This is a genomic window from Candidatus Binataceae bacterium (assembly GCA_035650475.1).
Classification (GTDB): Bacteria; Desulfobacterota; Binatia; order Binatales; family Binataceae; genus JAKAVN01.
This window is the reverse complement of record DASRHP010000013.1, coordinates 1-113,383: the sequence shown is the minus strand read 5'-3', so window position 1 is coordinate 113,383 and position 113,383 is coordinate 1. Positions and strand designations below refer to the sequence as shown.

Genomic DNA, 113,383 nt, shown 5'->3' with positions numbered 1-113,383 from the left:
GCCGGCGCAGCGCCGGACGCGCACCGCCGGCGTAGGTGAAACTCACGTCGTCAAGCGCCGCGGCCGGCGCCGCGCTCGATGCAGGCTCGCTCTTCCCGCACGGCGCGGCGGCTTCCAGAGCCGGATTGCCGGACTTCACATCAGCCCCACGCCGAGCACGGCCAGCGCGATGAACGGGCTCACCACGATCGCGATCGCCTTGTCGTACGGCGCCTGCATCGCCGCCGCCGACAGGAAGCGCGGCGCCCAGTAGCCGGTCGAGACCAGGTTGCCCATGAGCCACGCGCCGCCCTCGCCCAGGACCAGGATCGCAAGCCCGAGCGCGCGCACGCTCCATCGGCGCTCTCGGAACTCGGGCATCATGTCGGTATAGAGCATGCGGCCGCGCCGCACACGCGGATAGACCGCGACCAGGATAAGCGGCGAGAGGATCAGCGCCGAGAGCATGTTGTTGAACACGATCACATTGCCGAGAATGCTGAACGGTCGCAGCGCGAGCAGGTTGTCGCCCCAGCCGACGATGTCCGCGCAGAGCACGCTGGCGATGAGACACGCCGCAACGTACTTGGCGATAGCAACCGGCGAGCGCGCGACCGGGCTCTGGCCGCGCGCGATCACGTTCCACACCTTGTACGGCACATAGCCGTAAAACAGGTTGGCGAAAAAGCCGAAGACGTCGCCGGGGCCGACGCCGCCGAAGAAATCGCCGATCATGTTGCCGATCGCCGAGCCCCATCCGGCAGCAGGGCCGAAGAGGAACGAGCACACGATCGGAATCGCGTTGGCCGGACGCAGCTCGGTCACCCCCGGGATGAGCGGCACGACCTTGAACGGCACCAGCACCGCGGCGTAGAGCGCGGCCGAAATCGCGCACAGCACGACCATCCGCGTATTGCGCCACATCAGCCCCAGCTCTCTCATCGTGCGCTCCGCGGCGCCCCGTACACGCCCAGCAGGCACCGCAGCAGAGGACTAGCCCGAGCCCGATCCGCGGATCAAGCGGGGGCGCCGGCGCTCTTGCCGCATGGCAGCGGTGCACGGAAAATCGGGGAAGAAAGGACCTGCGGGGGTCGCCGACGATGCCGATCTACGAATACGAGTGCGAAAAGTGCCGCAAACGCACCAGCGTGCTGACGATGCGCGTGAGTGAGCGCGCCGACGCCGTATGCAAGCACTGCGGCAGCACGCGGATGCGCCGGCTGATGTCGCGCTTCGCCACTTTGCGCAGCGAAGAGGCGCGGATGGACGCGCTCGCCGACCCCGCGGCCTTCTCCGACGTTGACGAGAACGACCCCAAAAGCGTGGCGCGCGCGCTGCGTCGGATGGGCAAGGAGATGGGCGACGAGATCGGCGGCCCCGAGTTCGAGCAGGCGGTGGACGAACTCGAGCGCGGCGGCGACTTGGGCGACGACGAAAGCGGCGGCTCGGGCAGCGACGGCGGCGAGGATTTGTAGGGAAGGAGCGGGAGAGGTCGCATGCTGGTCAACGTCTCGCGCAGAGAATCGGCTCAGGGAGGGCAACATCATGGCCAGGTTCTTCCAGGCCACGGACGCTGATCCCGCCGTCCTTCACGGCAAGACCATCGCCGTCATCGGCTATGGCAACCAGGGCCGCGCGCAGGCGATCAACCTGCGCCGCGCCGGTCATCGGGTGCTCGTCGGCAACCAGGAGGACGAAAGCTTCGCCCAGGCGCGCGCCGACGGCTTCGAGACGCTTGCGATGGATGCGGCAGCGGCGCGGGCGGAGGTCGTCATGCTACTCCTGCCGGATGAGATCGCGCCGAAGATCTACGAGCCGATGATCCGTCCGCATCTGACGGCCGCCAAGACGCTGGTCTTCGCCAGCGGTTACAATATCACCTACAACTTCATTGCCGCGCCGCCTGACGTTGACGTGGTGCTGGTCGCGCCGCGGATGATAGGCCAGGGCGTGCTCGAGCTGCCGCAGCGCGGCGAAGGCTTTCCGGCGCTGGTCGGCGTCGGGCAGGACGCAAGCGGCCGCGCATGGGCGACGACGCTCGCGCTGGCCCACGGGATCGGCGCCTTCCTGGCGCACGGCGCGGTGGTCGAGTCGAGTTTCCAGGAGGAGACGCTGGTCGACCTGTTCTCGGAGCATACGTGGGCAGGCGCGATGCTCTTCCTGCTCGAGCGCGGATTCGAGCTGCTGGTCGAAGCGGGCGTCGCCCCGGAGGTCGCGATGCTCGAGCTGTACGCCTCGGGCGAGCTGGGCGAGATTGGGCGCGCGATGGCCACGATGGGCTTCTGGAGCCAGCTCAGGCTGCACTCGCATACCAGCCAGTTCGGCCAGCTTACCCATGGGCCGCAATTCATCGGAGCCGAGACGGAGACGCTGATGCGCAAGGCCATCGCCGAAATCCGCGACGGGACGTTTGCCCGGCGATGGGGGGCCGAGCAGGCAGCAGGGCTGCCGGAGTTCAACCGCCTGCTCGGCGAAGTCCTTGGCTCGCCGCTGGCCCGGGCCGAGCAGGAACTTTACACTCGCATGGGCCGCCGGTGAACCGGCCCAGTGCGCCCCTCCAAACTCAAGCCGACCTGCACCGCAACGTTTTCTGAACCCTCGCCGACGTCATACGGCGGAGAGGGCGTGGATGAAATGTCCCTTCGCCAGGAGAAGCGAACCTTCGCAGCGGCCTCGATCGGTTGCTCCGATTTTTTTTGTTCCGTATCCCTTTTCCCCTAAGCGGACGCTTCGTTTCCAATTGGCGGTCAGTTTCCTTCCAACAACACCACTGCGGAGGCCGCCATCCCCTCGGCGCGGCCGAGCGCGCCGAGCCCCTCGGGGCTTGCGGCCTTGACATTGAGCGCCGCAGGTTCGGCCTCGAGCGCAGCGGACAGGCGCGCGCGCATCTCGTCGAGGTACGGCGCAAGCCGCGGGCGCTGCGCGAAGATGGTGAGGTCGGCGTTCACCAGGCGCCATCCGTCCGCCCGCGCGAGCCTCCATACCTCGGCCAGCAGCGCGAGGCTGTCGGCGTCCTTGTAGCGCTGATCGCTGTCAGGGAAATGGCGACCGAGATCGCCCGCGCCCAGCGCGCCGAGGATCGCGTTGGCGAGCGCGTGGGCGGCGGCGTCGGCGTCGGAGTGGCCGGCGAGGCCCGCCTCATGCGGAATCCTGACGCCCCCCAGGACCAGCGCGCGCCCTGGACGCATCGGATGAAAGTCAAATCCCTGCCCTATCTTGAGCCGCATCGTATTGCGCGTTGACAACGCTATGGGCGCCGTCCAAGCTTTTCCTCAAGGCAAATCGCCGAGCCGCAAGGAGGAAACGTGAGCGCACCGGCCTTCGCCAAAAATCCCAGGTTCATCATCGGCGCGATCGTCGTCCTGTGGCTCGCCTACATCATCCACTCGGCCATTCACGTCAGCCCGGTACAGATAAAGTTGATCCCTTTTCTGGTCGCGTTCCAGATAAACGTCTCGGCGCTTATCGTGGCCTCGGCCATCTTCGGATGCGTCGCCACGCTGGTGATTCAATGGCTTTGGCGCAGGCGTCGTTCGAAAAACGGCTCGTTCTCGGCCGTCACGCCCGCCGCCAGCAGCAACACTGTCGCCTGACTTCCCGCCCTGAGCGTCGTCTCGCTCGCAGGACCGATCAGCAGCCCGTCGGCGCGCGCGAGCGAGCTTAAAATCCCCGAGCCCTGATTGCCGGTGGGCGTCGCGCTGAACTCGCCGCCTTCGCGGCGCAGGCGCACGCGCACGAACTCGGTGAGGTTGGCCGCCGTGCGGATATCGGCGGCGCATCGCACGGCAACACGGGGCAATCCCAAATCGTGCCGCCCGCCCATCCTGAGCAGCGCCGGCCGCGCGTAGAGATAGAAACACACCAACGTCGAGACCGGATTTCCGGGCAGGCCGAAGATCGGCCGGCCATTCACGGTCCCGAATTTCAGCGGCCGTCCCGGTCGCTGCGCGACGCCGTGGAACAACTGGCGCATCCCGAGTTCGTCGAGCGCCCCCTTGACGTGATCGAACTGTCCCACCGAAACGCCGCCGGTCGAGAGCACGGCGTCGAAGGCGAAGGCCTCCGCGAGCCGGCTGCGGATTTCCTCGGGGCGGTCGCGGGCGACCTTGAGCACCGCCGGCTCGCCCCCCGCCTCGCGCACCGCGCCGGCCAGCGCGTAGGCGCTGGAGTTGACGACCTGCGCGCCGGTGGGGGTTTGGTCAATGTCGACGAGCTCGTCGCCGGTGGTGACGATAGCGACGCGCGGCCGACGCCAAACCTCGATCATCGCCCGGTTGAGCGAGGCTAACATCCCGAGGTCGGCTGCGCCGAGCATCTTGCCCGGCTCCATCACGAGCTCGCCCGCACGGAGGTCTTCACCACGGGGGCGAACGAACGCACGCGGCTCGGCGGCGCTCAGAATCTCGATCCATTCGCCGTCGGCGCGGGTCTGCTCGACCGGCACGATCGCGTCGGCACCTGCGGCTATCGGCGCGCCGGTCATCGTGCGCATCGCGGTTCCGCTCGCAACCGGCGTCGGCGGCATGGCGCCGGCGGCAACCGTGCCGAGCACGCGCAGACGTGCGGGGCTCGCAGCGCTCGCGCGGGCGATATCGACGGCGCGCACCGCGTAACCATCCATCGCGGAGTTATCGAATCCCGGGATATCGCGCGGCGAACGGATCTCCTCGGCCAGCACACGGCCGAGGGCGTCCAGGATGGGAACGCGCTCGATACCGAGCGGCGCGATGTTGTCGAGCACGATTTGCAGGGCTTCGTCGGCGCTGATCATTGACGCAACTCGTTCAGGTTCGCGGCCGCGCGGGGATGTTTGGGCCGCGCACCTCAGAACTCCGAGAATACGCGGGTCGGCGGTCGATTAGAACCGTCGCGTGCGGTCGGCCAGTTGAGGCGAATGAAGCGCGCCGGCCGCTGACGGCGGCTCAGAAGCGCAGCATCGAGCCCGCATCCGCGCTCTCGGCAAGCGGCAGCCGCAGCTCATAGCTGCGGATGCTCGCCGGCACGCGGTCATGCAGTAACGCCGGGTTGAGCTGGCGCAGCTCACTGACCGGCACGCCAGTACGCCGCGCCACATGCGCGAGCGTCGTCCCGCCTTTGATGCGCAGGGTGCGGAAGTGCACGGGCTCGGAATAATCGACCGGCTGGATGCCGTAGCGCTCGGGCTGATGGGCGATGATCGCGACCGCCATGAAGCGGTTGAGCAGCGAGCGGGTGTTGTAGGGCAGATGGGCCGTCAGTTGGCCGTACTTGACGCCGCGCAGCGACCAATAGCGGTCGAGCGCCTTCTCGCCGCGGTTCCATCCGACCAGCGCCATGTTCCAGTCGCCCGCCTCGTCATGCAACGCAGCGAGGTATTCAGCGGCAGCGCGGGTTGATTTAATCGGATCACGACGCTCATCGATGTAGCGGTTGACGATCAGATGGTAGCGACGCGCAGTCGCACGGCTGAGCTGCCATGGCCCCGCGCCTTTGCTTTTGAACCTACTCTCCGCAAACGACAGATAAACCAGTTCGGGCGGCAGCCCGCGTTCCTCGAAGACCTTGACCATCGCCGGCAGGTAGGGCCGGCTGCGGCGGAAGGAACCCTCGATGCCCTCGGAGTGGTTGGCGTAAGCCTCGACGTAGCGCTTAACCACGTCATTGAGAACGAGCGGGAACGGGGCCACGCGATGGGGCTGGTTGCGGATGAAGGGCAGCCCGCTCGCCGCCAGGTCGGTAGCTGCGTCGAGGGTCGCCTGCCCGGCGGTAGCCGAAGGCTCAGCGAATGCCGTAGGATTGGCGGCGGGATGGGCGGACGAAAGCGCGACTACGGATACCCGGTCGGTGGAATTGGTCGCCCAATCGTCAGCGGGCCCTGTGGCGCACCCGACCAAGGCGACGCTCAAAACACCCACCAACGCCAGCGATGTAAGTCTGGCTCCCGTCATCAGCTCTCGCTTGCGCCGGGGGGGAAGTTACTGGGCCGGCGGGCGACGATCAACCCCTGCGGCAGGCTTTTGGCGCAAAAAAAACTAATATTGCGCAACAGTCGCATTAGGGTACTTCGCGCTTTTCCGGCTCAGGAGCGCCGTACTTAGGCCGCCTTGCGCTTTATGCTAGCTTCCACCCAGATCATTCCGTGATGCGTCCGCTCGGTCCATCGCCAACTCCCGACCTCTGGCAGGAAATCTTCGACAGTCTGAGCGACGCCGTGGTCGTATTGGGTTCCGACCTCAGGCCGCTGACGATGAACGCTTCGGCTGAGACGCTGTTTGATTTGTCCCGGCGAAACATCGCCTCGCTTGAAGACCTCATCAGACGCAACCCTTGGCTGGGCGCGATGGCCCGCACCTGCCTCGACAACGCTCAGGAGATGGCAGACGCCAACGCCCGTCTCGAGCTGGGCCGGCGCAGTGTCGCGGTCAGCGCCGAGGTCTCGCCCCTTCTTAGCCCCTCCGGCGCTTCGCGCGGCGCGGTAGTGCTCCTGCACGACCTGTCACTCCATCGCGGCGCCGAACATGCGCTGGGCGCCGGCGAGCCGGACCTCCGGCTGTCGCCAGCCGGGCTCGCCCACGAGGTAAAGAACCCGCTGACCGGTATCAAGGGCGCAGCGGAGCTGCTTTCTGCCCGTCTGCGCGCGGATCCGCGAGGGCAGCAGTACTGTGGCGTAATTCTCGAGGGCGTAAACCGTATCGCTTCGCTGGTCGAGCAAGTGCTCGCCGTGAGCGCGCCCCAGCGGTTGAGTTTCGCCCCGGTCAATATCCATCGTGTGCTCCATGGCGCGCTGCGGATGGCCGGCCTCCATCCGCAACCGCCCGCAGGAATCACCATCGAGCAGGTCTTCGACCCGAGCCTGCCCGAAATCAGCGCCGACGCCGCCGCGCTCGAGCGCGCGCTGCTCAACCTCGTGTGCAACGCCGCCGAGGCGATCGGCGCGCACGGCACGATTCGCCTGAGCACGCGGATGGAAACCGAGTTCCGCCTGAGCGCCGAGGGCCGCCGACGCCAGTTTCTGCGCGTCGAGGTAAGCGACAGCGGCCCCGGGATGGCGCCCGAGGAGATGGCCCAGCTCTTCACGCCGTTCTTCACCACCAAACCTGCCGGGACAGGCCTGGGCCTAGTGCTGAGCCAACGCATCATCGCCGCTCATGGCGGCAAGCTATGGGCCGAGGCCGGCGGGGTCATCGCAGGCCGCGGCGCGGCCGTGCACGGCAGGGCCACGCGGCCGGCGCGCGGGATGACCTTCAAGCTGACGCTGCCGGTGGGAGCGCGCGAACCCGAGCCCTCCGAAGCGGCCTAGCTTGCGCCGCGATCAGGCGCCGCTTGACCCCGCTCTCGCTCGCCCGCCCGCGATCTTGTTACGATAAGCCAGCGATGAGTGAAACCGAAAACGACCTCGCCGGCGCGAGCAACGGACGTCCCACCTCCGACGCAGTGCGCGCACTCGTCGCCGATGACGACCCGGCGATCCGCCTGGTCCTGCGCCATCGCCTCGAGGCCGAAGGATGGCAGGTCGAGGAGGCCGCCGACAGCTCCGCCGCGCTCGACGCGCTGCGCAGCGGACGCTTTAAGGTCGCTCTGCTCGACATCATCATGCCCGGCGCCGGCGGGCTCGAAGTGCTTTCGGCCGCGCGCGCCGAAGGCTGCCCGACGCCGATCGTGGTAATCACCGCGCAGACCACGATGAACAACGCGGTCGAGGCGCTCAAGCGCGGCGCGCACGACTACCTGACCAAGCCGTTCGACAACCTCGACCTCGTCGCCGCGACCGCGGCGCGCGCGGTCGAAACCGCGGCCCAGGCCGGCAACCTGGAGCGCCTGCGCGGCGCGGGCGTGCGCAAGCAGGCGCCGGGCGAGATCATCGGCCACAGCCCGGCGATGCAGGAGGTTTACAAGCTCATCGGGCGGATGGTGAACAACGACGCCACCGTGCTCCTGATTGGCGAGAGCGGGACCGGCAAGGAGCTGGTCGCGCGCGCGATCCATTTCAAGTCGGCGCGCGGACGCGCGCCGTTCGTCGCCGTCAACTGCTCGGCGATCCCGCACGGGCTTATCGAGAGCGAGCTCTTCGGCCACGAGCGCGGCGCTTTTACCGGCGCCGCCGAGCGGCGCGCGGGCAAGTTCGAGCTCGCCGGTGCAGGGACGCTCTTCCTCGATGAGATCGGCGACCTTCCGCTCGAGCTCCAGCCCAAGCTGCTGCGCGTGCTCCAGGAGCGCGAGTTCGCCCGCGTCGGCGGCTTCGAAACCCAGCGCCTGCAGGCGCGGATCATCGCGGCGACCAACCAGGACCTCGAAGCCGCCGTCGCCGCGCGCCGCTTCCGCGAAGACCTCTACTTCCGCCTGCGCGTGATTCCGATCCACCTGCCGCCGCTGCGCGAGCGGCGCGAGGACATTCCGGAACTGACGAACTACTTCGTCGACAAGGCGGCGCGCGAGATGGGTGCGCGCGCAACCGCGGTCAGTTCCGCCGCGCGCGCCCGGCTTAGCGCTTACGAATGGCCGGGCAATGTGCGCGAGCTGGAGAACACGGTGCTGCGCGCGGCGCTGCTCGCCCCGGGCAATACGATCCGCGCCGAAGATATCGTCTTCGCCCGCGCCGGCGCGGCGGGTGCCGCCATCGCGCCCGGCGCCGCCGCGGATGACGGCTCGTTTGCCGAGCTTATCGCGCGCCGCGTTGCCCATTACCTCGACCGTGGCGGTGGCCCAAGCGACCCGCGCGGGCTTTACCAGAAGCTGGTCGGCGAGATCGAACGCCCACTGATCGAGCAGGCGATGCGCCGCGCGCAGGGCAACCAGGTGCGCGCGGCGCGCATCCTGGGGCTCAACCGCAATACGCTGCGCAAGAAGCTGGTCGACCTCGGGATCGCCCCGCGCAAGACGTTCGAGTGATGCGCCCGCGCCGAGCGGCGGGCAGGAACGCCCGTCCCAGCGCAAATGAGTCGGCTTGCCGATGAAATTTCAGTCCCGCCTCTATGCGATGATCGATCCGGCTGGCGGCCATGAGCCCGTCGCCCTCGCGCGCATCCTGCTCGCCGCCGGGGCGCGCGTGATGCAACTGCGGCTGAAAGACGCGTCGAGCCGCGAGATGCTCGCGGCGGCGCGTGCGATCGTCCCCATGTGCCGTGAGCGCGGCGCGCAGCTGATTATCGACGATCGCGCCGACGTCGCGCTCCTCGCCGGAGCCGACGGCGTTCACCTGGGGCAGGAGGATCTTCCGCTGGCGGCTGCACGCCGGCTGGTCGGCCCGTCGATGTTTGTTGGCATCTCGACCCACAGCGTCGAGCAGGCGCTGGCGGCCGAGCGCGGCGGCGCCGACTATCTCGGGTTCGGCCCGATGTATCCCGGCGGGCTCAGAAACAACGTTGCGGGCAAGGGGCTCGCGATGCTGCGCGAGGTCCGGGCGGCGGTTCGTATTCCGATCGTAGCGATCGGTGGCATCACCGAGGCCACGATGCCACAGGTGCTCGCGGCCGGCGCCGACGCCTGCGCGATCATCACCGACGTCGTGCACGCGCCCGACGTCCCGGCCAAGGTCCGCGCCCTGCTCGCACTCTGACCCTGAATAGCGGCGCGCGAGCCTCGCTTGAATGTTTACCCCAGCGGCGCGAGGCGTTTGGCGATGACCTCGCGCGCCTCGGCCGCGATGCGCCGCACGATGTCGCCAGCGGGCAAAATCTCGTTGGTCAGCGCGCACGACATCCCGGCGTAGAACGCGAACTGTTCGAGGTCGCCCTCGACGTATTCGGTCGGCGGCATCACCGTGTACTTCACCGGCGGCGGCAGCTCCATTCCCGCATGTTTGACCTCGCCGATCGGCGTGCCCTCGCCCGGGCGCTGGCCGCTGGGCGGCCGCCCTGCCCGTTCCCATTCTTCATAGGCCGCAGTGCGCAGGACGCGGTGGGGCGCGTCGGGCCACCCGATGTCGAATAGCGTGGTATGCACGGTGTCCTCGGCGCGCGCGGTCAGGATACGCTGCTTGTAGGCAGGATGCGCTGCGGCCTCGACCGACGCCAGAAAGCGTGTGCCGAACACCGCGCCGTCGGCGCCCAACGCAAGCGCCGCGGCAAGCCCGCGCCCGTCGGCGAAGCCGCCGGCCGCGACCAGAGGAACGTCGGGGCCGATTGCGTCTCGCACCTGCGGGATCAGCGCGAGCGAAGTGACCACACCGCGCACGTGGCCGCCCGCCTCGACTCCCTGGGCGATAATTGCGTCGGCGCCAGCGCGGCGCGCGGCGAGCGCCTCTTCGGCTGAGCCGCACTGCCAGATGACCTTCTTGCCGGTGCTCTTGAAAAGCGGGATGTGCTCCGAGGGCTTGCCCCAGAACAGCGTCACTGCCTCAACCGGCGCGGCTGCGACCGCCTCGATCACCTCGGAGCGGAGAAACGGGAGCAACACGTTGCAGGCGAGCGGGCGGCGAGTGAGCTTGCGTGCGGCGGCGAGTTCGTTGTGCATCGCTTCCGGCGTCAAGACGGCAAGGGCAACCGTGCCCATCCCGCCGGCCTCCGATACCGCCGCCGCCAGATCGGCGAGCGCGATCGTGCCCATCCCGGCCGCCATGATCGGCAACTCGATGCCGAACAGGTCACAGAATTTAGTCCTCAGCATCTCTGGCGCTCCCCTCTCCGGCGGCGTTTGCCGCCTCAGCGCAGCGCCGGCGGCGGCACACCCTCGGGCCGCGGCGGCACGCCTTCCTGCGGCACGCCCAGCGGATTGAGCGCGGTCGGCGCCGTCGGCATCCGCGGCCCGGTCGAGGCGCCGGGCGCCGCCGGCGCGACCGAAGCCGCGCGATCGGTCTGGTTGACCGCAGGATCGTTCACATTGACCGCTTGATGCTGTGTGGCGGACGCCGCCGGGTTCTGTTCCTGGTCGTCGAAGTCCATAGCGGGCGAAGCGTCGCCGGGATTGCGCGGCTCGCGGATCACGACCACCGGAAACCCGTTGAGCGTGGACGGCAGCCGCTTGATCTGGCTGGTGACGTCGCGCGCGTGAATTTCGATCTCGGGCCGGCCCTGCGGATTGTTGCCGACGTCCACCTCGGTGACGCCCGGGATCGACGACAACCACTCGTTGTAATAGTCCTTGACGCGGCTGACCGCGTCGAGGTCGCTCTGCGCCATCGCGGCCGAGCATAAGCCGAGCCCTAGCAGGAGCGCGACGGCCAAAGTTGCGATTTGCATGGTTCGGCACCTCGCTTCCGATGCTTCCCCCGAGCGTCTCGCCGGCCGGCCCTCCGGCTTCGCAATCATTGTTACACGCGCCGGCAATTGGCGCGAATGACCCGCGCCGACGGCCGTGCCCCCCTAGCGCCCCTGGAAGTTGGGCTGGCGCTTTTCCAGAAAGGCGCGCACACCCTCGCGCGCGTCCTCCGATGGATTGGTGATCATCACCGAAAGCGCGGCGTCCTCGAGCGCATTGTCGAGCGTCATCTGCAACTGTTTATACATCATCCGCTTGGCCAGCCGCACCGCCAGCGGCGCGCCCGCGGCCAGGCGCATCGCGAGCTCCTCGACGCGCGCGCCAAGCTGCTCGTGCGGCACGACCTCGGTCACCAAGCCCAACTCGTGTGCGGTTTTCGCGTCGTAAACCTCGGAGAGCAGGGTCATCCTGAGCGCGCGGTCGAGCCCCATGAAGCGCGGGAACAGATACGCTCCGCCCTCGTCGCACAGCAGCCCGAACTTCAGGGCCGTGTCGCCCAGGCGCGCCTTGTCGGAGGCGATGCGGAAGTCGCAGCTCAGTGCGAGCGTCAACCCGCCGGCTACTGCCGCGCCGCCGATGGCCGCAATTGTCGGCTTGTCAAAGCGATGGAGCGAGAGCACGAGTTGATGCATGTTCTCCCGCATCTCGAGCAGATGGCTCATCGGGCTGCCGTGGTAGCGCGAGCGGCTCTCGGGGCTGCCGCTCACGTCGCCGCCCGAGCAGAAGCCGCGCCCCGCACCACTTAGCACCAGCACACGCACACCGTCGTCGTTGCGCGCCAGGTCGACGGCGGCGATGAGCTCCTGCACCATCCGCTCGGTGTAGGCGTTGAGCGTCTCGGGACGGTTGAGGGTGACCCGCGCGATGCGATTGTCGGCCTGATAAATGATGTCCTTGAAATCCATCGTGGATACCTCCGCCGGTGAACTCAGACCGCCGGCACAGCGCTCTCGAATGCCGCGCGGCGGCGCGTCCGCGCGCTAGCGGCCGCGAAATGTCGGCTCGCGCTTGTCGAGAAACGCCTTGACCGCTTCCTTGTGATCCTCGGTACGTCCGGTGAGCGTCTGGCCGACCGCCTCGCGGTCGAGCAGGGTGCGCAAGTCGGCGGTCAGCGCAGTGTTGATATTGGCCTTCATGTAGCCGTAAGCGATCGAGGGGCCGGAGGCGAGCCGCTTCGCGAGCGCTTCGGTCTCGGCGCTCAGCGCCGCCGCCGCCACCACGCGATTTACCAGGCCCAGCGCGAGCGCCTGCTCGGCGCTTATCGGATCGGCGAGGAAGTAGAACTCCTTGGCGCGCGCCGGGCCGACCAGCCGGGTCATCAGCCAGGTCCCGCCGAAGTCGCCCGAAAACCCGACGCGCGCGAAAGCGGTAATCAGGCGCGCCGTGTCGGCGGCAATGCGGATGTCGCAGGCGAGAGCGATGCTGAGCCCGGCGCCCGCAGCCGCGCCGTTGATCGCCGCGATCGTCGGCTTGGGTATCTCGTGCAGGAGCAGACTCACCTCCTCGGAGCGGCGCAGTTGAGCCATGCGCTGCTCGACGGTCGGCTCCGCGCCGCCGCCCGCCGCCTCGTTGCGCGCGCGCATCCGGCTCACGTCGCCGCCGGAGCAGAAGCCGCGCCCGGCGCCGGTAACGACGACGCACCGGACCTCGGTGTCGTGCGCCGCGCGCCCCAGCTCTTCAAGCAGCCCGGCGATCATCTGGTCGCTCAGCGCGTTGAGCTTGTCGGGTTGGTTGAGGGTCAGATAAAGGACGCCCGCCCGGCGCTCGGCCAGCAGATGTTCGGTAGCCATCGAGCCCTCCCGGTCGTGATTCAGCTCCCCTACTACTTCAGGCGTGCCAATCTGTCGAGCGCGGCGGCGATCGCCTGGGTGCCGTCGAGGTCGTGGCCGAAGGCCGCCGCCGCATTGAACATCGATTGCATTAGCGCAAGCCCCGGTAATGCGAGCCCGCTCTCGTGCGCGGCTTCGGCGACCAGGCGGAGGTCCTTGCGGATGAGCTTGATAAGAAAGCCGGGCCGCCAGTCGCCTGCGATCATTTTGGGGCCGAGATTGCTCAGCTGCCACGACGCCGCTGCACCCGCGCCGATCGCTTCGAGCACCCGCGCGCGGTCGAGTCCCCCGCTGTGCGCAAACGCGAGCGCCTCGGCCGCCGCCTCGAGTGTCAGCGCGACCGCTACCTGGTTGGCGAGCTTGGTCATCTGGCCGGCGCCCGACGGTCCCATGTGGGTCACGCGCCGGCCGAGCGCCTCAAACAGCGGCAGCGCGCGTTGATAGGCCGCCTCCGCGCCGCCGACCATGATCGTCAGCGTGGCCTCGATCGCGCCGGTCTCGCCGCCCGAGACCGGCGCGTCGAGATAGTCGACGCCCGCCGCGCCGAGGCGCGCCGCGATCGCGCGCTCGGCGGCGGGCGCGATCGTGCTCATGTCGGCGACGAGCTGACCCTTGCGCAGGTCGGGTTCTATCCGCGCCACCACGCGTTCGACGTCGGGCGTGTCGGGCACCATGATGAAGACGGCGGCGGCGCCACGCACCGCCTCCAGCGGGTCGGCGACAACCGTCGCCCCATCGGCCGCGAGTGCCTGCGCCTTTTTGGCGCTACGGTTGTAGACACGCAGGCGATGGCCGGCGCGGATGAGATTGCGCGCCATCGGCGCGCCCATGATTCCGGTTCCGATCCAGGCGATTTCCACGGCGATGCGATCCTCTGTGAGCCGGGCGGCGGCGTACGCCGCCCCCGCCACTTCCGCGCTACGCAGCCTTGGAGATTGGCGCGCGCTGGCGCCAGGAAAAGCCGCCCGGCGCAATCGCGCTCAGTGCGCCCAGCGGCAGCCAGAGCGTGAAGATTATCCCCAGCGCCAGCGAGTGCCACAGCCAGAACAGCCCATATACAAGCACGACGCCGAGGAGCGCAAAATGCAGCGCGACGCGCCCGTCGCTCACACCCGGCACACGGCGCGCGAACAACCTCGAGACCAGCATCCCTTGCCCCAGGCAGTGCCAGCTTCCGTAGTGCCGGCATCGCCGGCACGCGACCATCGCGCTGTCGAGCCACATCGCGGCGAACAGCACGAGCCCGACGAGCAACGCGAGCGCGCTATGCGCGGCCGCCTCGCGCAGCGCGAGCGCCCCGAACAGCGCAAACCCGCCGATGCCGACGAGGCGGAAGGCGCCTCGCGTCTGGATCAGGTAGACGAACGGCTCGAATGGGCCAGGATTGAGCCTGGGCATGGCAGTTCTTGCTACGGTGCCTAATGTACCCGGCGGCGCAGCGCGCGCAAAATGCGCGCGGCTGGTATGCGAAGGGCCGGACACCTGTCGGCGTCCGGCCCCTCGTGCTTCGCTTATCGACCGAACCCGGCTATGCGGCCGCCTTCGCCTGCCCCGCCTGGCTCTGCTCCTCGGCGATCGAGCCGCGCTTGGAGAGCGCCACCGCGATCGCCAGCAGGATAATCGAGAGCACCGTCGCTCCCACCCGGCCCCAGCTGAACTCGACGCCGACCGTGGTAAACGGGGCCGCGAGGATGCCGACCAGGTTCATCACCTTGATCATCGGGTTGAGCGCCGGGCCTGCGGTGTCCTTGAACGGATCGCCGACGGTGTCGCCGACGACGGTCGCCTTGTGCACGTCGGTGTTCTTGCCGCCCAGGAAGCCGTCTTCGACCTTCTTCTTGGCGTTGTCCCAGTTGGCGCCCGCATTCGCCATCAGCACCGCCATTAGCTGGCCGGTGAGGATCGTGCCGGCGAGGAAGCCGCCAAGGGCGCCCGCGTCAAGCCCGAAGCCGACCAGCAGCGGGGCGAAGACGGCCAAGATGCCGGGGCTGAGCAGCTCCTTCTGCGCGGTCGCGGTGACGATATCGACGCAGCGCGCATAGTCGGGCTTCTCCTTGTATTCCATGATCCCCGGATGCTCGCGGAACTGGCGGCGCACCTCGAAGACGACCTGGTAGGCCGCACGGCTGACCGCCTTGATCGCGAACGAGCTGAACAGGAAGGGCACCGCGCCGCCGATCAGCAGGCCGATGAACACGGTCGGCATGTTGACCTGCACGCCGAGCGCGCCGAGATGCGCCTCGTCGATGAACGAGCGGAAGAGCGAGACCGCCGCGATAACCGCGGTTGCGATCGCAAGGCCCTTGGTCAGCGCCTTGGTCGTGTTGCCGATCGCGTCCATCCACGACAGCGTGCGCGAGGCTTCTTCCTGATGGATTCCCCCCATCTCGAAGATGCCGTGGGCGTTGTCGGTGATCGGCCCGTAGGTGTCCATCGCGAGGATGAAGCCGGTGGTGGTCAGCAGGCCCAGGCCCGTGAGCGCGATCCCGTAGAACTGGAGCGCGAGCGACTCGCGGAAGATCACCATCGCGCCGGCGATACACGCCGCGATCACGACCAGCGCCCACACCGACGATTCCAGCCCTTCGCCGAAGCCCGACAGGATGAGCGTGGCCGGGCCGGTGCGCGCCGCGTAGGCGGTTTCGGTCACCGGGCCGCGCTCGGGATGGGTAAAGTAGTTGGTCAGCCACAGGGTGACGACCGCGAGCACGATCCCCAGCGTGGTCGCCCACGCGAAACGCCAATCGGGCTGGCCGGTGCGTGGATCGTCGAGGTAGAGCCAGTTGACGATGAAGAACCCGATGACCGAGGCGATTGCCGAGGTCATGTAGCCGATGTTGATCGGGCGCATCGGGTCGCGCATCGCAGTGCCCGCAGGCACCCGTACCGCGAGGATGCCGAGGATCGAGGAGAAGACGCCGACCGCGCGCAGGATGAGCGCAAAGATGATCAGCTTCATCGCGAACGTTCCGGCGGCGGCGCCGTAGAGGTTGGCGAAGTTCTTGTCGCTCAACGCGTAGGCGGCCAGGATGATCGCCGCCACCAGCGTGACCTCGTAGGACTCGAAGACGTCGGCGGCCATCCCGGCGCAGTCGCCGACGTTGTCGCCGACGTTATCGGCGATGGTCGCCGCGTTGCGCGGGTCGTCCTCGGGAATTCCCGCCTCGACCTTGCCCACCAGGTCGCCGCCGACATCGGCCGCCTTGGTGTAGATACCGCCGCCGACACGCATGAACAGCGCGGCGAGCGAGCCGCCGAAGCCAAAGCCGACCAGCACCTTCATCGCGTTCTCCTGGAAGTAGAGGAAGATGATGGTGGCGCCGAGCAGGCCGAGGCCGACCGTGAACATTCCCGAGACGCCGCCCGCCTTGAACGCGATCTCCATCGCGTCCTTGAAGCTGGTCAGCGCCGCGTTGGCGCTGCGCACGTTGCCCTTGACCGCCAGCTTCATGCCGACGAAGCCCGCGCCGTAGGAGGCGCTGACCCCCATCAGGAAGGCGATCGCGATCCCGACGGCCAGCGGCAGGTTGTCGGGATAAACCCGGCGGTACATGAAGAACAGCGCGATTCCGATCGCGATGACGAACCAGACCATGGTCTTGACCTGGCGTCGCAAGTAGGCCATCGCGCCTTCTTCGACCGCGTCGGCCACGTCGGTCATCGACTTGGCGCCTGGGCTGGCCGCCATCACCACTCTGACCAGGTACCAGCCGTATCCGAGCGCGACCAGCGCCGAGAGCAGGACCAGCCACAGGATCAGCAGCTGATTGCTGGTCAGGTGGGGCAGAACAATATTGGCTTCGCTCATCGAACCCGAGGTCTCCTGAAGTTTCGCGCTCGCAACCGTCGGCGCCCGCGGCGGGCCGCATTGCGCGGCCCGATTTCGCCGGCGGCGTGGCCACGGCGCTTAGATACTTTGATTAACCGGTGAAGTCTAGGGATTCGTCACCGCTAAGTCCAGTCGTCCGACCGGCGCCCCGGTTGCCTCCTCGCGCGCCGCAACGCACACCAATCTGGCGTCCGGATTTGTGTCGGAAGCGATTGATCGCGCAGTGCGCGGTATGTTTAGCTGAAGTTTCCGACATCAGCCATGAACGTCAACGTAGAAAGTCCTTCGGCGCTGCGGCGCAAACTAACCATCGAACTCGAACCGGTCGAGATCAAGCAGGAGCTCGACCGCGCCTACAATGAACTGCGCCGCGGTGTGGTGCTCAAGGGCTTCCGCCCCGGGCACGCGCCGCGCAACCTGCTCGAGCGCTTCTTCGGCGATCGCGTGCGCGGCGAGGTCATCCAGAAGCTCATCAAGGAGTACACCGACAAGGCGCTCGACGAACAGCATCTGCGGCCCCTGCTCGCGCCCGAGATCGTGACCGAGGAGACCGACCTCGCCAAGAGCCTGCGCTTCAGCGCGACCTTCGATCTGCGGCCCGAGCTGGTGGTGCGCGACTACGCTGGGCTCAAGGTGCCGCGACCCGAGGTTCAGGTCACGGACGAGCAGGTGCAGAAGGCGCTTGAGGAACTGCGCGAGCGCCACGCCACGCTCAAGAAGATCGACGACCGCACGCGCGCCCAGCGCGGCGACTTCGCGCTGGTCGAGATCGAGGGCTTCGTCGAGGGCAAGCCACTGGAGGGCGCGCGCACCGGCCAGCGCCTGGTCGAGCTTTCCCCTGAGCGTCTGGCCCACGGGCTGGACGAGGTGCTCATCGGGGCCGAAGTCGGCCGTCCGGCGCAGGCCACGCGCAGCTACCCCGCCGACTATGCCGAGAAGGAACTGGCGGGCAAGACGGTGGAATGGCGCGTTTCGATTAGAGAGCTCTACCGCAAGGAGCTGCCCGCGCTCGACGATGAGTTCGCCAAGGACCTTGGCGAGGTCGGCTCGCTCGAGGAGCTGCGCGAGCGGGTGCGCGCGCAACTCAGCGAGCGGGCGCGCGAGGAGGCCGACGCGCGCGCGCGCCAGGGGCTGCTCGACCTCATCATCGAGCACAACCCGGTCGAGGTTCCGCAATCGCTCGCCGAGCGCGAGCGCGAGCTGATGGAGTCCGAGATGGCGGCGGCGCTGATGGCGGCGGGGATGTCGCGCGAGGCGGCGGTCGAGCGCGTGCGCGAGAGCGCCGAGGAGCTGCGCGCGCGCGCACACAAGCGCGCGCTCAGCACGCTCATCGTGGACGCGATCGCCGACCAGGAGAAGGTCGAAGTCAGCGACGACGAGCTCGCGGCGCGGATCGCCGAGCTCGTCACGCGTGCGCCCGGGCGCGAACGCGAGCGGCTGGCGCAACACTACCGCGAGGAGGAGCATCGCGAGGCGCTGCGCGCGGCGATGCGCCGCGAACGGACGCTCGACATGCTGCTTGCGCGCGCGCAATCCGAGCCGCAGGCCGAGGCGGGACAGTCGCCCTCGGATGCCGGCGCCTAGCGCGCACGCTCGCCAGCGAACTCCCGTTGCCGCCGGATCCCAAACTGGGTAAAATTCTGTTTGGGTGCGTAGCTTCGGGGATCGCCAAGGCCGGCCGCTTCCGGCCGGAATTCTATGAGCAGCCTGGTCCCGATCGTCGTTGAGCAGACCGGCCGCGGCGAGCGGGCCTATGATATCTACTCGCGCCTGCTCAAGGATCGCATCGTCTTTCTCGGCACCGAGATCAACGACGACGTCGCCAACCTGATAACCGCACAGTTCCTGTTCCTGGAATCCGAGGACCCCGAGAAGGAGATCAGCTTCTACATCAATTCACCGGGCGGCTCGATCACCGCCGGGCTGGCGATCTACGACACGATGCAGTTCATCAAGCCGCCGGTGTCCACGCTGTGCCTGGGCCAGGCGGCGAGCATGGGCGCGGTGCTGCTGGCGGCGGGGCACAAGGGGCGGCGCTACGCGCTGCCGCACTCGCGCATCATGATCCATCAGCCGCTGGGCGGCGCGCAGGGCCCCGCGGCCGACATCGAGATCCAGGCGCGCGAGATCCTGCGCATGCGCGAGGAGATCAACAACCTCTTCGCGCGCCATACCGGACAGAATCTGCGGCGGATCGAGAAGGACACCGACCGCGACATGTTCATGTCTCCCGAGCAAGCGGTTGAATACGGACTGATTGATGAGGTAATCGTTAGCCGGGGGGCCGCGAAGTGAGTCGGGAGGGCAGTAATGGCCAAGCACGATGACCGCTCGGGCAACCTGGTCTGCTCGTTCTGCGGCAAGAGCCAGGACGAAGTCCGCAAGCTCATCGCGGGCCCGACCGTTTACATCTGCGACGAGTGCATCGACCTCTGCAACGACATCATTGCGGAGGAAACCGACAGCGAAGAGGCCTTCAGCCAGACCTCGGCGGTGCCCAAGCCGGCCGAGATCAAGCGCGTGCTCGACCAGTACGTGATCGGGCAGGAGCGGGCGAAGAAGATCCTTTCGGTCGCGGTCCACAACCACTACAAGCGCATCGACTCGCAGATGGTGACCGGCGAGGTCGAGCTGCAGAAGTCCAACATCCTGCTCATCGGGCCCACCGGCGTCGGCAAGACCCTGCTCGCGCAGACGCTCGCGCGCTTTTTGCAGGTGCCCTTCACCATCGCCGACGCGACCTCGCTGACCGAGGCCGGCTACGTCGGCGAGGACGTCGAGAACATCATCCTCTCACTGCTCCAGAACGCCGACTACGACATCGAGCGCTGCCAGCGTGGCATCGTGTACATCGACGAGATCGACAAGATCGCGCGCAAGGGCGATAACCCCTCGATCACGCGCGACGTCTCGGGCGAAGGCGTGCAGCAGGCGCTGCTCAAGATCATCGAGGGCACGATGGCGAGCGTGCCGCCCAAGGGTGGCCGCAAGCATCCGCAGCAGGAATTCCTCCAGGTCGACACCACCAATATCCTGTTCATCTGCGGCGGCGCCTTCGTCGGCCTCGACGACATTATCCGCCGCCGGATCGCGGGCAAGACCATGGGCTTCCGGGCCGACCTCTCGCATCGCGATCCCAAGACGGTCTCCGAGCTGCTCAACGAGGTGCAGCCCGAAGATCTGCTCAAGTTTGGGCTCATCCCCGAGTTCGTCGGCCGCTTGCCGGTGCTTGCCACGCTGGGCGAGCTCGACGAGGAGGCGCTGGTGCGGATCCTGACCGAGCCCAAGAACGCGCTGGTGCGCCAGTACCAGAAGCTGTTCGACATGGAGAACGTCCACCTCAAGTTCACCCAGGGGGCGCTGCGCGCGATCGCGCGCGAGGCGCTCAAGCGCAAGTCGGGCGCCCGCGGCCTGCGCGCGATCATGGAGAGCATCATGGTGGACCTGATGTACGAAATACCCTCGCAGCCCAATATCAAGGAGGTGCTGATTTCCGAGGAGGTGGTGACGCAGAAGGAGCAGCCGCTGCTGGTCTATCAGAAGACCGCCGAAACCGCCTGACATCCTGGGGATCGATAACCGATGCTTTTTCGCAACGACAAGAAAGACAGCCGCGACCCGTCGCAGGGCGAGATCGTTCCGCTCCTGCCGCTGCGCGAACTGATCGTCTTCCCGCACCAGGTCTACCCGATCTTCGTCGGGCGCCAGAAGTCGATAAAGGCGCTCGAAGCGGCTGAGGCGCGCAAGCAACCGATTCTGCTGGTGGCCCAGAAGGACGCCAAGGTCTCCGATCCGGGCCCGCAGGACATCTACGCAATGGGCACGCTGGGCGTAGTGGTCCAGCTCCTGCGCCTGCCCGACGGCACGGTCAAGGCACTGCTCGAGGGCAAGCGCCGCGCGCGCATCGTGCGCTACCTCAGCGAGGACGACTTCTTTCAGGTCGAGGTCGAGGGCATCGAGGAAACCTGCGAGCGCACGGCGGAGGTCGAGGCGCTGATCCGCTCGGTCAACGCCACTTTTGACAACTACGTGCGGCTGAACAAGAAGATTCCGCCCGAGATGGTGACGTCGATCGCGTCGGTTGACGATCCCGCCTATCTCGCCGACAAGCTGGTCGAGCATCTCGGGATAAAGCTCGAGGACAAGCAGGCGCTGCTCGAGTGCGCGAATCCGGCCGAGCGGCTGGAGAAGATCCTCGGCTACATGCGCTCCGAGCTGGAAATCCTCGAGGTCGAAAAACGCATCCGCTCCCGGGTCAAGAAGCAGATGGAGAAGACCCAGAAGGAGTACTACCTCAACGAGCAGATGCGGGCGATCCAGAAGGAGCTCGGCGAAAAGGACGAATTCAAGAACGAGATCCAGGAGCTCGAGGAGAAGCTGCGGCAGAAGAAGATGCCGGCCGAGGCGCGCGAGAAGTGCGAGCGCGAGATCAAGAAGCTCAAGATGATGTCGCCGATGTCGGCCGAGGCGACCGTCGTGCGCAACTACCTCGACTGGTTCCTCGCCCTGCCCTGGTTCGAGTACACCGCCGACAAGCTCGACATCAAGGAAGCCGAGCGCGTGCTGGAGGAAGACCACTACGGCCTTGAGAAGGTCAAGCAGCGCATCCTTGAGTACCTCGCGGTGCAGACTCTGGTCGGCCAGCTCAAGGGGCCGATTCTCTGCCTGGTCGGGCCGCCGGGCGTCGGTAAGACCTCGCTTGGCAAGTCGATCGCGCGCGCGACCGGGCGCAAGTTCGTGCGCGTCTCGCTGGGCGGCGTGCGCGACGAGGCCGAGATTCGCGGCCATCGCCGCACCTACATCGGCGCGCTGCCGGGCAAGATTATCCAGTGCATGCGCAAGGCCGGCTCGGGCAATCCGGTGATGCTGCTGGACGAAGTTGACAAGATGTCGACCGACTTCCGCGGCGACCCTTCCTCGGCGCTGCTCGAAGTGCTCGATCCCGAGCAGAACTGCAACTTCAACGACCACTACCTCGACTGCGACTACGACCTCTCCAAGGTGATGTTCGTCACCACGGCCAACACCCTCGAGCGCATCCCGCGCCCGTTGCAGGACCGGATGGAAATCATCCGCATCCCGGGCTACACCGAAGCCGAGAAGCTCAACATCGCCAAGCGCTACCTCGTGCGCAAACAACGCGAGGCCAACGGGCTCAAGGAGGAGAACATCGAGTTCTCCGACCAGGCGATCCTCCAGATCATCCGCCGCTACACGCGCGAGGCCGGCGTGCGCAACCTCGAGCGTGAGATCGCCTCGATCTGCCGCAAGGTCGCGGTCGAGGTGGTCAAGACCGACCGCAGCGCGCGGGTCAAGGTGTCGGCCTCCAGCCTGGCCAAGTACCTCGGGCCGCCGCGCTTCCGCTACGGGATGGCCGAGACCGAGCCCCAGGTGGGCGTGGCAACGGGGTTGGCGTGGACCGAAATGGGCGGCGAGCTGCTCAACGTCGAAGTCACCATCGTCCCCGGCCGCGGCAAGTTGACCGTCACCGGCCAGCTCGGCGAGATCATGCAGGAGAGCGCGCAGGCCGCGATGTCGTACGTGCGCTCGCGCGCCGAGGCGCTGGGGCTGGCGCCGAACTTCTACCAGAAGATCGACATTCACATTCATATCCCCGAGGGCGCCACGCCCAAGGACGGCCCTTCGGCCGGCATCACGCTGGCAACCGCGCTGGTTTCGGCGCTGTGCCGGGTCACGGTGCGCAACGACGTCGCGATGACCGGCGAGATCACGCTGCGCGGGCGGGTGCTGCCGATCGGCGGGCTCAAGGAAAAGGTGCTTGCGGCCCATCGCGGCGGTATCAAGACCGTGCTGATTCCGAAGGAAAACGCCAAGGACGTCGAGGAGATTCCGCAGCAGATCCTCAAGAACATCGCGCTGGTCCAGGTCGAGCACATGGACGAGGTCCTGCGCCACGCGCTGGTGCTCGCCGACCCCGAGGCGTTCTTCAAACCCAAGCCGACGCTCGACTTCGGCGCCGAGCCGGAGAGCAAAGAGGACCTGTCGGACGAGGACGATGAGCGCGACACCAGCGCCCCGTCGCCGAACCTGTCGTGAGGGAAAGCATAACCAGAGGCGCCGCGCGCAGCCTGTGCGCCGCCGCAGCCCAACCAGCAAGGCCGATTGCGGCCGGAGCGGGTAAATGACGAAGGCCGAACTTATCGAAGGGCTCGCCAGCAAGCTCAACCTGAACAAGGCCGAAGCCGAGAAGGCGGTCAACATTTTGCTCGACGACATCGTCGTTGCGCTCAAGCAGGGCGACCGGGTTAACATCTCGGGCTTCGGGACGTTTTCGGTTTCCACGCGCGCCCCGCGCGTCGGCCGCAATCCGAAGACCGGCGAATCGATCCAGATCTCGGCCAGCCGTTCGGCCAAGTTCAGGGCCGGCAAGCAACTCAAGGATTCGCTCAACGAGGGCATGATGGGCGGCGGCCCGCAGGCGAGCGCGCCGGGCGCCCCGGGCGCCTGAGCGGGCACCGACCGTTTGGCTTGAAAGGCGCCGCGGACCGTCGAAGGTGCGCGGCGCCTTTTCGCGTGACAGTTAGGGGGATGGACGAAACTACGGTAAGGCGCGGCTGTGCTCCAGGATTTCGGTGTTTTGCGTCGATGGCGATCGGGCGGTTCTCAGCGCCTTTTACCTCGGGAGGTTGCGGCTCCCTCCTCCTTCCCTTCGGTGAACGGGCCCGGACACTGAATCGTCGGGTGTGGGCGGTTAGCTCAGCGGTAGAGCATCGGCCTTACAAGCCGGGGGTCGCAGGTTCGAAACCTGCACCGCCCACCAAGTGAGTGACATCGTGCGATGCGGGCGACGCTGGCGGAGAACAGACTAATTCCGCACCGCCGCTTTTCTTCTCGAACCGACGTAACTCGTTCGCAGCGGCGGGATCGCGTTGAGAAGCTTCCATGTCGCGCGAGCGAGCTCGGCCAAACCTGCGCGCCAGCGGCGGGAACGGATGGATGCTGCGCAGGTGACAGACCGCTGAAACTGCATCATGCGGAATCGGGCTTACCTGACGGGCTATGTTCTGCCTAACGCGCGAGCATATTGCCGATTTCCCGGATACGAGGCGGTGAGCTGATCATTCGCCTTCGCCGCGTATAGCCGCCATTCTCCGGAAATGCCTTTCAGCTCATGCATTCCGCGATCGGCGAACTCAATGCCCGAGCCGGCCAGGAGATCCTTGGACCATAACCTCGAGGGTCGACCGACTGAACCTTCCGCTGCAACGGTCACTGCATCACGGTCGGAGCGGCGCCGGGTTCCAGCGATCCCTGCGCCGGCGCGATCGCCCTCACGGTAATCTCGTAGATTACCTTCTCGCCGCTGGCGAGCGTGACGCTGAGCCGCCAGGTGCCGCTGTCGGCGCCGACCAGCACGATCCGTCCCGGCGCGTCGGTGCGCACGACCAACGCGTTGGGATTCTCCATTACCTTGATGCCTGGGCTGCCGTCTTCGGCGACGCCGTTGATCGTGTAGGTTTCGCCCTTGGTCATGCTGACTGGAATGACCCGCTCCGGCTTTTTGACGTGCTCGGTGGGCTTGGCCGAAGGGGTGGCCGGCCTGGCCGCCGCGGGAGTCGCGGTGGCCGCGGGTGTAACTTGCGCGGCGTCTCCGGTCGGTGTGACAAGGACCGCCGCCACGACCGCAAATCCCAAGGCAGCCGCGAGCTTACCGCCGCACGTCCACACCGCCCTGTTCACTTCGGTCCGCATCGCTGCTGTCCTCCAGCTATGGCATAAGCAGCCGTTCTTTGACTCTATGGACAGCGCGCAGGCAATTCAACTTGTCTGTTCGCGCCTCCAAACGCGTGTTTCGCGACGACGCCGCTGTTGACCTGCGTAACCTGAAAACGGATCTTTCCGCAGTAGACGCGGGCGCCTGCGCGGCCGTCGACCGGGAGGCAAACGTGGAATTTCCGCAGGATCGTGAAGAGAAACGCCGCGCCTTGCTCCGCGCGGTTGAGAACGTGCGCGGCGTGCTGGAGGCGCACGCGGACGAAGCGGAGGAAATGCGCACGCTGCCGGCCGCCTCCGTCGCGGCGCTGCGAGATTCGGGACTGCTCGCGCTTAAGCTGCCTGCAGTGCTCGGCGGCGCCGAAGCCGACCCGATGACGCAGTTCGAGGTCTTCGAGGCCGCCTCCTACATCGACCCGTCCGCCGGATGGTGCCTGTTTATCGGCGCGGCGTCGGCCGGGATGCCGGCCGCATTCCTGCCCGACTCGGCAATCGCGAAGATCTTTGCCGGCGGACGGATCCCGAACTTCGCCGCCTCGCTCACCCCGGGCGCGACGATGGTGCCGGTCGAGGGCGGCTACCGCCTGAGCGGGCGCTGCTCGTGGGCGAGCGGAATCCGCCATTCGGATTACATCAGCATGCGCGGCGAGGTCGTGCGCGAAGGGCGTGGCTGCCCGCGCGAGTTCCGCGTCTGCGTGGTGCCGGTGAAGGACGGACAAATCCACGACAACTGGCACGTGATGGGGCTCAAGGGCACGGGCAGTTGCGACTTTTCGGTCACAGATCTTTTCGTCCCGCAGGACTTCACCCACGACGCCATGGCGAAGCCCGTGCGCGGCGGTCCGATGTATGGCCTGACCTTCCTCGGCTACGTCGCGCCCGAGGCACCCGCCTTCGCGCTCGGTGTGGCACGCCGCGCGCTGGACGAGGTGATCGCGCTGGCGCGCTCAAAGGCGCGCGGCTACACGAAATCGGTACCCCTGGCGGGACGGGCGGTGTTCCAGCGCGCGATCGCGGAGAGCGAGCTGCGCCTGCGTGCGGCGCGCGCGATGATGCTCGAAACGCTGGAGAAATCGTGGGCAACCATCAGCGCGCGGCCCGCCGCCGAGCCGCCGATGCTCGCCGAGCTTCGCGCGGCCGGCGCGTTCGTGATGGACCTCGCGCTTGAGGTAACCACGGCGGCCTTCCGCTATGGCGCGGGCAGCGCGGTCCGCCTCGGCAGCCTCTTGCAACGATGCCTGCGCGATCTCCAGACCGCGAGCACGCATCTGATCGTCAACGACTCGTCGTACGAGAACTACGGGCAGTTCATCCTCGGGCTGCCCGGCGCGGACCCTATGGCGTAAGCATGACCCGGAGATTGGACGGTTGACCACCGAAAAACGCAACCGAGCTATTCCAGCGTCACCCGAAGTACCCTGCCCAGCGTCAGTTTCGAGTCTATCGAATCTCGAGGACCTGATCTTCAGCGAACGTCGGCTGTCGCTGTGCGGGATGGCTTTCCTCGTGGCTTACGTGGCCGCGTTCGCCATCCGCTTCGTCGCCGGCAAGTGGATGATCGATCGCGAGGGTTGGCCGGTTCTCCTCGATTTCGTATGGATATGGATGGGCGGCCGATTTGCGCTCGCGCACAACGCCGCCGGCGTGTTCAACCATTCGCTTTTTTCCTCCGCCCAGGCATCGCTGATCGGGAAAGCTCCTGCCAGCGCCGCTCTCTATCAGTACTGGGTATATCCGCCGACGCTGCTGCTAGCGGCTGCGCCGCTCGCGCTGCTGCCTTACGCGGCCGCGTTCCTGGTCTGGATCGGCGCAACTCTCTGCGTATATTTGGCGGCCATCTACGCGATTCTACCGTGCACGCTGTCGATAGTGTTGGCGCTGCTGCCCTGTGCGGTCATTATGAATGTCTTTGTTGGCCAGACCGCCTTTCTGACCGCCGGCCTGCTCGGTTTCTCGCTGGTCTTCATGCAACGCCGGCCTTACCTGTCCGGCGTATTGCTCGGACTTCTGACATACAAGCCGCAATTCGGAGTTTTCTTCTCTGTCGCCTTGTTGGTAACGCGACAATGGGGCGTGATTGCGGGTGCTATTGCGAGCGCATCGTTGTTGGCTGCGGCGGCCGCTTTTCTGTTCGGCGCCGATGCATGGGTTCTCTTTGCGCGCTCGTTACAAGCCCACAATCCGGCCACCTTCCTGCCCAATTACACGCTCGAAGCCATGAACCAGACCGTCTTCGGCCTGATGCATTGGGCAGGAGCCGGAGTCATCGTCTCTTGGAGCGTGCATCTGGCAGTGGCGGTTCCGGCGGCGGCGCTCGCCTGCTGGCTCTGGATGCGACCCGGGCCTTATCAACTCAAGGCCGCGGCGTTCGGGCTTGCAGTTCTGATCGCGTCGCCTTACGTGCTGATCTACGATTTGACGGCGCTGTCAGTGCCGGCCGCATTCATCGTCGCCGACGCCTTGGCCAGTGGCTTCCTGCCGGGCGAACGCCTCGCCCTGCTCGGCTGCTTCCTGGCGCTATTCCTGTTCGTTCTGATGCCGATCGGGCCGATCGCAATGCTGGTTATGTTGGGACTGGTCGTGCGACGGGCGAGTTATGCGACAAATGCAGCGTAACTAGCGGCGGGAGCGATGCCAACCGCACGTTTGTTCGCCGCGGATGCGTGGCGATTCGCTTGTGGGCGAGGAACCCTCGGCCCCAGATGCGCGCTCATGGATGGGCGGCAACCTCGATGAAGGGAAGTTTGATCGTAAAGGTCGTGCCGCCTCCGACATCCGAGTCGGCTTCGAGCATGCCATTGTGCTCCTGCACGATACGCCGGCTCAGCCACAGGCCGAGTCCGCTTCCGCCGGGCTTGGTCGTATATAGCAGGTCGAAGATCTTCGGCAACGCTGCGGCCTCGATTCCGTCACCGTCGTCGGCCACGCTAAGGCACAACCAACCTGAAGGCTCATGGGCAAACCGCGTCGTGATCCTGACCGTGCCCTGACCGGCGATCGCGTCGCGCGCGTTGCTCAGCAAATTGATCAGTACGCGCTCGAGCGCCACCGCGTCGCCAAGCACCGCGGGCAGGCCCCAGTCGAGGTCGGCACGGACATCGATGCCGCCCTTGCGTAGCTGTTCGCCAAACAGGAGCAAAACGCGCTCGACCAGGTGGTTGAGGTTGAGCGGCGCGGGCGACCTCGAGCCCGCCCGCGCGAGCTCGAGAAACTGCTCTACGATACGCGCGGCCCGCTCAGCCTGCCGCCGGATCACCACGAGATCGTCCTCGATCTGCGCGCGTCCCAGCGCCTCCGGCGGCGTCGCCAACAGGAGTTCGGCGCGGGCGAGTATCACGCTGAGCGGGTTGTTGAGGTCGTGCGCGATGCCCACCGCCATCGTCCCTAGCGAGGCCAGGGTTTCCGCCCGCCGCGCCTCGCGCTCGAGCGCAAGGCGCTCGGTGATGTCGGTCAGCGCGGCCACCACCAAGCCGCCGCGCACTATTTCCTGCGTGTAGGTCAGGCTGACTTCCACCGGAAATTCGCTGCCATCTTTGCGGCGCGCAGCAAGATTGAGCCCGATTCCCATCGGCCGGCTGCGCGGCGCGCGAAAGAAGTCCTGGCGATGGCTGCAGTGCTGTCGGCGCGAAGGCTCGGGCACCAGGAGCTCGATCGGTTGCCCGATAAGCTCGTCGCGCGAGTACGCGAACATCCGCTCGCAAGCGGCGTTAAGATCGACGATGCGCCCCTCGCGATCGACGATGATTAAGCCCTCAGAGGCCGAATTGAAATATGCCTGATAAGGCATGACGCGCTTAACGGATTTACCGCCCTGCGACCCGGGTTCGCCGGCGCATACTCGATCGGCCCTTGCTAGTCATGCACGGCCGACCGTCGCCCGGCACCGGGCAGCTCTCACCCCTTTTGTGACCTTCCCCCCAATAACTCTTTCTGGCTTCCCCCCGGGCACGCGGTTGAAGCCGGGACAAATAGGGGCGGCACGTCGCGATGGGGAGTTCACGCCGCACCGCCCCTGCAAGGAAGCTGGATCGGTATCACATCGATACTCTAATTACTTCCGTCACTTTGGTGAGTCACCTCGGGTGCTGTCACCTACTTATAGCGGTGTGACATTCAATGAAAAACGGAAGCTCTCGTGTGTCAAAACGTTACAAAACAATTTTGTAACAATCTGACAGAAATAGGACAGCGAAAAGTCTGGATGCTAGGAGCGTGAGGGTGCGCCGCCGGAGTGCCCGGTAGCCGGCTTTGCGGACGAAGGCAGGATTATGCGGTGGCGTTCATGGACGAGCAGCCCCTGCTTCTCGAGCAGACGCATGTGATGGGAAACCTTGGGGCGCGATGCGCCCACGAGGTCGGCAAGGTCGGCATGGGTAAGCGGCAGGTTTACGATGCTGCCGGTTTCATCCTGCACCCCGAACCTGCGCGCCACATAGGAAATCGTGCCCAGCAGGCGCTCGCGCAGCGGCCAGCCGCGCACCAGCGCGGCGCGCGCGAGCCGCTCCGGCCAGGCGCCAAAGAGAAAGGCGCTGGCGTGCGCCAGCCGCTCAAACGGCATCCCGAAGAGGATCTCGACCAGCCGCCGGCAGTCGATCTTGCCCATCGCGCACTCGTGCAAAGCGTCGCAGCGCAGCCGTCCGCGCAGGGGCTCGGGCATGAACGGCAGGTCGCCCACGAGGTCGCCCGGCCCCAAGACTTCGAGCAGGACGCGCCGCGCACGCGCGTCCAGGTAAGTCATCGTGGCAAGCCCGCTCAGGACGATATAGACGTCGTAGGTAATTTCGTTTTCGAAGAACAGGACCTGACGCGGCGCGATAATGCGGAATTCGAGCTCGCGCCCCAGGGTATCGAGCGTGGCGGCCGGAAGATCGCGCAGGCGCGGAATCTGGCGAATCATCCGCGGCCAGGCAGGCTGCGGCCAGCGCTGGCGCTCGCCCTCCGGCCATTGGTTCTGTTTGCTCGCTCTGCCGCGCGCGACCGCCACGGGTCCAGTTCCCGCCGGTCGCTATACGCGCTTGCGCCGCTGGGCGGACTCTGCCGCCAGCTGGTTGCGCGCAGGCTCCAGAATCAGCATCGCTCCGTAATGCGCCTCCTGGTTGCTCAGGGGTATCAGGCTGCACCGCAGTTTGACGTTGCGGCCGTTGAGCCTGCAATCGAAGCCTTCGATATTGAGCGCGGCCTTGCGCAACAGCGCACGCTTGATCCGCGCGGCGACCGCACGCGGCAGTGGCGCCAGCGACAGCCGCTGGAGATTGTGATTGCGTAGCTGCTCCTCACTGCGGTTGAGCATCCGCTCGGCCGCCGGGTTCCAGATCGTGATCTGGCCCTGGCTGTCAACCCCCACGATCGCCGCAGAGAGCGCGCGAATCATCGCGCGCTGGGCAAGGTTGACCCGATTGAGCTCTTCAGTGCGCGCAGCCAGCTCGGTGTTGACCGCGTCGAGGCTGGCGTTAGTGGATTGGAGCTCTTCGTTGATGGTCTCCAGTTCCTCGTTGGTCGATTGCAGTTCCTCGTTGGTGGTCTGGAGCTCTTCGTTGGCCGACTGCAGTTCCTCGTTGGTGGTTTCGAGCTCCTCGTTGGTCGATTGCAGTTCGTCGATCGCCGCCTGGTACTTGGAGGTAGCCTCGCGCTGACGCTCCTCGGCCTGGCGCAGGCCCGAGAGTGCGTCCTGGAGGTCCGTGATGTCGCGCGCCATGAAAACGAAGCCATTGGGCTCTTGATGCTCGCCGCTGCGTAGCGGGCTGATTTCGAGCCGGATAGTGCGTGGACGTTCGCCGTCCAGAGTGAACGTCTCCTGGGCGACATGACCGCGCACCGCGCGCATTGTGGCCGCGCGCTCGAGCAGACGCTGCCCCGCGCTGTTGTCCTCCCATTTAACCTCGCTCAACGGACGGCCAATAACGTCGGACTCGCGCCGACCCCACAAGCGGGCGGCGGCCTCGTTCCACACCGTGACCACGCCGTCCCTGTTGAGCACCACCACCGCAACGTCGAGCGCCATCAGCGCGTCGCGGTAGAACGGCGTAATTGCGGGCGGCAGAATCGGCAATTTCTCCTTGGCCGCCGGCTCGCGCGGCGCGGCCGGCAGGGTAAACGGATACTCCGCCTGTCGCGCCTGATAGGCAAGCTTGCGGTAGATCCGCGAGGGCAGATCAGCCGGCGCGAACAGCTTCTCGGCAAACGGGATCAGCTCCGACTTACCCAGTACCAGAACGCCATCATGCTTGAGTCCGTGATGGAAATGGAGCAGCGCGCGCCGCTGCGCGGCGGCGTCAAGGTAGATAAACAGGTTGCGGCACAGGATCAGGTCCAGACGCGAGATGGGCGCGTCGTTGACGACGTCGTGGACGCCGAAGACCAGGTAGCGGCGCAGGTCCTTGCGCACCAGGTAGCCCTCCGGCACCCGCTCGAACCAGCGCTCGAGCAGGCGCGCGGGCAGAGTACGGATCTGCTGCTGGGTGTACACTCCCCGCCGCGCGGTCGCGATCGCGCCGGCGTCGCGGTCGGTGCCGAAGATCCGGAAGGGCACGCTGGCGCTGTTCGCCGCCGTCAGTTCGGCCAACACCATCGCGATCGAATACGCCTCTTCGCCGGTAGCGCAGCCCGCGCTCCACACTCGCATCTCGCCGTTGGCGGCGGCACGGGCCAGCAATTCGGGCAAGACGTGCTTGCGCAGCTTCTCCCATAAGGGCGGATCGCGGAAGAACTCGGTCACCTTGATCAAGAGGGCGGAAACCAGCGCGTCGGCCTCAGCCGGCTCGCGCTGCAGAATCTCGCAGTAGTCCTCGACCTTGACGCAGCGCCGCTCGCGCATCCGATGCTCGATGCGGCGGTGGAGGGTCGAACGCTTGTAGCCGCTGAAATCGAGGTTGCGGGCTTGCCGCAGCAGGTTGAGCACCTGTTGCACTTCAGTGCGGGGCAATGTGCTAGTCTTTACTGCCACGGCGGCTGCGAGCGCCCCCCCAAAGGCTCAAGGCTGCCTAATCATAGAAGCGGTCTGTCGGTGCTGCAACGTCCGGCGCGGACGGGCGGCATACAGAGGTCCCCGGGCGGCGGCCGCCCACAGAGGCATTCCCGAAGCGAGGCGGACCCGTGAAAGAAAGGCTCGGCCGACATCCCGTACACAGCTTTTACTCGCCGCCGCCGGACCTGGGCGAGTTTCTGCGCCAGAACCAGCATCTGCTTATCGCCAGCGCGATCGGCAGCGGACTGCCCGACATTCGTCGCCGCTCGGCGCCCGATCGCCTGCACAGCGAGTCGTCAAGCTTCCTCGAATTGTTCCTGGCCTCGCTGTACAGCGGCGCGCTCGCGCCGCTGACCGCGGGCGCGCGCAAGCAGGTGGTCGCGGGCGCGCTGGCGGGCGCTTCCGAGCGCGAGGCGCGCGACGTAATGGATATCTGGCGGCGCACGCTGGAAGCCTTCCTCCCTACCGGCAGCAAGACGGAATCAGCGATATTCGTCAATGCGACGATGGACCGATTAAGCGAGGTCATCGTCGAGCAGCTTCGACGCTGGGAGCGCCGGCGTATCGACATTATCGTCATCGGCGCCTCAGCTGGCGGCCTCGGAGTGCTCACCGACCTGATGCCGCAGCTGGACGCCGAGCTGCCGGTCACGCTGGTCGTCGTCCAGCATCTTGGACGCACCGGCCCCAGCGTCCTTCCGGCCATCTTGGCTCGCCATTCGGGGATGCACATCGCCCCCGGCATGCAGGGCGCGCCACTTTATCTCGGCTATGCTTACATCGCGACTCCCAACGCGCACCTTACGGTCGAACGGCGGCGGCTGGCGCTGAGCGACCAACCCCCGGAACACTTTGCCAAACCATCGATCGACGTGCTGTTCCGTTCAGCCGCACAGGCCTTCGGGCGCCACCTGGCAGCGATCATCCTCTGTGGCGCCGGGCAGGACGGCGCCGATGGAATACGCGTGGTGCATCAGATGGGGGGCCTGACCATCGCGCTTTCGCCCGAAGGGCTGGCGTACGGCGCGATGCCGGCGGCGGCGATCGCAACCGGGGCGGTTGACCATGTAATCCCCGAGCTGGAGCTTGCGCCGTTCATTCGGCGGTTGGCGCTCAACGGCCGGCCCCCCGTGCGCAAACTCGGCGCCGCCATCGCGCGCTAGGTTTGGTCCGGCCCCGCCGCCGTGTTTGGTCCGCCCCTGCCGGCGTTGCACAGGCGCAGACCAGCCTGTGCAACAATTGCGCTAAGTTTGATTGGCACTTCGACGAAAAGTTATCGGCTGAGCGCAAACCGACATTAGCGCCTCATCTGGCGAGGACGACCGCGGCGCAACGAATCGCCCACGCAAACTACGGAATTTCAGACTGCGACTAGCTGGCCCCTTCGTCGGCAACGTTTTTGCTCTGCCGGAGTGGCGCTCCGTGATCGATGTCGCCGGCGACGGATCTTGGAAGCATGCTGGGGGCGTTAGTTCGTTAAGAGGGGGACCCCCGGCATGCGTTTCAAGAACGCACGCACGACAGCCGAGCCCCCGCGCCGATTTGGGAAGCATATTGCGCGGTAATTCAGCGGACGCCGCGTCATGCTCTTCTATGCACAACTTTTGACGACCCAGGCTTAAGGTCGCGTGGCATTGGCGGTCGCGCACACGTTTTGATGACACGCATTGTTGACATCAGGATCAGTGCGCGATGAAATTTGGTTTCGTTGCTGACCTGAATAGCGTAGAGTTGGCTCCATGAGAGATCGCGATCTTCGAGCTAATGCGATCCCCAACCCGCCTTCGGCCGCCAGCGCCGACGAAGCCTCGGACCTGAGGACTTGGCTTAGAGCGTTGCCGCCGCGACTATCGACCTCGCAGTGGGCGCGCCGTTCGGCCAGGCTGGTGGGTAGGCTCTTCTCATCGAATTACCCGTCGGCAGGAGAAAGGGCGGCCGTGGGCGAACCCGCGGCGCGCACGATCGAATGTGTCACAGGCGGGCACGGGCGATGCGCGAGCAGCGCCTGCCATTGCCCCTGCCACATCGCGTAGCGCGCGCATTTTCATCGCGCCTGCATCGCACTTCCGCTCCCAGCTTCCGTTTGCTCCAAAGCGCAGCCCGAATGCCGCAGCGTGAGACGGCCCAAGTGTCTCAGACACAGGCGTTCGCGTTGCTGAGCGATTCCGCGACGGACGGACCCGCATCACCGCGGTGATGCGAACAACGGGGCGTCTGCGAACCATCGACGAGCAATGACAGGCACATTGGTGCAGTCCACCGCTAGCTTGACGAGCGGTACGTGGCTGCGCCGCGCTGGCACAGCGCGTGCTCTCAACACGATTACAGAATCCTTTCGAAAAGGGAGAATCTTCAGATGGAAGGCGCTCGATACGCAAACATCGCCGTGGTCTTAGGGGCCGTGATGCTTGCCTTCGTAATCAGTTTCGGCTTCTTCGTCCGGCTCGGAGTGGCACCGCCGTTTCTGCTCGTGCTGCTCACGATGCTCGGGGTGGGCCTGTTGGCCGCTGGGCTTCTGTTCAACCACGACAACGGCATCAGCCGCCGTCACGGCGCGACCGCCGGCGGCAAGTGACCGGGGGCGGCGCGGTCCTACGATCGCGCAGAGTCCAACTGGAGAAACGATGTGCCCCGGCGCACCCTCGCGAGGGCGGATGCGCCGGGCACGCTGCTGCCTGCCGCTCCGCGGCCGCAAATCGGCTCGCGGCAGCGCTCAGTCCTCAGTTTGATTGCGCCGCGTCGGTCGGCGTAGCGGGCTTGGCGCACTCGGACTGAAGGACCGCCCGCACCCGTTCGAACTCGGCGCGCAGCTCTTCCATCATGGTGGCTGCCAACTCCATCGAACCCGCGCGCGCCGTCTGTTCGATCGCAGCGGCCTGCTCCTGCATCCGGCGCGCCCCGAAGATCGCCGCCGCCCCCTTGATCCGGTATGCGACAGTCGCTACTGCCCCGGCGTCGCCCTTGGCGAACGCCTCGGCGAGCTGGCCGAGCGACGCTGGCACTTCGGCGTTGAACATCTCGGTGAGTTCAGTGAAAAACTCTTTACCTTCGCCGCGCAGCGCGCCAAGCACCGCGACGTCGAACAGCGCCTCGCCGTCGGCGCCGGGTGCGCCGGCCGGAGCGGCCGGGGTCGCCACCGCAGACTGCGGCTTGGGAGCAAGCCAGCGTTGAAGTATTTGGGCAAGTTGCTCCTTGCGCACCGGTTTGGCGATGTAGTCGTCCATCCCGGCAGCCAGGCACTTTTCGCGGTCCCCTGCCAAGCCATAGGCGGTCATCGCTATGACCACCGTATGGCGCTTACCCGCCTCACGCCGGCGCAGCTCGCGAGTCGCCTCATAACCGTCCATCTCGGGCATCTGGCAATCCATCAGGACCGCGTCGTAGGCCGTCCTTTCGATGGCCTGGAGCGCCTCGCGCCCGTTGGAGGCGCCGTCGGCCTCGTAGCCGAGCCGCTTCAGCTGAGCGAGCGTCACTTTTTGGTTGATCGGATTGTCCTCGACCAGCAGGATGCGGCCGCCCGCGGGAGCAGCGGTCTCCGCCGCCTTGGCCGGCGCGACCGCTGCAGACGCACGTTCGGCGGGCGTGAGCGTGGCCGGCGCAGGTGCACGCCTGGGCCGCTCACCGTCGTGGGGCGGGAGCGCGGTGAGGCACTTAAAGAGCTGCCCCGATTTGACTGGCTTGGTTAGCCAGGCTTCGATCGGCGTCGCGCGGGCGCCGAACTCGCGCGGCCGCCCCGCCGAAGACATTATCACCAGATGCACGTCGGCGTTGGCGGGGTCGGCCTTGATGCGATTGGCGAGCTCGAGCCCGTCCATCTCGGGCATGAAGTAATCGAGCAGGACGATTGCGTAAGGGTCACTGGCCGCGCGGTCGCGGACAAGGTCGAGTGCTTCGGCACCGCTTGCCACCGCGTCGGCTCGCATTCCCCATGACTCGACGTGATGCCTGAGAATCCAGCGGTTGGTCGCGTTGTCGTCCACGATCAGGACGTGCAGGCCCTCGAGCTCGCGCTCGCCGCTCTGAGGGGTCTCGCTTGCCGCCGTCTTTGCGAAGTCGGCGGTGAACCAGAAAGTCGATCCCTGGCCGGGGCGGCTGCTCACCCCGATCTTGCCGCCCATCTGCTCGGCCAGCTGCGAAGAGATCGCAAGGCCGAGCCCGGTGCCGCCGTACTTGCGCGTGGTTGAAGTGTCCGCCTGCGAGAAGGGCCGAAACAGGATGCGCTGCATCTCCTCGGAGATGCCGATGCCGGTGTCGGTGACCGAAAAGCGCAGATGCGCGGTGGTGTCGGTTTCGCTCTCCAGGCTCACCCGCACCACGACTTCCCCTTTCTCGGTGAACTTGACCGCATTGCCGAGCAAGTTGATCAGGATCTGGCGCAGACGCGCAGGGTCGCCGCGCAGCCGGGCGGGAACCCGCTCATCGATCGAGACCGCAAGCTCCAACCCCTTGCGCTGCGCCGTCTCGGCCACCATGTCGGCCGCGCCTTCGGTTACCGCGCGCGGGTCGAATTCGATTTCCTCGAGCACGACCTTGCCGGCCGAGAGCCGCGAGAAGTCGAGCACGTTGTTGATGATGCTGAGCAGGGCATCGCTGCTGGCGAGGATATTCTGCATAAAGTCGCGCTGCTCGGCCGTAAGCGGGGTGTCGAGTAGCAGACCGATAAGGCCGACGATCGAGTTGAGCGGAGTGCGAATCTCGTGGCTCATCGCGGCAAGGAAGGCCGACTTGGCGCGCGCCGACTCCAGTGCGGCGTCGCGCGCGGCGCGCAGCTCCTGCTCGGCGCGCTGGCGGACCAGCGCCTCGGCGAGAATATGGGCGAGCGCCTGGACGAAGTTGACGTCGTCGTGGTTGAACTCACGCGTGGCCCTGCTCTCTACCACCAGCACGCCCCAGGGCTCGCCGTCGAAGGAGACCACCACCGCCAGCGCGCTGGCCGCGCCCTCGGCGCCAACCAGCCGGCCGCGGTGGAAGCGGGTTTCGGCGCCGAAGTCGCTCACTACCACTGGCGCCTTGGCCGCCAGCGTGTAACCGACCAAGGTCTGCTTGTCGGCATCCATCGTCGCTTGCCCGATCGCGCCCGCCTCCCAGCCGTAGCCCGCGCGCAGCAGCAGCGACTTGCCCCCCGGCTGAAGCTCGAAAATCGCCGAGCGCTCGACGCCGAGCGTCTCGGCGAGCAACACTGCCGCCTCCTCCATCAGCTTGACCGGATCGATCTGCTCCAGTGCGCGCTGGCCCAGACGGGCGACCACCCCCTGCTGGTTGAGCCGTGCGCGCAGCTCGCGCTGCGCGGCAATTAGGGCGCGCTCGGCGCGCTTGCGCTCGGTTATGTCGTGCATGATCGCCGACTGGCCGATCACCTCGCCGCCGGGGCCGTAGACGGGCGAGGCGGTGATTGAGACCTCGATTACGCTGCCGTCTTTGCGTTGGCAGTTCACTTCCAGTCCGGTTACCTCGACGAGGCCGCGTTGGCTCCGTCGAGCGCCCTCGACGGCATACTGGCGCCGCTCGGGCTGGACGAACAGCGTGAAGGGCCGGCCGAGCGCTTCCTCGGCGGTGAATCCGAACAGCCTTTGGGCGCCCTTGTTCCAGCTCGTGATGCGCAGCTCGGTGTCGATGCTGATGATGGCGTCCTCAGAGGACTCAACGATCGCGGCAAGCAGGGCCCGCTCGCGTTCGGCACGCCGCCGCTCGGTGGCGTCGCGATGGATTGAGGCAATGCCGAGCAACCTGCCGTCGCGGCCGTAGGTGCCGAAAACCGTCATCGCGGTTTCGATCCGACTGCCGTCCTTCCTGAGATTGGGCGCCTCGAAGCTGATTGCGCGCCCGGGGTGGGTCCGGAGCTCTTCAATCACGCGCGCGGTACGCTCCTGTTGATCGGCTGGAACAAAAATGGTCAGTGGTTTCCCGACCGCCTCACCGGCGGTGAAACCGAAAAGTTTTTCAGCCCCAGGGTTCCAACTCGTGATGGTGCCGTCGAGGGCAACGCTTACGATAGCGTCGCCGGAGGACTCGACAATCGCGGCGAGCAGCGCCTGCTCGCGTTCGGCACGCCGCCGCTCGGTGATATCGCGCATGATTACCGACTGGCTTATCTCGGCGCCCGCACCCTGGACTTCGGCCGCCACCACCGAGGCCTCTACCTCGTCCCCGCCCTTGCGCCGCAACCGCGCCTCGAACCGCAGCACATGGTCGGGTTGCTCGGCGACCGAAACGAACATGGCATGGGCGCGACCGAGTTGGTCGGATGGTATGAAAATATCGCACGATTGACCGATCGCCTCCTCGGCGGTGAAGCCCAGCAGTTTTTGCGCACCACGGTTCCAGGTCGCAACGCGGAAGTCGGAGGTAACACCGATTATCGCGTCGTCGGAAGCTTCCACGATTGTAGCGAGCCGAGCGCGCGCGCTCTCCGCCCGTTTCTGTTCCGTAATGTCACGCACGATGACCGACACGCCGATGAGTTCCGCGTTGCCGTCATAGACGCCGGAGACGATGAACGACACGAGAAGCGGACCGCCGTCTTTGCGGCGCAGCGTTTCCTCAAAATAGTGCGCCTCGCGCTTGCCCCGAAGAAACTCTTCGACGTCGGCGGCGAACTGTGTGAAAGCGCGCTCCTTGTCCGCCGCAAACACGACCAACTCGGTAGGCTGGCGGCCGATGGCTTCCTCGGCCGTATAGCCGAACAGCTTTTCCGCCGCGGCGTTCCAGCTCGCGATGCGAAAGTCCAACGTGATGCTGAGAATGGCCGCATCGGCGCTCTGCACGATCGCGGCGAGCAGCGCCTGCTCGCGCTCGGCGCGCTTGCGTGCGCTGACGTCGCGCGCGAGGCTCAGGATGCATTCGGGCTGACCGGAATCCGTAACTAACGGCAGATCGAAGATTTCAACACTGAGCGGATTCCCCTTTAGCGTTGTTGCATCAAGCACGGCGTGAACAGAGCTGCCATAGCTCCGTGGTGCACCCATCGCTGCGTGCATCTGCTCCGGTGCGATGAGCGCGAATAGCTTTCGCCCAACGATCTGTTCAGATGTTTCGGCCTCAAACAGCTCAATCAGTTTATGGTTGGCGGCCAGGACCGTCCCGCTGCGATCGGCAATCAGCGCGGCGTCCGGCAGCAAGTCGAGAAGGACCCGGCCTGCCCCGCTGCGTCCCGCCGCGGTTCCCGAGCCCATTCCAACCTCGAGCGAGGCTGTGGAGGTTCGTTCATCGCCCATGACAGTGCGCCAGCCGAAGCCGCCTTCGCATGGATGTTGCTGGAAGTGGTGGAAACCGGCGGCAAACCTCAGCGAATTCACGCAAAAGCTGTTCCGACAGCAAAACCTGACCGCCTACGCCGCATGCGACAGCGGACGACGCCAAATCGTGTCAGACCTGAGACGGCTGCCTCCCGTAGCCCTCGTGCCTGAGGGATTAATCAGAAGCGAAACGCCGCGTTGAACCATAGCTCGTTACCGGTCGAGCGATTCTCCGCCGCAAACTCGACATCGTACTTGAGCGAAAAGTTGATCGGCAGCTCGGCGCTCCGGAGCGTTTTTCCCACCAGCGGGCCCAGCGCCAGCACCCGGCCGCGAAACGGGCCGAATAAGGCTCCGCTGCCCGAATCGCCGGTGGTCTGCTGAAAGGCATACCCGGCCATCCCCAGCACCCAGTCGCCCGGAAGGTGCTGGGCCAGCACGAAGTCGGCATGGAACTCCTGTCCGCTGAGGTAGTGGGTCGAAGAATTTTCGGTGTTGACCGTGTAGCCGACGAACAACGAGGCGTGACGGCCGGTCCGCTCATCCAGCCAGGTCAGCCCGACGTCGGGCTCGAAGGCCCAGCGATTGAGTCCGATGTCGATGATCCGTTGGCGGTCGTAGCTGCCGGTGGGCGCGTAAAACATCAACGAGGTAGAAAGATGGAACTGGCCGAAGTTCCATCCCAGCAGGCACGGCCCGAAGATGAAGTCGCCCGGCCCCGCCAAAGTCGAGGTCTGGCGCGGCCCTCTGACTCCACGCGGCCCCACCCGCAGGCTCTGCTCGGAGAGCCGAAACAACGGAATCACGCCGACGCCCCAATACGAACCGAGCACGGAGAATTTCGTCACGTACGCAATGAAGACTGCGTTGGTGTAGCTGACCGTGTGGCTGCGCGCCTCGATTCGCCCGTCCGACGTGATCGCGCGCTCGTTTGCGTCCTGAAACATGAAGAAGTTTTTGACCATCAGCGTTCCGGGAGGGGCCAGATAGCCCGAGTAGAGGTCCATCAGGCCGGGGCGATAGGTGCTGATCCCGAATTCGGAGGCCGACGCGGTTCTGACGCTCGCCGCGATGGCGAGCAGCGCGAAAATAATGGCGCCCAGCGCGCCACGGGCGCATGAGCCAAGAGTGCGCGTCGCGTAGGGAGGCTCAATGCGCGCCAATGCGCAGCACGGCAGAAACCGAATATCCCGCGCGCGGCGCCGCCCTGCCCGCATACGATCCACGCCGGCGCAAAACGCAACTTCGATGCCGCGTCAGACGATGGTGAATCAGAAACAGGAGAAGCGATTGATGCCGATCGTATGGCAGGTGACCGGGCCGCTGGCCGGCGCAATCGCACGATGCTGCGGCAGAAGCATCGTGGTCGAGGGCGGAAGCGAAGCCTGCTCGCCCACCGGCTCATGCATCTGCGCCTGCTGCAAATACTGCGTGGCGCGCGCGCTGTCGCCGCGCTCGTTCGCCGCCAGCGCCTGCTTGCGATATTGCTGCGCCAGGACAAAGTTGCGCCGCGCGGTGGCAGCCCGCGCGGCGGCAGTCTCGCCGCATCCAGCCGCCGTCGCAAGCAGGAGCAGCGAAAGAATCGCAGCGCGCGTTCGAGGTCCCATGTCCATGGCCATGCGGGCTTTTCCACCCTACCCCATCATACGCACGGCCACGATGTTCTGCCCAACGCTCAGAGCTCCGCCTGACGCACGGGAACAGACGCCGGCTATGATGCACGTTTCTGCGCGGGATGGAGCTGCCCGCTGACGGCGCTTGAGAACTACCCGCGTGAGCGCGCCGGCGAAGCCTTATGCCGGCGACTTCATCGGCCGATGGCTGGATCGGCTAATCTACTGCGACGCGCCGGCATGGATGTTGACTATCGCCTACCTCGCCTTCGGCGCATTGGTGCTCGCCACGCTATTGCTGATACCGCCGCGGATGCCGGGATTTCTTTGGCGAGCGGAAAGCGGCGGGCAGGTGAGCCCGCCCCGCTAAAGAGCACGCCGCAATGCGGGCGCCTGATTTACGCAAGGCGCGCGATGCGGGCGACCACGCGATCGACGAACACCCCGGCCGAGCCGAGGTAGCCGGCGGGATCCATCAGACGATCGATCTGTTCGGCGCCCAGATGCTTGCGTACTTCGGGGTCGTCGCGCAGGACTTCGCTGAGCGAACGGCCCTCGCCAAGCGCGCGCTCGGAGGCGCGTTGGAGCACATGATGCGCCGCCGCGCGCCCCATCGCGGGCGTCAGCCCCGCCGCGACCGCCTCGGCCATGATCAGTCCGGCGCTCAGCCCAAGGTTGCGGCGCATCCGCTCGGTATCGACGCTCATCCCCTCGGCGATCGCGCGCCCGTGCGCAAGCGCGCCCGATGTGAGTACGAAGCACTGCGGCAACGCGAGCGCTTCGCTCTGCCACGGGCCGGTCGCGCGCTCGTGGTCCTGCGCCATCGCCGACATCATCACGCCGACCTGCGCGTGCACCTCGCGCGCGGCGGCGAGGATATACTCGGCGGCGACCGGATTGCGTTTTTGCGGCATCGTGCTCGACCCGCCGCGCCCGGGCTCGTGCGGCTCGAAGACCTCGGCGACTTCGGATTGCATCAGGAGCGCGACGTCGAGTGCGAACTTCGCGAGGCTGCCGCAGATAAGCCCGAGTAGCGCCGCCGCCTCGGCTGTCGTGTCGCGCGCAACATGCCATGGGAGATCGGGAACGCCGAGTCCGAGCTCGTCCGCGAGCGCCTGGGCGACCGCCGCGCCGCGCGCCCCGAGCGTCGCCAACGTGCCGGCGGCGCCGCCGAACTGCACGACCAGTACGCGGCGGGCCGCCTGGTCGAGCCGCTCGAGGTGGGCGGCGAGCGGCGCCGCCCATACCGCGCACTTGTAGCCGAAGCTTATCGGTACCGCATGCTGAAGATGAGTGCGCCCGGCGATCGGCGTGTCGCGGTAGCGCGCGGCGCGCTCGGCCAGCGCACGCGCCAGCGCAACGAGGTCGCGGCGCACGTATTCGAAGCCTCGCCGCATCTGGAGCACCAGCGCAGTATCGACGATGTCCTGGGTGGTCGCGCCAAGATGGATATGGCGTGCGGCGTCGCCGCCCGTGATGCGGCCCAGCTCGGCGACCAGCGCGGCGACCGGCTGCCCCGCCTTGCGCACGTCCTCGGCGATCGCCCCGGGGTGGAGGTTCTCGAAACGCGCGGCCCTGGCGACCGCGTCAGCGGCGGCTTGTGGAACCAGGCCAAGCTTCGCCTCGGCGCGGGCGAGCGCCGCCTCGACGTCGAGCATCAGCTGAAAGCGCGCGGGATCGGAGAACAGCGCGCGCATCTCTGGCGTCCCCCAGAGCGCGCCGAAGATCTCTGAATCGGCGGGATTGATGCTCATCGCTGCCGGCCGGGGTTCATCAGAGCCACCGCCCGCCTACACGTCCAGGAAGACGGTCTCGTCCGCGCCCTGCAACACGATGTCGAAATTGAGCACCTGCGGGGCGCTGCCGCCGCCTGCGGCCGCGCGGCGCGCGACGAGCGTTGCCCGGCGCCCGGCGGGCACCGCGTTGAGCACGGGGTCGCTGGCGTTGAGCGGCTCGTCGGGAAAGTAGATTCGGGTGACCAGATGGCGCAGCAGGCCGCGCGCGAAGACGATGACGTTGATATGCGGCGCCTGGAGCGCGCCGCCGCGCCCGGGCAGCGCGCCCGGCTTGATGGTCGTGAAACGGAAGCGGCCCTCGGTGTCGGTCGCCGTGCGGCCGAAGCCGTGGAAGTTGGGATCGCGCAGCTTCTCCTGCCGGTCCTCGGGATGGTCGTAACGGCCGTCGGCGTTGGCCTGCCAGATCTCGAGCATCGCGTCGCTGACCGGCGCGCCCTCGCCGTCGAGCACGCGCCCTTCGATGACCACACGCTCGCCCTTGGCGCCGCGCGCGGCAAGGTCGTTCCCTCCTTCGCGCACGAGCGCGCGATGGAAGAACGGGCCAACGGTCTGCGACGGTGTCAGCGCCCGGCCCATCTCAGTCCTCCATCGGCGTCGCGTGGCGCCCGCGCAACACGAAATCGAAGCGATAGCCGAGCGCCCGCCCGGGCTCGGTAGCCTCGATATCGAAGGCCGCCACGAGCCGCTCGCGCGCGGCGGAGTCGGGGATGCTGTTGAAGATCGGATCGAGTCTGAGCAGCGGATCGCCGGGAAAGTACATCTGCGTGACGAGCCGCGTCGCGAGGCCGGGGCCAAAGAGGCTGAAGTGGATATGGTTCGGACGCCACGCGTTGTAGTGGTTCTTCCACGGGTAGGCGCCGGGCTTGATCGTTATGAAGCGATAGACGCCGTCGGGGTCGGTCGCCACGCGGCCGACGCCGGTGAAGTGCGGGTCGAGCGGCGCGTCGTGCTGGTCGACCTCGTGCAGGTAGCGGCCGGCCGCGTTGGCCTGCCAGATCTCGATCAGCAGGTTGGGCTGCGGGCGGCCGTCTTCGTCGAGCACGCGGCCAGTGACGATAATCCGCTCGCCGAGCGCCTCACCGCCGGCGAAGTGCGTCAGATCGGCATCGCCCGGGCGCACCAGCTCGGCGCCCAGCGCCGGGCCAGTTATCTCGGAGAGGGTATGCGCGATCCGGATCGGCGCCTGCCTGGGGGCGCGCTTGCGCGTGCTTTCGTACGCGGCGTGGTCATAAGGCGGATGGACGCCCTGTGCAGGCCGTCGGTAGCCGGGAAGATCGTTCATGGCGTTTGCTCCCGCGCCGCGGCGTCTTGCTGACCGACGACCATAAGGTGTGTGCGCGACGCCCCCGGCGCGGCCATGTTACGGCGCTACCACGGAAAAATCGGCGGTGTCAAACCGGGGAAACCGCGACGCCAGCGATGCGCGGATTGTGCGCTCCAGGAGGTCCTGGCCGGCGAGGAAAAGCGCTTTGCGTTGCCTCGCCGCGGGCATAAGGTGGTTTACATTCGTCCCAAAGGGGGGGCGCCTCAACATGCCGCGCAATGACGACGAAGTTACGGATTTGATCTCTGACGAGGAATGCCCCGGGCCCGCCGACCTCGAATCCGCCCTCGTCCTCGAAACGCTCAGCGACGTGACCACCCAACAGCCGCTGGTGGTGACTTTCAACTCCTCGCTGGCCGAAACGATCGCGGCGATGCAGGACGAGATGCGCAGCTGCGCGCTGGTGGTCGAGTTCGGCCGCCTGGTCGGGATCTTCACCGAGCGCGACGTCCTGCTGCGCGTCGCCGGCCATCCGATTGATCTCGAGCGGACCGCGGTGAGCGAATACATGACGCGCGACCCGGTCACGCTGCCCGCCGACTCCAGCGTCGCCTTCGCGCTGAGCCGGATGCTCTCTGAGGGCTTCCGCCACATCCCGCTGGTTGACGAGCACGGGCAGCCGATCGCTGTGGTCTCGATGCGGGAGCTGGTCCAGTACCTCAGCGACTTCTTCAACCGCGACCTGCTGACGCTGCCGCCCAACGGGCGCTCCAACTTCCGCAATCGCGAGGGCGCGTAGCCTGACGCTACGCTCAAAGCGGGCGGCAGGTGACGTTGAGCACGGCCTGGCGCCGCTCGTCGCGCACTGCGCGCAGCGCGCGCTCGAGTGCCGCGGGCAGTTCCTTCGGGTCGCTGACCGCCTCGCCGTGGCCACCGCAGGCCTGGACGAACATCTCGTAGGCCGGGCGCACGCCGAAGCGCACGAACGGCATCTCGGCGGCGCGCATCGCCCATCCTTCCGGATGCACGCTCTCGACCGCTCGCCGCACTGCGCCCCATCCGCCGTTGTTCGCGATGATCGTCAGCGTCGGCAGCCCGTGCGCGGCGGAGGCCAGATGGCACGCGCTCGGCACACTGAAGATGTACGAGCCGTCGCCGACGACGGCGATGACGGTCTTGTCGGGCGCACCCAGCTTCACCCCGAGCGCGGCGCCCACACCCCATCCCAGATAGCCCGCGGTTGAATGGCCGAACTGGGCGCCCGGCGTGTCAAGGGTGAGGTGGCGCAGACTGAGATCGTACTCGTTGATGAAAATCGTGTCGCGGTCGCGCACGCGATCGAGACAGTGTGCGATCCATTCCATCGTGGGCGTCTCGGCCCGCGCGGCGGCCTCGATCTCGGCGCGCCACGCCTCGCGCTGGCGGCGATGCTCGCCGGCGACGCGTTCGGCCCGCCGATCGATAGTGGCGGCGCAGGCTGAGCGCTTCGCGGCGAGCGCCTCGGTGAGCATCGGGACCGCGAGGGCCGAGTCGGCCTGGAGCGCGAGGTCGGCCCGAAAGCCCCAGATCGGATAGCGCGAATAAATCGGGTCCACGCCGATATGAACAACCCTGGCGCGCGGGCCAGGGTTGCGCAGATGGGGAATCCACGGCACGTCGGTGTCGATCACGAGGATCAGATCCGCGTCGTCAAGAAACGGCGCGGGATCGTAACCGAGATGCAGCCGGTGGTTGTTGGGGAAGTTGACGTGCGCGGGATTGGGATGCTCGACCACCGGGAGCGCGAACGACTCAGCGAGCGCAACCAGCGCACCCACCGCCGCCGGATTGCGCCCCAGCGTGCGGGTGACGATGAGCGGGCGCTCGGATTCGGCGATGAAGCGGGCGAGCTGCTCCAGCGCTGCGGGCGCGGGTGCCGGCGGCGCGACAGGCGGCTCGATCCCTTCGGCTGAAAATGTAAACTCGCGATGCGGCTCGGCCAGCACCTCGCGCGGCAGGCTCAAATAGACCGGGCCGCACGGCTCCGCCATCGCGACCGCGAACGCCCGGCGGAGCACCGCTTCGAGCTGCGCGATGCCGCGCAGCTCGTAGTCCCACTTGACGAACTCGCGCACGAGTCCGCCCTGGTCGAAAGCCTCCTGGCCCCAATGAATCAGCGTGTCGCGGCTGCCGGGCTGCCCGCTCTCGGTCAGCGGCGTGCGCCCGGCGCACACCAGCATCGGGACGTTCGCCCGCCGCGCATTCATCAGCCCGCCGAGCGCGTTGGCGGTGCCAGGCGTGGTATGCACCATCACCACCGCCGGCTCGCCGGTCACCAGGTAGTAGCCGTGCGCCATGCTGACCGCACAGCATTCGTGCGCCACCAGCATCGGGTGCGGCGCCGTCTTACCCTCGGCCGCGCGGCGCGCAAGCCCGTCGATGATCGAAGCAAAGTCGGTGCCGGCGTTGCCCAGTAGGTAGCGTGCGCCGAGCGCTTCGAGCATTTCGAGGAAAGCCTGCGCGGTGTTGTCGATCTCGACGGTCTTGTGCCGGCTCATCGTGGTGTCTCGCCTCCCGCTATTTCGATAGCGCGTTGCCGCCCGGAAAGCATCCGCCTGCACAGTGCCCGCTCCATATCTCGTGGCGCCAGCGCCGTATAACGTGGGGAGTGCGGGCTTTCGTCGGATCATGATGCGATTGCTGGCGGCGATGGTCGCGGCGGCCTGCACGGCCGCTGCTTCGACCGTGGCGGGCGCGGCTGGGCACGGCGCGCCGCTCAGCGCTTCGGCGCGATGGCGCGCGGTTGTGATCAGCGGCGCCGCGGTTGCGCAATTTGTGGGCGTCGACGAGAGCCATCTCGAAGTGCTCGCGGTCCACGACGGGCGGCTCGAGCCGATTCCCTTCCAGGTTGATGAGCGCCTAGCCGACGGCGAATACGCGCTGCCCGACGGGCCGCAGCCGGTCGCCGACGACAGCCCGGGGATTCTCGACCGCGACGACGAGATCGCGATGATGCTCTCCGACCTGGGCGACCGCGCCGGGCCGGCGCAGCTGGCAAAGCTGACTCCGGGCGCCTTTCAGATCGAGGCATTCGATTCCCTCACAGGCGTGCGCCGCTATGCGTATATCGCCGCAGCGCCGGTCCCGCGCCTGAGCCCGGTCCGTTATGTTCATTACGACGCCGCCGCGGCTCGCGTTGAGGGCGCCGGCTACCGGATGGTCTTCCGCGGCGACTTCCCGATCGAGTTGGCTCTGAAGGACGCGCGCGGCGAAGCGTCGCCCAGCCTGATCGAAGGCTCCGAGGTTCACGTCTCGGCCAGGGTGCTGATGGTTTTCAAGCTCAGGCTCAGCGGCGAGGGCGTGACCAACCGGGTGCTGGCGTGGCATCTGGGACCGATTCGCCTGATCCGCCGCGTGGCCCATTCGGTCAAGCTGATTTTGGGGATCCAATCGCCCCAAGTCGTCAGCCGCGAATTCTTCTACCGCGACTACGCGCAAGACGCGTTCGTCGCGCGCGTGTTATGGCTGCCGCGCGTGTTCTTCGGCAACGTGCGGGTGCGCACCTGGCTGGACTTCGTCGGGCTCAGGGGTTTCAGTCTGTTCTGGTCGGGCATGAACGGCCAGCCCCTCCGGCTGGACGACCCCGCGGCCAGCGTCGTGGAGGCGATTCAGCGCGATCCGCCGCACGTCAGATGGCTGGCGATGCGCGGCGGCGGTAAAACCATCGTCCAGACGTTTCTGCCGTCGCCCGACCTCGACGTCATCCGGCCGCAACTCTATTATTGCGACGGAACCTCGCCGGCGGCGGCGGCGGCGCAAGGTTGCACCGGCGCGACACTCCAGGTCGGCTACCTGATGACCGGATGGGAGAATCTCGCCGCCGGAACCCATCGGCTCAATTCGCTGCTGCTGGTTCTGCCGGACGACGCCGACCCGTCGCAACTCGCGCGCGAGCTGACCACCGAGCTGGCCGCGCACGCGGAACCGGCGGTGTCCAAATAACCGAACACCGGCTGCATCTTTTGGGGACAGCGCGCCACGACGAGGCGCCGAGTCCGTATAGACCGCGCGCAATTTTGTTGCGCGCACCCGATGCTGTCGCTAGATTAATAGCTCCGCCTGCGAGCTTAGTTCTTCTCCCCTCTTCCACAAGGCTCTGGGCAATGCAGGGCGCCTCGGCGCGCGCGCTATGCATCCAGGTTTTTTGAATTGTCGAAATGGCCCGAATGCGCGATTGCGCCCTCGGCTGAACAGCGCGCGTTGAGCGCAAGGAGTATCCGGTTTAGTGATTGCCAGGAAATCGTCGTTGGCGCCGCTGTTGATTGTGGTCGGATTGTTGGGCGCAGCGCTCACGCTTGGGGCGCTGTCGCCGTCGCCTGGCCACGCAAATATCGATGTCGCGCCGCACCCGGCGCCGGCCGCTGGCTCCGCGAGCGCGTCCACTGAACTCGAATCCTGGCTGATCGCGCGCGGCCTGATGCGGCACGGCATGACCGGTCATCAAGCGGGCTCCGCGGTTCCGACGCCGCCGCCCGGCACCGAGATTGATGAGGCGCGGCAAAGCGTCAGCAGCAGCGGCCAGGAGCTGATGCGAATCAAGTCGTGGAACGAGATCACCGGCGACGACACGGTGCATATCGAAGTTACCTCGCTCCCCGGCAAGCGGTATTCGGTCGGCTTCTGGGCCTTCCCGCTGCATCGGCAGGGGTGCGCGATGTTCGGTTGGACGCTCTACGACAGCGGGCGCGCGCTGAAGAGCACGTTCTGGCGTAACGATCCGGGACTGCATCTGGCCGGCGCCGACGCCCTGCCGCAGGACCTTTATCCCGACGCGATCCCGGCGATGGCGTTCCTGCGCGCGCTCGACGCGCCGCGCAACGGAGGCGCCGGCACGCTACATCAGCAGCTCTCGCCCTACAGCTACGTCGGCCAGGAAGTCTCCGCCACCGGCACCGAACATATCCGGGTGCCGGCCGGGGATTTTTCCGCTCTCAAGGTCACCGCGCAGGCCGACGTCGGCACGCTGATGCCGAACTGGCCGCGCTTCGTGCTGCACGTGATCAAACCGTTCGTGCCGCGCAACACGCTCTACTTCGAGTCCACACCGCCGTACCGGATGCTCCGGCAGCAGGGCACCGCGTTCGTCGGCGGACCCGAAGTCACCACCGAGCTGATCCGCTACTACACCGCGGGCGCGAAGCCGATCGCCGCGCGCTAGGCCGGCGCCAAGCGCTCGGCCGCGCGCAGAATACGCGCGCGACGCTCCTTCGGATCGGGGGCAAACGACTCGAACTCGAGCGCGGTCGTCGTCACGCCGGCCCGGAGGTATTGCTCTAACCGCCGTCGGCAGTTGGCGACGCTGCCGAAGACGTAGATCTCTTCGATCATCCGCTCGGGCAGCGAGGCGAGCGCCGCCTTGCGGTCGCCGGCGTTCCACGCCTCCAACGCGAGCCTGGCCTCGCGTTCGAAGCCGATCTCGCGGAAGAAGGCGTTGTAGGTCGGGACCGTCACGTAGGCGGTCAGATGGCGCCGCAATTCAGCGCGCACCTTCTCCTCGTCGTCATCGACGGCGATCATGATGCGGCAGACGACGTCGAGCGGCGCGGCGGGATCCTTGCCCGCGGCGCGCCGCCCCTCGCGCACGTGCTCGAGCATCGCGGGCAGCGTCGCCGGCGTGACGAAGTTGGTGATTAGCCCGTCGCCGATCTCGCCGGCCAGCCGGAGCATCTTCGCGCCCTGGGCGCCGAGATAGATCGGCGGCGGCGTATCCAGGGTCACGCTGAGGCGGAAGCCGTTGATGTGCACGGTCTTGCCGCTGAAGTTCACCTTGCCGCCGCGGAACGAATCGCGAATCGCGGCGACCGTCTCGCGCAGGCGCGTCAGCGGGTGCTCGAACGGCACGCCCATCCATTGCTCGACGATAGTCCGGCTGGAAATTCCCAGGCCCAGGACGAAACGCCCGCTCGAAAGTTGCTGAACCGTCGCCGCCGACATCGCGATCAGTGCTGGCGGCCGCGTGAAAACCGGCACGATCGCCGTGCCCAGGCGCATCTTCGGCGCGATCATCGCCGCCGCCGCCAGCGGCGCGAAGGCGTCGGTCGCAAACGATTCAAACGACCACACGTCGACATAGCCGCAACGTTCGGCCGTCCGCACGAGTTCCACGAAGTGCTGATTCTGGAACGCCTCAAGTGGCGCCGTGATTCCATGTCGTACCATACGACTGAAAACTCCGACGCGGAGAGTAGCTTTCTGCATTCATGGACGGATTCCGTGCTGCGCTCGCGTCCGTGCCACTGTAGCGGCTCGACTGCACGGCGCGCAACGCATCAGGCGGCTCGCGATCTAACTGGCGTGCCCGACGAGTCCGATAGCGGTCGTCGGGGGCGGAACCGGCGCTTCGGCCCTTGGATGGTTTCGTTCTTTTTGGATTGAAACATGGTTAGTAAGCCACGCTGGCCGGAAACGCTCGGCTCGTTGTGCCCACGCGTTCCCGTGCGCCGCGCCATCCGAACACATTGTTGGTTCCGCCGCCACCCGCGGCTGACGCTCTGACGGCTGGTGAGTCGTTGCTCTTCAAGCGATTGCGAAGTGCAAGGCCTCCCAGTGCAGTCTGCATCCTGAATTACGGAGGGGGTGGAAAATTCCCGCTTCTGAGCCGTGTTGGTTCTGGCACGGCTTCTGCTTTTAAGGCTGACATGCTGGATCTAGTCTTCCTCGCGGCGAGCGTCACCTTCTTCGCGATCAGCGTCGCCTATGTCGAAGGATGCCGCCGGCTATGAGCGGTTGGGAGTTGATCTTGGGTTCGGTGGGCGCAGTCCTTCTGATCGCCTACCTGGTCTGGGCGCTGCTGCACCCCGAGCGCTTCTAGCCGCGCGTGCAAGGCCGCTCATCATGTGGAATGCCGTCCTCCAGGTGGGGATTTTTCTCGCTATCGTCACCGCGGTAAGCGTGCCGCTCGGCCTTTACATGGCGCGCGTGTTCGCCCGCGAGCGGACCTTCCTCGACCCGATGCTGGAGCCGGTCGAACGCCTGATCTATCGGTTGTGCGGCGTACGTCCGGGCGCGGAGATGACTTGGCGGGAGTACGCGATCGCGATGCTGCTGTTCAGCATGGTCGGAATGATCGTGCTCTACGCGATGCAGCGCTTGCAGGCGTTCCTGCCGCTCAACCCGCAGCACTTCGCCGGAGTCGCGCCCGATCTCGCTTTCGACACGGCGGCAAGCTTCACCACCAATACCAACTGGCAGGCCTACGGCGGCGAAACCACGATGAGCTATCTGACGCAGATGGCCGGGCTCGCCTTTCACAATTTTGTCTCCGCCGCGGCCGGCATCGCGGTCGCGATTGCGGTTATCCACGGCTTCGTCCGCTCCGGCGCGAGGACCATCGGCAACTTCTGGGTCGATTTGACTCGCGCGACGCTGTGGGTGCTGCTGCCGATCTCGCTAGTCGGCGCGCTGGCGCTGGTATGGCAGGGGGTGCCGCAGAACTTTAGCCCTTATGTCCATGCAAGGACCGTCGAGGGCGCCGAGCAGGTGATCGCCGAAGGTCCAGTCGCTTCGCAGGAGATCATCAAGGAACTCGGGACCAACGGTGGCGGCTTCTTCAACGCCAACGCCGCCCACCCCTATGAAAACCCTACTCCGCTCAGCGACTTGATTGAGCTGTTGGCGATCTTCGCGATCGGCGCGGCGCTGACGCACACCTTCGGCCAAATGACGGGTGACCGGCGTCAGGGATGGGCGTTGTTCGGCGCGATGGCAATCCTCTTTCTGATGGGCGTGACGCCAGCGATTTGGGCCGAGCAACGGGGCAATCCCGAGTTCGCCAAACTGGGAATCAGCCAGGCCGCCGCGCCCGGCGACAGCGGCGGCAACATGGAGGGCAAGGAGACGCGCTTCGGCATCGTTGACTCGGCGCTGTGGGCGACGGTCACTACCGACAGCTCGTGCGGCGCGGTGAACTCGATGCACGACAGTTTCACCCCGCTCGGCGGACTGGTCCCCCTGGTCAACATGCAGCTCGGCGAGATCATCTTCGGCGGCGTCGGTTCGGGACTTTACGGGATGCTGGTGATGGCGGTGCTCGCGGTGTTCATCGCGGGGCTGATGGTGGGGCGCACGCCGGAGTACCTGGGCAAGAAGATCGAGGGGCGCGAGATGAAGCTCGCTATGCTCTTCATCCTGATCTTTCCCGCGGTGATCTTGATCCTGGCCGGCATCGCCGTGGTGACCAAGCCTGGCCTTGCCGGGATCACAAATCCCGGGCCGCACGGCCTCACGCAGATTCTCTACGCCTACACCGAGGCCTCAGCCAACAACGGCTCGGCCTTCGCCGGGCTCAATGCGAACACCCCCTTCTATAACTCGACGCTTGCGTTCGTGATGCTGTTCGGCCGTTTCATGATGAAGATCCCGGTGCTCGCGCTGGCCGGGTCGCTGGCGGGCAAGAAGGCGGTACCACCGAGCGCCGGGACCTTTCCTACCAATGGCGCGATCTTCGTCGTGCTGCTGGTCGGCGTGGTCCTGATCGTCGCCGCGCTGACGTTCTTCCCGGTCGACGCGCTGGGGCCGATCGTCGAACACCTCGTCATGATGAAGGGCAAGCTCTACTAGGGCCGCGTCGCGCGCACTACCTGTAATGGGCAAGGAGTGAATCGCGATGGCAGAGCGTAAGGCGACGGCGCTGTGGGACCGTCAGATCGTGCGGGGCGCGCTGTTCAACTCGATGCGCAAGTTCGACCCGCGCATCCAGCTACGCAACCCGGTGATGTTTGTGGTCGAGGTCACCGCGGCCGCGGTCACCCTGATCCTGATCCGCGACTTTCTCGAGGGACAGTTCGGGCTCGCCCTCTTCGAGTTTCAAATCGCGCTATGGCTGTGGTTCGCGGTGGGGTTTGCGAACTTTGCCGAAGCGATGGCAGAGGGGCGCGGCAAGGCGCAAGCCGATAACCTGCGCAAGACCCGCACCGAGACCCAGGCCAAGCTGGTCGGGCAGGACGGCGCGGTGCGGATGGTGCCGGCGACCAGGCTCAAACGCGGCGACATAGTGCTGGTCGAGGCGGGCGCCATGATTCCCGGCGACGGCGAAGTGATCGAGGGAATCGCGGCGGTCAACGAGGCGGCGATAACCGGCGAATCGGCGCCGGTGATTCGCGAGAGCGGCGGTGACCGCAGCGCGGTAACCGGCGGCACCACGGTTATCTCGGACCACATCAAGGTGCGCATCACTGCCAACCCCGGCGAGACCTTCCTCGATCGCATGATTAACCTGGTCGAGGGCGCGCAGCGCCAGAAGACGCCCAACGAAATCGCGCTCAGCATCCTGCTCGCCGGCCTGACGATCATCTTCATGCTGGTCTGCGTGAGCCTCTATCCGTTCGCGCGCTACGGCGGAACCTCGCTTTCGCTGCCGGTGCTGGTTGCGCTGCTGGTATGCCTGATTCCCACGACCATTGGCGGCCTGCTCTCGGCAATCGGCATCGCCGGGATGGACCGGCTCGTTCAGCACAACGTGCTCGCGATGTCAGGGCGCGCGGTCGAGGCGGCCGGCGACGTTGACACCCTGCTGCTCGACAAGACCGGCACGATCACGCTCGGCAACCGGATGGCAACCGAGTTCATCCCCGTGCTCGACACCCGAATCGAGGAACTGGCCGACGCCGCGCAATTGGCCTCGCTCGCCGACGAGACGCCGGAGGGCCGCTCGATCATGGTGCTGGCCAAGCGCGAATACAACCTCCGCGGACGCGAACTCGCCGAGCATGAGGCGGAATTCATCCCGTTCTCGGCGCAGACCCGCATGAGCGGGGTGAACCTCAACGGCCGCCGAGTACGCAAGGGCGCAGCCGACCAAGTGGTGAAGTTCGTCAGGGAAAACGGCGGCGCCGCGCCGCCCGAGTTGGCGGGAATCGTCGAGCGCATCGCGCGCGCGGGCGGCACGCCGCTGGTGGTCGCCGACGGCCCGCGCGTGCTCGGCGTGATTCACCTCAAAGACATTATCAAGGAGGGCATCCGCGAGCGTTTCGCCCGCCTGCGCGCGATGGGCATGCGTACGGTGATGATCACCGGCGACAATCCGTTGACCGCCGCCGCCATCGCCTATGAGGCCGGCGTCGACGACTTTCGCGCCGAAGCCACGCCCGAGACCAAGCTCCAGCTCATCCGCGAGGAGCAGGCGCAGGGCAAACTGGTCGCGATGATCGGTGACGGCACCAATGACGCGCCGGCGCTGGCGCAGGCCGACGTCGGGGTCGCGATGAACGCCGGCACCCAGGCCGCGCGCGAGGCCGGCAATATGGTCGACCTCGACTCCAACCCGACCAAAATCATGGAGGTCGTCGAGATCGGCAAGCAGCTTCTGATGACGCGCGGCGCGCTGACCACTTTTTCGATCGCCAACGACGTCGCCAAGTATTTCGCGATCATCCCGGCGATGTTCGTGGTGGAATATCCCGAACTCCAGTCGCTCAACATCATGCACCTGGCAACTCCGCAGAGCGCGATTCTGTCGGCGGTCATCTTCAACGCGCTGATCATCATCGCGCTCATCCCGCTGGCGCTGCGCGGCGTTGCCTACCGCCCGCTCGGCGCGGCGGCGATCCTGACCCGCAACCTCTTCATCTACGGCCTGGGCGGCGTGCTCATCCCGTTCATCGGCATCAAGGCGATTGATTTGCTAGTCGCAGCTCTGCACCTGGCATAAGGAAGCGAGACATGCGCACGCTGCTTTCCGCGATCGCGATGGTGATAGCGCTGACGGTGGTGACCGGCATCATCTATCCGCTCGCGGTCTATGTAATCGCGCAGACTGCCTTCCCCTGGCAGGCCAATGGCAGCCTCATCGTGCGCAGCGGGCAGGTAATCGGCTCAGAGTTGATCGGCCAGAGCTTCACCCAGGCGCGCTACTTCCATCCCCGACCTTCGGATGCCGGCGCCAGGGGCTACGACGCTTCCGACTCGGGCGGCTCCAACCTCGGCCCGACCAACCGCAAGCTCATCGACGACGTCCGGGACGCGCTGCACAAGGTGCTCGAAGAGAACCCGGGCGCCACGCCTCAGCAGGTGCCGACGGGAATGGTTACCGCCTCGGGCAGCGGCCTCGACCCGGAGATTAGCCCAGCCGACGCGCAACTCCAGGTCGCACGCGTCGCTAAAGCGCGCGGCCTGAGCCCTGACGTGGTGGAGGGTCTCGTGCGCGAGCACACCCGCCCGCGATTCGCCGGCGTGTTTGGCGAGCCCGGCGTCAACGTCCTGGACCTGAACCTGGCCCTCGACCACCTCGGTCAGCGACAGCGCTGAGAGACCGAGCGCGGCGTATACTAAGCTGGATGGACGAGGAGCGGCCTGAGCCTGAATCATTTCTCGACCTGGTCGCCCAGTCGCCGAAGGGCAGGCTCAAGATTTATATCGGTGCCGCAGCGGGCGTGGGCAAGACCTGGCGGATGCTGGAGGAAGCGCATCAACTCCGCGAGCACGGCGTCGATGTGGTGCTCGGGCTGATCGAGACCCACGGCCGCGCCGAAACGCTGACCAAGGTTGGAGACCTCGAAGTGATCCCGCGCCGGCGCGTCGAGTATCGCGGCACGACGGTGGAGGAGATGGACCTGGACGCGACTTTGGCGCGCAAGCCTGAGGTCGTGGTGGTCGACGAACTTGCGCACACCAACGTCCCCGGCTCCAAGCACGAGAAACGCTACCAGGACGTCGAGGAACTGCTCGCCGCGGGCATCAACGTAATCACTGCGATGAATATCCAGCACGTCGAGAGTTTGAACCCGCTGATGAAGCGGCTCACCGGGGTCGACGTGCGTGAGACCGTGCCCGACAGCTTTCTAGCCCGCGCCGACCAGGTGGTCAATGTCGACATCACCGCCGAGGCGCTGCGCGAGCGGCTGCGCGAGGGCAAAATCTACCCGCCGCCGCAGGTCGAACAGGCGTTGCGCAGCTTTTTCAAGCCCAGCAACCTGGCCTCGCTGCGCGAGATCGCGCTGCGTGAGGTCGCGCGCGGGCTCTGCCGCCAGCGCGAGGATCGCGAGGCGCTCCAGCGCGAGGGCGGACGCCGCGCCCAGCCGGCCGAGCGGGTGATGGTCGGGCTATCGTCCAATCCGCACGCCGCGCGCGAGCTGCTGCGCAAGGCCTGCCGCATCGCCGGCCAGCTTGGCGCCGACTGGTATGCCGTGCATGTTGAGACTCCGGCCGAGTCGGTCAGCCGCATCAGCACTCGCGACTTCGTGGCCCTGCTTGACAACATCAACCTCGCCAGCGATCTCGGCGCCGAAAGCGTGTGGCTTAAATCGGACAACGTGACGCAGGCGCTGCTGGACTTCGCCCGTACGCACGGGATCACCAAGATCGTGCTCGGCCGCACGCATCAGCCGCTGTGGCGCCGTCTGCTCGGGCGCGACATCACCAAGCGCCTGCTCGAGGAGGCGGTCGACTTCGACGTTGAAGTCGTGGCCATCCAGGCCGGGGAAGAGCGATGAGCGCGCTGCCCTCCCTGCGCTCGCGCATCCGCAATGCCACGCTGCTGATGCTAGCGCTGGTGATGGGCGTCGGAATCTACGCGCTGCCCCGCGTCTACCGCCTCGGCGGCGCGATCCGCGAAACCCTGTACCGCAACTACGTCAGCATCGAAGCGGCCCAGCACATGCACGCCGCGCTGCGCGTGCTCCAGCTCGCCGAGCGCGACGGCCGCGCAGCCGAAGAGCTGGCGCGCCAGCGCCAGACCTTCATGCACTGGATGGAGGTCGAGAACCACGACTACACGGAGATCGGCGAGCCCCAGCTCGCGCATGATATCGAGCAGCGCGCGCGGCGGCTGTTCGGCGAGATTGCAAGCGCGCCGCCGGGGCCGCGGCACGATCGGCAGTTCGAGGAGCTGCACGCGCGCCTAAACGACCTCATCGCGATGAACCAGGCGGCGATGTTCCGCGCCAACAGCCGCGCGACCCGCCTCGGCACTCGGCTGAGCTACGAGTTCGCAATCTGCCTGGCGGTGCTGTTGCTCGCAGGCGCGGCGGTGTCGTGGGGCTTCGGATGGGCTTTGGCGCGGCCGCTGACCGAGCTCGCCGAGCGCCTGCGCGGAGTAAGCCAGCGGCGTACGCAGGTGCGCCTGGGGCCGCAGCCGCTGGCCGAGCTCGACGCGGTGGCGCGCGAATTCAACCAGATGGCCGAGCAGCTCGAGCAGTACGAGAAGCTCAATGTCGAGCGCCTGCTCTTCGAAAAGCGCAAGACCGAAGCGATTATCGAGAGCCTCGAGGATGGCGTGGTGCTGATCGACCCCGAGGGCGTAGTCACCCATATCAACGAGATCGCCTCGCTCATCCTCGACATCGCGCCGCGCGAGGCGCTGGGCAGTCCGTTCGACGATCTGAGCAGCAACTCGCCGCATTACCTGCGTGTGCGCGACGCGCTGCGCGGACTCAGGCGCGCAGCGCCCGAAGTTCCGCGCACCGAAGTGCAGCTCCACGTGCGCGGGCGCGATCACTCCTACGTGCTCAAGCCGATCGCGCTGCGCCGGGACGACACCGATGGCGTTTTCGGCACGCTGCTCATCCTCCAGGACGTAACCTACCTGCGCGACCAGGACCGCGCGCGCTCCAACCTGATCGAGACGCTCTCGCACGAGCTGCGCACACCGCTGACTTCGCTCACGCTCTCCGCGCAATTGCTGCAGCGTGATGAGGTCTCGCTCGAGCCGCGCCAGCGCGAACTGCTGCGCACCATCCTCGAGGAGTGCGCGCGGATGAAGCAGCTCACCGACAACCTGCTTGGCCTTGCCCGCGGCGAATTGGGCTCGATCTCGCTCGCCCGTAAGCGCCTGGACCTGGCGCGCATCACCGACGAAGTCATCGGCCGCTTCGCCCTCCAGCTCGAAGACAAGCACGTGCGGCTCGATAAGCATGTCGAGGCGGTGCCGCAGGTCACCGGCGACCCGGTCAAGCTGTCGTGGTTGGTCTCCAACCTGATCGGCAACGCGCTGCGCTACACGCCCGCCGGTGGACGGATCGAGGTCGCGACCAGCTCGGCTGACGACACCGTGCGCCTTGAGGTCGCCGACTCCGGCCCCGGCATCGCGCCCGAGCTGCGCGACTACATCTTCGAACGCTTCGCGCAGTACGGCGCCGACGGCGAGAAGAAAGGCTCGGCCGGGCTCGGGCTGGCGATCGTCAAAGACATCGTGATGGCGCACAGCGGAAGAATTTTCGTGACCGGCAACACGCCCCACGGCAGCCGCTTCGTCGTTCAGCTGCCCGCAACGCGGGAGGCATGACGGTGCGGCTGCTTATAGTCGACGACGAGCGCAATATCCGCTCGAGCCTGGCGGCCTTCTTTGAAGTGCTCGGCCACGAGGTGCACACCGCCGCCAGCGGGCGCGAGGCGAGCACGTTGGCCGAGGAAAACGGCTTTGACCTCGTGCTGACCGACTACCGGATGGCGGAGATCAACGGGCTCGAGCTGCTCGCCGACTTCAAGCGCCGCCGCCCGGAAACCGTCGTCATTCTGATGACCGCCTACGCGACGGTGGAGAACGCGGTGGCCGCGATGAAGGCGGGCGCGTACGACTATGTCACCAAGCCATTCTCGCTCGATCAGATCCAGCCCATCGTCGAACGCGCGCTCCAGATGCAGCGCCTCCAAGCCGAGAACCGCGCGCTGCGCAACGCGATCGACGAGGCGCCGATGCTCGAGTCGCGCAGCCCGGCGATGGTGCGGCTGCTCGAGATAGCGCGTCAGGCCGCCGCCAGCGACGCCACCATCTTGCTCGCCGGCGAGAGCGGCACCGGCAAGAACGTGCTCGCCCGCCAAATCCATCAATGGAGCCCGCGCCACGAGCGCCCCTTCGTCGTGGTCAATTGCACGACGCTTTCCGAGGAGCTGCTCGAGAGCGAGCTGTTCGGCCACGTGCGCGGCGCGTTTACCGGCGCGATCAAGGACAAACCCGGACGGCTGGAAGCGGCCGACGGCGGCACCGTGTTCCTCGACGAGATCGCCGATCTCTCGGGCGCGCTCCAGACCAAGTTTCTGCGCTTCGTGCAGGAACAGAGCTTCGAGCGGGTCGGCGGCGACCGCACCATCCGCGTTGACATTCGGATTATCGCCGCCTCCAACCGCGACCTTGACGCCGAGGTCGCCGCGCGCCGCTTCCGCGAGGATCTGTTCTACCGCCTCAACGTGATCTCGCTGGCAGTACCGCCGCTGCGCGAGCGCCGCGAGGATATCCTGCCGCTGGCCGAATGGCTGCTTGCGGCGGCAAGCGTGCGCAACCGCCGTCCGCCGATATGCCTGGCGCCGGAAGCGGCGGCGGCGATTCAGGCTTACCGATGGCCGGGCAACGTGCGCGAGTTGCGCAACGCGCTCGAGCGCGCCGCCGTGCTGAGCCGCAGCGAAGCGATTACACTCAACGACCTGCCCGATTCGCTCTTCCGCGAGCGGACTGCGGAGACTGCCGAGATTGGCCAAACGGCAAGCCTCGACGAAGTCGAGCGAAAGCACATCGCGCGCGTCCTCGCGCAGAGCGCGACGCTCGAGGAAGCCGCGGCCACGCTCGGCATCAACGTCACCACGCTCTGGCGCCGGCGCAAACGCTATGGCATCGAGTAAGCGCGCACGGGCCGCTCGCGCACGGCACCTGCTATCAGCTTCGGCTACCTGAAGGCCGGCATCACCATCTCGGCGACGTCGCGGAAGACCTTGCGCTGGTAGTCGGCCGGCGGCAGCAGCGCGACTTCCTTCACTCCCGCCCTCTCCATCGCGCGCAACCGCTCGATAATCTCCTCCGGTGTGCCGACCACGCATACCCCGGCGATCGCCTCGGGCGTGACAAAGCGGCGCTCCTCGGGCTGAAGAAACGTGCAGTGGCCCTCGTGGATCTGGCGAAAGCGCGCGGTCTCGGGCAGGCTAAAGTTCTCGACGCGCCTTACGTAGTCGTCCCACACGTTGGCGAAGAATGGCGGGATCAGTTCGTCCTTCTTGCCGCGCTGCTTCCAGATCTCCCATGCGAAATGGAGCGTGCAGGTAACCTGCGAGCCGGTCTCGTTGACCACGCGCTCATCGCTGAGCTTCTCGCCCGGCCGCAGGACGCACGCGGTGGTCAGGCATGCGGTGTGAAAATCCGGGCCGATCGTGCGGCCGACTTCCTGCGCCCCCGCCCTGACCGCCTCCATCGAGTAGCGGAAATCCTCGGGGTTGCCGCTGACCGTGATCCAGCCGTCGCCGTAGGCGCCGGTCGCACGCAGCGCCTGCGGTCCATTGGCGGCGACGTAGATCGGGATGGGGTTGGAGATGTTGATGAAGTGGCGGTCGAGATGGAGGAACTTTATCTGGCGGGTCTTGCCGGCGTAGGTGTAATCAACCTCCTCGCCGGCGAGCAGCCCGCGCACCACGCGCAGGTATTCGCGGAACTCGCGTGGCGGCATCGGGTCCTGTCCCATCACGCGCATCGCGGTATGGCCGGTGCCGATGCCGAGGAAAACGCGGCCGGGCGCGAGCTGGTTGATGGTCGCGATCGAATGGGCGGTGACCGGCGCGATCCGCGTGCCCGGGATCGCGACGCCGGTGCCGATGCGGATGCGTTTGGTGTTGAACGCCGCCAGCGCCATCGTCGCATAACAATCCGACCAGATCATCTGCGAGTCGGGCACCCAGGCGTTGTCGTAGCCGAGCTCCTCGGCATAGCGGATGAGATCCCACTTGTCGATGTGGGTGTCGAACATGATTCCGAATTTCATCGTCGTCTCTCCCTGATGGTTGCGGGCGATACGCCTCGCCCTGCCCTCCCAGCCGCTGCCTGGTGTACACGTTTTGGCCGAATGAGCATAGCCTGCGCGGGCTCGGGAGCCCGCTGGGCTAGCGCGCGAGGCCGGCCTCGCGCAGGCGCTGCTCCAGCAGCGGCAGGCGGTCGTGACCCCAGAACGGCTCGCCGCCGAAGAGGAAAATCGGCACGCCGAAGATGTGATCCTCGGCGGCCTCGGCCTGGGCGCGTTCGAGCGCGCGCATCCCCTCGCCGCCCAGGTACGCGCGATACTCGTCAGCGGACATCTTGAGATCCGCGATCATCGCCGCCACCACCTCGGGCTGGTCGATCTCAAGCGCGCGCCGGAAGAACAGCTCATAGACCCTGCGGCTGTAGTCGAGCAGGCGGCCCTTGGATTCGGCGAACAGTCCGCCGACCAGCGCCGGCGTCGAGTCGTAAACCTTCTGCGGCGCGCGGATGATGATCCCGCGCGGTTTCGCCCACCGCCGCGCGTCGAGGTAAGAGTACTTGGCCTTGTAGTCGGAATAGACGCTGCGCTGGCCGCGGTCTTTGATCCGGAGCTGGAACGGAATCCATCGGACACGCACCCAAAAGCGTTGCTCGAGGGCGAAGGCCGGGTCGAAGGCGAGATAGGCGTACGGACTCTTGTAGTCCGAGTACATCTTCACTTCTCTGGGTTCGTTCACGAGGACCTCCGTCGAATCAGGCCTTGAGGTTGAGCAGTTGCGCCAGATGGAGCGGCTGGCGGCCGGGGCAGAGATGGCGGATCTGCTGGCGGCAGGCGAAGCCGTCGGCGACCACCAGCGTATCGGGCGCGCTCGCGCGCACCGCCGGCAGCAGCACGCGCTCGCCGATCACGCGCGAGAGCTCGAAGCGCTCGGCGCCGTAGCCGAACGCGCCCGCCATCCCGCAACATCCGGCGTCGAGCTCCTGCGCACCCAGCCCCCCGACGCGGCCGAGGATGGCCATCTCGGACCGCATGCCGGCAAGAGACTTCTGATGGCAATGGCCGTGAACGAGCGCACGGCGGGCGAGCGCGGGCGGGACATAACTGGGCGCCTCGCGCACGAGGAACTCATCGAGCAGCATCGCGCGCTTGGCCAGCGCCGCGGCGCGCGCGTCGGCCGGGAAAAGGCTCGGCAACTCGTCGCGGAAGGTGAGGATGCAGCTCGGTTCGAGCCCGACCACCGCCGCGCCGCGCTCGACGTAAGGCGCGAGCGTCTTCATCACCTGCTCGAGCCGCCAGCGCGCCCGCGCGAACATCCCAGCGTCGTACAGCGGGCGCCCGCAGCACAAATCGCGCGGCGGCACGACCACGGTGAAGCCGGCGCGCTCGAGGACCTCCACGGCCGCGATAGCTACGTCGGGTTCGAAGAAGTTGTTGAAGGTGTCGGCGAACAGTACGACCTCGGGCGCAGCCGATCCGTCGCGTCGCCCGCGCGCCGCGAACCATGAACGAAAGCTCTGCGCCGCGAAGCGCGGAAGTTCACGCTCGGGATGAATTTTTAGCAGCGCCCGCACGATCTCGCCGAGCGCCGGCGCATGCCCAAGCGCGTTAGCCAGCGCGGGGATGGCAGCGCCGGCGCGGGCGACCTCGTGGATACGCGCGAAGAATCGCACAGCGAGCGGGCGACGGTTGCGGGCGTAGTAGCGGGCGAAGAATTCGGCCTTGTAGGCGGCAATATCGACCGCCGCCGGGCATTCGCTCTTGCACCCTTTACACGAGAGGCAAAGTTCAAGCGCTTCTTTAATCGCCCTGTCCCCCGCCCTGCCTTCAAGCAGCCTGCCGCCGCTCAGCGCCTCCCACAGCAGATGGGCCCGCCCGCGCGTCGAGTGCATCTCCTCGCGCGTCGCCATGTACGACGGGCACATCGTGCCGGCGTCGGTCTTGCGGCATTTACCGATCCCGACACACTTGAGCGCGGCCCCCGCCAGACCACCCTCGGCGATGAAGTCGAAATGGGTCTCCACCGGCGCCGGACGGTAGCCCGGAGTCACGCGCAGATGAGAATCCAGCGGATGCGGATTCACAATCACGCCCGGGTTCATCCGGAAGTCGGGATCGAAGGCGCGCTTGAAGTCGGCGAACGCCTCGATCAGGCGCGGCCCGAACATCTTTGGCAGCAACTCGGAGCGCGCAAGGCCGTCGCCGTGCTCGCCCGACATCGAGCCGCCGAACTCGGCGACCAAATCGCCGATCTCAAGCATCGTGGCGCGGAAGGTCTGGACGCCCTTAGGCGTGGTGAAATCGAAATTGACCCGGCAATGGACGCATCCCTCGCCAAAATGGCCGTAGTAAGTCGCGGCGGCGAGCCCGTGGCCGTCGAGCAGGCGCACGAAGCGGCGCAGGTAATCGCCGAGGCGCGCCGGCGGCACCGCGGTGTCCTCGGCGCCCGGCCAGGTCCGCGGATGGCCGGGAATGAGGGCGCCGGCGCCGAGCCCGGACTCGCGCAGGCCCCATACGGCACGCTGCGCGCCGCCGTCGTAGAGGGGCGCGACGCCCGCGCAGGCGCGCACGCGCCGCGCGTCGGCCACCAGTCGCTCGGCGGCGGCGCGCGCCTCGTCGTCTCCATCGGCGCCAAGCTCGACGATCAGGAATGCACGCCCGTCGGGTAGAAACCGCGCGGCGTCGAGCCCCTTGCTGCGCGCGAAGTCTGGCAGACGATGGTCAAAACCCTCCAATGCCTGCGGGCGATGCTCCAGGATCCACGGCACCTGGTCCGCTGCGAGATAGACATCGTCAAAGCCGAGCACCACCAGCGCGAGGCTGCGCGGGCGCGGGACCAGCTTGAGCGTCGCGGCGAGCGTTACCGCCAGCGTCCCTTCCGAGCCGACGATCGCGCGCGCCAGATTGTGGCCGCGCTCGGGCAGCAGCTCATCGAGGTTGTAGCCGGAGACGCGACGCGGAATTTTCGGATAGCGGCGGCGAATCTCCTCGGCGTGACGTTCGACCAGCGCGCGCATCGAGGTTCGCAACTCGCCCTCGCGACCGCCGCCCGCCGACGCGCGCGCGACGTCGCCCTCGTCCGCAGCACCCAGATGGAGCCGTGTGCCGTCGTACAGCACAACATCGAGCGCCTCTACGTTGTCCACCGTCTTGCCATAGGCGGCGGAATGCGCGCCGCACGAGTTGTTGCCTACCATCCCGCCGATAGTGCATCGGTTCTTCGTCGCGGGGTCGGGCGCAAAAAACAGCCCGTGCCGGGCAAGCGCAGCGTTGAGTTGCGCCTGGACGACGCCCGGCTCGACCGTGGCGACTCGCGAACCGGCGTCGATATGCCGGATTGCGTTCATGTACTTGGAGAAGTCGAGGATGAGCGCCGCGTTGCAGCTCTGGCCTGCGAGCGCGGTGCCGCCCCCGCGGGCGAGCAGCGGGAGCGAATTTTCGCGCGCGAGCCCGAGCGTGCGGATCACGTCGCCCTCGTGGCGCGGGAGCACGACGCTCAGCGGGACCTGGCGATAAACCGAAGCGTCGGTGGCGTAGAGCGCAAGTGTGGCGTTGTCGAAGCGAACCTCGCCATCGACTGAGGCGCGGAGCTGGTTCCAGAATGCGCGGGTTGGGTGGGCCACGACGAGGCGATTTTAGTGGATCGCCGTCGCGCGCCGGTAGTGCCGCGCGCGAGCCACGCGGCCCAGCCGGCATCACACTGGACACCTGCGGCGCCCGGGCGACGGAGGCGGCGCGCGTTGTGCGTCCGGCGCGCCGGGCGCAAAACGGCGCGGCCGCGAGCGCCTCCTGGCGCTCGCGGCCGCCCACCCGGGTTTGCCCCGCTCAGCGCGGCGAGCCGGCTTGTCCGGCCTGCCGCGTCCTGCTCCCTACGCCTCGGGCAGCATCACGATTTTGCCCGCCACGATATTGTTCTCCATCAGCTCCTGCGCTTTGCCCAGCTCCCTAAGCGGCATCACGCGGTCGATGACGGGCTTGATAAGCCCGCGCTCGACAAACCGCATCGCCTCGATCAGCTCGCCCTTATTCCCAAGATGGGAGCCGAGATAGTTCTGCTGCTTATTCCATAGCAGACGGATGTCCATGTGGGCGTCAAAGCCGGAAGTGGCGCCGCAGGTCACAATCGTCCCGCCCCACTTCAGACACTGCATCGAAAGCGGCCAGGTGTCGGCACCAGTATGCTCGAAGACGATGTCGGCGCGCCTGCCGTCGGTTATTCGCCGGACCTCTTGGAAGATGTCGTCGCGCTTGCGGTTGAGCGTGAACTCAGCGCCCAGCTTGCGCGCCAGCTCGAGCTTCTCGTCGCTGGAGGCGACCGCGATCGGCCGCGCGTTGAAAAGCTTGGCGATCTGGATCGCCATCACGCCCAGCCCGCCGGTGGCGCCCCAGATCAGGACGAAATCGCCGGCCCGCATGCGCGCGCGCGTCACCAGCATCCGCCACACCGTCACCAGCACCAGCGGCATCGAGGCCGCCTCCTCGAAGCTCAGGTTGCGCGGCTTGGCCAGCACGTTGACCGCCGGCACCTTGCAGTACTCGCCGTGGGCGCCGTCGAGCGGCCCGGTCTGGAAGCCCCAGATCTTGAAGTCGTGGCAGAAGAATTCCTCGCCGCGGGTGCAATAGTAGCAATGGCGGCAGGCGATGCCGCAATGGACCACGACCTCGTCGCCGATTGCGATGTCTTTGACCTCGCTGCCGCGGTCAACCACTTCGCCGGCGGCGTCGGAGCCCGAGATGTGCGGAAGGATGATTTTCATCCCGGGCAGGCCGCGGCGGGCCCAAATGTCATTGAAATTGCACGCCGAAGCCTTGACCTTGATCACGACCTCATTGGGGCCGGCTTTGGGTTCAGCAACGTCCTGATATCGAAGGACCTCCACGCCTCCATTGCGCTCGAATGCAATCGCCTTCATCGAATAGTCCGTTTATCTAAGGCCCTTGGGTAGGTGCCTAGGGGTGCGAAATTAGCTATACGTTTGCGGCCGCTCGCGCAACTGGGGCGGTTCGCACCTGCCCAAGTGCTCGGTTGACGGCTTGCGTTCAATGCCGTAAAAACCAAGCGCGCAGCGGTCGAGTTCCGATTCGTTCGGCCGCCCGCGCCAAAGGCCGCCCGTTTTGGATCGCGAGGCCCGTCCCGGCCAGCCAATCGTGCGCGCATTGTGGTCCTCGGCATCCACCCTAGCAATGGCGATGCCAAACTGAGGTGACTATTCTGCGGCGCCAGGACGCTAACCGCGCTCCTTGGCGGCAACTTTTGCAGCGGAAACATACCGCTGAACGGAGAAAAATTGACCATGTTCATTCTCGACAATGGCAACCGCTTCGTCATCCCACGCACCGAGATGACCTATCCCGGCCACAGCATGAAGCTCCATCAAACCGCCGCCGACCCGATCAAAGCCCCGGTGGACCATGTGATGGCGGACTTCGAGGACGCTTGCCCCTACGAGTTCAAAGGGCCCAAGAGCCACAAGGTGATGGTCGAGGCGCTCAACACGCTGAACTTCGGGCGCAAGGTAGTCACCGTGCGGCCTAACAACATCCACTCGCCCTTCTTCAAGGGCGACATGGAAGCGATCATGCTCGGCGCGCCCAACCGCTTCCACGGGATCATCCTGCCCAAGACGCGCGGCCCGGAGGAGATCCGCGAGGTGTCGCGGATGCTCGACGACCTGGAGAAGCGCAGCGGATGGAAGTACAAGGTCCAGATAGAGTCGCTGATCGAGACGCCGCACGCACTGATCAAAGCCTACGATATCGCCACCGCCTCAGACCGGATGTGCGGCCTGGTCTTCGGGATCGCCGACTTCGCCGCCAACCTCGGCGTGCGCGAGATCGTCGAGGGTCAGAATCAGAACTTCCATTACGCCAAGCAGTCGATGGTGGTCGCGGCCAAGGCGGCCGGCCTGCACGCGATCGATAACGTCTATCTGCGGCTGTGGCGTAAGGACGATTCGCCCGAGCGGATAGCCGAGTTGCAGCGCGGCCTGCGCGAAAAGAACATCGGCGCCGCCAATCTCGGCATGGACGGCACTTGGGTCATCCATCCGCAGCAAGCCGAGATAGCCAACGCCTGCTACACCCCGAGCGCCGACCAAGTCGAGGAGGCCCGCCGGGTGGTCCGCCTGTACCACGAAAAGGGCGGCGGCTCGATGGCCGACCCCAAGACCGGCGAGATGATCGACGAGGCGACGATCAAGATCGCGCTGATGGATCTCGCCAAGGGAGCGCAGGCCGGGATGGTGAGCGAGCGCGAGCTCAAGGACTGGTCGGAGAAGAGCCGCGCGATCACAGGCTACGACATCCTGGAGTTGATGCGCCGCGTGGCCTAGGCGCCCAGCCCGCCGAATGAAGCATATCGGGATCGTAGCGGTCAGCAGCGAGGGAGCGGCGCTCTGCTACCGGACAATCTGTCTGGAAGGCGAGGCGCTGATGGGCCGCCACGCCTATCCCGAGACCTCCCTGCACAATCTTCCGCTCGCCGATTATCAGCGCCTGATCGAGCGCGGACGGTGGCGGGAAGTGGGCGACCTTCTGCTTCAATCGGCAGCCCGGCTGGTCAGCGCGGGCGCGCAGATCTTGATCTGCCCGGACAACACGGTACATCAGGGGCTAGACCTCGTGCACGACCAATCGCCCGCGCCGTGGATCCATATCGGCGAGGTGGTGGCCCGCGAAGCCGTCCGCCGCGGGTTCAGGCGTGTCGGGGTCCTTGGCACGCGGTACCTGATGGAAGGGCCTGTGTATCCCGCCAAGCTCGCGGCGGCGGGCATCGAGTTTCGTATCCCCGGTGCCGAGCGGCGCGAGGGTATCAATCGGATCATTTTCGAGGAACTCGTTCGCGCGCGCTTCCTGCCCTCTTCGTTAGCTTATTTCCGAGAGGTGATTGAGGCCTTTGAAGCAGAGGGTTGTGACGCGGTTGCACTCGCGTGCACCGAGATACCGCTGCTGGTAAGCGAATCCGACTCCCGCTTGCCGGTTCTGGACTCGACGCGGCTGCTCGCGCGCGCCGCATTGCGGGAGGCCCTCTCGTAGCGCTCGGCCGACCGTCGCCTGCGGTTGCGCTAATGGCGGTCGACGGCGCGGTAGCGCGCCGCGACCACATTCCAGTCGATGTGCTCGATGAAGCGCTCGACGTAACTGTCCCGCATCGGGTAGTCGGCCGCGTATGCGCTCTCGGCCATCGCGCATACAACCAGCGGGTTTGCCCCTACCCACCCGCCAGCATCGCCCTTGCCCGTGGGCACGTTGTGCCAGCGATCATCGTAGGGATCGTAGGCGAGGATCGCCCAGGCCGAGGCGACGCGCGCGCACGCGATAAAGTCCTCGCGCCAGCTCTCCATCGAGCCCATGTGCTCATTGATGTTGTCAATAACGTAGGCCGGCGGCTTGACCGGCCGCGGCGCCATCCCGCGGAAATAGAACTCGTACAGCAGCACCGAATTGGCCGCCTCGACCTGTTGCAAGCGGAGCGCGGCGTAGTCGTTGCGATGCGCCTTGTCGCGCGGCAGCGCGGCCAGCGCGCGCTCGGCGACCAGCAGCCGCTGGAAATCGTGCGCGTAATGCGTGTAGCTTTGCGCGAGCTGGAGACGGGAGAGGAAGCCTGGCAGCTCGGCGTGCGGCGGCGCCATCGGCTTGCGCGGCTGGAATCCAGCCTGCCCCTTGAGCAGGCCCTCGTAGCTGAGGCCCGCCTCCTTGGGCGGCGGCGCAGCCGCGCCCGTCCGCGCGGCGGCGTTGAGGGCTGCCGCCGCGCCGAGTGCGATTGCGCCGCCAAGCAGCGCGCGGCGGCCGAGCGCGGCGCCGCCGCGCAAGCCAGAGCCTGACTCGTCGCCGCGCCGCGTGCTCACGGAACGGGCGCCGCGCCCAGCAGGCCCGCCGCCTCGTCGTGCCCCAGCATCAGGTTGAGGTCCTGGATCGCCTGGCCCGCCGCGCCCTTGCCGAGATTGTCGATGGCGCTCAGCACGCACAGCGTCTGCGAACGGCGTTCGAGCACGAAGCCGAGCTCGCAGAAGTTGGTCGCGCGGACGTTCTTCAGCTCGGGCAGCTCGCCCGGCTTGAGCAGGCGCACGAAGCGCGACTTGGCGAAGGCCGCCTCGAACGCCGCGCGCACGTCTTCCTCGCTGGTGCCGGCGCGCGGACGCATGAAGATCGAAGTCAGGATGCCGCGGGTGACCGGCAGCAGGTGCGGCACGAACATCACCGCCACCTCGCGCCCGAGCGCGGCGCCGATCTCCTGTTCCATCTCGGGAACGTGGCGATGGTTGCCGACTTTATAGGCGCGGAAATTCTCGTTGACTTCGGCGAAGAGTTGCTCGATCTGCGGCGCGCGGCGCGCCCCGGTGGTGCCGGACTTGGAGTCGATCACGATCGACGACGGATCGACGAGGTCGCGCCGGATGAGCGGCAGGATACCGAGCAGCGCGCTGGTCGGATAGCATCCGGGCACCGCGACCAGGCGCGCCTCGCGCAGCTCGCGGCGATGGAACTCGGCGAGCCCGTAAACCGCCTCCTTGAGCAGCGCCGGCGCCGGATGATCGACGCCATAGGTCTGGCGGTACTGCGCAGGGTCCTTGAGCCGGAAGTCGGCCGACAGGTCGATCACCTTGAGGCCCGCCCCCACGAGTTCGCCGATAAGCGCCGCGCCCACGCGCTCAGGCAGGCACGATACCACGACCTCCGCGCGGCCGCGGATAAGGTCGGCGCGCAGCTCCTCGAACGGCGGCAGGTCGATTCCGGCCAGATGGCGGTAAACCTCGGCCACCTCGCGCCCGGCGAAATGCTCCGAGGTCAGCGCGCTCAGCTCGACGAAAGGATGACCGGCGAGCAGGCGCACGGCTTCGATGCCCGAATAGCCTGAAGCCCCGAGCACCGCCAGCTTGATTCTGTTATTGTGCGACGCCATCTCGATTCTCAAACCCCTCCGCTGAAAATGGCGAGCGCGCGTCGGCGGCCCGGCGTTATTCTGCCCCACCACCTAGCACTAAATCGCCGTACGAACCAGTTACATGACGCAACGAGCGTGGATAAACGCGGTCGCACGGCGGAAAGCCGCGCCCGGCGCGCCACGCGGGGCGCGCCGGCGGGCGTCGTTTAGCGCTTGGAGTATTGCGGACGCTTGCGTGCCTTGTGGCGGCCGTACTTCTTACGCTCGACCTCGCGCGGGTCGCGCGTCAGCATCCCGTTCTTGCGCAGCGCTGGACGCAGCGCCTCGGAGGCGAGCACCAGCGCGCGCGAGATGCCGTGGCGGACCGCCTCGGCCTGGGCGCCAATACCGCCGCCCTTGACGCTGGCGATCACGTCGTATTGGCCCTTGGTTTCGGTCAGCTCGAAGGGCTCGAGGATCTTCATGCGCGAGGTGTCGCGCGGAAAGTATTCTTCGAGCGAACGCTGGTTGACGCTGATGGTGCCGCTGCCGGGGGCGAGCCGGATGCGCGCGATCGCGGTCTTGCGCTTGCCAGTCGCCCAGACTTCCGCCTTCTTGTCTGCCATCTCCTCGGGTCCCGCCTACAACTTGAGCTGCTGGGGCTGTTGCGCGGCGTGCGGGTGGTCCGCGCCGCGGTAGATCTTCAGCTTGGTGAATAGCCGCCGCCCCAGCCGGTTCTTGGGCAACATCCCGCGCACCGCCATCTCAAGCAGCCGCTCCGGCCGGGTCTCCAGCAAACGCCCGGCAGTGGTCGTACGCACTCCGCCCGGATACTCGGTATGGCGATGGTAGAGCTTGCCCTCCGCCTTGTCGCCGGTCAACTTGACCTTGGACGCATTGATGATGACGACGAAGTCGCCGGCGTCCTGGTTGGGGGTGAAGTCGGGGCGATGCTTGCCGCGCAGCACGCTGGCCGCGCGCGCGGCGACGCGGCCCAACGGGCGCTCGCTCGCGTCGATCAGCACCCAGCGCCGCGCGCGCAGCGCGCTCTCGCGCGACACGCTCCTGGTCTGTTCGGTCAGCTTCAACTCGTCAACTCCCGGCGCGGCGCGCGCTGCGCGGCGCCCAAACGATTGGCGGGGCCGATGGGATTTGAACCCACGACTTCCGACGTGACAGGCCGGCGTTCTAACCGGGCTGAACTACGACCCCGCCCGAACCATCTTTTTTGACATTTTCACGCTCCCGGAGCAACCAAGCCCCGCCGGCGAAGGTTCTATTGTAGCCGCGTCGACGGCGGGCGCGCCATCGCCGGAGGCGGTGCTTGCCAGCCTGCGGCGGCGTGCCCTATTCTCACGAACAATGTCGTATCTGAACGCTTCCGAAGGCCGCGCGGGCTGAGCCGCCGCCCCGCGCCCGCCGCCTGCCGCTATGTGGATCGTCCGCTTCGCGCTACGCCGGCCGCATTCGATCGCGGTGATGGCGCTGCTGATGCTGGTGCTGGGTGTGCTCGCCTTCACCCGCATGAACGCCGACATCTTTCCGGTCATCAACCTCCCAGTGGTCGAGGTCATCTGGAACTACCCCGGGCTGTCGGCGCTGATGATGGAGCGGCGGATGGTCTGGATCAGCGAGCGCGCCTTCTCCACCGAGGTCAACGGCATCGAGCACATCGAATCGACCGCGATGGATGGGATCGGGATGCTGCGCGTTTACTTTCATCCCGACCAGGACGTCGCCGCAGCAATCGCGCAGATAAGCTCCGAGAGCGAGGGCATCCTGCACATCATGCCGCCGGGCACCGTCGCCCCCGACATCATCGACTACAATGCCGCCAACGTGCCGGTGGCGCAACTCGACGTCTACAGCGACACCCTCTCGGAGCAGGCGCTGTTCGACTATGGGCTCAACTTCATCCGGGTCAAGCTCTTCACCATCGAGGGGCTCTCTTCGCCGGCGCCGTTCGGCGGGGTGAGCCGCGCGATGATGGTCAACCTGCATCCCGAGGCGCTTTACGCCCAGAACCTCTCGCCCGCCGACGTGAGCACGGCAGTCAACCAATCGAGCGTCACTATCCCCGGCGGCACGGTGAAGATCGGCAACCGCGAGTACAACGTCGAGCTCAACGGCACGCCCGACCACCCGGCCGAATTCAACGATCTGCCGGTCAAGGTCGCCGCAGGCACGCCGGTGCTGCTCGGCGACGTCGCGCCGGTGAGCTACTCGCACCAGGTGCAGACCAATATCGTGCGGGTCAACGGCAAGCGCGCGACCTACCTGGCGATCGTCAAGCATGCGGCAGCATCGACGCTCGCGGTGGTCAGCGCGGTCAAGGCCAAGCTGCCGGAGATCCTTGCCACCGCGCCCAACGGGCTCAAGCTCAAGCTGACGTTCGACCAGTCGAAGTTCGTGCGCGACGCGCTATGGGAGGTCGTGCGCGAGGCCGCGATTGCGGCCGGGCTGGTCGCCCTGATGGTGCTCATTTTCCTGGGGTCGGGGCGCTCGATGGTGATGGTGATCGTCTCGATCCCGCTGTCGATTCTGACCGCGATAGTCGCGCTCAAGCTTTCCGGACAAACCATCAACACGATGACGCTGGGCGGACTCGCGCTGGCGGTCGGGATGCTGGTGGACGACGCGACCGTGGCGGTCGAGAACATCCATCGCCACCACGCGATGCCCAAGCCGCTGCTGGCGGCGATCCTCGACGGCTCCGCCGAGATCGCGGCGCCGGCGCTGGTCGGCACGCTTGCGATCTGCATCGTGTTCTTCCCGGTGGTGCTGCTCTACGGCGTGGCGCGCTTTTTGTTCACGCCGCTGGCGCTGGCGGTGGTGTACGCGATGCTGACCTCGTACCTGCTCTCGCGCACGCTGGTGCCGATGATGGCGCGCTACCTGCTGCCCGAGCATTACGAGCACACGACGCCGCGCAGCCTGCTCGGGCGCTTCCTGGCCGCCTTCGAGGCCGGCTTCGAACACTTCCGCGAGCGCTACCGCGCGGCGCTCGGCGCGTTCGTGGCGTGCCGCGGCTTCGCGCTCGGATGCGTGGCCGCGATCGTGCTCGCCTCGGTCGCGCTGGTGCTGGTGGTGGGCGAGGACTTCTTCCCGGACGTTGACGCCGGCCTGATGCGGCTGCACGTGCGCGCGCCGACCGGCACCCGCATCGAACATACCGAGCTCATCGTCGATCGCATCGAGCGCGCGATTCGCACTGTGATTCCAGCTTCCGAACTCGACTCGATAAGCGACAACATCGGGCTGCCGACCTACTACAACCTCTCCTACTACCAAAGCGACTCGACCGGCCCGCAGGACGCCGACATCCTGATCTCGCTGACGCCCGACCATCATTCGACCCGCGAGTACCAGCGCAAAATCCGCGCCGTGCTGGCGCGCGGCTTTCCCGGCGTTGACGTTTACTTCCAGGCCGCCGACATCATCAGCCAGGTGCTGAACTTCGGGCTCTCGGCGCCGATCGACGCACAGATCTCGGGCAACAACCTGGAGGAAGACTACGCCGTGGCGCGCCGGCTGCGCGCGCGGATGGCCAAAATTCCGGGCTTGCTCGATCTGCGAATTGCCGAGCACCTCGACTACCCGACCCTGCGGGTCAAGGTCGATCGGGCCAAGGCGCTCGAGCTCGGCGTGACCCAGCAGCAGGTCGCCTCCAGCCTGCTGACGTCGCTCAGCTCGAACACGCTGCTCGCGCCGAACTTCTGGCTGAATCCGGAAAACGGTGTCAACTACAGCGTGCTGGCGCAAACTCCGCAGCACATGATCAACTCGGTTCAGGCGCTGGCCGCGACGCCGCTCAATCCGGGGCGTCTGGACGGCGCCGGCGCCCAGACGCCACCGCAATTTCTCGGCAACCTCGCCACCATCACGCAGGAAGTCGAGCCGGCGGTCATCAACCACTACACCGTCCAGCGCGTCATCGACGTCAACTGCTCGGTATCGGGGCGCGACCTCGGCAGCGCATCGGCGGCGGTGCAGCGCGCGATCGATGCGCTGGGTAAGCCGCCGTCCGGCGTGAAGATCGTCATCCGCGGCCAGAGCCAGGCGATGCGCGAGTCGTTCGCGAGTCTCGGACAGGGGCTCATCCTCGCGGTCATCCTCGTGTACCTGCTGATGGTGACCAACTTCCAGTCGTGGGCGGAACCGTTCATCATCCTGCTCGCGGTGCCTGGCGCGCTGGCGGGCGTGCTGTGGATGCTCGCGCTGACCCACACGACGATCAACGTGGAATCGCTGATGGGCGCGATTATGGCGGTCGGCGTGGGCGTCGCCAACGGCAACCTGCTCATCATCTTCGCCAACGATCTGCGCGAGCAGGGCTACAGCCCCACGGCGGCGGCGATCGAGGGCGCGCGCACGCGTCTGCGCCCGGTGATAATGACGGCGCTGGCGATGGTGCTCGGGATGTTGCCGATGGCGCTGGGCGGCAGCATCAACGCGCCGCTCGGCCTGGCCGTGATCGGCGGGCTGCTGGTCGCCACGTTCATGACCCTGTTCGCGGTGCCGGCGGCCTACTCGCTGCTCAGCGGCCACGTCATCGGCAAGCATCAACGCGACGCCGAGGTCGAGGCGATCGTGCCCGGCGCATAGGGACAGATCTGGCGACGGAGATGGACGACGACCCAAGGAATTACGCGCCGCGCAAGCCCGGCCGGAGGTTTTACCTCGGATGGGTGGTCGCGGTGATCGTGGCGGTGGCTGGCACCGCCGGATTGGTCGCGGCGCGCAGCCTGTGGCTTCAGCGCGCGGCCTCGGAGCGCGAGGCGGAAGTCGCACGCGGCCAGCGCGTGCTGGTGCGCGAGGTCGGACCCGCGCCGCGCTCGCGCTCGCTCGATCTGCCGGGCGAGATCCACGGCTACATCGAAACCCCGGTGTATGCGAAGATTCCCGGCTATCTCGAAGAAATTCGGGTTGACAAGGGCGACCGCGTCAAGCGCGGCCAGGTAATCGCCCTGCTGGCTTCGCCCGAACTCGACCAGCAGGTGGCCAACGCGCGCGCCGCTTACAACCTCGCCGCGATCACCGACCGCCGCAACCAGACCCTCGCGCGCCAGAGCGTTATCGCGGAACAGACCGCCGACGACTCGCACACCGCGATGCTGCAGGCCAAGGCGACCTACGAGCAGCTCGCCGCGACCCAGGCCTACGAGACCATCCGCGCGCCCTTCTCCGGCGTGGTCACCGCGCGCTACGCCGATCCGGGCAAGCTGATTCCGCAGGCCACCGGCGGGACCACCGCCGAGATGCCGCTGATCGCGATGGCGACGCTGCGCCCGGTGCGCGTTTACGCCCACGTGCCGCAGAGCGTCGCGCCGTTCATCAAGGACGGCGACCCGGCCACGGTCAGCGTGACCGACTATCCCGAGCGCGTCTTCGACGGCTCCGTGACCCGCCATCCCGACGCGCTCGACCCGGCTACGCGCACGATGCTGGTCGAGGTCGATCTGCCCAACGAGGATCTGGCGCTGTACCCGGGGATGTATGCGCGGGTGCAGTTCCAGGTCGGGATAACGACGCGCGTGCCGATAGTGCCCGACGACGCGCTGATCTTTCGCGACGGCAAGCCCTACGTGCCGGTGGTGCGCGCCAACCGGCTGCACCTGGCGCCGGTCACGCTCGGCTACGACGACGGGATCAACGTGCAGGTCACGCGCGGGGTGGTGATCGGCGACCTGGTCGCGGTCAACGTCGGACAGTCGGCGCGCGACGGCGAGCCGGTCCAACCGGTGCGCGAAGGCATCAACTGAAGCCTGCATTCCGGGTGCGGCGCGCGCCGCCCCGCCCGGCGCCGATCACTGCGCGAACACACGCAGGACGCGGGCGGTGACCCGCGAAGTCGCCTCGGCCACCGCGATCAGCCGGCCGCGGCTTACCACCTTGAACAGGCGGGTGCCGGCGGGCGCCAGCCCGTCCAGCGCGCGTGAATCGCCGTTGCGCAGCATCCGCTCCTCGACCGGCCCCGCCTGCGCCTCCGGCATCGTCGCGAGCGCCTCGCTGAGCCCGATCAGCAACTCCGAACCGCGCCCCTCGGCGAGCGCGGCAAGAACCTCGTCGAGCGGACGCGCGCGCTCGAGGCCCAAGCAGCCGCTGCGAATCCGGCGCAGCTCCGCCAGATGCGCGACGGTGCCGAGCGCGAGCCCGACGTCGCGGGCGAGCGCGCGCATGTAGGTGCCGGTCGAACACACCGCCACGAAGCGCAGCGCAGCGGGGGCAAGCGGCGCGATCTCCAGGCGCGAAATCTCAACTTCGCGCGGCGGCGGCGGCTCAACCTTGACTCCGCGGCGCGCCAGCTTGTACAGCGGCACTCCGGCGCGTTTGATCGCCGAAAAGACGGGCGGCTGCTGCACGATTTTCCCGGTGAAGCGCGCCGTGACCTCGGCCAGGGGCGCCGGATCAAGAACGGGAATTTCGGCGTCGCGCACCACCCCGCCGGTAGGATCGAGCGTGTCAGTTTCGACGCCAAGTCGGATTACGCCCGCGTATTCCTTCTCGGCGTCCTGGAGGAAGGGCGCAAGCTTGGTCGCCTCGCCAACCAGGATGGGCAATAGCCCGGTCGCAAACGGATCGAGGGTGCCGAGATGACCAACGCGTGCCGGACGCAGATGCGCCTTTATCTTGCGCACCACCTCGGCGGAGCCAATCCCCGCCGGCTTATCAACGAGCAGCACTCCGTCCATAGAGGAAAGAGCGACGATAGCCGATATCCGCGCGTGGATTAAGCGCGCTGGACCGCGAGCGCTAATCTTTCGCTGCCAGCGGCTCGGCGTAGTGGCCATGCGCGGGGCTCATGGCCGCCTCATACAGCCGTTCGACATAATGGACGTACTCGACGTAGGCGCGGACGTAGCGGCGCCCGGCGGCGAGGTCGTCGGGCTGGTACTGACGCTTCTCCATCACGTCTTCGAAGTGCTTGCGCAGCCCGGCCTGCATCGCGTCGCTCAGAAGCTTGTTCAATCGGGCGATCGAGGCGCCCTCGGCGATCGCGCGGTCCGCCGCCGGAATCGCCGGGCCGACATCCTCCGTAGTCTTGAGACCGACGTAGGGTGCGCCCTCGCCGGCGCGATGCAGACGCACAACCGTCTCGAAGAAATACTCGTCTGCGAGATCCCGGGCTGTAGGACCAAGCCTGCGCACCGCCATTGTTTGTTCAAACGCATGGCGAACCTCGGCCTCGTCCCTGGCTTGGACCCAGATCAGGACATAATTGACGTCGCCAATCTGGAGCGCGCGGCGCGCCGCCGTAACCACTGGGCCGCTGAGCGTGTCGCAATGTGCCCACGCGCGCTGCGCGGCCGCGACCGTCAGCGCCATCAGAACCGCCGCCACGATTGCTCTGAAACAGTTTTTGCGAAAGGTCTTGGAGCGGTGCATAGGGGGACGCCCCTCCGGTATGAGGCTCGATTGCGCGCGATCGCAGCCGGGTCAATCGTCCGGCGCGTGCTACGCCCGTCGGCTCGCGCGCAGCAGCGCGTCGATGCGCGCGGCGCGCTCGGGTCCGGGATCGAACTCAAAATCGAGCTCCGGCGTGTAGCGCAACCCAAGTGCATGGCCGATCTCGCGGCGGATGAATCCGCTTGCGCTCTTGAATCCCGCAACTGCGGCCGCGGCACGCGCGCTCCCCTCGAGGTGGGAGAAGAAAACCCGTCCGTGGCGCAAGTCGTCGGCCATCCTGACGCCGGTGAGCGTGACGCCGCGCAGACGCGGGTCCTTGAGATCGCGCAGCAGCATCCGCGAAAGTTCACGCAACACCAGCTCGCCCACGCGCTCGGGACGCCGTGCTTCCGCAGCCATCGTGTTCCATGTTAGCGCGGCGCCGATGCGGAACAAGCTCGCATCCCTGCCGCGCGCACCGTCAGCAGTTGATTATTTCGAGATGCTCCTCGCCGAGCGGGGCAAGCCCGAGCGAATCGATGTAGTTGACCACCGCACGCAGGGCGCCGTCGACGAAGGCGCGGTCGGTTCCGACCTGGCAGATTCCCAACTCGGCGCGCTGCCAGAGATCGTGACCATCGGCCTCGGCGATGGAAACGTTGAACTTCGAGCGCACGCGATCCTTGATCGCGCGCAGGACCTGGCGCTTGCCCTTGAGCGAGTGGTTCTCCGGCAGGAACAGGGTGAGCTGCAGGATGCCTACTACCATCGTCGTCCTCCCCTCCCCTCGCGGACCAGGATGCGGAAGGCATTCGGATGAGCGTCCTAGCTGTGCCGCGCCGCCGCGCAATGGCGGCGCTTCGCATGGCCGGCCCGCGCCCGCGGCGCGCGCTCAGGTCTGGAGCTGCTTCTCGACCGCGGCCTGCCCGCCGCGCACCGTCTCCGGACGCGGGGTTTCGAGCCGGCGCACGACCGCCTCCATCTCGAAGGCTTCGATAACGTCGTTGGGCTTGATGTCGTTGAAGTTCTCCAGCCCGATACCGCACTCGTAGCCGGCGGCGACCTCGCGCGCGTCATCCTTGAAGCGCTTGAGCGAGGCGATCTTGCCTTCCCATACCACCCGCCCGTCGCGCACCAGCCGCGCACGCGCGTTGCGGGTGATCTTGCCGTCGACCACCATCGAGCCGGCCACGGTGCCGCCGGGCACATTGAAGGTCTTGCGCACCTCGGCGCGGCCGAGGGCCTTCTCGCGGTAGGTCGGCGCCAGCATCCCCTCCATCGCCTCGCGCATCTCGTTGATCGCCTCGTAGATCACCGTGTAGAGGCGGATGTCAACGCCTTCCTTCTCGGCCAGCGCGGCGGCTTTGGGTTCGGGCCGCACGTTGAAGCCGAGGATAACCGCGCCCGAAGCCGAGGCGAGGGTCACGTCGGTCTCCGAAATCGCGCCCGCGGAGCTGTGGATGATCTCGATCTTCACTTCGGAAGTGGACAGACGGCCGAGCGATTCGGCGAGCGCCTCGACCGAGCCCTGGACGTCGCCCTTGATGATGACCTTGAGTTCCTTGACCTCGCCGGCCTTCATCCGCTCGCTGAGGTCCTGCAACGAGACGCGCGCCGTTTTTTGCAGCTCGCCCTCGCGCCGCTTGGAGCGGCGGTACTCGGCAACCTGGCGCGCCTTGGCCTCGTCGGCCACCGCCACGAAGGCGGTGCCGGGCTCGGGCACCTCGGAGAGGCCGAAAATCTCGACCGGGGTCGCGGGCGTCGCCTCGGCGATCCGCTGGCCGTTGTGATCCAGCATCGCGCGCACGCGCCCGTAAGCCATCCCGCACACGAACGGGTCGCCCTGATGCAGCGTGCCTTCCTGGATGAGCACGGTGGCCACGGGTCCGCGCCCGCGGTCGAGCTGCGACTCGATGACGGTGCCGCGCGCCGTGCGATGCGGATTGGCCTTGAGCTCCATCAGGTCGGCCTGCAACAGGATCATCTCAAGCAGGCGGTCGAGCCCCTCGCCGGTGCGCGCCGAAACCGGCACCGTGATCGTTTCGCCGCCGTAATCTTCCGGGATCAGCCCCTGCTCGGTGAGCTGCTGCTTGACTCGGTCAACGTTGGCCTCGGGACGGTCGATCTTGTTGATCGCGACGATTATCGGGACGCCGGCCGCGCGCGCATGGTTGAGCGCCTCGATCGTCTGCGGCATCACGCCCTCGTCGGCCGCCACCACGAGAATCACGATGTCGGTCACTTTGGCGCCGCGCGCGCGCATCGCGGTAAACGCCTCGTGGCCGGGGGTGTCGACGAAGGTTATCTTGCGCCCGTTGCTCTCGGTAGTGTAGGCGCCGATGTGCTGAGTGATACCGCCGAACTCCTGCTCGGTCACGCGGGCGTGGCGAATCGCGTCGAGCAGGGAGGTCTTGCCGTGGTCAACATGGCCCATGACGGTGACCACCGGCGGCCGCTCGACCGCTTCACCGGGGGCTTGCTCGTCCTCTTCCTCGATCGCCGATTCGACGTCGAAAGCAACGTTCTCGACGCTGTAGCCGAATTCGCCGGCGACCAGCGCGGCGGTGTCAACGTCGAGCACCTGGTTGAGCGTGGACATCACACCCAACTCCATCAGCTTCTTTATGATCTCGCCGGCCTTGACTCCCATGTTGCGGGCGAGGTCGCCGACGGTCACCCCTTCGGTGATGCGAACGACTCGCTTGGACGCCTTGGGCGTGGTGATTTCGGTCTTGCGCTGTTCCTTGCCGGGCAGGGCGCGCCGCTTCTTGGGCACGCGCAGGCCGCGCATCTCGCGCTCGGCCGTGAAGTCGGGCACGCCCTTCTTCACCACGCGCTTTTTCTTGATCGGGCGCGCACCCGGCTTGACTGCGCCCTCGCTCGGCGGCATCGCCGGCTCCATCGAGGGCGCCGCCGGCGCGGGCGCGAAACGGCCGGCCTGACCCGGACGCGGCGGCCCGCCAGGCCGACTGGTCGGCGCCGAGGGGCGCGGTGCGGGCTTGGGCAATTCGATCTTGCCGAGCACGCGCGGTCCGCGCTGGCCGTCATCGAGCGACGGCGCGGCCGCGTGTGCGGCGCCGGTCAGGTTGATCGCTCCCCCCGGGCCAGCGGCAACCGGGCGTGGCTCAACGACACGGCGTACACCCATTCCGGCGCCCGCATACTGCGGACGCGACGGCTGCGCCGCCGACGGCTGCGCGCGCGGGGGTTGCGCTGCCGGCGGATGCGGGCGCGAAGGCTCAACCCTCGCCGGCGCCGGGCGCTGAGCTTCGACAGGACGCGCAGGCATGGCCGGCTCGACCCGCATCGGCTCGGCCGGCTGCGGAGCGCCTCCATTGGAAGGCGTGGGGGCTGCGGGCGCCTCGCCAGCGGGCGGGTGAACCTCAGAGGCAGACGGCCTGCCCTGCTCGCCGGCGGTCTCGGCCTGAGCCGGCGTCGCCGGCTCGCGCTCAAGCAGCGCCGGAATTTCGGGCTGCGGCGGCTCGCGCTCCTCGAGGAACGGCGCGACGAACGGTTCCTCGGATTCGCGTTCGAGTTCGAAATGGAACGGTTCTTCGGGGCGGGCGGCGGCGGGCGCGGCGCCCGGCTCGGGCTCGGCGTGGCGCCGGCGCATGACGGTCGCGGTCAGCCGCTTTTCGACCACCTTGCCCGCGCTGGTCTCCAGCACGGTTTCGCGCCGGAGCAGGCTCTGGCGCTGGGCCTGCTCGTCGAGCTCGGCCTTGATGCGCTCGGCCTCGTCCGGCGCCAGCAGGCTCGACTCGGAGTGGCTGTGTCCCAGGCGCAGACGCTCGACGCTGGCCAGGACGTCTTCAACCGATACGCCCCACTCGTGGGCAAGAGTTTTGATCCGCTTTCGCGCCATCACGGGTATTCTATTCGAGCGGGCCGTTGCTATCCAGCCGCGCGCTTAACATTTGCGTAATCGACCTGCGCGCCTGCACGTCCAGCGCCACGCGCAGCGAGCGAAACGCGCGGGTCTTGCTGCGCGCAAACCTCTCCAGGCAATCCGGGCGCGGATGCAAGTAGCCGCCGCGCCCGCCGCGCCGGCGCTCGGCGTCGATGCTCACCGCGCCGCCCACCGCCGCCAGCCGCACCATCGCCGCCTGTGCGTCGCCGAGGCCACATCCGAGGCACGTGCGGACCGGCGTATGCCCGGGATTATGATTTCGCCGCGACATCCGGTTGAACCGCTCCCTGCTCGCCTGCCGCATCCGCAGCGACGCCCTCGGCGCCTTCGGCAAGCGGCGCCTCGATTTCACCGTCCTCAGCCGCAACCTCCGCAGCGGCGGCGTCGGCCGCCGCAGCAGTGGCGGCGTCGGCAGCCGCAGCAGTGGCGGCGTCGGCAGCCGCAGCGGCGGCGGCTTCAGCCGCCGCGGCCTCCTCGGCACGCTTCTTCGAAACCCATTCGCGCGCGGCCTGAATAAGCTGGCGCGCACGCTCAGGCGTGATGCCCTCGACCTCGAAAGACTCTTCAGCGGTTTCCGCCAGCTGCTCGGCCGAGCGGAATCCCCACTGGTAGAGCAGCTCGGCATTGATGTCGCCGATGCCGGGGATGGCGTTGAGCGAGGCGCGGGCCTTGCGCGCCTCCTCCTCGGCCTCGGAATCGCTGCGCAGATCGATTTTCCATCCGGAGAGCCGATGGGCCAGGCGCACGTTCTGGCCGCGCTTGCCGATCGCCAGCGAGAGCTGGTCGTCCGGCACCACGACCTCCATCGCATGCTCGTCCTCGTCGATGATCACCTTGGAGACCTTGGCCGGGGCAAGTGCGCGGCAGACCAGCTCGGCCTGGTCGTCAGTCCATGGCACGATGTCGATCTTCTCACCGCGCAGCTCCTGAACCACCGCCTGCACGCGCGTGCCCTTCATCCCGACACACGCGCCGACCGGGTCGACGTCGGAGTCCTTGGAGTACACCGCGACCTTGGCCCGTCCGCCCGGCTCGCGGGCACACTGACGGATTTCCACGATGCCCTCGTATATCTCGGGCACTTCCTGCTCGAAGAGCTTGCGCAAAAAGTCGTTGGAGGTGCGCGAGAGCACGATCGAGAGGCCCTTCTCGGAGAGATCGACGTCGAGGATGAGGGCGCGGATGCGATCGCCCTGGCGATAGCGCTCGTGCGGGATCTGCTCCTTCTCGGGCAGGATCGCTTCGGTGCGGCCGAGATTGACGATCATGTTTTTGCGCTCGAAGCGCTGCACGATGCCGGAGACGATTTCGCCCTTGCGATCTTTGAACTCGTTGTAGATCTGTTTGCGCTCGGCGTCGCGGATGTGCTGGATGAGGTTCTGCTTGGCCGCCTGCGCGGCAATCCGGCCCATCGTCGCGGTGTCGAGCTTGATCAGGATCTCGTCGCCCACCTGCGCCTCAGGGTCGTACTTTGCGCGCGCCTCCTCGAGCGTCGCCTCGGCTTGTGGATTGACGACCTGCTCGACCACGGTCTTGATTTCGAACAGCTCGACCTCGCCCAGCTCCTGGTTGTAGCGCGATTCGATGCGGCAATCGGGGCCGAAGGTCCGGCGCGCCGCCGAATGCATCATCTCTTCGACCGCGTTTATCACGATCGCCTTGTCGATCCCCTTCTCCTTGGAAACCTGCTCGATTACCCGGTTAAGCTCTCCGGTCATACGGCCTCCACGGGGCGCGCCGCTGCGCCGCCCGAGAAAATTGCGCCCGCCGACGAGGTGCACCTATTTGCGCTCGGCTGCATCAAAATCGTATTCGTAATTCGCTCCCTTTATCTCGCCGAATTCGATCCGCACCCGCCGTCCGCTCGGCTCGTCGTCGATCTCGACGCCGTCGGCTCCTACATCCGCGAGCCTTCCGACAAACGCCTTGCGCCCCTCCAGCGCGTGATGCGTCTTAATCCTGACGCGTCCGCCGCGTACGGCTTCGAAGTCGGCCAGCCGCACCAGCGGCCGGTTCAGTCCTGGCGAAGCCACTTCGAGCGTGTAGCGCCCTTCGATTGGGTCGTATACATCGAGCAGGTCGCCGAGGATGGGGCTCAAGCGCTCGAGGTCGTCAAGCCCGATACCTCCGCCCGGCCGATCCACCAGCAGGCGCAGCATCGAGCTGCGCGTGCCCTTGTGATACTCGACCGACACCAGCTCGTAGCCCTGGCGCTCGACGTGCGGCCCGAGCATCTCGATGATCCGCTCGGCCATCGGATTGAGCCGTACAACCGCTCTGCTATGGCTGTCTGTCGCGCCCCCGTCGCCCACGGCAAAATTCACTCCCGGGACGGCCGTCGTGACGCCGCGGGGCACCTCCTCCCCGCCACGCCCGAGGCGGGCTCCGCAGCGCCAATCGCAGTCCGACTCTGTCCAGGGAAACCTGCGCCCGAGCGCCGCCGCCATCGGGCCGGCCGACCAACAAAAAAGTGGGCAAAAGCCCACGCACCAACCACACTACCACCGGCGCGCGGCAGCTGGCAAGGCGGGTTTTCGAGAGCGGTTCAAGGGCCAAACACCGGTGTAAACGGGCCGGAAGCGGGTACCGCGTAACCCGTCGAATGCCGGCACGTCTTTCAAATGCGAGCAGGATTGAGAAACCGAGGGCCGGAGAGACAGGAGGACAAGCGATGAAGAACCTGGTAGCAGCCTCTCTTTCGGCGCTTTTGTTCGGCGCGCTGCTGGCGGCGCCCGCGATGGCGCGCGACCGCGACGACTTTCGCCCCTGGCGCGACGGCAACGGATGGCATCAGTTTTACCGCGCGGGCGAGCGCCACGAGTTTCTCGAACATCATCCGCGATGGGCGTGGAGCCAGGGCGAATGGCGCGAGCATCACGACCGGGACGATCGCTGGCGCTGGCGCGACGCGGATGACTGGTTTCATCGCGGCTTCGATCGCCGCTAGACCCGGCGGCGCCATCGGCTCTCGCTAAACGCGGAGCGGGCCCGGCCCTGCGGCCGCACCCGCCTCGGTCCTGCTCGAAACCGTCGACTGCGCGTCGGTTTATTCCTCGTCCTCCGACTTACTCCTCGTCCTTCTGCAGGCGGGCGAGCACTGACAGGTCCTCCAGTGTCGTGGTATCGCCCAGGGCCTCGTCGCCGGCGGCGATCTGCCGCAGCAGGCGGCGCATGATCTTGCCGCTGCGCGTCTTGGGCAACGCGTCGGTGAAGCGGATCTCGTCCGGACGCGCGAGGGCGCCGATCTCCTTGACCACATGCTGGCGCAGCTGCTCGCGCAAGTCGGGATCGCCCTTGCGCCCGCCCTCCAGCGTCACGAACGCCATCACCGCCTGCCCCTTCATCTCATCGGGCCGCCCGACCACCGCAGCTTCGGCGACCGCCGGATGCGAGACCAGCGCGCTTTCGATCTCCATCGTGCCGAGCCGATGGCCGGAGACGTTAATCACGTCGTCTACGCGGCCCATGATCCAGAAGTAGCCGTCCTCGTCGCGCCGCGCGCCGTCGCCGGTGAAGTACATCCCGTCGAGCTGACTGAAGTACTGCTGCTTGTAGCGCTCGGGATCACGGAACACCGTGCGCAGCATCCCGGGCCAGGGCCGGCGCACCACAAGTAAGCCGCCCTGGTTCGCGCCGACGCTTTTGCCATCGCGCGTCACAACGTCGGCCACGATTCCGGGAAGCGGGCGGGTCGCCGAGCCGGGCTTGGTCGGGATCGCGCCGGGCAGCGGACTTATCATGATTGCGCCAGTCTCGGTCTGCCACCAGGTATCGACGATCGGGCAGCGCTCGCCGCCGACAACTTTGTGGTACCAGATCCATGCCTCCGGGTTGATCGGCTCGCCGACGGTGCCCAGCAGGCGCAGGCTCGAAAGATCATGCTTCTTGACCCACGAGTCGCCCCATTTGATGAAGGTGCGGATCGCGGTGGGCGCGGTGTAAAGGATGTTGACGCGATACTTCTCGATGATCTGCCAGAAGCGGTCGTTCTCCGGAAAGTTCGGCGCGCCCTCGTACATCACCACTGTCGCGCCCGCAGCCAGCGGCCCGTACACCGTGTAGCTGTGGCCGGTGACCCAGCCGATGTCGGCCGTGCACCAGTAGATGTCCTCGTCCCTGAGGTCGAACACCCACTTCATCGTCATCAGGGTGTGAACCAGATAGCCGCCGACAGTGTGGACCACGCCCTTGGGTTTGCCGGTGGTGCCCGAGGTGTACAGGGTGTAGAGCATGTGCTCGGAATCGAGCTCGGCCGGAGGACATACGGCGCTCTGATGCGGCACCAAGGCGTCCCACCACAGGTCGCGATCCTTGCGCATCTCGACCTTGCTCCCGGTACGGCGCACCACCAGGCAGTGCCGAACCGAGGGGCAACGCTTGAGCGCCTCGTCAACGTTGTGCTTGAGCGGGACCTGCTGGCCCCGGCGCCATCCGCCGTCGGCCGTGATGCAGAGTTTGGCCTCGGCGTCGTTGATCCGGTCAACGAGCGCTTCGGAGGAGAAGCCGCCGAAGATGACCGAGTGGACCGCACCGATCCGCGCGCAGGCGAGCATCGCGATCGCCGCCTCGGGGACCAAGGGCATGTAGATCGCAACGCGGTCGCCCTCCTTAATGCCGAGGCTCTTGAGCGCGTTGGCGCAGCGCGCGACCTCGCTCGCGAGCATCTGGTAGGTCAGCACGCGCGAGTCGCCCGGCTCGCCCTCCCAGATAAGTGCGGCCTTGTTGCGCCGCGCGGTCAGCAGATGGCGGTCGACGCAGTTGTAGGCGGCGTTGAGCTTGCCGCCCACGAACCACTTGGCGAAGGGGAAGCTCCACTCCAAGACCTTGTCGAAGGGCTTGAACCAGCTAAGTTCCCGGGCGCACTCGGTCCAGAACCCTTCCGGGTCGTCCGCCGCGCGCCGGTAGAGCGCCTCGTACTCGGCCATGCTCTTGACGTGGGCGGCGTGGCTAAAATTGCCGGGCGGTGCAAACTTGCGCCCCTCGCGCAGGACGGATTCGATATCGTGCGTCTCGGATCGGGCCATGACGGTCATACCCTCCCGCGCGCTTCGCGCGTCTTGAGACTGAGATAGAGCGTGGCGGCGTCGCCGATCTCGCGGCGGTTGGAGTGGATCTGGCGCAGCCGCTCGAGCAGCTCGCTCTCGATACTGGCTGAAAATTCGGCGGCGACCTCGACCGCCCGCGCCGCCCAGCGCAGCGCTACCCGCCCCTCGGGCCCGCCGAAGTCGTCAAAGAACCACGCGCAGCTGGTGAGCGCGGCCTGCGCCGCGCGCTGCATCTCGAACAGCCGCATCAGGCGCTGGCGATTGGCGTCGGCGCCGACGTGATGATGGGCGAAGAACTCCTCGTGCAACGCGGGGTTGGGATCGACGGCGAGACGGATCGACTCACATAGCGCGGCCTGGGCGTCGTCCACCAGCGGCGGTGCGAAGCGATCGTACACCGCCCCCGCATGGTTCATCACGAACTCCATCGCCGCGCGCAGCGGCCCGCGCCAGTGCTGCGCGGTCGCGTGGTCGAGCCGGCATCCGCAGTCGGCGCGCCAGCGCTCGATTCCGTGCGCGCAGCTCCACGAACTGGGCGAGTCGATTTCGAAGGTTCCGTCGCCCTCCGGGTGCATCGCAAGGTATTCCGCGCAGTTGGTGAGGCGGATATCGTCGCGCCGCCCCAGCTCCAGGAGCGCGCGCGCCAGTTCGGCCGCGCCATTGCGCTTGTGATGGCCGAAGGTTTCACCGTCGGTAGCGAGCATAAGCACGCCGCCCGGAGCGACCTCGGCCGCGGCGCCGGCGATCCGCTGTGCGAGCGTGGCGCCGTCGTCGAGCGCGTCCTCGAAAGACACTGTGCGCGAAAGGTCGCGGTCGAAACGAAATACCGCAAGACGCAGATCATCGGCGCGCCAGATAAAGGGTCCGGCGCCGCGCCGCGCCGCGCCCTCGCCGCCAAAGACGCCCTGTTCGGGAGCAAGGATCACAAACTTGATCCCCGCCGCGGCGACGTCGCGCAGCGTGTCGTGGTCGGCCGCGCACTCGGGAAGCCACATCCCCACCGGCCGCCGCTTGAAACGCATGACGAAGTCCTCGATTCCCCACGCGATCTGGAGCGCGCGCTCGCGCCGGCCCAGCAGCGGCAGGATCGAGTGGTTGTAGGCCTGCGCGATCGCGTTGCCATGGCCGCCGCGCGCCTGCAGGCTGAGCTGGTCGCCAAGGTGCAGCGCGCGATAGGCCGCCGTGCCGTGCCGCTCCAGCCAACTCGCCAGCGTCGGCCCGAAGTCGAAGTTGAGCGCCGCGTAATTGTTATGGATCCGCACCACCCGCCCTTCCATCACATGGGCGCGGGCGTTGGCGAGGTAGCATTCGCTGAGGATCCGCTCGTTCCAATTGGCGAACGGCGTCGCGCCGGGCTCGGGACTGATAAGCCCGGTCCACGGACTCTCACGCGGCGGCTGGTAAAAATGGCCGTGGATAATGACGTAGCGCGGCTCCGACATCGCACTCCAATTCTAGCAACTTGTTCCAGCAATTTGCGCACGGGCGCCTGAATCCCGAGCACCCGCAGGCGCGGGCGCACGCCCCTTCGGAAGCGTGCGGCGGGCGGGCAGGGCTCAGGCCGCGGCGACGCTGAACGAGCCCTTGACCGTAGTCTCGCCCTTCTGGTTGACAACCTCCATCTCGCCGTCCACCAGCCGCTCGCCGCCCTCCTCGCGCTTGCCGGTCACCTTGCCACGCATCGTCAGCGTGTCGCCGGGCCAGACCTGGCGCGCGAAGCGCACCTTGAAACGGCGGACGCGGCCCGCGCCGGCGTAGTCGGTCAGGCAGCGCGACAGGCACCCTGCCGTCCACATCCCCTGCGCGAAGACGGTCGGAATCCCGGCCGCCTCGACGAAGGTCTGATCGTAATGGAGCGGGACGAAGTCGCCCGAGGCGCCCGCGTAACGGACGAAATCCGGACGCGCGACGTTTTCGATTACGATAGTGGGGATCGAGTCGCCGATTTTCACCTGGTCGAACTTTACCTTGGATGCCATAGCAGCCTCACCGCGCGACTGAAGCCGCGCGTCAGTCCGTTGATGACCCGCAGCGCGAGCTCGCTCAACCGCTCACCGCCTGGCCGGTTTCGACCAGCACGAAGCGCGAGAGCGCGACCTTCTCGTTGCGCTGGTTGGTGTAGGTCGTCTCGACTACCAGAAAAGTCATCTTGCCGCCGCGCCCGCCTTCCTTCTCGTACAGATCCGCGACCCGGGCGACGCCGGTCAGCGTGTCGCCGACCAGGATCGGGTTGAAGAACTCGAACTCCTGCTCGCCGTGCAGGATACGCCGCATGTCGAACATGTCGAGCGACGGCATCGACTCGGCGGTCTGCCAGAACGCGCTGGTCTGAAGGAAGGTCACCGGGATCGGCACTCCGCCGCACTCCTTTTTGGCCAGTTCCGGGTCGAAGTACACTGGGTTGGGGTCCTTGACCGCGCGGGCGAACTCGCGCACCTTGCCCCACTCTATTGGCATCGTAAACGGCTTGCCGGCTTTCCCGATGATGCTTTTGTCTACGGCCATCGCTGAGATGCTCCCTGGCGGCGCGTCGAGGCCGCCGTTTGGCTGGATTTACAGTCCGATTCCTTGCGCGACCAGTTCGCGGTTGAAGTTGGCGTCGCCCAGGGTGACCTCGGAGGACTTGGCGCGTTTGAAGTACAGATGCATGTCATGCTCCCAGGTGAAGCCGATTCCGCCGTGGATTTGGATTCCCTCGGCCGCCGTGCGCCGGTAGGCGTCGGAGGCCGCGGCCTTGGCTACCGCCGCAGCCAGCGGCGCGTCGGCGACCCCGTTGCTGACCGCCCACGCCGCGTAGTAGACAACCGACTTCGCGCCCTCCACATCGACCATCATGTTTGCGCACTTGTGCTGGATCGCCTGGAAGCTTCCGATCGGACGGCCGAACTGCTCGCGCACCTTGCTGTATTCCACCGCCATCTCGAGCACCCGCTGCGCACCACCCATCATCTCGGCCGCTAGCGCCACCTTGGCACGATCGAGTGCGGCCGACAAAATGGGCCATCCGGCGCCGATTTCGCCCACCACGTCCGCGGCCGCAACCCTGACGGCCTGAAACCTGACCTCGCCAAGCTTGCGCGTCTGGTCCATCGTCTTGAGCCGGTTGATCGTAATGCCGGCGCGTCGGCTGTCGATCGCGAAGAGCGTCACACCGCCGCCGCGCCGGGAGCCGGTGCGCGCCGCCACCAGGAAGCAGTCCGCAACATGGGCGTCGTTGACGAACAGCTTCTCCCCTTCGAGAATGAAGCCCTTGCCGGCCCGCCGCGCCCCCATCACGATTCCGCGCTCTTCCAGAGTGCCGCCGGCCTCCAGATGAGCGACCGTCGCAACCATCTCACCGCGCGCGATCGCCGGCAGGAAGCGCTGCTTCTGTTCGTCGGAGCCGGCGCGACCTATCGCTTCGGCGAAGGCCAAAGTCCAGATGAATGGCGAGGGCAGCAACACGCGGCCCATCTCCTCGGCCACCACGACCAGGTCAACGTAGCCAAGTCCGGCACCGCCATAAGTCTCAGGCAGGACCAGGCCGAGCCATCCCAACTCGGCCATCTTGCGCCACAGCTCCGGCGAGTAACCGCGTTCGTCCTCCATCATCCGGCGCACGTGGGCCGAGGTGCATTCGCGCTCGAGCAGGGCGCGCGCGCTCTGGCGCAGCATCTCCTGCTCCTGACTGAACCCGAAGTCCAATTTGGCGATCCTTTCCGCGCTGCCGGTCCGGCCCGCGCGATTTCGGATACCACGCGCGTCGCAGCCGCGACAAGCACCCGTGCGCCAGAGCGAGCGACGCGGCGCCTCTACTCCTCCGGTACGATCTGCGAGATCTCCGCGGCGCGGATATTGCCGCCGTCAACGATCAGCGTCGCGCCGGTGACGAAGCTAGCCGCATCCGAGGCGAGGAAGATGCACGGGTAGGCGATCTCCTCGCAGGTGCCAAAGCGCTGGAGCGCGCGCGAGCGCCGCATCGTCTCCTTGACCTGGTCGTTGGGCCAGATCCGCGCGGCGGCGCCCTCAGTGGTCACCGGGCCGGGTGCGATACAGTTGACGCGGATCCCGAGATGGCCCCATTCGCCGGCGTGCGACTCGGTCAGCTTGATCACGCCCGCCTTGGACGCGGCGTAGGGCAGCATCGTCGAAGAGCCGTGGACGCCGGCGGTCGAGGACAGGTTGATTATCACGCCGGGGCTCTTCTGCGCGATGAACTGGCGGGCGGCGGCCTTGGAGCAGAAAAATACGCCGTCGAGGTTAATCGCGACCACCGCGCGCCAGCCGTTGGGCGAAAGCTTGAGGCTGGGCGCCGCGATGCTGGCGCCGTGGTTGTTGATCATCACGTCGAGTCGGCCGAAATGCTTGACCGCCTCGGCCACCAGCGCGTCGCACGACTCGGCATTGCGCACGTCACACACCGCCATCTCGCAGCGCCCACCCGCCTTGCGGATGCCGTCACGCACGGGTTCGAGATGCTCGGCGTTGCGGCTGGCGACCAGCACCGGGGCCCCGCGCATGGCGAACTCGCGCGCGATGATCGCGCCGATACCCGTGCCGCCGCCGGTGATGATCGTGGCCTTGCCTTCGACGCTGAATACGTCCTTCAATGGAATTGCCTCCTCGCTAGTGCGCGCCGAGCCGCGCTAGCGCCTCGCGCGCCTGGCCGGCGGCGTCGCTGTCGGCAGCGGCAGTGGATTGGCTGGCGAGCCTGTAATGGTCGATCGCCTGCGCGCGCTGGCCCAGCGCCTCGTATGCACGCGCCAGGTTGAGCTGAGCCTGCGCGTTCGACGGGCAGGCGGTGACCGCGTCCTGGTAGTAGCCGAGGGCGCGGCTGAAGTCGTTGGCCGCAAAGCGCTCGCCGCCGCGCCGACTCGCCTCGCGCATCACGTCGGCGTCGCACGAGCCCGGCGGCGGCATCGTGGTTGGATAGGCGGGCGGCTGCGCCGCCTTGAGCGCGGCGACCTCCTCCTTGAGCTTGTCCAGCTCGGCCCTTTGCTGATCGAGCTGACGCTGGTTGGCCTCGATCGCCTCTTGCAGGCATCCCGCCGCGCCCATCGCCAGCGCGACCGCCAGCGCGCCCGCCGCAAACTTTGCCCTTGGCATGATCAACTACTAGGCCGCAAGCCGCGCGGCGCTGTCAATGTGCGCCGTCCTCTGGCAATGATGTTTGCTGCCGCTCCGAGCGGGCGAGCGCGAGATGCGCCGCCGCGGGAGGTGATGCAGGAATACCGGCGAACGAGAGGAGGAGCCCGATGGTGACCTCTGCGATCGTGACCCCACCAGGCGTCGCGGCAGCGCTGGCGGTACTTGTGCTCATGGTGACGTCGACCACAAGCTCGGCGCGCAGTGCCGATACGCCGGCGGTTAGCCCGAAAATCGCGCTGGCGCGCCTGATGTCGGGCAACCAGCGCTTCGAGGAGGGCACGACGCGCCATCCAGGGCAGGATCCGGCGCGGCGCGTCGCGCTCGCCGCCTCACAGTCGCCGTTCGCAGTGATCCTGGCCTGTTCCGATTCACGTGTGACGCCGGAGATCGTCTTCGACCAGGGGCTGGGCGACCTCTTCGTGATACGCGTCGCCGGCAACACGCTCACCCGTGCCGGGCTCGAGAGCATCGACTACGCGGTCGAGCATCTTGGCTCGAGCCTGATCGTGGTGATGGGCCACGACAGTTGCGGCGCGGTCACAGGCGCGGTGCGGGAATGCCCGCGCGCGGATGAGAAATCGGCGGCGGGCTTGCCCGAAATTTTCAGCAACATCTGTCCGGCGGTCAAACGCGCGCGCAAGGCGAGCGGCGACGTGGTGTCCGACGCAATCGACCTCAACGTGGCCGATCAGGTCGCAGCGCTCAAGCGCGCGCCGCGGTTCGCGCAGCGGGTCAAGGACGGCCGCCTGATGATCGTCGGTGCCCGCTACGAACTGCACACCGGAAGGGTGCGAATTCTCCCGGCCAACGACTAAGCCCCGGCGCCGCGCAGTGCCGAAGCGCGAACGGCCGCGTCAATCCGTGCGCGGCCGCACCGTGATCCCGACGTAGGAGGTCGCGGTGCGCCCGTCGGCGGTGGTCGCAGTGACGGTGGCGATATAGGTGCCGGGTTTGCTGTAGGTGTGGAAAAACATCATCGGCGGCGCCATCGATACCTGTCCGTCGCCGAAGGTCCACAGATAGGAGACGAAGCCCTGGCCCGCGGGATCGATGCCGTTGGCGAAAAAGCCCACGGTCAACGGCTCGGGCCCGTAGCTCGGCACCGCGGTCATCGTGATCGACGGCAATTGCGGCAGCTCGAGGTGCCCGGGCTCGGAAGGTTCGCTGTTCATGGCGCTCGCGGATGCGGGTGTCTGCTGCGATTGCGGTTGCTGCTGAGCGCGTGCCGCGACCGGCCGCGACACGGCCGCCGCGGCAACGACAAGGGCAGCAGCAAAGAGCCGGCGCCCATCGCGCCGAACTCGCTTCGGTATTGCAACCGTCACACCCATCGCATCTATCGAGACGCCGGCGCCGCACCCTGTATTCGGGCAAGCCGTCGCGCAGGCGAGAGGATTTGATATCACGCGGGCCGCAGCGGCCACCACTGCCGCCGCGCGAATTCTTTACCGCGCGCGCCGCCCTCGACTAGAATAATTGACGGTCATGCACAACGAGCAAGCGGCTATCGCCGCCGTGGCGAAGCCGACGAGCAGGTTCGCTGAAATCAACGGAATCAGACTGCATTACCTGGACTGGGGTGGCGCCGCGCGCAGAACCGTCGTGCTCGCCCACGGGGGCTCGGCGCACGCGCACTGGTGGGATCATGTGGCGCCCGGTCTGACGCACCTGGGCCGCGTGCTCGCGCTGGACTTTCGCGGCCACGGCCTCAGCGCGTGGGTCGATCCGCCCGACTACGGGCCGGCGGCGTATCTCAAGGACCTCGTCGGCTTCCTCGAATTTCTCGGCACGCCGGTGGTGCTGGTGGGCCATTCGATGGGCGGCGAATTGGCGCAGCGCGTGGCCGTGTATCATCCGCAGCTGCTCGCGGCGCTGGTGATCGTGGATTCGGCCCACGGCGGACCGCCGATGATGACGCGGCTGATGTGGCGATGGAAGCGGCGCAAGCAGGGCGGCCCGCGCCCGGAACTCGACAGCGCCGAGGCGCTGATCGCACGCTTTCGGCTGTCGCCGCCCGGCCACACGCTCAGCCGCCAGGCGCTGGCGGAGCTCGCGCTCAAGGGCGCCGAGCAACTACCCAACGGCAAGTGGGCGTTCCGCTTCGATCCCAGGACGCGGGTATGGCGCCGGCAGCGCGGCGACTTCGCCAAGCCGCGGCTCGGCGCAATAACGGCACCGACGCTGCTGTTGCGCGGCGAGCACAGCGCGCTGGTTTCGGCGCGGACGGCGCGCCGGATGCATCGCGGGATCCGCGGCTCGGTTCTGCGCACGATCCCCCATGCGCACCATCACGTGCCGCTCGACAATCCCGCCGCGACCGTCGCCGCGATCTCGGAATTCGTAATCTCGCTCGACGCCCGGCACTGAACCCGACCGCGCCGCGGCAATTGCGGTCGCCCGGCCGGCTCAGGAGCTAGACCCGCATCAGCCACTCGGTGAGATCGACCGTCACCTCGCCGCCGTCAGTCATCTGGAGCGACTTGGGCGAGCGCCGCATCTGCATCTTAGTGATCTCGGTCTCGCGCGGCAGCAAGTAGAGCAGGATGTCGCCCGAGACCGCGATTACCCGCACCCGCTCTTCGCCGTGGCGCTCGATACCGGTGACCTCGTAAGGGCTGAGATGGAAGGGATAGCCGCGCACGCGCACCACCCCGTCGTCGTATTCCTCGACCACGCCGACGAAGAAGCGGGTGTTGTCGTCGTGGAAGAGTTTGCGATCGATAACGAGGACCTTGTCACCATCGCGGATTGCGGGCATCGCGTTCCTCCATGCTCGTTCGCCGGCCGCACCGGCCCCTACCATTAAACGGATTGCGCCGCGCCCCGTCCATACCCCGCACCGAGCCATGCGCGCCCGCCGCTCCATCGGACGGCGCTTTTTCCTCCGCCCGCGGACCGTTAAGATGGAGGGATTCGGACGCGCGGCCGACCCACCCGAACAACCGACCGTCGCGGTTCGATTCCCGATGCTGGCGCTCGACAACCTCTCGAAGTTCTACGGCAGCCGCGCGATTTTCGACGGCGTGAGCTGGTCGATGGCCGACGACGCGCGGGTGGGCCTCGTCGGGCTGAACGGAGCGGGCAAGACCACGCTGCTGCGCCTGATCGCCGGAGTGATCGAGCCTGACGGCGGACGAATCATCCGCCCACAGCGCACCACAGTCGGCTACCTCGCCCAAGATGCGCCCGAGATGGGTGGGCGGGCGTTGCTCGAAGAGACACTCAGCGCCCTGGCCGAGATGCAGGCGCTCGACCGGCGCCGAGTCGAACTCGAAGAGCTCCTTGCGCGCGAGCACGCGGGCCCCGCCCATGACGCCGCGCTCGCCGAACTGGGCGACGTGCTCAGCGAACTGGAGCGCCACGGCTTTTACGAAGCCGAGAGCCGCGCCACCGCGGTGCTCTTTGGCTTGGGCTTCCGCGAAGCCGATCTCGCGCGCGACGTCGCCGAATTCTCCGGCGGCATCCGGATGCGGGTGGCGCTGGCGAAGCTGCTGGTCAGTCGGCCGGAGTTCCTGATGCTCGACGAGCCGACCAACCATCTCGACATCGAAGCGCGCAACTGGCTGGAAGACTACCTGGCAGGCTATCCGGGCGGGATAATCCTCGTCTCGCACGACCGCTACTTCCTCGACCGGGTGACCACGCGCACGGTCGAGGTTGCCAACGGTCGGATCGTCGAATACCAGGGCGGCTACTCCGCCTACCTGGTCGAGCGCGAGCGACGGAATACGGCGGAGCTCGAAGCCTACGAAAAGCAGCGCGCCGAGATCGAGCACATCGAGGCCTTCATCAGCCGCTTCCGCTACCAGGCGAGCAAGGCCAAGCTGGTGCAGAGCCGGATAAAACAGCTTGAGAAGATCGAGCGGCTGGCGCCGCCGCCCGGCCTCGAAAAGCCGCCCGCAATAAGCTTTCCGCGATGCGAGCGCGGCGCGCGGCGGGTCTTCGAGCTGCGCGGCGCGGTCAAACGCTACGGCGAGCTTACGGTTTATGACGGCGTTGACCTGGTGATCGAACGCGGCGCGCGTGTTGCGCTGGTCGGCCCCAACGGCGCGGGCAAATCGACGATGATGAAGCTGCTCGCGGGAGTCGAGCCGATGAGCGCCGGCACCCGCGCGGTCGGCGCCGGAGTCGAGATCGGCTACTTCGCCCAGGACCTCGCCGATTCGCTCGACTACTCCAATAGTGTGCTCAAGGAACTGAGCGACGCGGCTCAGGGGATGACGACCGGCGAGATTCGCGGGCTGCTCGGCGCGATGCTGTTTTCGGGCGACGACGCGCTCAAGCCGGTGGGCGTGCTCTCGGGCGGCGAGCGCGCGCGGCTGGCGCTGGCCAAGGTCCTCGCCCGTCGCAACAACTGCCTGCTGCTCGACGAGCCGACCAATAACCTCGATATCGTGGCCAAGGACACGCTGCTCGAAGCGCTGCGCCGTTTCCCCGGCACGGTGGTGATCGTCAGTCACGACCGCTACCTGCTCAACGAGCTGGCGCAGGAGGTTATCGAGGTCGGCCAGGGGCACGCGATTCGTTACCTCGGCAACTACGACGACTACCTGGCCAAGAAGGCCGCGCTCGAAGAAGCCGCAGCACGTTCCAACGGCAAAGCCGCCGCTTCCTTGGGCCCCGCGGTCGCGGCGACGCGCGATGCGAAGACTACGCTGCGCGACCCCGACGGCGCGCGTGCGGCGACCGGCAGCAACGGCGCGAAGCCGGGGCCACCGCGCGAGGACAGCCCGGCGGCACGGGCGGCGGAACTTAAGCTGCGCCGCGAGCGCGAGCGCCTCGCCCGCCGGCGTGAGACGCTGGAAGCTGAGATCGCGCGCAAGGAGAGCGAGCGTGCGGTGTTGGGCGAGCAGATGAATGACCCCAACTTCTACCTGACGCGCTCCGACGCCAACGATCTGATCGCGGCCTACGACCGGCTCGGGCGCGAGATCGAACGCCTGTACGAAGAGCTGCTCGGCCTCGACAACCGGGCGGCTGCAATTTCCTAGGGGATTTGCGCTGTCGGCGCGGGGCGCCGGGCAACCGGCGCCGCGGACGCATGGCCGAGTCCGCTGCCAGCAGCTAAGATCGCCCCGTGTCTTCCGCTGCCGTAACGAGCGCCGACGCCGGCGCAGAGGCGGAGCTTCGGCGATGGATCGACGAGCTGATCGCCGCACGATGGCGCGGCGCGCGCGCCGGGCGTGTGGTGATGCTCAAGGGCGACGCCTCGAATCGGCGCTTCTGGCGCGTCGTGCTCGAGCCGCGTCCACGCCGCGCGCCGGCGTCGGCGATCGCGGTTGACCTCGGCCCCGACGACCTGCCGGCGTACGTGCGTGCGCTTAGCCTCGTTCCCGCGCCGCCGTCCGAACCACCCTTCCTCAACGTGCAGCGCTTTCTCAAATCGATCGGCGCTGCCGTGCCTGAAATTTATGCGGCCGCAGCTGAGCGCCGAATGCTGCTGGTCGAGGACGTGGGCGAGCTTTCGCTCTTCGACGCCGCCCTCCGGCGGCTCGACAAGCCGGCCGCGCTCTATCGCGCAGCGGTGGACGAACTCCTGCTGATCCACGTCGAGGGCACGCGCCGGCTCGACAATCGATGTATCGCAGCGTCGATCACCTACGACGAGCGGCTGTTCCGCTGGGAGATGGAACAATTTCTTGAGGCCGGCGCGGCAAGCTTCGGCAGGACGATCGACGCACACGCGCTGGCTCCCGAACTCGACCAACTGGCCGCACGGCTCGGCCGCATTCCGCGCGTGCTGTCGCATCGCGACTACCACGGCCACAATCTCTTTTTGCAGAGCGGCCGCGTCCGCGTGATCGACTTCCAGGACGCACTGCTCGCGCCGGCGGCGCAGGATCTCGCGGTGCTGCTGACCACGCGCGACACCGATCGCGTTATCGATCTAGCGGCCGAAACCCGCCTGCTCGACTACTACATGGCGGGCCTGACCCGGCGCGGAGCGCCCTGCCCCGAGGCCGGCGAGTTCCGCGAAGGCTATCGGCTGTGCGTGCTTCAGCATGCGCTCAAGGTGATCGGCCGCTTCAACGTACTCGAACGCCAGGGCAAGAGCGGATACGCGGCCTTTATTCCGCATGCGGTCGGACAGGCGCGCCGAATGCTGGCGCACCATCGCGAGTTTCCCCGCCTGCGTGCCACGTTCGAAGCCGCGTAGGGAAGACGCCCGGATGAAGGCGCTGGTGCTCTCTGCGGGCAAGGGCGAGCGGCTGATGCCGCTGACGGCGACGGTACCCAAGCCGATCGTCGAGGTCGGCGGTCGCCCGCTTATCCACTATCCACTGAGGATGCTGGCGCAGGCGGGTGTGTGCGAGGTCGCGATCAACGTCCATCATCTGGCCGCGGCGGTCGAAACCGCGCTCGGACGCGGCGACGCGCTGGGCCTGCGGATAACTTACGCGCCCGAAACCGCGCTGCTCGGCACCGGCGGGCCGCTGGTCGGCTTACGCGCATTTTTCGGCAGCGAAACCTTCGCGGTGCTCAACTGCGACACCATCATCGACCTCGACCTGCGCGCGCTGGCCGACTTCCATCGCGAGCGCGGCGGGCTCGCCACAATGGTCCTGCGCGAGCCGGACAATCCCGACGCCTACAGCAAAATCGAAATCAATTCGGAGGCGCGGATTCGCCGGATGCGGCTGTTGCGCGGGCACGCGCCCGCCGACTTCGACGATTATGCGTGCGCGCTCACCCCAGACGAAGCGGCGCGGCTTGCGGCGTTCATGTACTGCGGGGTGATGCTATGCGAGCCGGCGGTGTTCGAGTTGATGCCCGCAACGCCGGCGCCGTTCAGCCTGATGGCGGACCTGTTCGCGCCGATGGTTGCGCAGGGGCTGCCGCTGTTCGGCTACCTGCATCGCGGATACTTCCGCACCGTCGATGACCTCGCAAGCCTCGAGCGGCTGCGCGCCGAGTTCGCCGCCTCCCTTCCGCGCCTGCCGTTCCTGTAATCGAAGAGCGGCGAATCGCCTGGCGTAGATTCTTCGCTTCGCTCAGTAAGAAGAAACGGGGCTCCGGCAGTGCCTCACCACATCGAGCCGAGCAGCAGCGCAGCGCTCAAGATCAGCCCGAATTCCATGTGCAGCTGCGCGGTCAGGTTGAGCGCGTCGTTCATGTTGCGCCAGTCAACCGCGCTGCGCACCAGGTTGATCTGCCTAACTGCGCGCGGGACCGTCAGCAGCACCGCGAGCGCCGGCCATGGCAGCGTGCGGGCCAGCACGCCGGCGACTATCGCGGCGAACGCGAGCGCGTCGGTTCCGATCAGCTCGGCGATCGCCGAGGGACGCCCGATAATCGAGGCGAAGGTGCGCTTGCCGTGCGCGGTGTCGTTGTCGATATCACGAATATTGTTGACCTGGAGCACGCCAGAGGAGAGGCATCCGATCGCGATCGCCGGCGCGATGACACCGGCCGAAAAGCTCAGCGCCTGCACGTAGTAGCCGCCAAGCACGAAGCCCGGCCCCATGAAGAGAAACACTGCGAGGTCGCCAAGCCCCCGATAGGCGAGCGAGACCGGCGGCGCAGTGTAGAAGTAGGCGGCCGCGACGCTTAGCACGCCGATCAGCAGGATCACCCATCCGCACAGGTAAACCAGGACGAGCCCCAGCGCCGAGCCGAAGGCGAGGGCGAGGATTCCGCCCCACCATAACTGGTCGGGCGTCACCAACCCCTGCTGGATCGCCAGCCCGGGCCCGATGCGCTCCTGCGAGAGGACGTCGAAGGAGTCGGTCCCCTGCACGTAGTCGTAGTAGTCGTTGATCATGTTGGTCGCGGCCTGCAACGCGACCGCGCCGAGGTCGGCCAGGATAAACCGCCCCAGCGACAGGCCGAATCCGTAGTAGGTCGCGGTCAGCGTGCCGACCAGCACTCCAACCGCGGGCATCGCGAGCGTCCAGATTCGGCTCGCCTGCGCCCATACCGCGAACACGCTCGGCCGCGCGCCCGCGCTTCCGCCTATCGTCGCTCCTGCTTCGCTCATAGCCCTCAATGATGCCTCGCGCACCGAGGGCTTGCCAGAAGCTCAGCCGTCATCGTTCTCAGCAGCTGGCCGAGCACCTCGTCTGTGTTCGCCGATACAGGGCGCGCGACGTTGCGCAGGCGGTCGCCGTTCGCGGCGGCTCAACCACGCGCAGTCCGGCGAGCGCACTCGCCGTATCCTCACTGCTCTCCGGGGTCACCGGCTCCTGCACCGCCGTCCCGCAGCCGATCCAGCAGTCCGATCAGCTCGTCCATCGAGCGCAGGACGTAATCGGGCCGGTAGCGCGGATGGCTGGTCAATTGCCGGTAGCTGGCAGGGCCGGTGGCGACGGCAATCGCCGCGCCGTAGCCCGCGTTCGTCGCGGCCATCACGTCGCGCGGCTCGTCGCCGACGTACATGCACGCGCGCGGCACGGTGGCGGCGCGCAAGGCTGCCTGCCTGAGGCTCTGCGTTTTGTCGAGGATAGCCATCGACGAGCCGCTTTGCGTGATCACCTGGTCGAAATACGGCGCCAGCCCGACCATCGCAAGTTTCTCGACCAGCCGGCGCGCGTCGCCCGGGCGCGAGGTGATGACCGCGGTCGCGTAGTCGCGCCGCTTGAGCTCGGCCAGCGTCTCGTGCACGTGCGGTAGGACTTCCAGCCGCTCGGTGCGATCGATCTCGGCAAGAAAATAGGCGAAAGCAAGCTTGGTGTATTCGGACTGCTTTTCTTCCGGTACGCCGAGGAAAAAATCGTCGCGCTCGATCGCCTGGCGATAGTGCTCGCGACTGAGCGGCGGAGTATGCCCGAGATCGTCGAGCGCGCGGCGCACCGCGATATAGAGCGGGCCGTGGATATCGACCAGTGTGCCGTCGAGATCGAAGAAGATCGCCTTGAACTCGCGCTGCAACACCAATCGCGGCCCCCCGGCGCGGCCCTGCCCCGCCCAGCAACCTTTGAAGCGTTTTGCTTTGGCGCTTGTCAAGCGCGTCCCAGTCCGAGCTTGCGCGCTTGAACGGTATCGAGCGCAAATATGAAACGACCTTCGGCCGGATTGCCCGTTGCGGCCAGAACGCCACGCCGCGCGGCCCGCGCCGCCGCCAGGGCCAGGATCGCAGCATCGGCCTGATCGAGGGTGAGCTCCCAGTTCGCCATGCAAAGCCCGAGCTCCGCGGCTATCTGAGCCAGAAGGTGCCGGCGTACGTCCAAGGCGGCGGTCCGCATCCTTTTCGGCGGGAGCTTCTTCGACGGTGCGCACAAGCGGAACTGCAAATACGGATACGACTCGAAGGCGGCGACGCCGAGCCGCTCCAACGCGCGATAGGTGGCGAAGCCGGCAAGCATGAAGCGGGTGAAAATCGCCCCGCCGCTGACCGGGCTTACCGCGGAGCCGCTGGCGCGGTCCACAAGCGCACCGAATAGCTCGCGCGAGATCGCCGCCAGATGCGGCTTGCAGCGCGGGTCGCGCCCGCAGCGCTCGAAGTACTCCAAAGGTGGAGTCGGAAACATCGAGAGCGGGCGCGGCGGGTGCGACCGCGGATGCGCACCGTCGGACCCGCCACCCTCGGCGACGAGCGCGCGATAGACCGCCCGCATCACGGCGTCAACTTTGCGCGCGGCCGGTGCGGGATCACGCCGAAATGCGCCGCGCGTCCAGTCCAGATCGCGCGGCCATCTCGGCGAGTCCACCAGCGCAAACGAGGCCTGCCCGATTGCTGGCACGGCGTCCGCCAGGCGCTCTGCAACTTCAGCTATGGGCGCCGCGCCAAGCTCCTCCAGCGCTACCCGCGCAAAGCGGAGCTCGCGCTTTGCCCGATCGACGGTTGCCACGTCGAGGAAATTCTCGCCGACGTCGATTCCGATGATCGGCGCGCGCGCCGCCGCCGCGCCGGCCGCAGCTACGCTGGCCGCTGAGGACGCTGCGCCGGGGATGAAGCGTTGGAGGGATAGAGTATCTGGTACTCGCGCAGGCCGCCGATCACTTTCTTCACGTACTCGCGCGTCTCGCGGTAGCCGATATTCTCGACCCATTGGTCGTCGTCGCCGGGAAATTTCGCGTTCCAGCCCTGGACCGCGTGCTCGCCCGCATTGTAGGCCGCAACCGCCCTGAAAGGATCCCCCCCAAACATCTCGAACAGGTCCTTGAGATAAGTGGTCCCGATCCGGACGCTCAGCGCCGGGTCGTAGAGGTCGAGCGAGGCCGGCACAACCCCTGCCGACGGCCCGACCCGTGCGGCGGTCGCCGCCATCAACTGCATCAGGCCGCGCGCGTCGCTCACCGAGCGCGCCTGCGGATTGAAGAGGCTTTCCTGGCGTACCAGCGCGAGCACCAGACAGGGGTCGAGCGAGGCGCGCTCGGCGGCCGGCGCGATCAGCCCCCAGTAGGCGCGCGGGTAACGCAGACGCTCGCCCAGCGCCGGGTCGAGGCCGCCGTACTTCTCCAGCCGGGTCGCGGTCTCGATCGCGTCGTACCACGCGCCGGTGCGCTGGAACTCCAACAATACGAACAGGCGCACACGCGGATCGCCAAGGCCTTGCGCGGCCAGTGCCCGCAGCTCGGGCGGCTCCAGCTCGATCAAGCCCAGGCGGCGCAACGTCGCCAGCCGCCCCAGATGGAATTGCGCGGGCCCGAAACTCTGAGGCACTTCCAACGCCGCGGGATCCGCCTGGTCCGGCACCGTTGGCGGGGCAGGCGCGGCGGCGAGCCGGCGCGCCGCGAGCGCCGGGTAGTAGTTGGTGGCGGCGCCCTGCGCGAGGCGAGCATAGATCTGACGCGCCTCGTCGGCGCGGCCCGCCCGCTCCAGCGCGCGCGCGTGCCAGTAGGAAAACATGTCGCGGTCGGCAGCGCTCTCGGCGTGCGGCCTCATCGCGGCGAACTCCGCCGCCGCCTCGGCGAACCGCCCGCTCATGTACAGCGCGAAGGGCGCACGGAAGCGGCCCTCCGCGGCAGAGGAGCTATGCGGATAGATGCGGGCCAGACGCAGATAGGCGGCGCGCGCAAGATCCCAGTCGCCGTCGTCCTCGCGCGTGCGCCCGATATCGAACATCGCGTCGGGCGCCAGCGTCGAGCCCGGGAAGCTGCGCGCCAAGCGCGAAAACATCGTGCGCGCCGCCTCGGTGTCGCCGCGTCGCCACTCCAGATGCCCCAGCCGATAGAGCGCCTGCGCGGCCCGTGGCCCGCCCGGTGCAAGCTTCAGATAGGCGCGCAGAGCCTGCGCCTCGTGCTCGGGACGGGCCCTGAGAGCATGCGCCTCCATCCAGGTGAGTTCCGCGCGCACGGGCGCCGTCGGCTCAAGCCGGAGTGCGGCTTGGATTTGCTTAAGCGCCATCGCGGCCTGCCCCTCGCGCAGGAGCAGCGCCGCCTCGCCCCGGTGGTAGTCGAACGAATGTGTGTTCACGATGACCGGATGGCTCGCGATGATCGAATAGGCAAGCGCACGGGCGGCGGCATCGACCGCGCCCCGCGGAAATTTCTCGCGCAACGCCTGCAACTGGACATAGGCCGCGCCGGCGTCGCCCGCGGCGAGCGTCGCCTGCGCTTCGACCATCCGCGCCTGCTGTTCGACACCTGCGCCGGGATTGCGGGCAACAAGAGCGGCCGCGGCCTGCCGCGCCGCGGCGAAATGGCCGAGGTCGAGTTCAATCCGTGCGTATTCGAGCGCCGCGTCCGCGGCGAACACGCTTTGCGGATAGCTGTCGCGCAGGCGGCCGAAAGTGATCGCCGCCGCTTGCTTGTCGCCGCTGTCGCGCTGCGCCGCACCAAGATAGTAGAGCGCGTAGTCAGCAAGCGTCGGAACCTTGCTCGCCGCGAGCGTCATCCGCTCGATCGCCTTCAAATAGTCATGCCCGCGATAGGCCCGGTAGCCTTCGACGAACGCCTTCTCCGGATCGATCGGAACGACGGTGAGAGATCCAAACTGAGCCAGCAGCGCGCGTGGAGAATTGGCAAACGCGCGACCAGCTCTCGCCGGCCCGAGCGCAAACGCCCGCGCGGAAACAGCCGCCGCTGCGGCCAACGCCACCGCCATGATCACCACCACCCCAAGGCGCGGCCAGAAACTCATCATTCTCAGGGTTAGCCGACTGTCCGCGCCCGTTCAATTGGGAGGCAGTAATCCGGACGCGACCGGGCACTTGCATCGACACAAACACGCCTGCCACAGTTGCGGTTCACCGGCCGCTTTGATGACGAACCGTCCGAGACTGCTCCTGGCTTCCACTTCCCCGCGCCGCCGCCAATTGCTGGAGGCGGCAGGGATCGATTTCGCGCTGGCCGCAAGCGGCCTCGACGAAGTTCGCAGAGTCGGCGAAGGCGCCGAGCAATTCGCGCTGAGGATGGCAGGTGAAAAGGCGTTGGCGGTTTCGCGCGACGTCGACGCCGGTGCGCTCGTGCTCGCCGCCGACACGGTGGTCGAGTGCGCGGGCGAGATACTCGAAAAGCCGCGTGACGCCGACGACGCGCGCCGGATGCTGCGCACGCTCTCGGGACGCGTCCATACGGTCGTCACCGCGTTCGCGCTCGCGCGCGACGGCGCACTTGTGGAGAGCCGTGCGGTGACCAGCCGCGTCCGTTTCCGCGTGCTTGGCGAGGATGAAATCGACTCATATGTGCGCTCGGGCGAGCCGATGGACAAGGCGGGGGCCTACGGTATCCAGGGGGCCGGCGGCGGGTTTATCGCCGAAGTCGAGGGCGCGCGCGACAACGTGATGGGATTGCCGATGGATGCGGTGCTGGCCGCGCTGGCCCGGCATGGAATCACATCGCGCCGCTCGCGCGCCGGCGCCTGAGCGCATCGAGATGCTTTCTTCGCACGAAATCGCGGCGCGCCTTGCGGAAGTGCGCGATCGCGCAAGCGGCGCGGCGCGCCGCGCCCGCCGTGATCCCGGCGCGATTCGTATCGTGCTTGCCAGCAAGGCCCAACCGCCAGAGGCGATTCGCGCAGCCTACGCTGCGGGAGCGCGCGAGGTCGGCGAAAACTACGTGCAGGAAGCCGCCGCCAAGCAGGACGCGCTCGCCGACCTGCCCGACCTTCGATGGCATCTGATCGGTCATCTCCAGACCAACAAGGCCCGCGAAGCGGCGCGCCGCTTCGCGCTTATCCATAGTCTCGACTCGGCACGGGTGGCGGCGGCGCTGGCGCGCGCGCGCCCCGAGAGGCGAGTTCCCGTGCTGATCGAGGTCAACGCCGCGGACGAGGCGACCAAGCGCGGCGTCGCCGCCGACGCGGTCGAGCCCCTGCTGCTGGCAGTGCGCGAGAGCGTCGAGGTTGTGGGCCTGATGACGATTCCGCCGCCGGCGCCCGCCGCCGAAGGCGCGCGCCGGTACTTCGCCGCGCTGCGCGCGACGCGCGATCGTCTTGCGGCGCGCACCGGGCTTGCGCTAAGCGAGCTGTCCATGGGAATGACCGACGATTTCGAAGTCGCGATCGAAGAGGGCGCGACGATCGTACGCATCGGGCGCGCGGTTTTCGGCGAGCGCGGGCGATGAAGCGGCTGGGCTTTATCGGCGCGGGCAACATGGCCGAGGCGCTGGCGCGCGGCCTTATCGCCAACAAGGTCTTCAAACCGGCCGAGCTGGTCGCCTCCGACGTTGACGCCGGGCGCCGCCGCAGGTTCAAGACTGCGCTCAGGGTCGAGACGACCACGGACAACCTGGCGGTTCTCAGCGCGGCGCGTGCGGTCTTGTTGGCCGTTAAGCCGCAGACCATCGACGAGGTTCTGCGTGAGCTGGCAAGCGCCCAAACGGCCTCCTCAAATGAGACGCGAGGCGGACCTAAGCGCGCAGCCGCCGGCAAGCTGTTTATCTCGATCGCGGCCGGAGTGACGCTGGCACGGCTGGAGGGCGCGCTCGGCGCGCGAGCGCGGGTGATTCGGGTGATGCCGAACGCGCCCGCGATGGTGGGCCAGGGGATGGCGGCGCTGGTTCGCGGACGCCATGCGACGCGCGCCGACGAAGTCTTCGCGCTCAGGATATTCCGTGCCGTCGGCGACGCCGTGGCGCTGAAGGACGAGGCTTTGCTCGACACGGTGACGGCGCTCTCCGGAAGCGGTCCGGCCTACGTCTATCTCTTCGTCAAGGCGTTGACCGACGCCGCCGCCGCCGAGGGCCTGCCGGCCGAGCTGGCGCTGCGGATGGCGCTCAAGACCGTTCGCGGCGCCGAGGAGAACATGCGCCGCTCGCCGCTGTCGGCGGCCGAGCTTATCCGGATCGTCGCTTCGCCCGGCGGCACTACCGAGGCGGCGCTGAAGCGACTGGACGGGGCGGGCTTTTCTGCTATCGTGGCAGATGCGGTACATGCCGCGGCCGCGCGCTCACGCGAACTCGGGCGTATCAGCTAGGCGCGGCGCCGCAGATCGGTCGAACAAGTGTACGGCTGGGCAGGGCTGGTAAACTTTTTCCTCTTCAATCTGATCTCGCCGCTGTTGGGGCTGTATTTCTGGGTCGTAATCATCTCAGCATTGCTGAGCTGGTTCTCGCCCGATCCGTACAATCCCCTGGTGCGCGCGATCTATGGTCTTACCGAGCCGGTCTTCGACTGGGTGCGCGAGCACCTGCCGGTGCTCTTCGGTGGAATCGACCTGTCGCCGCTGGTCGTCATCTTCGTCATCGAGTTCATACAACTCTGGCTGCTCCCCAACCTGGGCTACGTACTGATTTACGGCTTTGCGTAAGCCAGAATATTCCGCATCGCCGGCATGGATCAGGGTCGGCCGCGACTCGGTCGCCGTAACCGTGCTCGCGCGGCCGGGCGCGCCGCGCGCCGGCATCCTGCGGATCGATCCACGCGGTCCCGTCGTCGGACTGAAATCGCCACCCGAACGCGGCAAGGCTAACACCGAGCTGATCGAGATAGTTTCCCGGATGGCTGGGGTGGCGCGCGCAGCCGTCGAGCTCGTGGCGGGAGCTTCGGCGCGGCAAAAGTCGTTGAGAATCAAGGCGAGCGATCCACCGACGCTGGCCGCTAGACTCCACGCGATGGCCCTGGAAGCGGGCAAGACACGTTGACAAGCTGCCGTGGCGTGATTACCTAAAAGGCGAAGCCTCCGCGCAAAAGCTATGCCGATCTACGAGTACAGTTGTCCGCGCTGCGGCAATTTTGAGACCACCCAACGGATCACCGAACCACCGCTCAAGCGCTGCCCAACGTGCAAGAGCAAGGTCGAGCGGATGCTCTCGCGCACGTCGTTCATCCTGAAGGGCAGCGGATGGTACGCGACTGACTACGGGCGCTCGGGCAAGTCGGGCGGCGAGTCCAAAAGCGACAGCGCTTCCGCCAACGGCTCGGCGACCGCGTCGTCTTCGGACGGCGGTTCGGCGGACAAAGGCGGCGAGAAGAGCGCGTCCTCCGGCGCCGGCGACAAGAGCACCAGCGCCAAGTAGGCGCGACGGCAAGCGACTTTCGCGAACAGGCCGTGGGGTAGCGCGCCCCGCGGCTTTTTTGTTTCAATGGCCCCGCCCGACATGCGCGCACTGCTCATCGACCGCCAACTCAGCCTGCGCAAGGACTATCCCGAGCCGACGCCCGCGCCGGGCGAGAGCATCGTGCGGGTGCGGCTCGCCGGAATCTGCGGCACCGACCTCGAACTCGCGCGCGGCTACATGAAATATCGCGGCGTCCTCGGCCACGAGTTCGTAGGCGAGATCGTCGAAGCCCGCAGCGCGGCGCTCGGCGGCCGGCGCGTCGTCGGCGAGATCAACGCAGCATGCGGGCAATGCGCGAGCTGCATCGCCGGGCTCGGCCGCCATTGCCCCAACCGTACCGTGCTGGGGATCCTCGGGCGCGATGGCGCGTTCGCCGACTATCTGCGCCTGCCTGACGAAAACCTGGTGCCGGTGCCCGACTCTGTCCCCGACGAAGCCGCGGTCTTCGTGGAACCGATCGCCGCAGTCTATGAGATCTTCGAGCAGGCCCCCCTGAGGCGCGACGAACCGATCGCGATCCTCGGCGACGGACGGCTAGGCGCTCTCGCCGCGCTGGTCCTGCGCGCCGAAGGCTACGCCGTCGCGGTCGGCGGGCGTCATCGCGCCAAGCTCGACCGGCTGGCCGAACTCGGACTTGAAGTTAAACTTGAAGACGAGCTGAAGCCAGGCTTCGACGTCGTCCTCGATTGCACCGGGCACAGCGCCGGACTCAACCGCGCGCTCGAGCTGGTCCGCCCGCGCGGCAAGCTTATCCTCAAGAGCACCGCGGCGGCGGGCTCGACGCTCAACTTGGCCCGCGCGGTCGTGAACGAAGTAACGATCATCGGATCGCGGTGCGGGCGGTTCGCGCCCGCGCTCGACGCGCTCGCCGCCGGCAAGCTCGACCCGCGCTCGCTGGCCTCGGCGCTCTATCCGCTGGAGGACGGCCTCGCGGCGTTTTCAGCGGCGGGCAGCGGGCCGAACTTCAAGGTGCTGCTGAAACCCTGATGGTCGCGCGGAGCAGGAGAGGCCTGCGTCGGCCAGCCCAAACCGGCCCGATTATCGTCGGCATCGACACCGGCGGCACGTTTACCGACCTGGTCGCATTGGCAGGCGACGGACGTCTTGCCATCCACAAGGTGCTTTCGACGCCTGACGATCCCGCGCGCGCGGTGATCGCGGGACTTAAAGCGATGCTTAAGAATCTCGATGAAAGCGCGGCGCCTGAACTCGTGATCTATAGTTCGACCGTGGCAACCAACGCGCTGCTCGAGCACAAGGGCGCGCGCGTGCTCCTGCTCACCAACGCCCGCTTTGAGGACCTGATCGAGATCGGCCGCCAGAATCGCAATGAACTTTATGCGCTCGCGCCCGGGCGCGCCGAGCCGCTGGTGCCGCGCGCGATGCGCGTGGGCGTCGCCGAGCGTACCCACTTCGACGGCCGGATTGCGCTGCCTCTGACCCGCGCTGAACTCGCGCGCGTTCGCCGCGTCGCCGCGCGCGCCAAAGCCGAATCCGTGGCCGTCTGCCTGCTTCACTCTTACGCCAATCCCGAAAGCGAGCAGGCGCTGGCGCGCGCGCTCGCTCCCCTGCGGCTGCCGCTCTCGGTCTCCCATCGCATCCTCGCCGAGTATCGCGAGTTTGAGCGGCTCTCGACCACGGTGGTCAACGCGTACGTTGCGCCGCGGATGGCGGCGCACGTCGGGAGCTTGGAGCGCGAGCTTTCGGGGACGCGGCTGCGCGTGATGCAGTCCAACGGCGGCGCGATCGGCGCGCCGCTCGCGCGTCACGAGCCCGTGCGCACGATCCTCTCCGGCCCCGCCGCCGGCGTGGTCGGCGCCGCCGCGCTGGTGCGGGCGATCGGCGTCGATCGCTTCATCACCTTCGACATGGGCGGAACCTCGACCGACGTGGCGCTGTTCGACCGCCGCGCCGCCGTCCGCACGCTCAGCTATCCGGGCGGTTACGCCGTCCGCACGCCGGTCATAGACATCCACACGGTCGGCGCGGGCGGCGGTTCGCTGGCGTCGCTCGACGCGGGCGGCTCGCTGCGGGTCGGCCCCGAGAGCGCGGGCGCCGACCCGGGGCCTGCGTGCTACGGGCGCGGCGATCAACCCACCGTCACCGACGCTAACCTGGTCGCGGGTCGGCTGGTGCCCGAGCATTTCCTCGCAGGCGCGATGCGCCTTTATCCCGAGCGCGCGGAGCGCGCGATGGCGGCGCTGGGGCGCGCGATGCGCACCGACGCGCTGGGCGCCGCGCGCGGTGTGATCAGGGTGGTCAATGCCAACATGGAGCGCGCCGTGCGCGTCATCACGGTCGAGCGCGGCTTTGACCCGCGCGACTTCGCGCTGATGGCCTTCGGCGGGGCGGGCCCGATGCACGCCTGTGAACTCGCGCTCGACCTGGGGATCCGCCATGTCGTGCTGCCGCGCAATCCGGGGCTGCTCTGCGCCTGGGGCGCGTTGCAGGCGCCTCTGGGGCGCGAATACTCGCTCACCGTGCGCGCGACCGATCCCGATTACCGCGCGATGGTGCGGCGGGCGGCGCCGATACTTGCGCGCGCGCGGCGCGAGCTTGCCGCCGAGGGCGCGCACCCGTCCGGGATTCATAACGAACTGTTTGCCGACGTCCGTTATCGCGGACAGTCATACGAGATCGAAGTCGCGCTGACGCCGCGTTTTGCCGCCGACTTCCACGCGGCTCATCGGCGGACCTTCGGCCACGCCGCCCCCAAAGCGCCGGTCGAGGTTGTTAACCTGCGCCTGCGGGCGAGTGTCTCGGGCATCGCCGCCGCACCGGCGCGCCTGCCGCGCACGGGCGGGCGCCCGCAGCCGCTCTCGCGCGCGCAGACGCTGGTTGGCGAGCGCGCTCGCCGCGTGCCGATCTATGCGCGCGACGCGCTCGGCGCCGGCGCGCGCATCCGCGGACCCGCGATCATCGTCGAGCTCAGCGCCACCGCCTACGTCGCGCCCGAGTTCACGCTCCGGGTGGACGGCTTCGGCAACCTGCACCTGGAGGCCGCGCGATGAGGCTGGATCCGGTTGCGCTCGCGGTGATGAACAACCGCCTTGCGGCGATCGCCGAGGAGATGGGCGTGGTGCTGGGGCTGACCGGCTTTTCGCCCAACATCAAGGAGCGGCGCGATTTCTCGTGCGCGCTGTTCGACGCGCGCGGCGAGCTGGTCGCGCAGGCCGCCCATATTCCGGTCCATCTCGGCTCGACGCCGCTATCGGTGCGCGCGGCGATCGAGCGGCTCGAACTCGGCCCGGGCGACGTCGCCGCGGTCAACGATCCGTTCGCTGGCGGCACCCATCTGCCCGACCTCACGCTTGTGATGCCGATCTTCCTCGGCGACCAACGCCGCCCGTTCGCGTTCGCCGCCAACCGTGCCCACCACGCGGACATCGGCGGGATGGCGCCGGGATCGATGGCGCTTTCCACGGAAATCTACCAGGAAGGCTTCCGCCTACCGCCGGTCCATCTGATGCGCGCCGGCAAGCCGGTGCGCGACGTCTTCGAGCTGTTCTTCGCCAACACGCGGGTGCGCGAGGAACGCGAGGGCGACCTGCGCGCGCAGATCGCGGCGCTCAACGTCGGCTCGGAACGTCTGCGCGCGCTGGTGCAGGCGAACGGGCGGGCGCGGGTGACTTCCGCGATGGCGGCGCTGAAGGATTACGCCGACCGCCTGATGCGCACGACGCTGCGTCGGCTGCGCCCGGGCGTGTACCGCGCGGTGGATTACCTCGACGACGACGGCGTCGGCAGCGGGCCGATTGCGCTGCGGGTCGCGATCCGAATCGGCGCGGGGCGCGCGATTGTCGATTTCAGCGGCTCCGCGCCGCAGGTACGCGGCTCGGTCAACGCCAACTACGCGATCACGCTCTCGGCGACCTTTTATGTGATGAAGTGCCTGGCGGCCGAGGCGGTGCCGGCGAACGAAGGGCTGATGCGGCCGATTGGGGTGATCGCGCCGCCCGGCTCGGTGGTCAACGCGCTGCCGCCGGCCGCGGTCGCCGGCGGCAACGTCGAAACCTCGCAGCGCATCGTGGACGTGCTGATGCGCGCGCTGGCCGAGGCCGCCCCGGACCGGATCCCGGCCGCCAGCTCAGGCTCGATGTCGAACCTGACGATCGGGGGCTACGACACGATGCGCCAGCGGCACTTCTCGTACTACGAAACGATCGCGGGCGGCGCCGGCGCGGCGCCCGGCCATCCAGGCGCGGCCGGCCTCCATACCCATATGACCAACACGCTTAACACGCCGATCGAGGCGCTCGAGGCGTACTATCCGATGCGCGTCACAGAGTACCGCGTGCGGCGGGGCTCGGGTGGAAACGGTGCCGCGAGGGGCGGCGACGGGCTGGTGCGTGAGCTGGAATGCCTGGTGCCGGCCACGGTCAGCCTGCTTAGCGAGCGTCGGGTCATCGCGCCATGGGGGCTGGCCGGCGGCGCGCCGGGCAAGACCGGAGTCAATTACCTTGTGCACGACGGACGGCGCGTGCGATTGCCCGGAAAGTTCAATCGGCAGGTCGAGGCGGGCGAGCGCGTGCGGGTTGAGACGCCGGGCGGCGGCGGCTGGGGCCATTCTTCGCGCCGCTAGGGACACGCAGCAGCCGCCGACTACTTTGAGACCGCCTCCTTCCTGGCCGCGGGCCCCGCGCGAACACGCAATGCGCGTTTAGGCGCGCGGAAGGCTGCCGATCAAACCGTCGCGCTCGAGCTGTGCGATCTCTTCCGTGCTCATCCCGAGCAACTCGCGCAACACGGCCTCGTTGTGCTCGCCCAGAAGCGGCGACGGACGCGACGCGTCGAGCGGCGTCGCTGACATTCGCACCGGCGCGCCGGGATAAAGGCAGGTTCCCACCACCGCCCGCTGGATCGGCACGAAAAACTCGCGCGCAACGAGTTGGCGGTCGGCGAGCACCGCCGGCGCGGGACTCACCTGCCCCGCCGGCACTCCGGCTGCGAGCAGCCGTTCGACCGCCTCGTCAACGCCGAGCGCGCCAAGCGCCGCACCCAACTCGGCGTCGAGCGCGTCTTCGTTGGCTTTGCGATGCGCAGCGCCGGCAAAGCGCGGGTCGCGGCCCAAACGTTCGAGGCCGAGCGCGCGCAACAATCCCTGCCAGTGTTCCTCGGTGTGCGCGCCGAGCGCGACGAAGGCATGCTCGCCGGCGCATCGAAAAATTCCATGCGGGACGGCGTCGCTGCTGCGATTGCCGATCGCACGCGGCACCTCGCCGGTGAACTGGTAGTCGAGCAGCGCTCCGGCCATGAACGGAACCACGGTCTCGACCTCCGCAACCTCGACATGCTGACCACGGCCGGTGCGCGCGCGCTCGCGCAGCGCGGCAAGCGCGGCCAGCGCGCCGTGCAGCCCGCTGGTAGGATCGCCCAGCGCGTTGCTCATCATGTAAGGCGGGCCGCCGTCGTGGTACGCCATCTGCCCGGTCACGCCCGCCATCGCCTCGATCGACATCCCGTAGCCGCGCGATCCCGCATCCGGGCCTTCTGCGCCGAAGGCCGGCATCGAGACCATCACCAGGCGCGGATTGAGCGCGCCAAGCTGTGGCCAGTCGATTCCCAGCCGCTCCATCACGCCCGGGCTGAAGTTCTCGATCAACACGTCGCTCAGCGCGGCGAGCCGGCGCAGAATCTCAACGCCGCGCGGGCGGCTCAAGTCGAGCGTGACGCCGAGCTTGCCGCGGTTGACGCTGTTGAACGTCGGCGCGCGCTCGATCGGACGCATCTCCGGCAGGCCCATCGCGGCCGAGCCGCGCCACCAGTCGAAGTTGCGGGTGTCCTCGACCTTGACCACCTGCATCCCCATCTCGCCCAGCAGCTCGCCGACCAGCGGGCCCGCCCATCCCATCGAAAGCTCGAGCACACGCAGCTTCGCTATCCCCTCTGGCACGCGGCTCATAGCATTCCTCCCAGCACTCCATCCTCGCGCAGCCGCCGAAGCTCGCCTTCGCTCAAGCCCAGTCGGCCGCCGAGCACGGCACGATTGTGCTCGCCCAGCCGCGGCGCCGGGCGCGACGGCGCCGCGCGATGCGACCCAAGGCGCAGCGGCGCGCCGGGGATGCGAATCGGGCCGAGCGCAGGGTCGTCGATGGTCTCGAAATAGCGGCGCGCCGTAAGCTGCTCCCATTCGAGCACCTGTGCGACGGTCGGGATCGGCACCAACGGGATGCCGCGGCGCTGGCCCTCGCGGTACAGCCAGGCGGCGTCGTGCCCGGCGAAGAAGGCCTCGACAAGCTCGACCAACGCGGCGTTGTTCGCCATCCGCGCCGGCGCCGACGCGAAGCGCTCGTCGTGGACCAGCTCGGGCCGGCCCATCATCTCGAACAGCGCGCGGAACTGCCTGTCGCTGACGCAATGGAGCCCAGCGTAGCCGTCGCGGCAGCGCAGCGTCGCGATCAGAAACGGACCGGTCGCGTATTGTTTGCCGCGTCTCACGCGCAGCATCCCGGTGTACTGAAAAGCGACCGTGTCATAGATCATCGTCGCCACCGTCGTTTCGAGCAGCGAGACGTCGACCCGTTGGCCGCGGCCGAGCCCGAGGTCGCGCGCGAACAGCGCCTGTATCCCGCCGAGCGCGGCGTAGACCGCGCCAACGTACTGCGGCAGCGAGCCCGGTGGGCTGAGCGGCTCACGCTTTGGTTCGCCGACCGCAAACGTCCATCCGCCGCGCCCGGCGAGCACGATGTCGTTGACGGGCGCGTCGCGGTCGGGCCCGTCCTGGCCGTAGTTGGAGATCGAAACAATCGATAGCCGCGGAAAGCGTGCGATCAGGTCGTCCGGACCGAGGCCCAGACGCGTCAACGTGCCGGGCGCAAAGTTCTCGTAGAGCAGGTCGGCGTCGGCAACAAGCCGCATCAGCAGCTCGCGTCCGCGCGCATCCTTGAGATTGAGCGCGACGCCGGTCTTGTCGGCGTTGAGGAAAGCGAACAACCCGCCGCGCTCGGCCAGCCGGTCACCGGCAGATGCCGCGCGATGGGGTCCGAGGCGGCGCCCGCCCTCGCCGCAGGGCGGTTCGACCTTGATAACGTCAGCGCCGAACTGCGCGAGCAAGCGGGTGGCGTAAGGGCCGGCAATATAGTGGGTCAGGTCGATTACGCGAACGTCGCTCAGCGCTCGATACACCATGGTCCGCGACCGCCCGCATTCGAACGCAGCCGGCGCGCGGGTGTCAAGCGCAGCGCGCGCGCTTGACAAACGGCCAGCGGCGGGCGTCTGTATCAACCACACTTCGCCCGCCGCGCCGGCGCGGCCGGCGGCACAAGAGGACAGCTTATGGAATTCGCGATCGCATATCCGGCCCGGCCCGACGCCTGGAAGGACCTGGTGGTGGCGGAGGATCACGGCTTTACCCATGCCTGGTTCTACGACTCGCAGATGATCTACAGCGACGTGTATATGACCATGGCGCTCGCCGCTGAGCACACCTCCCGCATCGTGCTCGGCACTGGCGTGGCCGTCCCCGGCGGCCGGTCAGCGCCCGTCACCGCCGCCGCCATCGCCACCCTCAACCAGATGGCGCCGGGGCGCGTGATCCTCGGCCTGAGCAGCGGTCACACCGCCCGCCG

Annotated in this window: 100 protein-coding genes and 2 tRNA genes; 47 read left to right on the top strand and 55 right to left on the bottom strand. The window is 67.2% G+C overall.

All coding sequences use genetic code 11. The annotated features are described in order from the left end of the window. Nucleotides 1–135: 135 nt before the first annotated feature. Nucleotides 136–921, bottom strand: coding sequence for a QueT transporter family protein (locus VFB33_17045; protein HZO83403.1), 786 nt, complete (start codon nucleotides 919–921; stop codon nucleotides 136–138). Nucleotides 922–1,079: 158 nt separating this feature from the next. On the opposite strand from VFB33_17045, the gene VFB33_17040 reads away from it, so the two are divergent. Together VFB33_17040 and ilvC are read left to right on the top strand one after the other, a co-directional pair. Further along, nucleotides 1,080–1,454 (top strand): zinc ribbon domain-containing protein, encoded by a 375-nt coding sequence (locus tag VFB33_17040; GenBank protein ID HZO83402.1) that lies wholly within the window; start codon nucleotides 1,080–1,082, stop codon nucleotides 1,452–1,454. Then, complete coding sequence (gene ilvC / locus VFB33_17035; protein ID HZO83401.1) at nucleotides 1,447–2,517, top strand: ketol-acid reductoisomerase; 1,071 nt, start codon at nucleotides 1,447–1,449, stop codon at nucleotides 2,515–2,517. The genes VFB33_17040 and ilvC overlap by 8 nt, the downstream gene beginning before the upstream one ends. A 209-nt stretch (nucleotides 2,518–2,726) precedes the next feature. Here ilvC and ispF read toward each other — a convergent pair whose 3' ends face one another. Continuing rightward, a complete protein-coding gene (ispF, locus tag VFB33_17030) occupies nucleotides 2,727–3,206 on the bottom strand; it encodes a 2-C-methyl-D-erythritol 2,4-cyclodiphosphate synthase (protein HZO83400.1) in 480 nt (159 codons plus the stop codon). 78 nt (nucleotides 3,207–3,284) lie between these two features. Between ispF and VFB33_17025 the strand changes: the two genes are divergently transcribed. Beyond that, nucleotides 3,285–3,572 carry a hypothetical protein gene (locus tag VFB33_17025; GenBank protein HZO83399.1) on the top strand — a complete coding sequence of 96 codons (288 nt, stop codon included), beginning with the start codon at nucleotides 3,285–3,287 and terminating at the stop codon, nucleotides 3,570–3,572. On the opposite strand, the gene glp is transcribed toward VFB33_17025, so the two are convergent. Beyond that, nucleotides 3,488–4,750, bottom strand: coding sequence for a gephyrin-like molybdotransferase Glp (gene glp / locus VFB33_17020; protein HZO83398.1), 1,263 nt, complete (start codon nucleotides 4,748–4,750; stop codon nucleotides 3,488–3,490). The genes VFB33_17025 and glp overlap by 85 nt on opposite strands. Before the next feature lie 151 nt (nucleotides 4,751–4,901). Then, nucleotides 4,902–5,906, bottom strand: a complete 1,005-nt coding sequence (locus VFB33_17015; protein ID HZO83397.1) for a transglycosylase SLT domain-containing protein — start codon at nucleotides 5,904–5,906, stop codon at nucleotides 4,902–4,904. 194 nt (nucleotides 5,907–6,100) lie between these two features. Between VFB33_17015 and VFB33_17010 the strand changes: the two genes are divergently transcribed. The 3 genes from VFB33_17010 (at nucleotide 6,101) to thiE (ending at nucleotide 9,514) form a co-directional block, all read left to right on the top strand. After that, nucleotides 6,101–7,258, top strand: a complete 1,158-nt coding sequence (locus VFB33_17010; GenBank protein HZO83396.1) for an ATP-binding protein — start codon at nucleotides 6,101–6,103, stop codon at nucleotides 7,256–7,258. Between the two features lie 74 nt (nucleotides 7,259–7,332). Continuing rightward, complete coding sequence (locus tag VFB33_17005; GenBank protein HZO83395.1) at nucleotides 7,333–8,847, top strand: sigma-54 dependent transcriptional regulator; 1,515 nt, start codon at nucleotides 7,333–7,335, stop codon at nucleotides 8,845–8,847. Between the two features lie 61 nt (nucleotides 8,848–8,908). Beyond that, a complete protein-coding gene (gene thiE, locus VFB33_17000) occupies nucleotides 8,909–9,514 on the top strand; it encodes a thiamine phosphate synthase (protein HZO83394.1) in 606 nt (201 codons plus the stop codon). Between the two features lie 35 nt (nucleotides 9,515–9,549). On the opposite strand, the gene VFB33_16995 is transcribed toward thiE, so the two are convergent. The 7 genes from VFB33_16995 to VFB33_16965 all read right to left on the bottom strand — a co-directional run bounded on the left by VFB33_16995 (nucleotide 9,550) and on the right by VFB33_16965 (nucleotide 16,791). After that, on the bottom strand, nucleotides 9,550–10,563 hold the full coding sequence (locus VFB33_16995; GenBank protein ID HZO83393.1) for a nitronate monooxygenase: 1,014 nt from the start codon (nucleotides 10,561–10,563) through the stop codon (nucleotides 9,550–9,552). A gap of 35 nt (nucleotides 10,564–10,598) precedes the next feature. Further along, the gene (locus tag VFB33_16990; GenBank protein ID HZO83392.1) at nucleotides 10,599–11,135 is read right to left on the bottom strand and encodes a hypothetical protein; all 537 of its coding nucleotides are present in this window, start codon (nucleotides 11,133–11,135) and stop codon (nucleotides 10,599–10,601) included. A gap of 123 nt (nucleotides 11,136–11,258) precedes the next feature. Beyond that, nucleotides 11,259–12,059 carry an enoyl-CoA hydratase-related protein gene (locus VFB33_16985; GenBank protein HZO83391.1) on the bottom strand — a complete coding sequence of 267 codons (801 nt, stop codon included), beginning with the start codon at nucleotides 12,057–12,059 and terminating at the stop codon, nucleotides 11,259–11,261. Nucleotides 12,060–12,134: 75 nt separating this feature from the next. Then, nucleotides 12,135–12,944 carry an enoyl-CoA hydratase gene (locus VFB33_16980; protein HZO83390.1) on the bottom strand — a complete coding sequence of 270 codons (810 nt, stop codon included), beginning with the start codon at nucleotides 12,942–12,944 and terminating at the stop codon, nucleotides 12,135–12,137. A gap of 32 nt (nucleotides 12,945–12,976) precedes the next feature. Next, nucleotides 12,977–13,843 carry an NAD(P)-dependent oxidoreductase gene (locus VFB33_16975; protein HZO83389.1) on the bottom strand — a complete coding sequence of 289 codons (867 nt, stop codon included), beginning with the start codon at nucleotides 13,841–13,843 and terminating at the stop codon, nucleotides 12,977–12,979. A 58-nt stretch (nucleotides 13,844–13,901) separates the two neighbouring features. After that, the gene (locus VFB33_16970) at nucleotides 13,902–14,381 is read right to left on the bottom strand and encodes a hypothetical protein (protein ID HZO83388.1); all 480 of its coding nucleotides are present in this window, start codon (nucleotides 14,379–14,381) and stop codon (nucleotides 13,902–13,904) included. 130 nt (nucleotides 14,382–14,511) lie between these two features. After that, the gene (locus tag VFB33_16965; protein HZO83387.1) at nucleotides 14,512–16,791 is read right to left on the bottom strand and encodes a sodium-translocating pyrophosphatase; all 2,280 of its coding nucleotides are present in this window, start codon (nucleotides 16,789–16,791) and stop codon (nucleotides 14,512–14,514) included. 282 nt (nucleotides 16,792–17,073) lie between these two features. On the opposite strand from VFB33_16965, the gene tig reads away from it, so the two are divergent. From tig to VFB33_16935, 6 genes are all read left to right on the top strand, one after another. Beyond that, nucleotides 17,074–18,396 carry a trigger factor gene (gene tig, locus VFB33_16960; protein ID HZO83386.1) on the top strand — a complete coding sequence of 441 codons (1,323 nt, stop codon included), beginning with the start codon at nucleotides 17,074–17,076 and terminating at the stop codon, nucleotides 18,394–18,396. A gap of 114 nt (nucleotides 18,397–18,510) precedes the next feature. After that, nucleotides 18,511–19,107, top strand: coding sequence for an ATP-dependent Clp endopeptidase proteolytic subunit ClpP (gene clpP, locus VFB33_16955; protein HZO83385.1), 597 nt, complete (start codon nucleotides 18,511–18,513; stop codon nucleotides 19,105–19,107). A 15-nt stretch (nucleotides 19,108–19,122) separates the two neighbouring features. Then, complete coding sequence (gene clpX, locus VFB33_16950) at nucleotides 19,123–20,373, top strand: ATP-dependent Clp protease ATP-binding subunit ClpX (GenBank protein ID HZO83384.1); 1,251 nt, start codon at nucleotides 19,123–19,125, stop codon at nucleotides 20,371–20,373. 21 nt (nucleotides 20,374–20,394) lie between these two features. After that, entirely contained in the window at nucleotides 20,395–22,869 is a 2,475-nt protein-coding gene (gene lon, locus VFB33_16945; GenBank protein ID HZO83383.1) for an endopeptidase La, read from the top strand. Nucleotides 22,870–22,954: 85 nt separating this feature from the next. Continuing rightward, nucleotides 22,955–23,281 carry an HU family DNA-binding protein gene (locus tag VFB33_16940; GenBank protein HZO83382.1) on the top strand — a complete coding sequence of 109 codons (327 nt, stop codon included), beginning with the start codon at nucleotides 22,955–22,957 and terminating at the stop codon, nucleotides 23,279–23,281. Nucleotides 23,282–23,518: 237 nt separating this feature from the next. Then, nucleotides 23,519–23,593, top strand: a tRNA-Val gene (locus VFB33_16935). Between the two features lie 449 nt (nucleotides 23,594–24,042). Here the strand turns inward: VFB33_16935 and VFB33_16930 are convergent. Continuing rightward, entirely contained in the window at nucleotides 24,043–24,525 is a 483-nt protein-coding gene (locus VFB33_16930; GenBank protein ID HZO83381.1) for a hypothetical protein, read from the bottom strand. A 194-nt stretch (nucleotides 24,526–24,719) separates the two neighbouring features. Between VFB33_16930 and VFB33_16925 the strand changes: the two genes are divergently transcribed. Together VFB33_16925 and VFB33_16920 are read left to right on the top strand one after the other, a co-directional pair. Then, on the top strand, nucleotides 24,720–25,892 hold the full coding sequence (locus tag VFB33_16925; GenBank protein HZO83380.1) for an acyl-CoA dehydrogenase family protein: 1,173 nt from the start codon (nucleotides 24,720–24,722) through the stop codon (nucleotides 25,890–25,892). Between the two features lie 22 nt (nucleotides 25,893–25,914). Then, nucleotides 25,915–27,162, top strand: a complete 1,248-nt coding sequence (locus VFB33_16920; protein ID HZO83379.1) for a glycosyltransferase family 87 protein — start codon at nucleotides 25,915–25,917, stop codon at nucleotides 27,160–27,162. 94 nt (nucleotides 27,163–27,256) lie between these two features. Here VFB33_16920 and VFB33_16915 read toward each other — a convergent pair whose 3' ends face one another. The 3 genes from VFB33_16915 to VFB33_16905 form a co-directional block, all read right to left on the bottom strand. Further along, nucleotides 27,257–28,333 (bottom strand): ATP-binding protein, encoded by a 1,077-nt coding sequence (locus VFB33_16915; GenBank protein HZO83378.1) that lies wholly within the window; start codon nucleotides 28,331–28,333, stop codon nucleotides 27,257–27,259. A 417-nt stretch (nucleotides 28,334–28,750) separates the two neighbouring features. Next, complete coding sequence (locus VFB33_16910) at nucleotides 28,751–29,530, bottom strand: Crp/Fnr family transcriptional regulator (protein ID HZO83377.1); 780 nt, start codon at nucleotides 29,528–29,530, stop codon at nucleotides 28,751–28,753. A 21-nt stretch (nucleotides 29,531–29,551) separates the two neighbouring features. Further along, nucleotides 29,552–31,444: a CheR family methyltransferase gene (locus VFB33_16905; GenBank protein HZO83376.1), complete on the bottom strand. Its 1,893-nt coding sequence runs from the start codon at nucleotides 31,442–31,444 to the stop codon at nucleotides 29,552–29,554. 194 nt (nucleotides 31,445–31,638) lie between these two features. Between VFB33_16905 and VFB33_16900 the strand changes: the two genes are divergently transcribed. After that, nucleotides 31,639–32,673: a chemotaxis protein CheB gene (locus tag VFB33_16900; GenBank protein ID HZO83375.1), complete on the top strand. Its 1,035-nt coding sequence runs from the start codon at nucleotides 31,639–31,641 to the stop codon at nucleotides 32,671–32,673. A gap of 1,193 nt (nucleotides 32,674–33,866) precedes the next feature. Continuing rightward, entirely contained in the window at nucleotides 33,867–34,085 is a 219-nt protein-coding gene (locus tag VFB33_16895; GenBank protein ID HZO83374.1) for a hypothetical protein, read from the top strand. Between the two features lie 145 nt (nucleotides 34,086–34,230). Here VFB33_16895 and VFB33_16890 read toward each other — a convergent pair whose 3' ends face one another. The 3 genes from VFB33_16890 to VFB33_16880 all read right to left on the bottom strand — a co-directional run bounded on the left by VFB33_16890 (nucleotide 34,231) and on the right by VFB33_16880 (nucleotide 40,364). Next, on the bottom strand, nucleotides 34,231–38,682 hold the full coding sequence (locus VFB33_16890; protein HZO83373.1) for a PAS domain S-box protein: 4,452 nt from the start codon (nucleotides 38,680–38,682) through the stop codon (nucleotides 34,231–34,233). Between the two features lie 242 nt (nucleotides 38,683–38,924). Further along, complete coding sequence (locus VFB33_16885; protein ID HZO83372.1) at nucleotides 38,925–39,908, bottom strand: transporter; 984 nt, start codon at nucleotides 39,906–39,908, stop codon at nucleotides 38,925–38,927. Between the two features lie 108 nt (nucleotides 39,909–40,016). After that, nucleotides 40,017–40,364: a hypothetical protein gene (locus VFB33_16880; GenBank protein ID HZO83371.1), complete on the bottom strand. Its 348-nt coding sequence runs from the start codon at nucleotides 40,362–40,364 to the stop codon at nucleotides 40,017–40,019. Nucleotides 40,365–40,518: 154 nt separating this feature from the next. On the opposite strand from VFB33_16880, the gene VFB33_16875 reads away from it, so the two are divergent. Further along, a complete protein-coding gene (locus tag VFB33_16875; protein ID HZO83370.1) occupies nucleotides 40,519–40,728 on the top strand; it encodes a hypothetical protein in 210 nt (69 codons plus the stop codon). A 28-nt stretch (nucleotides 40,729–40,756) separates the two neighbouring features. Here the strand turns inward: VFB33_16875 and pcaB are convergent, their stop codons facing one another. The 3 genes from pcaB to pcaH are packed head-to-tail and all read right to left on the bottom strand — an operon-like array spanning nucleotide 40,757 to nucleotide 43,436. Then, nucleotides 40,757–42,112, bottom strand: coding sequence for a 3-carboxy-cis,cis-muconate cycloisomerase (gene pcaB / locus VFB33_16870; protein ID HZO83369.1), 1,356 nt, complete (start codon nucleotides 42,110–42,112; stop codon nucleotides 40,757–40,759). A 36-nt stretch (nucleotides 42,113–42,148) separates the two neighbouring features. Then, nucleotides 42,149–42,730, bottom strand: a complete 582-nt coding sequence (pcaG, locus tag VFB33_16865) for a protocatechuate 3,4-dioxygenase subunit alpha (protein HZO83368.1) — start codon at nucleotides 42,728–42,730, stop codon at nucleotides 42,149–42,151. A gap of 1 nt (nucleotide 42,731) precedes the next feature. Beyond that, a complete protein-coding gene (gene pcaH, locus VFB33_16860; GenBank protein HZO83367.1) occupies nucleotides 42,732–43,436 on the bottom strand; it encodes a protocatechuate 3,4-dioxygenase subunit beta in 705 nt (234 codons plus the stop codon). A gap of 250 nt (nucleotides 43,437–43,686) precedes the next feature. Here pcaH and VFB33_16855 point away from each other — a divergent pair, with 250 nt between their 5' ends. Beyond that, complete coding sequence (locus VFB33_16855) at nucleotides 43,687–44,217, top strand: CBS domain-containing protein (protein HZO83366.1); 531 nt, start codon at nucleotides 43,687–43,689, stop codon at nucleotides 44,215–44,217. Between the two features lie 13 nt (nucleotides 44,218–44,230). Here VFB33_16855 and VFB33_16850 read toward each other — a convergent pair whose 3' ends face one another. Next, nucleotides 44,231–45,955: a thiamine pyrophosphate-requiring protein gene (locus VFB33_16850; protein HZO83365.1), complete on the bottom strand. Its 1,725-nt coding sequence runs from the start codon at nucleotides 45,953–45,955 to the stop codon at nucleotides 44,231–44,233. Nucleotides 45,956–46,088: 133 nt separating this feature from the next. Between VFB33_16850 and VFB33_16845 the strand changes: the two genes are divergently transcribed. Beyond that, the gene (locus VFB33_16845) at nucleotides 46,089–47,399 is read left to right on the top strand and encodes a hypothetical protein (GenBank protein ID HZO83364.1); all 1,311 of its coding nucleotides are present in this window, start codon (nucleotides 46,089–46,091) and stop codon (nucleotides 47,397–47,399) included. Nucleotides 47,400–47,886: 487 nt separating this feature from the next. After that, nucleotides 47,887–48,615, top strand: coding sequence for a hypothetical protein (locus VFB33_16840; GenBank protein HZO83363.1), 729 nt, complete (start codon nucleotides 47,887–47,889; stop codon nucleotides 48,613–48,615). Here the strand turns inward: VFB33_16840 and VFB33_16835 are convergent. Beyond that, nucleotides 48,612–49,655, bottom strand: coding sequence for an LLM class F420-dependent oxidoreductase (locus tag VFB33_16835; GenBank protein ID HZO83362.1), 1,044 nt, complete (start codon nucleotides 49,653–49,655; stop codon nucleotides 48,612–48,614). The two genes, VFB33_16840 and VFB33_16835, sit on opposite strands and share 4 nt — an antisense overlap. Before the next feature lie 520 nt (nucleotides 49,656–50,175). Between VFB33_16835 and kdpF the strand changes: the two genes are divergently transcribed. Genes kdpF through VFB33_16800 form a run of 7 tightly spaced genes read left to right on the top strand, consistent with a single transcriptional unit; the run spans nucleotide 50,176 to nucleotide 59,006 of the window. Further along, nucleotides 50,176–50,268, top strand: a complete 93-nt coding sequence (kdpF, locus tag VFB33_16830; GenBank protein HZO83361.1) for a K(+)-transporting ATPase subunit F — start codon at nucleotides 50,176–50,178, stop codon at nucleotides 50,266–50,268. 23 nt (nucleotides 50,269–50,291) lie between these two features. Further along, a complete protein-coding gene (gene kdpA, locus VFB33_16825; protein HZO83360.1) occupies nucleotides 50,292–52,016 on the top strand; it encodes a potassium-transporting ATPase subunit KdpA in 1,725 nt (574 codons plus the stop codon). A 46-nt stretch (nucleotides 52,017–52,062) separates the two neighbouring features. After that, nucleotides 52,063–54,105: a potassium-transporting ATPase subunit KdpB gene (gene kdpB, locus VFB33_16820; GenBank protein ID HZO83359.1), complete on the top strand. Its 2,043-nt coding sequence runs from the start codon at nucleotides 52,063–52,065 to the stop codon at nucleotides 54,103–54,105. An 11-nt stretch (nucleotides 54,106–54,116) separates the two neighbouring features. Continuing rightward, the gene (kdpC, locus tag VFB33_16815) at nucleotides 54,117–54,701 is read left to right on the top strand and encodes a K(+)-transporting ATPase subunit C (GenBank protein HZO83358.1); all 585 of its coding nucleotides are present in this window, start codon (nucleotides 54,117–54,119) and stop codon (nucleotides 54,699–54,701) included. Between the two features lie 29 nt (nucleotides 54,702–54,730). After that, on the top strand, nucleotides 54,731–55,885 hold the full coding sequence (locus VFB33_16810; protein HZO83357.1) for a universal stress protein: 1,155 nt from the start codon (nucleotides 54,731–54,733) through the stop codon (nucleotides 55,883–55,885). Then, nucleotides 55,882–57,675 carry an ATP-binding protein gene (locus tag VFB33_16805; protein ID HZO83356.1) on the top strand — a complete coding sequence of 598 codons (1,794 nt, stop codon included), beginning with the start codon at nucleotides 55,882–55,884 and terminating at the stop codon, nucleotides 57,673–57,675. Before VFB33_16810 ends, VFB33_16805 begins: the two co-directional genes overlap by 4 nt. Before the next feature lie 2 nt (nucleotides 57,676–57,677). Next, a complete protein-coding gene (locus VFB33_16800; protein HZO83355.1) occupies nucleotides 57,678–59,006 on the top strand; it encodes a sigma-54 dependent transcriptional regulator in 1,329 nt (442 codons plus the stop codon). Between the two features lie 44 nt (nucleotides 59,007–59,050). Here VFB33_16800 and VFB33_16795 read toward each other — a convergent pair whose 3' ends face one another. The 4 genes from VFB33_16795 to VFB33_16780 form a co-directional block, all read right to left on the bottom strand. Further along, a complete protein-coding gene (locus VFB33_16795) occupies nucleotides 59,051–60,133 on the bottom strand; it encodes an LLM class flavin-dependent oxidoreductase (protein ID HZO83354.1) in 1,083 nt (360 codons plus the stop codon). Between the two features lie 118 nt (nucleotides 60,134–60,251). Further along, nucleotides 60,252–60,845, bottom strand: coding sequence for a DsbA family protein (locus VFB33_16790; protein ID HZO83353.1), 594 nt, complete (start codon nucleotides 60,843–60,845; stop codon nucleotides 60,252–60,254). 16 nt (nucleotides 60,846–60,861) lie between these two features. Beyond that, the gene (locus VFB33_16785; GenBank protein ID HZO83352.1) at nucleotides 60,862–63,729 is read right to left on the bottom strand and encodes an FAD-linked oxidase C-terminal domain-containing protein; all 2,868 of its coding nucleotides are present in this window, start codon (nucleotides 63,727–63,729) and stop codon (nucleotides 60,862–60,864) included. 246 nt (nucleotides 63,730–63,975) lie between these two features. Further along, nucleotides 63,976–65,019 carry a zinc-binding dehydrogenase gene (locus tag VFB33_16780; protein ID HZO83351.1) on the bottom strand — a complete coding sequence of 348 codons (1,044 nt, stop codon included), beginning with the start codon at nucleotides 65,017–65,019 and terminating at the stop codon, nucleotides 63,976–63,978. Between the two features lie 381 nt (nucleotides 65,020–65,400). Between VFB33_16780 and VFB33_16775 the strand changes: the two genes are divergently transcribed. Then, nucleotides 65,401–66,438, top strand: a complete 1,038-nt coding sequence (locus tag VFB33_16775) for a CoA ester lyase (GenBank protein ID HZO83350.1) — start codon at nucleotides 65,401–65,403, stop codon at nucleotides 66,436–66,438. Nucleotides 66,439–66,454: 16 nt separating this feature from the next. Further along, entirely contained in the window at nucleotides 66,455–67,141 is a 687-nt protein-coding gene (locus VFB33_16770) for an amino acid racemase (GenBank protein ID HZO83349.1), read from the top strand. Between the two features lie 29 nt (nucleotides 67,142–67,170). Here VFB33_16770 and VFB33_16765 read toward each other — a convergent pair whose 3' ends face one another. The 5 genes from VFB33_16765 to VFB33_16745 all read right to left on the bottom strand — a co-directional run bounded on the left by VFB33_16765 (nucleotide 67,171) and on the right by VFB33_16745 (nucleotide 70,181). After that, nucleotides 67,171–67,953, bottom strand: coding sequence for a Fe-Mn family superoxide dismutase (locus tag VFB33_16765; GenBank protein HZO83348.1), 783 nt, complete (start codon nucleotides 67,951–67,953; stop codon nucleotides 67,171–67,173). Further along, entirely contained in the window at nucleotides 67,950–69,008 is a 1,059-nt protein-coding gene (argC, locus tag VFB33_16760; GenBank protein ID HZO83347.1) for an N-acetyl-gamma-glutamyl-phosphate reductase, read from the bottom strand. The genes VFB33_16765 and argC overlap by 4 nt, the downstream gene beginning before the upstream one ends. A gap of 188 nt (nucleotides 69,009–69,196) precedes the next feature. Then, nucleotides 69,197–69,595, bottom strand: coding sequence for a 30S ribosomal protein S9 (gene rpsI / locus VFB33_16755; protein HZO83346.1), 399 nt, complete (start codon nucleotides 69,593–69,595; stop codon nucleotides 69,197–69,199). A 15-nt stretch (nucleotides 69,596–69,610) separates the two neighbouring features. Then, a complete protein-coding gene (rplM, locus tag VFB33_16750; protein HZO83345.1) occupies nucleotides 69,611–70,057 on the bottom strand; it encodes a 50S ribosomal protein L13 in 447 nt (148 codons plus the stop codon). A gap of 46 nt (nucleotides 70,058–70,103) precedes the next feature. Further along, nucleotides 70,104–70,181: transfer RNA gene (locus VFB33_16745), tRNA-Asp, on the bottom strand. A gap of 219 nt (nucleotides 70,182–70,400) precedes the next feature. On the opposite strand from VFB33_16745, the gene VFB33_16740 reads away from it, so the two are divergent. Further along, nucleotides 70,401–73,574 carry an efflux RND transporter permease subunit gene (locus tag VFB33_16740; protein HZO83344.1) on the top strand — a complete coding sequence of 1,058 codons (3,174 nt, stop codon included), beginning with the start codon at nucleotides 70,401–70,403 and terminating at the stop codon, nucleotides 73,572–73,574. A 20-nt stretch (nucleotides 73,575–73,594) separates the two neighbouring features. After that, a complete protein-coding gene (locus VFB33_16735; protein ID HZO83343.1) occupies nucleotides 73,595–74,731 on the top strand; it encodes an efflux RND transporter periplasmic adaptor subunit in 1,137 nt (378 codons plus the stop codon). 45 nt (nucleotides 74,732–74,776) lie between these two features. Here VFB33_16735 and truB read toward each other — a convergent pair whose 3' ends face one another. From truB to rimP, 8 genes are all read right to left on the bottom strand, one after another. After that, nucleotides 74,777–75,661: a tRNA pseudouridine(55) synthase TruB gene (gene truB / locus VFB33_16730; GenBank protein HZO83342.1), complete on the bottom strand. Its 885-nt coding sequence runs from the start codon at nucleotides 75,659–75,661 to the stop codon at nucleotides 74,777–74,779. Between the two features lie 61 nt (nucleotides 75,662–75,722). After that, complete coding sequence (locus VFB33_16725; protein HZO83341.1) at nucleotides 75,723–76,295, bottom strand: DUF6448 family protein; 573 nt, start codon at nucleotides 76,293–76,295, stop codon at nucleotides 75,723–75,725. A 129-nt stretch (nucleotides 76,296–76,424) separates the two neighbouring features. Next, nucleotides 76,425–76,775: a 30S ribosome-binding factor RbfA gene (gene rbfA / locus VFB33_16720; GenBank protein ID HZO83340.1), complete on the bottom strand. Its 351-nt coding sequence runs from the start codon at nucleotides 76,773–76,775 to the stop codon at nucleotides 76,425–76,427. Between the two features lie 61 nt (nucleotides 76,776–76,836). Further along, nucleotides 76,837–77,124: a DUF503 domain-containing protein gene (locus VFB33_16715; protein ID HZO83339.1), complete on the bottom strand. Its 288-nt coding sequence runs from the start codon at nucleotides 77,122–77,124 to the stop codon at nucleotides 76,837–76,839. Between the two features lie 123 nt (nucleotides 77,125–77,247). Further along, a complete protein-coding gene (gene infB, locus VFB33_16710) occupies nucleotides 77,248–80,217 on the bottom strand; it encodes a translation initiation factor IF-2 (protein HZO83338.1) in 2,970 nt (989 codons plus the stop codon). Nucleotides 80,218–80,227: 10 nt separating this feature from the next. After that, nucleotides 80,228–80,533, bottom strand: a complete 306-nt coding sequence (locus VFB33_16705; GenBank protein HZO83337.1) for a DUF448 domain-containing protein — start codon at nucleotides 80,531–80,533, stop codon at nucleotides 80,228–80,230. Continuing rightward, on the bottom strand, nucleotides 80,514–81,980 hold the full coding sequence (gene nusA / locus VFB33_16700; GenBank protein HZO83336.1) for a transcription termination factor NusA: 1,467 nt from the start codon (nucleotides 81,978–81,980) through the stop codon (nucleotides 80,514–80,516). Before nusA ends, VFB33_16705 begins: the two co-directional genes overlap by 20 nt. Nucleotides 81,981–82,043: 63 nt before the next feature. Beyond that, nucleotides 82,044–82,517: a ribosome maturation factor RimP gene (gene rimP / locus VFB33_16695; GenBank protein HZO83335.1), complete on the bottom strand. Its 474-nt coding sequence runs from the start codon at nucleotides 82,515–82,517 to the stop codon at nucleotides 82,044–82,046. Between the two features lie 416 nt (nucleotides 82,518–82,933). On the opposite strand from rimP, the gene VFB33_16690 reads away from it, so the two are divergent. Then, nucleotides 82,934–83,209: a hypothetical protein gene (locus tag VFB33_16690; protein HZO83334.1), complete on the top strand. Its 276-nt coding sequence runs from the start codon at nucleotides 82,934–82,936 to the stop codon at nucleotides 83,207–83,209. 118 nt (nucleotides 83,210–83,327) lie between these two features. On the opposite strand, the gene acs is transcribed toward VFB33_16690, so the two are convergent. The 7 genes from acs to VFB33_16655 form a co-directional block, all read right to left on the bottom strand. Further along, nucleotides 83,328–85,286, bottom strand: coding sequence for an acetate--CoA ligase (acs, locus tag VFB33_16685; GenBank protein ID HZO83333.1), 1,959 nt, complete (start codon nucleotides 85,284–85,286; stop codon nucleotides 83,328–83,330). Between the two features lie 5 nt (nucleotides 85,287–85,291). Further along, nucleotides 85,292–86,749, bottom strand: a complete 1,458-nt coding sequence (locus VFB33_16680) for a DUF3536 domain-containing protein (GenBank protein ID HZO83332.1) — start codon at nucleotides 86,747–86,749, stop codon at nucleotides 85,292–85,294. A 114-nt stretch (nucleotides 86,750–86,863) separates the two neighbouring features. Further along, a complete protein-coding gene (locus VFB33_16675; GenBank protein HZO83331.1) occupies nucleotides 86,864–87,286 on the bottom strand; it encodes a MaoC/PaaZ C-terminal domain-containing protein in 423 nt (140 codons plus the stop codon). Nucleotides 87,287–87,350: 64 nt separating this feature from the next. After that, nucleotides 87,351–87,812 (bottom strand): MaoC family dehydratase N-terminal domain-containing protein, encoded by a 462-nt coding sequence (locus tag VFB33_16670; GenBank protein HZO83330.1) that lies wholly within the window; start codon nucleotides 87,810–87,812, stop codon nucleotides 87,351–87,353. 48 nt (nucleotides 87,813–87,860) lie between these two features. Then, complete coding sequence (locus VFB33_16665) at nucleotides 87,861–88,991, bottom strand: acyl-CoA dehydrogenase family protein (GenBank protein ID HZO83329.1); 1,131 nt, start codon at nucleotides 88,989–88,991, stop codon at nucleotides 87,861–87,863. A 107-nt stretch (nucleotides 88,992–89,098) separates the two neighbouring features. Next, nucleotides 89,099–89,896 (bottom strand): glucose 1-dehydrogenase, encoded by a 798-nt coding sequence (locus VFB33_16660; GenBank protein ID HZO83328.1) that lies wholly within the window; start codon nucleotides 89,894–89,896, stop codon nucleotides 89,099–89,101. 16 nt (nucleotides 89,897–89,912) lie between these two features. Next, nucleotides 89,913–90,392 carry a tetratricopeptide repeat protein gene (locus VFB33_16655; protein HZO83327.1) on the bottom strand — a complete coding sequence of 160 codons (480 nt, stop codon included), beginning with the start codon at nucleotides 90,390–90,392 and terminating at the stop codon, nucleotides 89,913–89,915. Between the two features lie 149 nt (nucleotides 90,393–90,541). Here VFB33_16655 and VFB33_16650 point away from each other — a divergent pair, with 149 nt between their 5' ends. Next, nucleotides 90,542–91,249 (top strand): carbonic anhydrase, encoded by a 708-nt coding sequence (locus VFB33_16650; GenBank protein ID HZO83326.1) that lies wholly within the window; start codon nucleotides 90,542–90,544, stop codon nucleotides 91,247–91,249. 39 nt (nucleotides 91,250–91,288) lie between these two features. Here VFB33_16650 and VFB33_16645 read toward each other — a convergent pair whose 3' ends face one another. After that, complete coding sequence (locus VFB33_16645; GenBank protein HZO83325.1) at nucleotides 91,289–91,606, bottom strand: PKD domain-containing protein; 318 nt, start codon at nucleotides 91,604–91,606, stop codon at nucleotides 91,289–91,291. A gap of 313 nt (nucleotides 91,607–91,919) precedes the next feature. Here VFB33_16645 and VFB33_16640 point away from each other — a divergent pair, with 313 nt between their 5' ends. Then, nucleotides 91,920–92,801: an alpha/beta hydrolase gene (locus VFB33_16640; GenBank protein ID HZO83324.1), complete on the top strand. Its 882-nt coding sequence runs from the start codon at nucleotides 91,920–91,922 to the stop codon at nucleotides 92,799–92,801. A gap of 46 nt (nucleotides 92,802–92,847) precedes the next feature. On the opposite strand, the gene VFB33_16635 is transcribed toward VFB33_16640, so the two are convergent. Continuing rightward, nucleotides 92,848–93,192 (bottom strand): hypothetical protein, encoded by a 345-nt coding sequence (locus VFB33_16635; GenBank protein HZO83323.1) that lies wholly within the window; start codon nucleotides 93,190–93,192, stop codon nucleotides 92,848–92,850. Nucleotides 93,193–93,337: 145 nt separating this feature from the next. Between VFB33_16635 and VFB33_16630 the strand changes: the two genes are divergently transcribed. The 3 genes from VFB33_16630 to VFB33_16620 all read left to right on the top strand — a co-directional run bounded on the left by VFB33_16630 (nucleotide 93,338) and on the right by VFB33_16620 (nucleotide 97,384). Beyond that, a complete protein-coding gene (locus tag VFB33_16630; protein HZO83322.1) occupies nucleotides 93,338–95,425 on the top strand; it encodes an ABC-F family ATP-binding cassette domain-containing protein in 2,088 nt (695 codons plus the stop codon). An 86-nt stretch (nucleotides 95,426–95,511) separates the two neighbouring features. Next, nucleotides 95,512–96,591, top strand: a complete 1,080-nt coding sequence (locus VFB33_16625) for a phosphotransferase (protein HZO83321.1) — start codon at nucleotides 95,512–95,514, stop codon at nucleotides 96,589–96,591. 13 nt (nucleotides 96,592–96,604) lie between these two features. Next, the gene (locus VFB33_16620; protein HZO83320.1) at nucleotides 96,605–97,384 is read left to right on the top strand and encodes an NDP-sugar synthase; all 780 of its coding nucleotides are present in this window, start codon (nucleotides 96,605–96,607) and stop codon (nucleotides 97,382–97,384) included. A 74-nt stretch (nucleotides 97,385–97,458) separates the two neighbouring features. Here the strand turns inward: VFB33_16620 and menA are convergent, their stop codons facing one another. From menA to VFB33_16600, 4 genes are all read right to left on the bottom strand, one after another. Continuing rightward, complete coding sequence (menA, locus tag VFB33_16615) at nucleotides 97,459–98,412, bottom strand: 1,4-dihydroxy-2-naphthoate octaprenyltransferase (GenBank protein HZO83319.1); 954 nt, start codon at nucleotides 98,410–98,412, stop codon at nucleotides 97,459–97,461. 179 nt (nucleotides 98,413–98,591) lie between these two features. Continuing rightward, nucleotides 98,592–99,305 carry an HAD family hydrolase gene (locus VFB33_16610; protein HZO83318.1) on the bottom strand — a complete coding sequence of 238 codons (714 nt, stop codon included), beginning with the start codon at nucleotides 99,303–99,305 and terminating at the stop codon, nucleotides 98,592–98,594. Between the two features lie 68 nt (nucleotides 99,306–99,373). Further along, nucleotides 99,374–100,222: a hypothetical protein gene (locus tag VFB33_16605; GenBank protein HZO83317.1), complete on the bottom strand. Its 849-nt coding sequence runs from the start codon at nucleotides 100,220–100,222 to the stop codon at nucleotides 99,374–99,376. A 68-nt stretch (nucleotides 100,223–100,290) separates the two neighbouring features. Continuing rightward, the gene (locus VFB33_16600; protein ID HZO83316.1) at nucleotides 100,291–102,456 is read right to left on the bottom strand and encodes a transglycosylase SLT domain-containing protein; all 2,166 of its coding nucleotides are present in this window, start codon (nucleotides 102,454–102,456) and stop codon (nucleotides 100,291–100,293) included. A gap of 121 nt (nucleotides 102,457–102,577) precedes the next feature. On the opposite strand from VFB33_16600, the gene VFB33_16595 reads away from it, so the two are divergent. The 9 genes from VFB33_16595 (at nucleotide 102,578) to VFB33_16555 (ending at nucleotide 110,397) form a co-directional block, all read left to right on the top strand. Continuing rightward, nucleotides 102,578–103,180, top strand: coding sequence for a Maf family protein (locus VFB33_16595; GenBank protein HZO83315.1), 603 nt, complete (start codon nucleotides 102,578–102,580; stop codon nucleotides 103,178–103,180). A 10-nt stretch (nucleotides 103,181–103,190) separates the two neighbouring features. Further along, nucleotides 103,191–103,880: a YggS family pyridoxal phosphate-dependent enzyme gene (locus VFB33_16590; protein HZO83314.1), complete on the top strand. Its 690-nt coding sequence runs from the start codon at nucleotides 103,191–103,193 to the stop codon at nucleotides 103,878–103,880. After that, nucleotides 103,877–104,731, top strand: a complete 855-nt coding sequence (gene proC, locus VFB33_16585) for a pyrroline-5-carboxylate reductase (GenBank protein HZO83313.1) — start codon at nucleotides 103,877–103,879, stop codon at nucleotides 104,729–104,731. The genes VFB33_16590 and proC overlap by 4 nt, the downstream gene beginning before the upstream one ends. Before the next feature lie 27 nt (nucleotides 104,732–104,758). Beyond that, nucleotides 104,759–105,064 carry a YggT family protein gene (locus tag VFB33_16580; protein HZO83312.1) on the top strand — a complete coding sequence of 102 codons (306 nt, stop codon included), beginning with the start codon at nucleotides 104,759–104,761 and terminating at the stop codon, nucleotides 105,062–105,064. Beyond that, a complete protein-coding gene (locus VFB33_16575) occupies nucleotides 105,057–105,398 on the top strand; it encodes a DUF167 domain-containing protein (GenBank protein ID HZO83311.1) in 342 nt (113 codons plus the stop codon). The genes VFB33_16580 and VFB33_16575 overlap by 8 nt, the downstream gene beginning before the upstream one ends. 51 nt (nucleotides 105,399–105,449) lie before the next feature. Further along, on the top strand, nucleotides 105,450–105,773 hold the full coding sequence (locus tag VFB33_16570; protein HZO83310.1) for a zinc ribbon domain-containing protein: 324 nt from the start codon (nucleotides 105,450–105,452) through the stop codon (nucleotides 105,771–105,773). 66 nt (nucleotides 105,774–105,839) lie between these two features. Beyond that, nucleotides 105,840–106,802 (top strand): alcohol dehydrogenase catalytic domain-containing protein, encoded by a 963-nt coding sequence (locus tag VFB33_16565; GenBank protein ID HZO83309.1) that lies wholly within the window; start codon nucleotides 105,840–105,842, stop codon nucleotides 106,800–106,802. Next, nucleotides 106,802–108,826: a hydantoinase/oxoprolinase family protein gene (locus VFB33_16560; protein HZO83308.1), complete on the top strand. Its 2,025-nt coding sequence runs from the start codon at nucleotides 106,802–106,804 to the stop codon at nucleotides 108,824–108,826. The genes VFB33_16565 and VFB33_16560 overlap by 1 nt, the downstream gene beginning before the upstream one ends. Further along, nucleotides 108,823–110,397 (top strand): hydantoinase B/oxoprolinase family protein, encoded by a 1,575-nt coding sequence (locus VFB33_16555; GenBank protein HZO83307.1) that lies wholly within the window; start codon nucleotides 108,823–108,825, stop codon nucleotides 110,395–110,397. The genes VFB33_16560 and VFB33_16555 overlap by 4 nt, the downstream gene beginning before the upstream one ends. A gap of 78 nt (nucleotides 110,398–110,475) precedes the next feature. Here VFB33_16555 and VFB33_16550 read toward each other — a convergent pair whose 3' ends face one another. Together VFB33_16550 and VFB33_16545 are read right to left on the bottom strand one after the other, a co-directional pair. Then, complete coding sequence (locus VFB33_16550) at nucleotides 110,476–111,717, bottom strand: CoA transferase (protein HZO83306.1); 1,242 nt, start codon at nucleotides 111,715–111,717, stop codon at nucleotides 110,476–110,478. Further along, nucleotides 111,714–112,943 (bottom strand): CoA transferase, encoded by a 1,230-nt coding sequence (locus tag VFB33_16545; GenBank protein HZO83305.1) that lies wholly within the window; start codon nucleotides 112,941–112,943, stop codon nucleotides 111,714–111,716. Before VFB33_16545 ends, VFB33_16550 begins: the two co-directional genes overlap by 4 nt. A 147-nt stretch (nucleotides 112,944–113,090) precedes the next feature. On the opposite strand from VFB33_16545, the gene VFB33_16540 reads away from it, so the two are divergent. Next, a partial coding sequence (locus VFB33_16540; GenBank protein ID HZO83304.1) for an LLM class flavin-dependent oxidoreductase occupies nucleotides 113,091–113,383 on the top strand: 293 nt, incomplete at its 3' end.

Excerpts from the sequence above, each read along its gene's own strand:
- VFB33_17045 (HZO83403.1), bottom strand. The coding sequence starts at position 921 with ATGAGAGAGCTGGGGCTGATGTGGCGCAATACGCGGATGGTCGTGCTG.
- VFB33_17040 (HZO83402.1), top strand. The coding sequence starts at position 1,080 with ATGCCGATCTACGAATACGAGTGCGAAAAGTGCCGCAAACGCACCAGC.
- ispF (HZO83400.1), bottom strand. The coding sequence starts at position 3,206 with ATGCGGCTCAAGATAGGGCAGGGATTTGACTTTCATCCGATGCGTCCA.
- glp (HZO83398.1), bottom strand. The coding sequence starts at position 4,750 with ATGATCAGCGCCGACGAAGCCCTGCAAATCGTGCTCGACAACATCGCG.
- VFB33_17015 (HZO83397.1), bottom strand. The coding sequence starts at position 5,906 with ATGACGGGAGCCAGACTTACATCGCTGGCGTTGGTGGGTGTTTTGAGC.
- VFB33_17010 (HZO83396.1), top strand. The coding sequence starts at position 6,101 with ATGCGTCCGCTCGGTCCATCGCCAACTCCCGACCTCTGGCAGGAAATC.
- VFB33_17005 (HZO83395.1), top strand. The coding sequence starts at position 7,333 with ATGAGTGAAACCGAAAACGACCTCGCCGGCGCGAGCAACGGACGTCCC.
- thiE (HZO83394.1), top strand. The coding sequence starts at position 8,909 with ATGAAATTTCAGTCCCGCCTCTATGCGATGATCGATCCGGCTGGCGGC.
- VFB33_16995 (HZO83393.1), bottom strand. The coding sequence starts at position 10,563 with ATGCTGAGGACTAAATTCTGTGACCTGTTCGGCATCGAGTTGCCGATC.
- VFB33_16990 (HZO83392.1), bottom strand. The coding sequence starts at position 11,135 with ATGCAAATCGCAACTTTGGCCGTCGCGCTCCTGCTAGGGCTCGGCTTA.
- VFB33_16985 (HZO83391.1), bottom strand. The coding sequence starts at position 12,059 with ATGGATTTCAAGGACATCATTTATCAGGCCGACAATCGCATCGCGCGG.
- VFB33_16980 (HZO83390.1), bottom strand. The coding sequence starts at position 12,944 with ATGGCTACCGAACATCTGCTGGCCGAGCGCCGGGCGGGCGTCCTTTAT.
- VFB33_16970 (HZO83388.1), bottom strand. The coding sequence starts at position 14,381 with ATGCCCAGGCTCAATCCTGGCCCATTCGAGCCGTTCGTCTACCTGATC.
- VFB33_16965 (HZO83387.1), bottom strand. The coding sequence starts at position 16,791 with ATGAGCGAAGCCAATATTGTTCTGCCCCACCTGACCAGCAATCAGCTG.
- tig (HZO83386.1), top strand. The coding sequence starts at position 17,074 with ATGAACGTCAACGTAGAAAGTCCTTCGGCGCTGCGGCGCAAACTAACC.
- clpP (HZO83385.1), top strand. The coding sequence starts at position 18,511 with ATGAGCAGCCTGGTCCCGATCGTCGTTGAGCAGACCGGCCGCGGCGAG.
- clpX (HZO83384.1), top strand. The coding sequence starts at position 19,123 with ATGGCCAAGCACGATGACCGCTCGGGCAACCTGGTCTGCTCGTTCTGC.
- lon (HZO83383.1), top strand. The coding sequence starts at position 20,395 with ATGCTTTTTCGCAACGACAAGAAAGACAGCCGCGACCCGTCGCAGGGC.
- VFB33_16940 (HZO83382.1), top strand. The coding sequence starts at position 22,955 with ATGACGAAGGCCGAACTTATCGAAGGGCTCGCCAGCAAGCTCAACCTG.
- VFB33_16930 (HZO83381.1), bottom strand. The coding sequence starts at position 24,525 with ATGCGGACCGAAGTGAACAGGGCGGTGTGGACGTGCGGCGGTAAGCTC.
- VFB33_16915 (HZO83378.1), bottom strand. The coding sequence starts at position 28,333 with ATGCCTTATCAGGCATATTTCAATTCGGCCTCTGAGGGCTTAATCATC.
- VFB33_16895 (HZO83374.1), top strand. The coding sequence starts at position 33,867 with ATGGAAGGCGCTCGATACGCAAACATCGCCGTGGTCTTAGGGGCCGTG.
- VFB33_16890 (HZO83373.1), bottom strand. The coding sequence starts at position 38,682 with ATGGGCTCGGGAACCGCGGCGGGACGCAGCGGGGCAGGCCGGGTCCTT.
- VFB33_16880 (HZO83371.1), bottom strand. The coding sequence starts at position 40,364 with ATGGCCATGGACATGGGACCTCGAACGCGCGCTGCGATTCTTTCGCTG.
- pcaB (HZO83369.1), bottom strand. The coding sequence starts at position 42,112 with ATGAGCATCAATCCCGCCGATTCAGAGATCTTCGGCGCGCTCTGGGGG.
- pcaG (HZO83368.1), bottom strand. The coding sequence starts at position 42,730 with ATGGGCCGGGCGCTGACACCGTCGCAGACCGTTGGCCCGTTCTTCCAT.
- pcaH (HZO83367.1), bottom strand. The coding sequence starts at position 43,436 with ATGAACGATCTTCCCGGCTACCGACGGCCTGCACAGGGCGTCCATCCG.
- VFB33_16855 (HZO83366.1), top strand. The coding sequence starts at position 43,687 with ATGCCGCGCAATGACGACGAAGTTACGGATTTGATCTCTGACGAGGAA.
- VFB33_16850 (HZO83365.1), bottom strand. The coding sequence starts at position 45,955 with ATGAGCCGGCACAAGACCGTCGAGATCGACAACACCGCGCAGGCTTTC.
- VFB33_16845 (HZO83364.1), top strand. The coding sequence starts at position 46,089 with ATGCGATTGCTGGCGGCGATGGTCGCGGCGGCCTGCACGGCCGCTGCT.
- VFB33_16840 (HZO83363.1), top strand. The coding sequence starts at position 47,887 with ATGACCGGTCATCAAGCGGGCTCCGCGGTTCCGACGCCGCCGCCCGGC.
- VFB33_16835 (HZO83362.1), bottom strand. The coding sequence starts at position 49,655 with ATGCAGAAAGCTACTCTCCGCGTCGGAGTTTTCAGTCGTATGGTACGA.
- kdpF (HZO83361.1), top strand. The coding sequence starts at position 50,176 with ATGAGCGGTTGGGAGTTGATCTTGGGTTCGGTGGGCGCAGTCCTTCTG.
- kdpA (HZO83360.1), top strand. The coding sequence starts at position 50,292 with ATGTGGAATGCCGTCCTCCAGGTGGGGATTTTTCTCGCTATCGTCACC.
- kdpB (HZO83359.1), top strand. The coding sequence starts at position 52,063 with ATGGCAGAGCGTAAGGCGACGGCGCTGTGGGACCGTCAGATCGTGCGG.
- kdpC (HZO83358.1), top strand. The coding sequence starts at position 54,117 with ATGCGCACGCTGCTTTCCGCGATCGCGATGGTGATAGCGCTGACGGTG.
- VFB33_16810 (HZO83357.1), top strand. The coding sequence starts at position 54,731 with ATGGACGAGGAGCGGCCTGAGCCTGAATCATTTCTCGACCTGGTCGCC.
- VFB33_16805 (HZO83356.1), top strand. The coding sequence starts at position 55,882 with ATGAGCGCGCTGCCCTCCCTGCGCTCGCGCATCCGCAATGCCACGCTG.
- VFB33_16795 (HZO83354.1), bottom strand. The coding sequence starts at position 60,133 with ATGAAATTCGGAATCATGTTCGACACCCACATCGACAAGTGGGATCTC.
- VFB33_16780 (HZO83351.1), bottom strand. The coding sequence starts at position 65,019 with ATGAAGGCGATTGCATTCGAGCGCAATGGAGGCGTGGAGGTCCTTCGA.
- VFB33_16775 (HZO83350.1), top strand. The coding sequence starts at position 65,401 with ATGTTCATTCTCGACAATGGCAACCGCTTCGTCATCCCACGCACCGAG.
- VFB33_16770 (HZO83349.1), top strand. The coding sequence starts at position 66,455 with ATGAAGCATATCGGGATCGTAGCGGTCAGCAGCGAGGGAGCGGCGCTC.
- argC (HZO83347.1), bottom strand. The coding sequence starts at position 69,008 with ATGGCGTCGCACAATAACAGAATCAAGCTGGCGGTGCTCGGGGCTTCA.
- rpsI (HZO83346.1), bottom strand. The coding sequence starts at position 69,595 with ATGGCAGACAAGAAGGCGGAAGTCTGGGCGACTGGCAAGCGCAAGACC.
- VFB33_16740 (HZO83344.1), top strand. The coding sequence starts at position 70,401 with ATGTGGATCGTCCGCTTCGCGCTACGCCGGCCGCATTCGATCGCGGTG.
- VFB33_16735 (HZO83343.1), top strand. The coding sequence starts at position 73,595 with ATGGACGACGACCCAAGGAATTACGCGCCGCGCAAGCCCGGCCGGAGG.
- truB (HZO83342.1), bottom strand. The coding sequence starts at position 75,661 with ATGGACGGAGTGCTGCTCGTTGATAAGCCGGCGGGGATTGGCTCCGCC.
- VFB33_16725 (HZO83341.1), bottom strand. The coding sequence starts at position 76,295 with ATGGCGCTGACGGTCGCGGCCGCGCAGCGCGCGTGGGCACATTGCGAC.
- rbfA (HZO83340.1), bottom strand. The coding sequence starts at position 76,775 with ATGGCTGCGGAAGCACGGCGTCCCGAGCGCGTGGGCGAGCTGGTGTTG.
- VFB33_16715 (HZO83339.1), bottom strand. The coding sequence starts at position 77,124 with ATGGTAGTAGGCATCCTGCAGCTCACCCTGTTCCTGCCGGAGAACCAC.
- infB (HZO83338.1), bottom strand. The coding sequence starts at position 80,217 with ATGGCGCGAAAGCGGATCAAAACTCTTGCCCACGAGTGGGGCGTATCG.
- VFB33_16705 (HZO83337.1), bottom strand. The coding sequence starts at position 80,533 with ATGTCGCGGCGAAATCATAATCCCGGGCATACGCCGGTCCGCACGTGC.
- nusA (HZO83336.1), bottom strand. The coding sequence starts at position 81,980 with ATGACCGGAGAGCTTAACCGGGTAATCGAGCAGGTTTCCAAGGAGAAG.
- rimP (HZO83335.1), bottom strand. The coding sequence starts at position 82,517 with ATGGCCGAGCGGATCATCGAGATGCTCGGGCCGCACGTCGAGCGCCAG.
- VFB33_16690 (HZO83334.1), top strand. The coding sequence starts at position 82,934 with ATGAAGAACCTGGTAGCAGCCTCTCTTTCGGCGCTTTTGTTCGGCGCG.
- acs (HZO83333.1), bottom strand. The coding sequence starts at position 85,286 with ATGGCCCGATCCGAGACGCACGATATCGAATCCGTCCTGCGCGAGGGG.
- VFB33_16680 (HZO83332.1), bottom strand. The coding sequence starts at position 86,749 with ATGTCGGAGCCGCGCTACGTCATTATCCACGGCCATTTTTACCAGCCG.
- VFB33_16675 (HZO83331.1), bottom strand. The coding sequence starts at position 87,286 with ATGGCATCCAAGGTAAAGTTCGACCAGGTGAAAATCGGCGACTCGATC.
- VFB33_16670 (HZO83330.1), bottom strand. The coding sequence starts at position 87,812 with ATGGCCGTAGACAAAAGCATCATCGGGAAAGCCGGCAAGCCGTTTACG.
- VFB33_16655 (HZO83327.1), bottom strand. The coding sequence starts at position 90,392 with ATGCCAAGGGCAAAGTTTGCGGCGGGCGCGCTGGCGGTCGCGCTGGCG.
- VFB33_16650 (HZO83326.1), top strand. The coding sequence starts at position 90,542 with ATGGTGACCTCTGCGATCGTGACCCCACCAGGCGTCGCGGCAGCGCTG.
- VFB33_16645 (HZO83325.1), bottom strand. The coding sequence starts at position 91,606 with ATGAACAGCGAACCTTCCGAGCCCGGGCACCTCGAGCTGCCGCAATTG.
- VFB33_16640 (HZO83324.1), top strand. The coding sequence starts at position 91,920 with ATGCACAACGAGCAAGCGGCTATCGCCGCCGTGGCGAAGCCGACGAGC.
- VFB33_16635 (HZO83323.1), bottom strand. The coding sequence starts at position 93,192 with ATGCCCGCAATCCGCGATGGTGACAAGGTCCTCGTTATCGATCGCAAA.
- VFB33_16630 (HZO83322.1), top strand. The coding sequence starts at position 93,338 with ATGGAGGGATTCGGACGCGCGGCCGACCCACCCGAACAACCGACCGTC.
- VFB33_16620 (HZO83320.1), top strand. The coding sequence starts at position 96,605 with ATGAAGGCGCTGGTGCTCTCTGCGGGCAAGGGCGAGCGGCTGATGCCG.
- menA (HZO83319.1), bottom strand. The coding sequence starts at position 98,412 with ATGAGCGAAGCAGGAGCGACGATAGGCGGAAGCGCGGGCGCGCGGCCG.
- VFB33_16600 (HZO83316.1), bottom strand. The coding sequence starts at position 102,456 with ATGAGTTTCTGGCCGCGCCTTGGGGTGGTGGTGATCATGGCGGTGGCG.
- VFB33_16595 (HZO83315.1), top strand. The coding sequence starts at position 102,578 with ATGACGAACCGTCCGAGACTGCTCCTGGCTTCCACTTCCCCGCGCCGC.
- VFB33_16590 (HZO83314.1), top strand. The coding sequence starts at position 103,191 with ATGCTTTCTTCGCACGAAATCGCGGCGCGCCTTGCGGAAGTGCGCGAT.
- proC (HZO83313.1), top strand. The coding sequence starts at position 103,877 with ATGAAGCGGCTGGGCTTTATCGGCGCGGGCAACATGGCCGAGGCGCTG.
- VFB33_16570 (HZO83310.1), top strand. The coding sequence starts at position 105,450 with ATGCCGATCTACGAGTACAGTTGTCCGCGCTGCGGCAATTTTGAGACC.
- VFB33_16565 (HZO83309.1), top strand. The coding sequence starts at position 105,840 with ATGGCCCCGCCCGACATGCGCGCACTGCTCATCGACCGCCAACTCAGC.
- VFB33_16560 (HZO83308.1), top strand. The coding sequence starts at position 106,802 with ATGGTCGCGCGGAGCAGGAGAGGCCTGCGTCGGCCAGCCCAAACCGGC.
- VFB33_16555 (HZO83307.1), top strand. The coding sequence starts at position 108,823 with ATGAGGCTGGATCCGGTTGCGCTCGCGGTGATGAACAACCGCCTTGCG.
- VFB33_16550 (HZO83306.1), bottom strand. The coding sequence starts at position 111,717 with ATGAGCCGCGTGCCAGAGGGGATAGCGAAGCTGCGTGTGCTCGAGCTT.
- VFB33_16545 (HZO83305.1), bottom strand. The coding sequence starts at position 112,943 with ATGGTGTATCGAGCGCTGAGCGACGTTCGCGTAATCGACCTGACCCAC.